Raw genomic sequence first — 112,357 nt, forward strand, 5'->3', positions numbered from 1 at the left:
CCCTTGCCGTGCGCATGATTTTCGGTGCCGACGGGCGCAAGATTTCGCACACATTCCACCGCATCATGATGCGCTCGCATGCGCGCCTGTCCTATCCGCAGGCACAGGCGGCCATTGACGGTGCGACCGACGAGAAGACTGCGCCCATTCTCGGCAGCATCCTGAAGCCGCTCTGGGCAGCCTACGCCGTGCTCAAGCGCGGGCGCGATTCCCGCGAACCGCTGGAACTCGACCTGCCGGAAAAGAAAATCCTGCTGACGCCGGAAGGCAAGGTCGACAAGGTGGTGATTCCGCCGCGGCTCGATGCGCACAAGCTCATCGAAGAATTCATGATCCAGGCCAATGTCGCCGCCGCCGAAACGCTGGAGCGCAAGCGCCAGCCGCTGATCTTCCGCATCCATGACGCGCCGTCGCTGGCCAAGCAGGAAATTCTGCGCGAGTTTTTGCGCACGCTGGATATTTCACTGGCGCGCGGCGCCGAACTGCGCCCGAACCAGTTCAACCATATTCTCAAGCGCGTCGAAGGCAGCGAACAGCAGGAACTGGTCAACCAGGTCGTCCTGCGCTCGCAGTCGCAGGCGGAATACAACCCCGAGAATATTGGCCATTTCGGTCTCAACCTGCAGAAATATGCACACTTCACCTCGCCGATCCGCCGTTACGCCGATTTGATCGTGCACCGCGCGCTGATCGCGGCGCTGGCGCTCGGCCCCGACGGCATCACCCGCAAGGAAGAGGAAGACCTGCCGGAGATCGCCGCGCTGATTTCCACCTCGGAGCGGCGCGCCATGGCGGCCGAACGCGACACGGTCGACCGGCTGATCGCCCATCACCTCGCCGGACAGGTCGGCAGCAGTTTCCAGGGGCGGATTTCCGGCGTGACCAAAGCCGGACTGTTCGTTGCCCTTGCGACATATGGTGCCGATGGCTTTATTCCCATTTCAACCCTCGGCGATGATTACTATCTTTACGACGAAACCAACCATGCCCTTTCGGGCGAAAGAAGCGGCAAGGGCTTCCGGCTGGGCGATATCGTCGATGTGCGCCTGATCGAGGCCTTGCCGGTGGCGGGTGCATTGCGGTTCGAAATGCTGACCGAACCGCATGCCGTTCCAAGCGGCGTGCGCTCGCACCACAAGGCCAAGCGTTTTGCGCGCGGAAGCCAGAAACGTCCGGGCGGGTTTTCCCGCGGCGGACGAAGAGGTAAGGGATGACGGAACATATTTTTGGTGCGGATACTGCCCCGGCAAGACCCGTCCGCCCGGTGGGGCAGGCCATGTGGCGCGGCTTTCGCGGCCGCTGCCCGCATTGCGGCGAAGGAAAACTGTTCCGCGCCTTCGTCAAATCGGTCGACCGCTGCGCCGTCTGCGGCGAGGACTATACCCACCAGCAAGCCGATGATTTTCCTGCTTATATAACCATCACAATTGTAGGCCATATTGTGCTGGGCGGATTCCTCGCGGTGGAAACGCTCGTCCTGCTTTCAAGCTGGGTGCATCTGGCAATCTGGGCACCCCTCACGGTTGCCATGTCCATCGCCCTGCTCCAACCGATAAAGGGCGCGATCATTGGATTGCAATGGGCCAATTACATGCATGGTTTCGGCGGCGAAACCGATGAGCTGGAACCGCCGGAACGGTGACACGATGCCATTGAGCGACCTCGACAAATCCGCGCCTGCCAAAGCCGCACATGCCCGCCTGCGGCCGCGCGATGCCGCATCGCTGCTGCTCGTTGACCGCACGGGCAAGGAACTGCGCATCCTCATGGGCCGGCGCCACATGCGCCATGTCTTCATGCCGGGGAAATTCGTGTTTCCGGGCGGGCGCACCGAACGGGCCGATGGCCGGATTGCCGCCTTCGGCGAGCTGACGCCGGCCGACGAGGGCAATCTTTTGAAGGGCATGGGCACGCGCCCCAGCACCCAGCGCTGCCGCGCCCTCGCCCTTTCCGCCATCCGCGAGACGTTTGAGGAAGCCGGGCTGTTCCTCGGCCGGCATGCACCCGCCGCCATCGGCCACCCCGACTGGGCGGCCTTTGACCAGCGCGGCATCCTGCCCGACCTTTCGGCCATGCGCTATTTCGCCCGCGCCACCACGCCGCCCGGCGGCTCGCGCCGCTTCGACACGCGCTTTTTCATGGCCTTCCGCGAAGCGGTGGCCGACAGCCTGCCCGAAGGCACCGGACCGTCGCTGGAGCTCGAGGAGCTGTGCTGGCTGCCCTTCAACGACGCCCTGAAGCTCGATATTCCGACGATCACCCGCGCCATCATCCAGGAGGCGCAGGCGGTGCTGGAGACCAATCCGGCCCTGCAACCCGGCCACACCGTCGTTGAATACCGCATGAAATACGGGCGCTTCGTCCGAGAGGTCTTCTAGTTCATGGATGCAATGCAGAAGACGTCCGACCAGATCGTGGTCCGGTCATCCTGGCGCGCCCTTGTTGCGGCCATCGCGACGATCAGTGCCGTCGGTGTCGCCATCGGCCTCGGCATTCCGCTGCTCAGCGTCATCCTGGAGAATCGCGGCCATTCCGCCACGATGATCGGCCTCAATGCGGCGGTTGCCGGCATCGCCTCCATCGTTGCCGCGCCCTTCGCCGCCTCCATCGCCGCCCGGCTCGGCGTGGTGCCGACCCTGCTGCTGATGCTTCTGATCGGCGCCTGCTCCTTCTTCGGCTTCTATGTCTTCAGCGATTTCTGGGTGTGGGTGGTGCTGCGCGTCTTCCTGCATTTCGCCCTGACCATGCTGTTCATCCTGTCGGAATACTGGATCAACACCGCCGCGCCGCCGGAAAAACGCGGGCTGGTGCTCGGCGTCTATGCCACGGTGCTGTCCATGGGCTTTGCGCTCGGGCCCTGGCTGTTTTCGCGCATCGGCAGCACCGGCATCACGCCGTTTGCCGTCGGCTTCGGCATCATCATTTTCGCCATGCTCCCCGTTCTCCTTGCCTGGAAGGAAAGCCCCGATTTTCACGAGGAAGAACACGTGCCCTTCGCCCCCTTCATCTGGGCGGTGCCGACGGCAACGGCGGCCGTCTTCGTGTTCGGCGCGGTGGAAACCGGCGGCTTCGCGCTGTTTCCGGTCTATGGCTCGCGCATCGGCTACAGCGAGGCGGACGCCGCCCTGCTCCTGACCACGATCGGCCTCGGCAATGTGCTGATGCAGATCCCGATCGGCCTGCTCAGCGACCATGTGCAGGACCGCCGCAAGATCCTGCTTGTCTGCGCGCTGGTCGGGCTTGCCGGCATGTGCATCCTGCCCTTCATCACCGCCAACTGGTATCTGGTGGCGGGCCTGTTCTTCATCTGGGGCGGCGTGGTGGCCGGGCTCTACACGGTCGGCCTCGCGCATCTCGGCTCGCAGCTCACGGGCCGTGAACTCGCCTCGGCCAATGCGGCGTTCGTGTTCTGCTACGCCGTCGGCATGCTGGTGGGTCCGCAGGCACTGGGGCTTGGCATGGATGCGATGGGCCCCGGCGGATTTGCGGTGTCGCTGGCAATATTCTTCGCCGGTTACGCGCTTCTGGTCGGTTCCCGGCTGATAAGACGCAGGAACTAGGGCTACCACCCTTTCCAAGTACAGAATCAACTGAAGCTCATCGCTCATCAACAAAAGCTCTACCTCGCCGCAACCTGGAAGAGAAAACGCCAATGAACCATTGTTCTTTGGTCGTATTTGCTTGAAAACTTGCGGGTGAAAGCATTGCCGCAGCAATTTTCCCCTTGACTAACCGCCATCATAGCAACTCTATTTATTCCTATATTGCCTGTTTTCATTCCTGCATTTCAAACGACATTTTTATCGGGAACCATATTTCATGTCTTTTCACGCCACAGGTGCGGGTTTTTCCGCGCGTTCTGATCGTTTGTCCAAATTCCGCAACTATCTTTTAAGCAGTGTCTGCGCCGCGCTGATCGTTGCCGCTGCCGGATCCGGTGCTTCTGCACAGCAGCTGCCGAAATATGTCAACGCTGACGGCACAAGAACGAATGATCTGGAAGCGGCAAGGAAGAGCTGGCGGGACGATGCGGAATTTATCGGCAAAGCGAGGGATGCCTCACCGTCTTTACCGCAGAACTTTCCGCTGCAGGCCATCAATGCAGATGCGGCCTATGCAAAAGGATATACCGGTAAAGGCGTCAAGATCGGTGTCATTGATCAACCTGCCTGGCATGCCCACCCGGAATTTGCCGGCATCGACAAACTCACCGTCGTCCCAATCAGCGGCATCCGTACCTATAGCGATGTTCTTATCAATGTGAAAGCCGGCGATCCATACGTCTATGATGGCAGAGTTTATGTCGACGGACGGCATAAGATTGCTGATCACGGTACACACGTGGCGGGCATTGCTGCAGGCAATCGCAATGGCATCCATGGCGGTGAAGGGATGCAGGGTGTCGCTTTCGACGCGCGCATCTTTGCCGTGGATAATGGCGATCCGGGGCCGGAAGACGGCATCGTCAAAGGCAATGATGGCGGCGTCTATAGCAAGTCCTGGGATGCAATGATCGACAGCGGTGTTGATATCATCACCAATAGCTGGGGGATCGGCGTTAATGAAAAATTGCCCCAATGGACTTACCGGGAAGCCCAGGCGCAGTTTGAGGAGATAAAGGCAATTCTCGGTACGCCGGAAGGCGGCGCTTATGATGGTGCTCTCAAGGCAGCGCGTCATGGTATCGTCGTTGAATTTTCGGCTGGCAATGATAAGGGCAAGGAGCCGGATGCCATGGCGGGGCTTGCAACCTTCGTGCCTGATGTCGAGAAAAACTGGCTGACTACAATGAGCGTCAATGCGGATAGGAATAATCCGCAAGGTTATTCGAGGAGTAATTTTTCCAGCATTTGCGGTTATGCGAAATATTACTGCGTTGGCACGCCGGGAACACAAATCAACAGCAGTGTGCCCGATGGCGATATAAGCCTCAAAAAGAATGGCGATGTTCTGGAAGATGCCGACCTGCATCCCGTATACAAACTTAAAAGCGGTACATCCATGGCAGGTCCCGTGGCCACCGGAGCCTTCGGTGTTGTGAAACAGCGCTTTTCCTATCTCGCCAATGGCGAAGTCAATGAAATCCTCAAGACCACGTCCACGGACCTTGGCGATGCGGGCGTTGATAAGGTCTTCGGTTGGGGGCTTGTCGACCTGCAGAAGGCCATGAACGGCCCCGGTCAGTTCCTCGGCCGGTTCGATGCCAATCTGGGTGCCGGTGCGCGGGACATATGGAGCAACGACATTTCGCAGGTAGCGCTGGACCAGCGCAAACGGGAAGAGACGGAAGAAGTGGCGGCGTGGGCCACGCGGAAGAAGTCACAGGGCTGGGAGAGCGGTATTGGCAATGAACAGAAGTTGAAGATCGAGAAAGGGGTGGAACAGCAATTTGCACCATCCGCCTTCAATAAGACGCAGGCTCTGTTGGCAGCCGTTTTCAAGGCCAACGATACAACGCCTTATGTCTCTGCAGATTACAATTCCGCGCTGAAAGCGGCAAACGCTGATCCTCTGGCCGCTGCCATTCTAAAGGTTTACACAGCAAAATATCCCGAATGGACTTCTGGATATGATGCGCAAGAATACTATGGCGAGTTTTCAAAACCAGGTTTTGACAGCATAAAATTGACGTTAACAAACGATATGTTTGGCTTGGTAAAAGCTGAATACGAAGCCTTAGAACCCCGCACGGCCTATCTCTCCGGCAAGCTTGCTAATCCGAAATCCTATGATGCGGGGCTGACGAAGTCGGGCCTGGGTTCATTGTGGCTGACGGGCAAGAATACCTATCGCGGCGATACGGTGATCAATGGCGGCGAGCTTGGCATCGGGCTTGGCGGTTCAATCGTCTCGGCGTCTCTCATCAATGATAAGGGGCTGCTGACCGTCGATGGCACGGCGGCGACGGTAACGGTGAATGCGGGCGGGCAGGTGAAGGTCAATGCCACGGGTGTCACCGGCGATCTCGCCTTGAACGGCGGCTTTGCTTCCGTCGATGGCCGCAGCGGCGCAGCGGCGGTCAATGCCAACGGCGCGCTGGGTGGCATCGGCACGGTGGAGCGTCTGGCGGTGCATGAGGGCGGCGTGGTCGCGCCAGGAAACTCGATCGGCACGCTGCATGTGGCAACCGATGCCAGCTTCGACAAAGATGCCGCCCTGGTCATTCAGGTGGCTGCCGACGGGCGCAGCGATCGGCTGGAGGTGGCGGGCAAGGCAACGCTGCTCGGCGGCGTGGTCACGGTGACGACAGAAGATGGCAAGGCACCGTTGTCTCCAGCCGAAACGCTGGCGCTGCTGGATAAGACATACACGATGCTGACGGCTGCTGGTGGCGTGAGCGGAACCTTCGATACGGCCCTGCCGCACTATTACTTCATCGGCGCCGCACTCGCCTATGCAGCCAATGACGTCTCGGTCAGCCTTGCGCGCAACAATGTTGCCTTTGCCGATGTCGGCAAGACAAGGAACCAGAAGGCAGCGGCTTCCGGGATTGAAAGCCTTGGCCGCGGCAATCTGCTCTATGACACGGTGGCTGTTTCAACCGTGACGCAGGACCTGCCCGCCGGTTTCTCCGCCCTGTCGGGCGAAGCGCATGCCAGCTTACGCGGCACGCTGTTGCAGGATGCCGGGCTGGTCAGCGGGGCCGCGAGCGACCGGATACGCGCCGCCTTTGACGGCGTCGCCGCCAAAGCCGCGCCGGTTGCAACGCCGCTCGCCTATGGCCCGGAGGCGAAGGACAAGCGGAGTGCCGGTGAGGCGTTTGATGCGGCAACGCCCGCACCAGTCGCCGCAACCACCGCTTTGTGGGGACAGGCCTATGGCGGCTGGAGCCATGGTGCCAGCGATGGCAATGCGGCCGCCTACAGCAGAAACACCGGCGGCATCGTCACCGGCATGGATGGGGTGATTGCGGAGACATGGCGGCTGGGCGTGCTGGCCGGTTACGGCTCGACATCGCTGCATGGGGCGGGGTCGTCCGTCTCCGCCGACAGCTATCAGCTCGGCATCTATGGCGGCACGACAATCGATGCGCTGACCTTGAGTCTTGGCACGGTGCTCGCGCATCACGTGATCGATACGCGCCGCACGGTGTCGTTCGGCTCGCTGGAGGAGACGGACACCGCCGGTTACAGCGCCAACACGGTGCAGCTCTTCGGTGAAGCCGCCTACCGCATCGAGACGCCCTATGCGGCGCTCGAACCCTTTGCCGCGGCAGCCTATACCCACCTGAAGACGGCAGGCTTTACCGAAACCGGCGGCATCGCCGCCCTGTCGGCGCCATCATCCAGCACGGACCTGACGACGACGACACTCGGGCTCAGGGCATCGCGCGCCTTCACCCTCGGCAATGCCACGACGCTGACGGCGCGCGGCATGGCCGGCTGGCGGCATGCCTATGGCGATGTGACACCGCAGGCGCAGCTGGCCTTTGCCAGCGGCGGCGAAAGCTTCGATGTCAGCGGCCTGCCCATTGCCGCCGATGCGGCGCTTGTCGAAGCCGGTCTCGCCTTCGATATCGGCAAGGCCACCACACTCGGCCTCACCTATACCGGACAGTTCTCGGCCGGCGTCAACGACAACTCCGTCAAAGCCGATCTGACGGTAAGGTTCTAAGGGTAAATCCAATGACATCACAATCGCGAAAGGGGGATACTCAACCATGGCAAGGAATTACCGTGGTTGAAAACCTCTTGAATGCTCAGGAGCAGCGAGCCATCTACAGGTTTCTTTCAACCGGAGGATGGGGGTACGGATGGCGATCCCATAGCGGTGAAGGCGCGCAATCCTTCTGGCACAAGCATTTTGCCGGAGCACTCGGCGATACAATTGAACAAGGCGCTCTGCACAAAGGATCGAGCAACGCTTGCGAAGTTGAACTTGCCGCCAAAGCTCCCCTCCTTCATGTGTTATGGGAACAACTTGCTCGAACCGCACTGAAAGGACATGTTCTCCAGCGTTGTTATGCCAATGGCCTCCCCTACGGCAGCGACGGTGCAACCCACACGGATTCACTGGAACCCGGAGCCTGTACAGCGGTCTACTATCCGCACGAAGTCTGGGATTCGGACTGGGGTGGTGAAACGATCCTATTCAATCAGGACAAGGACGATATTCTTGCGGCCATCTATCCGAAACCCAACAGGCTTTTGCTTTTTCCGGGCTTTGTTCATCACGTTGCCCGCGGCGTCACCCGCGTTTGCCCGACCATGCGCATCACGCTGATGTTCAAGACACGGGTTAAGCTTGAATGACGATGCAGAGGCCGATTGGTGTGAGCACCGCCTAGAGCACTGTACCAATCCTAGATTATAGTGCCTCCACCCTTGACTTTTCGGCGGGTGTTGGTACATGTCCGCCTGAATTTCCGCTTATAGCCACGTTGTTGGACTGAACGGCGGTCCTCTTCTAATAAAGACAGGTAAACTGAAAATGGCTAAGGCTGCAAATATCAAGATCAAGCTTCTGTCGACCGCTGACACCGGTTTCTTCTACGTTACGAGCAAGAACAGCCGTACGAAGACAGAAAAGTTCTCTTTCCGCAAGTACGACCCGGTCGTACGCAAGCACGTTGAATTCAAGGAAACCAAGATCAAGTAATCCCGGATTTTCCCGCATGTTCAAAATGCCGCCTTCGGGCGGCATTTTTGTTTCCGGGGATTGGCAATCCGATTCGGACGGCCTCACGCCGCCTCGGACACAACCTTGTTGCGGCCCGACGCCTTGGCGCCATACAGCGCCTCGTCCGCACGCTTGAGCATGTTCTGCACGCTGTCATCCTTCGACTGCACGCTGGCAATGCCGATGCTGATGGTCACCGGCACGCTGGTGGCGCCGTCATCGACGAAAAACGGCGTCGAGGCCACTTCACGCCGGATGCGCTCGGCGACAATGGCCGCCATCGTCAGGTCCGTATCGGGCATGACGATGAAGAACTCTTCCCCGCCATAGCGGCTGGCGAGGTCGCTGCCGCGCACGTTGCGGCGCAGGCGCTGGGCGAATTCGCGCAGCACCTCATCCCCGCCATCATGGCCATAGGTGTCATTGATCAGCTTGAAGCGGTCGATGTCCGTCATCAGGATCGACAGCGGACGGCGGCGGTCCACCGCGCGCTTGAACAGGGTTGCCAGGTGCGTTTCCAGATATAGCCGGTTGTGCAGGCCCGTCAGGCTGTCGGTGACGGCCATCTCGTAGGTCTTGACGACACTGGCGCGCAGGCCGTCATGATAGGCCTTGCGGCGCAGCTGCGTGCGCAGGCGCGCCAGCAATTCGTTGGAATTGAGCGGCCGCACCACATAATCGTTGACGCCAAGCTCCAGCGCGCGGCGGACCTTCGGTTCCTCGCCCTGATCCGCGACGAATATGATCGGCATCGACCGCGTGTTGTCGAGCGAGCGCAACTGCGCGCAAATGCGCAGCGGATCGTAATCGGCAAAGCTCGATGCGATGATCAGGCAGTCGTGATTGCCCTGAATGGCGTCGAAAAAACCCGTCTGCGGATCGGTCTGCACGTCGACGGTGCATTCTTCCGCCAGAATGGTTCTGATTCGTTCGACGCTGCCGGGCCGCTCGTCGATGAGCAGCACCTTGGCATCCCGGGCTATGGCTTCGACACCGCTGGGAAAGCGCAGGATGGATTCGAGGCCGACATCGCGGGTCGTTGCCACCCGCAGCCGCAATTCGTCGGTGAGATTCTTCAGCCGCACCAGGCTTTTCACCCGGGCAAGCAGTTGCAGGTCGTTGACCGGCTTGGTGAGAAAATCATCGGCGCCGAAATTCAAGCCGGTGATCCGGTCCATATCCTGATCGAGCGCTGTCACCAGAATGACCGGGATATGCGCGGTGGCGGGCTGCGATTTCAGCCGGCGGCAGACCTCGAACCCGTCCATGCCCGGCATCATGACATCGAGAAGGATGACATCGACGCTGTTGTTTTCGCAGAATTCCAGCGCTTCATAGCCGTTCGACGCCGTCACGACTTCATAATATTCGGCGCTCAACCGCGCTTCCAGAAGCTTCACGTTGGCAGGAACATCATCTACGACAAGTATGCGGGCCGTCATAGTTCACTTCTCCGGGAAAACTGACGGGTCAAGCGTCGCCAAGGTAGGATTTGATGGTTTCGATGAATTTCGGCACGGAAATCGGCTTGGATATATAGGCCTCGCAGCCGCCCTGCCGGATACGTTCCTCGTCGCCCTTCATCGCGAAGGCCGTGACGGCGATGATGGGGATCACATGCAGATCATCATCCGCCTTCAGCCATTTGGTCACTTCGAGCCCGGAAACCTCCGGCAGCTGGATATCCATGAGGATCAGGTCGGGCCGATGCTCGCGCGCCAGATCGAGGGCTTCGAGACCGTTGCGTGTGCGGATCGTTTCATAGCCGCTGGCTTCGATAAGGTCGCGGAAGAGCTTCATGTTGAGCTCATTGTCCTCGACAATCATGACTTTCTTCACCATTGGCAACGTCCCGTTGATCATGCGTGGCGTGGGATTGCCGCCTTGACAAGGCTCCCACCGCAGCATCATTGAATGGATGCAAGTAATAGCGCGTTTTGATTGATGAAAAGGTAACTCTTCACGGCGGTCAAAAAATGCTGCAGATCATGTTTAACCAAGGCTTTATTGAACATCTTCTTTTGTAGAGATTCAATTGGTCATTGGCCCTTCCGCCTGCAATGGGGTCGCGGCAGGCGGTCAAACGGGAATATTGTTTTCAAGGGTGTTCGGATGAACACACATTTCGGGACAGACAGGCAGAATGAAACAGCAGATGAACCTCGAGAATGCACAGGATCTGGCGATCAATGCCCTGGTTTTCCTGGCGCAGGACAGTGAATTGCTGCCGCGCTTTCTTGCCCTTACGGGCATCACGGCGGATCAAATCCGCCAGGCGGCGCAGGAGCCGGGATTTCTGGCCGGCGTGCTGCAGTTTTACCTGGCGCATGAGCCGACCCTGATGCGCTATTGCGAGGCGACAGAGACGGACCCTGCCCTGTTCCAGCAGGCGTTGCGGCTGCTGCCGGGCGGACGGCAGGAGGATGTGTACTAACGCGCAAACGGCTTGCAAGCGGCCTGTCTCTTCAGTAAGTTCGGCATGTTCTATTTATGTTCCGAGCATCATGGCCCCCCTCAACGATCCTGAATTTGGATTCTGCCGCGACTGTCTGACAGCGCAGACCTCGGCCGGGCGCCGCTGCCAGCAATGCGGCAGCCCGCGCCTGCTGCGCCATCCGGAACTCTACAGGCTCTCCATTGCCCATGTGGATTGCGATGCATTCTACGCCTCGGTGGAAAAACGCGACAATCCGGAGCTGCGCAACAAGCCCGTCATCATCGGCGGCGGCAAGCGCGGTGTGGTCTCCACCGCCTGTTATGTCGCGCGCATTCATGGCGTGAAATCCGCCATGCCGATGTTCAAGGCGCTGGAGGCCTGCCCGCATGCGGTGGTCATCAGCCCGAACATGGAAAAATATGTGCGGGTGGGGCGCGAAATCCGCCAGATGATGCGCGATCTGACGCCGCAGGTGGAACCGCTGTCGATCGACGAGGCGTTTCTCGACCTGTCGGGCACGCAGCGCCTGCACCACGATCCGCCGGTGCGGGTCATGGCGCAGTTTTCCAACCGGGTGGAGAAGGAAATGGGCCTGTCGGTTTCCGTCGGCCTGTCCTATTGCAAGTTCCTGGCAAAAATCGCCTCGGATTTTGACAAGCCGCGCGGCTTTTCCGTCATCGGCGAAGCGGAAACCCCGCATTTCCTGCATGACAAGCCGGTGACCATGATCTGGGGTGTCGGCAAGGTGTTTGCCGCCACGCTGGAGAGGGACGGCATCCGCACCATCGGCCAATTGCAGACCATGGAACTCGGCGCGCTGATGGCCGCCTATGGCAGCATGGGCCAGCGCCTTTACCAGCTGTCGCGCGGCGTCGACACGCGCCGGGTGGAACCGGACGGCGAATCCAAGAGCGTTTCGGCGGAAACGACGTTCAACGAGGATATCGGCACGCTGGAAGAGCTGGTTCCGATTCTGCGCTCGCTGTCCGAAAAAGTGTCGCGCCGCCTGAAGGCCGCCGACATTGCCGGCCGGACGGTGGTTCTCAAGCTCAAGTCGAGCGATTTCAAGCTGAAAACCCGCAATCGCCAATTGGCCGACCCGACCCAGCTTGCCGACCGGATTTTCCGCACGGGACTGGCGCTGCTGGAAAAGGAGATCGACGGGACGCGGTTCCGGCTCATCGGCATTGGCGTGAGTGACCTCAGCGATGATGGCCGCGCCGATCCGCTCGACCTCGTCGATGTGCAGGCAACCAAGCGGGCCGTGGCGGAGACGGCCATCGACAAGCTGCGCGGAAAATTCGGCAACAATGCCGTCGAGACCGGCTATACCTTCGGCAAGATCAGGCAAAGGACACGGCCGGTGCCGGACGAGATTGATTGATTTGATTCAGGGATTTACGGGAAATTTCGGAGAAAATGAATCCGGATTGTTTTGAATTGCAATGACGATGGTGCGTGGTTCGACAAGCTCACCATGAGGGGCTGGGTGGGCTGCAAGACTATTCGGAAACATCGAGGTATGACCAATCCTGCAGGATATAACTCCCTGCAATCCTCGCACTCCCTCATGGTGAGCTTCCTGAGCTTGTCGAAGGGCGAACCACGCACCACACAAGATGCCTTTTGCAGCAAAGCGAAGGAGAGATGGCCAGGCCACCATTGACCGGCGCTATTTCAGCGGCAGAAACAGATCAGCAACCGCCTCATGCTCCGGCACCTCCGGGAAGAAGCTCAGACGCTGGCAATAGATCGGGAAGTCACGCGCTTCCTCGCCGCTGGCCGGAAGCCAGTCGCGATACAGATAGAGCGCGGCGGGCTCCAGATTGTCGGTGTTGCCGACGACGCGCAGCACCGCACAGCGACCACCGGGAATCTCGCCGGCCTTGATCTGCTCGCCGTTCGCCTCGATCGGCTGGTCGGTGCCGACACAAAGGTCCATGCTGTAATCGGCGGGCGATGCGGGACGCCGCTCGGAACGCCAGACCGTGAAGGTCGGACTTGTCCTGGGGTGCAGGCCAGCGGCCTTGCGCCATGCGATGAACCGCTGGATGGTGGCACCGATCATCGCGGGGTCACCCCGATGTTCCATGATCGCCACCCGCGTCAGGGCCACATCGCGAATCGTCACGTCAATCGTGGTAAAAGTCTTCTGCATGAGCTTGCTCCTTGCGTTGTCAAAAGGCCCGAAGGCCGCAAGCCACGGCTCCCAATCGGGAGATTTTCTGAACGACGAAGGCGATTGCCCGAACCGTTGCCGAAAGGCGCGGGCGAAGGCATCGGGTGCGTCGTAACCGGCATCCATCGCTATATCCGTGACGCTCTGGGCGTCTATGTAGGCCAGCCGATACGAAGCGCGCTTCATACGGGCAAGCTGGACATAGCGATGCACTGATAACCCGAAGGTGGACATGAACTGCCGGTGGAAATGGTATTTCGAGAACGCCGCGATGCCGCTCAGCGCTTCCAGGCCCAGATCATCGTCAAGATGCTGTTCGATGTGATCCAGCACCCGTTGCATCCGGGCATGGTAGTTTTCAAGTGCCGCCTTCATCGCCTGTTCCTCCGTGGCGCCACCAGCTAGCCCCTTGCGGATATACAACGCTCGACCGATCTTGCGGTTTGGGAGGGATCGATCGATACAGTCCAATGCGCCTCAGTGCGGTGTTACCTAAACCATCTCCACATCGACCACGCCGGGAATGGCCTTCATGGCGCTGGCAACCTGCGGGCCAACGCGGTAGCGGTTGGGCAGTTCGATCTCCACTTCGCTGGCGCCATTCTCCTTGATCAGGATGAGCGAGACGATCTGGCCGTCATTCTGCGGGGCGAGATAGGGCGTGATGGCGCTCAGCGGCTCGCTGGAGCGCATATAGAGGCGCAAGGCCTTCTGCATGCGCGTGGCTTCATCCTCTAGCGACTGCGCCGTCTGGATGCGCAGGCTGATGCCCTCCGGCCGGTCTTCGGCGCCGACCGTCACCACGACGGAGCGTCCCGGCTCCAGGAGATCGCGGTATTGCGCCAGCGCCTCGGAGAAAAGCACCGCCTCGAACTGGCCCGATGCATCGGAAAACTGGATGATGCCCATCTTGTTGCCGGTCTTGGTCTTGCGTTCCTGCTTGGCGGTGATGGTTCCGGCAAGCCGTCCGGCATTGGCGCCGCGTTTCACCGCAGCGGAAAATTCGGCCCAGCTCTGCACCCGCATCTTTTCCAGGATCGGCCGGTATTCGTCGAGTGGATGGGCGGAGAGGTAAAAACCCGCCGCTTCGAACTCACGCCGCAGTTTTTCCGCCGACAGCCATGGCGCCGCATTGGGCAGCTGCAGCCCCTGCGATCCGCCTGCGGCCATGCCGCCAAAAATGTCCGCCTGTCCGCTGACGCTGTCTTCCTGCGTGCGCTGCGCATGGCCGATGATACGGTCGAGACCGGCAATGAGCGCCGGGCGTTCCCGCCCGAAGCAGTCGAACGCCCCGGCATTGATCAGGCTTTCAAACACGCGCCGGTTGACGACGCGCGGATCGATGCGTTCGCAGAAATCCTCAAGGCTGGCATAGGGCGCGTCGCCGCGCTTTTCGACGATATGATCGACCGCCGCCTCGCCCACGCCCTTGATGGCGGCGAGCGAATAGAAAATACGGTTGTCGCCCACTTCAAACAGGCAGAACGACGTGTTGACCGAAGGGGTGACCACCTCGATGCCCAGCCGCAGCGCCTCGCGGCGGAAATCGTTGAGCTTGTCGGTGTTCGCCATGTCGTAGGTCATCGACGAAGCGAGGAACTCGACGGGATAATGCGCCTTCATATAGGCGGTCTGGAACGACACGATGGCATAGGCGGCGGCGTGCGACTTGTTGAAACCGTAGTCGGCGAACTTTGCCAAGAGGTCGAAAATGAAGTTGGCCTGCGGCTTGGTCACACCGCGTTCCACCGCGCCATCAACGAAACGGACGCGCTGCATGTCCATCTCGGAGCGGATCTTCTTACCCATGGCACGGCGCAGCAGATCGGCTTCGCCCAGCGTATAGCCGGACATTTCCTGCGCGATCTGCATCACCTGTTCCTGGTAGATGATGACGCCCTGGGTTTCCTTGACGAGATGGTCGATCTTGGGATGGATCGACGCCATCTCCTCATCACCATTCTTGCGCGCGTTGTAGGTCGGGATGTTTTCCATCGGACCCGGACGGTACAGCGCCACAAGCGCGATGATGTCCTCGATCCGGTCGGGCTTCATACCGATCAGCGCCTTGCGCATGCCGGTACTTTCCACCTGGAACACGCCGACCGTTTCGCCGCGCGACAGCATTTCGTAGCTGAGCTTGTCATCGAGCGGCAGGTTGGACAAATCCACGGTGATGCCGCGCCGCTTGACCAGATTGACCGCAGTCTGCAGCACCGTCAGGGTTTTCAGGCCGAGAAAGTCGAATTTGACCAGCCCCGCCTCTTCCACCATCTTCATGTTGAACTGCGTAACCGGCATGTCGGAGCGCGGATCGCGGTACATCGGCACGAGTTCCGACAGCGGACGGTCGCCGATGACGATACCGGCGGCGTGGGTCGAGGCGTGGCGGTACAGCCCTTCCAGCTTCAGCGCAATGTCCAGAAGGCGCTCGACAACAGGCTCCTTGTCGCGCTCTTCGCGCAGGCGCGGCTCATCCTCGATGGCCTTTGCCAGCGTCACCGGATTGGCCGGGTTGGCCGGCACCATCTTGGTCAGGCGGTCCACCTGCCCATAGGGCATTTCGAGCACGCGGCCGACGTCGCGCAGCACGGCGCGCGCCTGCAGCGTTCCGAAGGTGATGATCTGCGCCACCTGATCGCGGCCATACTTGGCCTGAACATAGCGGATGACCTCGTCGCGCCGCTCCTGACAGAAGTCGATGTCAAAGTCGGGCATCGAGACGCGGTCGGGATTGAGGAAGCGTTCGAACAGCAGGGAGAAGCGCAGCGGATCGACGTCGGTGATCGTCAGCGCATAGGCAACGAGCGAACCCGCACCGGAGCCGCGGCCGGGACCGACAGGAATATCATGGGCTTTCGCCCACTTGATGAAGTCGGAAACGATGAGGAAGTAACCCGGATATTTCATTCGGGTGATGATGGAAATCTCATATTCCAGCCGGTCGGCATATTCCTGCGGCGTGTGGCCATCGGCCATGCCGAGCGTCTCGATGCGACTTGCCAGGCCTTCCCGCGCCTGCCGGGCCAGTTCGTCGGCTTCCTCCTGCAGGGCCGCTTCAGGATCGTCGCTTTCACCGGTAAAGCGCGGCAGGATCGGCGCGCGGTTCTTCGGATAATAGGAACAGCGCAGCGCGATCTCGACGGTATTTTCCAGCGCCTCGGGCAGATCGGCGAACAGCGCCACCATCTCGTCTTCGGTCTTGAGATAATGGTCGGGCGTCAGGCGGCGGCGATCGTCGATGGAAAGCAGCGAACCCGCCGCAATGGCCAGCAGCGCATCATGCGCCTCATAGTCGGCGCTCTTGGAGAAGAACACGTCATTGGTGGCGACCAGAGGCAGTTCCAGCTCATAGGCAAGCGCGATATGGGTCGCTTCCAAAGCGCGGTCATAGCCGCGATGACGCTGCAGCTCGACATAGAGCCGGTCGCCATAGAGCGAGCGCAGGTGGATGAGCCGCTGGCGGGCGCGGTCGATGCGGTCGTCCTTGATCGCCTTGGCGATCGGCCCCTCGGGACCGCCGGAAAGAACGATGATACCGTTGGAAAGACCCGGCAGCCAGGAGGCGGCAACATGGACGGGATCGCCGGCGGGCGTTTCCAGATAGGCGCGGCTGACAAGCCGGACGAGATTGGCATAGCCGGTTTCCGTTGCCGCTAGCAGCACGAGCGGCGCAAGCCCGAGCGCTTCGCGCCGGTTGGCGCTGCGGCTTTCCTCCGCCTGATCGTGAAAGGCGATGTCGAGCTGGCAGCCGATGATCGGCTGCAAGCCGGACTTCGAACCCTTCTGGGCGAATTCGAGCGCCCCGAACAGATTGTTGGTGTCGGTGATGGCGATGGCCGGGCTTTTGTTGGACGTGGCGAGATCGATGACCTTGGCGACCTGCAGCGCGCCTTCCAGCAGGGAATAGGCGGAATGCACCCGCAGATGGACGAAACGAAGCGCCTGCTTTTCCACACTGCCTTCGCCGGGTCTGCCCTGTCCGTCTGCCACTGTATCCATCTCCAGAAAATTCCGGCGAACGCGCTGATTCACCACCCGCGCATTCTCGAACAATGGTCAGGGGGTGTCCACCTATACTTTGACCGCCGGATCGTGCGACTGTGAACAACCTGTGATGTGCCAGCGAAAGGCCCGTGAATGAGCAATGCATATCCCGAAATCTATCTGGTGCGGCACGGTCAGACGGAATGGAGCCTGTCCGGCCAGCACACCGGGCGAACCGACATGCCGCTGACGGCAGCTGGCGAAGCGGCAGCCCGCACCCTGGCAGGCCGCCTGCAGGGCCTTGCCTTTTCCGCCATATGGTCGAGCCCTTCCCAGCGCGCATCGAAAACCTGCGCCCTCGCCGGATTTGGCGATGCCCGCGTGATCAAGGACGATCTGGCGGAATGGGATTACGGCACCTATGAGGGCATCACCACCAAGGCGATCCTGGCGGAGCGCCCCGGCTGGCAGCTTTTCCGCGACGGCTGCCCCGGCGGCGAATCCGCAGCCGATGTCGGTGCGCGTGCCGACCGGATCATCCATGCCATCCGCGCGGCGAATGACAGGATTCTCATCTTCTCGAGTTCGCATTTCCTGCGGGTGCTGACGGCCCGCTGGCTTGGCTTGCCGCCCGAAGGCGGCGCGCTTTTCGTTCTGGATACCACCAGCATCAGCGTGCTCGGCTATGAGCACGACCTGACGGAACCGGTTGTCCGCATGTGGAACCAGACATGATGATGGGCGACGCCCGCGGGCCGGGAACCAGGGAAAACCTAGTCATCCCGGCCCCGCCGGTTCTTTCAGATAACGCTGACCCACATGGCGAATGTTGCAATAAACAGACTGACTGTAACGAATGACATGACGTCCTGGAAAAGTTCGCTCATCGGTAAAACCCTTCTTCGTTTGCTCTATGTATATGTTTTGTTCTATTTTTGTTCCAAAGTCAAGCGTGCCAAAGCTGCCGTTGGCGCTATGGTTGTCGATTTCTTAACAGAGGGTAAAACGCGGACCGGCGAGCGGGTGCCGCCAAACGCAAACGGGCGCGGAAAAATCCGCGCCCGTTTGCTATCCATGGTGTGAACGGATCAGGAGACCGTGGTGATCTTGCCGTCCTTGAGCGTGACGCGGCGATCCATGCGGCGGGCCAGTTCGTGATTGTGCGTGGCGATCATCGCCGACAGGCCGGACTGGCGCACCAGGGCTTCCAGCGCCTCGAACACATAGGAGGACGTCACCGGATCGAGATTGCCGGTGGGTTCGTCAGCAAGCAGCACAAGCGGCGCATTGGCCACCGCGCGGGCGATGGCAACGCGCTGCTGCTCGCCGCCGGACAGTTCCGACGGCCGGTGCGAGGCGCGTGCCCCCACCTTCATGTAATCAAGCAGCTGCTGCGCGCGTTCGGAGGCAACGCGCGGTTTCATGCCGCGGATCATCTGCGGCATCATCACGTTCTCCAGCGCGGAAAATTCCGGCAGGAGATGGTGGAACTGATAGACGAAACCGATGTCGTTGCGGCGGATGGCGGTGCGCTCTTCATCGGACAGGGAACCGCAGGCGCGGCCGTCCAGAATCACATCGCCATTGTCAGGCCGCTCCAGGAGACCCGCCGTGTGCAAAAGCGTCGACTTGCCGGCGCCAGAGGGCGCGACAAGCGCGACCATCTCGCCCCTGCCGAGGGAGAAATTGGCATCGTCCAGAATAACCAGCTCCCGGTCGATCTCATTGTACCGGCGGCCGACGCTGGTCAGCTGAAGAATGGGCCCGGCTGACATTATTCGTACCTCAAGGCTTCAACGGGATCGAGCTTGGCCGCGCGCCATGCGGGGAAAAGCGTTGCCAGAAACGACAGGACAAGCGCCATCAGGATGACCGTGAAGGTTTCATTGAAATCCATCTTGGCGGGCAAGGTGCTCAGGAAATAAAGCTCCGGATTGAACAGGGTCGTGCCTGACAACCAGGAGAAGAATTGCCGGATGCGCTCGACGTTGAGGCAGACGAGGACACCCAGGGCCACGCCGGCAATCGTGCCGGTCACGCCAATTGCCGCGCCCGTCATCAGGAAGATGCGCATGACCGAGTTGCGCGTCGCGCCCATCGTTCGCAGGATGGCGATATCGCGTCCCTTGTCCTTCACCAGCATGATCAGGCCGGAAATGATGTTCAGGGCCGCCACGAGAACGATCAGCGTCAGGATCATGAACATGACGTTGCGCTCCACCTGCAGGGCGGAGAAGAAGGTGACGTTGCGCTGGCGCCAGTCGGTGAGCATCAGCGGACGCTGCGCCGCATCCTCGATGGGCTTTTTCAGCGCGTCGACATTGTCGGGATTGTTGGCAAAGATCTCGATGGACTGGACCTTGCCCTCCTGATTGAAATAGAGCTGCGCTTCATCCAGCGGCATGAGCGCGATCGAGGCGTCGTATTCGGACATGCCGATCTGGAAAATGGCGACGACCGGATAGGATTTTACCCGCGGCGAAACCCCGAGCGGCGTCACATCGCCGTCCAGCGACATCAATGTCAGCTTGTCGCCGATGCCGAGCCCCAGATTTTCCGCCATGCGCGTGCCGATGGCCACGCCGCCCGCCTTGTCGAAATTGGCGAAGGTGCCCTGCTTGACGTTCTTGGCGACGAGCTGGAGCTTGTTGATATCCTCTTCGCGCAGGCCCCGTACGAGCGTGCCGGTGCCCTGCCCGACATTGCCCTGGCCGAGCACCTGGCCTTCCACGACGGGAATGGCGAAGGAAACACCGGGAACCGCATCGATCCGCTTGATCACATTGTCGTAGTCATCGAGCGGCCGGTCCATCGGCTGCATGATGACATGGCCGTTGATGCCGAGAATGCGCGTCAGCAATTCGCTGCGAAAACCGTTCATGACGGCCATGACGATAATGAGCGTCGCCACGCCGAGCATGATGCCGGTGAAGGAGAAACCGGCGATCACCGAAATAAACGTTTCCTTGCGCCGGGCGCGCAGATAGCGCCATGCGATCATCCGTTCATAGGCAGAGAACGGCTTGGGACCCTGTTGTACAGCAGTGACGGCCGATTCTGTCATAGAGTTCCAGCCTGAAAGTCAGCGGGGCCTGCAAGCTTGTTGATTGCAGCTTCAATGCTCAGGGTTTCTCGTTCACCCGTCGCGCGATCCTTGATCTCGACTTCGCCCGCGGCAACACCGCGCGGCCCGATGATCACCTGCGTCGGCAGGCCGATCAGGTCCATCTTGGCGAATTTCGCACCGGGACGATCATCCGTATCGTCCAGCAGCGGCTCGAGACCGGCATTGGTCAAGGCCTCGTAGACCTTGGCGGATGCCGCGTCGCACGCCTCGTCGCCCGGCTTCATGTTGACGATGCCCGCGCCGAATGGCGCAACGGCCTTCGGCCAGATGATGCCGTTCTCGTCATGGGATGCCTCGATGATCGCGGCGATGACACGCGAGGGTCCGATGCCGTAGGAACCCATGGAAACCATGTGTTCCTTGCCATCGGGACCGGTGACCTTGGCGCCCATCGGTTCGGAATATTTGGTGCCGAAATGGAAGATGTGGCCGACCTCGATGCCGCGTGCGGCAAGCTGTTCGGACGCACCGACCTTGTCCCAGGCGGCTTCGTCGTGCATTTCATCCGTCGCCGCATAGGGCGTCGTCCATTTGGTCACGATATCGGCGACCTGCGCATTGTCATCGAAATTGGTATCGGCACCGGGAACCGGCAGGTCGAGATAGGCGCGGTCGCAATAGACCTGGCTCTCGCCGGTTTCGGCCAGAATGATGAATTCGTGGCTGAGGTCGCCGCCGATGGGGCCGGTATCGGCACGCATGGGGATGACCTTGATGCCGAGGCGCGAGAAGGTGCGGAGATACGCCACGAACATGCGGTTATAGGCGGCCTTGGCGCCTTCGAAATCGATATCGAAGCTGTAGGCATCCTTCATCAGGAATTCACGCGAGCGCATGACGCCGAAACGCGGGCGGCGCTCGTCGCGGAACTTCCACTGGATGTGATAAAGATTGAGCGGCAAGTCCTTGTAGGACTTCACATAAGCCCGGAAAATCTCGGTGATCATTTCCTCGTTGGTCGGGCCAAACAGCATCTCGCGGTCACCACGATCCTTGATGCGCAGCATCTCGTCGCCATAGGCGTCATAACGGCCGCTTTCGCGCCACAGATCGGCGGACTGGATCGTCGGCATCAGCAGCTCGATGGCGCCGGACCGATTCTGTTCCTCGCGGATGATGTTGGACACCTTGTTGAGGATGCGCAGGCCTGCCGGCAGCCAGGCATAGATGCCGGCCGACTCCTGACGGATCAGGCCGGCACGCAGCATCAGCCGGTGCGAGACGATTTCCGCCTCTTTGGGATTTTCTTTCAGGATAGGCAGGAAATAACGGGAAAGCCGCATTGAGATCACCAAATTGAAACACAGCCTGAATGCTTGAAGAATCAGGCAAAACCAAGTGCAAAGTTAGCGTATTACCCAAAAATCGTTGCCGATTTCCGGAAAGACTCATACGCCGCCAAATGTGTTGCCGCGTCCCGCCCAAAACCCGGATTAATCCGCGACGCAGCAATGTTTCTTAGCGGCTTAACAGCGGGTTGGGAACCCGCCAACGCCAAATGAGACATCTCAGATTTGTGACAGTTTTGTTACGCTGCCAGATTTGTAAGCAAAAAATGACTGTACCGAATATTTTTCGTGACATTTCGAAGGCAGTCCGCTATTTTTTTAATCATAATGAGAAAGTAAGAATAATTCTGCTTTCCAGCGCGGTCAAAGTCTTGGGAGGATGTGACCTTTGGCGCGGTAATACGCAGCCACCATGCAAATGGAATAGGGTCAGACGCGATCTAACAATGCAAGGCGAAAGCCTTGCATTTTTTTTGTCTTGTTGCGGCAATACAAGCACTTATCAAATAAACTTAAAGGTGGTTGCACAGACTGCCGCGTCTCGATCACGTTGCTTCAGTTCTATTTTGCAACTACTTGGGCGGCAGGCAGATGCGGCTTCACCCCGACCAGCCTGCACAGCTGACGGGATATTTCCCTTCAACCCCACCATCCGGAAGATCCGCAACGGCACGATGATGCCGGCGTCGATTCGCGCGATGTCGTCTCATCCCCGCAGCGCGATCTTAGACCAATGTCGCAATGTTCAGCTCATCTTCGCCTGTTAAATTGGCGTCGCAGGATCAGTGTGCCAGGCGCGGGGATTGGCACATCAGCGACGTTACAATGTTCGGGGACGAACCATGGGAATTCACACACGCGGCGCGGCTCAGCCCGGCAAGCGCAGCATATGCATAAGCACGATTACACGTAATCGTCCGTTCATGCTGCAGAACCTGTTGCAGTCCTATGCCGCCATGGGCGTACCCCAGGGTGTCGAGTTGCATTTCCTCATCGTCGAGAACAATGAGAAGGCAACGCTGCACGATGTCATCGCGCATTTCCGGGCGCTCGTGCCGCAATGGACGGTTCAGTACGAGGTGGAACCGCGCCTCGGGATTGCCCGTGCCCGCAACCATGCGCTGGCATGCGCCCTGGCCGGCAATCACGATCTCATGACATTTGCCGATGATGATGAACGGGTGGAACCCGACTGGCTGATTGAACTGCTGGCGGAACTGGATGCCTCAAGGCTCGATATCGTCGGCTCCCCCGTGCGCGCCGCGCCGATTTCCGCCGACGCGCCGTTTTCCGCGCAACTGGTCTGGGCCGGTCTCAACCGCAGGGGCATGGACAGCGAACGCAAGGCCCGGCGGCGGTGCCAGCGCAACGAAGCGCACAGGATTCTGCTGGCAACCGGCAGCTGGATGGGTAGGCTGAGTTTCTTTGACCGGACGGGGCTACGTTTCGACGATACGCTTGATCTGGCCGGCGGGGAAGACTGGCGCCTGTACAGGGAAGCCAAAAAACTCGGCGCCAGGACCGGCTGGACGCCGCATGCCATTGCCTATGAAACCGTGCCGATGGACCGGCTGACCCTCGGCTACCATTTCCGCCGTGACCGGGACAGCAGTTCGGTTGAAACCTGCCGGAAGCTCGACCAGCAACGTGCGCTGACCTTGCTGCGCATCCCCGGCTCGCTGGCGATTCGGGTGTTCAAACTGTGCAGCTACGCCGTTGCGGCGCCGTTCACGCGCGGCGAAGCGCTGGTGCGGCTGGCGGCATGCATGGGCAGCATTTTCGGCATCTGTCAGGGCTGCCTTGGCAAGAGATCGTCGCACTATCGGCGGACAAGCGGTTTTTGACGGCTGCACGCTTGTCATGCGTGGTTCGACAAGCTCACCATGAGGAAGGTGGTTTGGCTGCAATGCCAAGCACGGAGATTGCAGAATTATGCTCCCTGCAATCCTCACTCTCCCTCATGGTGAGCTTGTCGAACCACGCACAATGCACCACGGTGCGGATGCCGGACGAGACCGCAGTCCTAATGCAGTTGCGGGAAGAAAACCGGAATGCTCTCGACGCCGAAACCAAGCTTCTGGTTGACGATGTAGAAGAGGATAAAAACCACGGCTGAAATCGCTGTGGTGATCAGGAACACCCGTCCCATCCGGTGCTTGTGCGGCGCACTGGCGGTCGTGCCCAGCGTGACATCATCCTCATCGGCCTGGGTGCGCAGGCCAAACGGCAGCACGGTGAACAGCGTCAGCCACCAGAAGATGAAATAGATCGCCATTCCAGTTGCGATGGGCATGTCAGACTTGCTCCAGTTCGATCAGCGTCCCGTTGAAATCCTTCGGGTGGAGGAACAGCACCGGTTTGCCGTGGGCGCCGATTTTCGGTTCGCCATCACCCAGGATACGGGCGCCCTGCTGTTTTAGCTGATTTCGTGCCGCCAGAATATCGGCCACTTCGTAGCAGACGTGATGCATGCCGCCGGACGGGTTCTTTGCCAGGAACGCCGCGATGGGCGAATCCGCATTCAAGGGTTCGAGAAGCTCGATCTTGGTGTTGCCGACATCGATGAAAACGACGGTCACGCCATGCTCCGGCAGAACCTGCGGCTCGGTGAGTGTCGCACCGAGCGTATCGCGATAGACCGCAGACGCTGCCGCAAGATCCGGTACAGCGATGGCGACATGATTCAGACGACCAAGCATCCTTGACCTCACGTGCGGGTTACGAACACGGTGACGATCGGCTTCTTGCCCCAGGCCTCGTTGGCAGCGGCACGGACGGCGCGGCGCACCGCCTCGCGGACCATGGCCAAATCCTTGCGCTTTTCACGCGGGATACTCTGCACCGCACCAACGGCCGCATCGTACAGCAGGTCTTCAAGCAGTTCGCCTTCCCGATCGTTCTCCGGCAGGCCGACCGGCACGATTTCCGGGTCCTCGATGATGTTGTACTTCGCATCGAGCAGCATCGATACCGCGACATGGCCGACATAGGACAGCTTGCGCCGGTCGACAATGCCGACCTCTTCCTCGTCGCCGATGAGCTTGCCGTCCTTCATGACGCGGCCAAACGGCGCCTGATCGATGATCTCCGCCCTGCCCGGCGCCAGACGCAGAATGTCGCCATTGCGCACCTGCGGCACCTCGGGAATGCCGGCCATGGCCGCAAGCGAGCCCTGCGCCACAAGATGCGCGGCTTCGCCATGCACAGGCACGAGAATGCGCGGACGCACCCATTCATACATGCGCTTCAGCTCATTGCGGCGCGGATGGCCCGAGACGTGCACCAGCTGATCATCGTCGGAGATGATGTGGATGCCCTGCTCGATCAAAAGGTTTTTTGTCTCGATGATCGGCTTTTCATTGCCGGGAATGGTGCGCGAGGAATAGATGACCGTATCGCCGGCTGACAGCGCCACATTGCGCATTTCATCGCGGGCAAGCTTGGCCAGCGCCGCGCGGGATTCGCCCTGGCTGCCGGTGAGAATGATGACGATATTCTCGCGCGGGATGAAACCGTAATCCTCTTCGGAGAGAAATTCCGGAATGCCGTCGAGATAACCCAGTTCACTGGCCACATCGATCATCCGCTTCATCGAGCGGCCGAGCACCAGCACCTGGCGTCCGGCATCGCGGGCGGCGATGGCGATGGAACGGATACGTCCGACATTGGACGAAAAGGTGGTGATAGCAACGCGACCGCGGGCGTTTTCGATGATGTCGCGCAGACTGTCGCCGACCTCCCGCTCGGAGGGCGATTCCCCGTCACGCAAGGCATTGGTGGAGTCGCACATCATCGCCAGCACGCCTTCGTCGCCAAGGGCACGGAATCCGGCCTCATCGATCAGCGGTCCCAGCGACGGCTCCGGGTCCATCTTCCAGTCGCCGGTGTGAACGACGATGCCCAGCGGTGTCCTGATCGCCAGCGAGACCGGTTCCGGGATCGAGTGGGTCACGGCAAGCGCTTCGAACTCGAAGGGGCCGACATTGAACTTTTCGCCGGCGCGGTAAATGGTGACGGGAATATCCGGCGCGCCCGGCTCCGACTGGCGCTTGGCTTCCAGCAACCCGGCGGTGAACGGCGTCGCATAGACCGGCACATTCAACAGCGGCCACAGGTCGAGCAAGGCGCCGTAATGGTCCTCGTGGGCATGGGTGATCACAATCCCCTTGAGATTGTGCCGCTCGGCCTGCAGAAAACGGATATCGGGAAGAACGAGATCAGCACCTGGAAGATCCGGTCCGGCGAAGGTGACGCCCATGTCGACGACCACCCATTCGCGCTTGTGTGCGGGGCCATAGCCATACATGGCCAGATTCATCCCGATTTCACCAACGCCGCCCAAAGGCAGGAACACGAGCTCTGCCTGATCGGAATTTGCCATTTATACTCCTTACAACCGGCTATCCGGCACTTGCCGATGCAACTGCTCCGAAATGAACATCGCCGGCAGCAATCTTCACCCGTTCCCCATCATTATCGCGTATGACGAAACGGCAGTCTTCGTCAATTGTTTCGAATATACCACGCAGCACCGAGCCGTCGACCCGCACGGCAACTTCACTGCCAATTCCTGCCGCGCGCTTGAGCCAGCGCTTGCGAATGTCTGCAAGCCCGCGCCCCTCGTTCCAGATGCGGCTGTTTTCCTGCCAGGCATCGGATAGCGCCAGAAACAGTGTTTCCGCATCGCAGGCCGCACCAAGCTGCTTCAGCGATGTCGCTGGATAAGGCACGTCCTCGGGGTAAGCAACGACATTGACGCCGATGCCGACGACGACGGCAAACCGCCCATCCGGCAGATGCGTCGATTCCAGAAGAATGCCGGCAAGCTTGGCCTTGTTGGCCAGAAGATCGTTCGGCCACTTCAGCTCGACACGCAAATCCGACCTGCTGGCACCGATGCCATCGACGCCGACCGAAACCGCGCCTTGCGGGCAGACGGCGTCAAGCGCGTCCGCCAGGGAAAGCCCGGCAACAAAGCCGAGGGTTGCCGCCGTCTTCAACTCGAAATTGCCGGTGAGCAGCAGGGAGGCCGCCAGATTGCCGTGGGATGTGGCCCAGGCGCGACCGCGACGCCCGCGCCCGCTTTCCTGTTTCTTGGAGACGATCCACAGCCGTCCGGGATCGCCAGCCTGCGCGCGCTCCAGCGCGACCGCATTGGTCGAGCCGACCGTATCGAAGGCCTCCATCCGGAAGCCGTTTTGCTGCGCCAGCGGCGAGAGCGAGAATCCCATTGATCAGGGTTCCCGGCCTCAGAAGAACGTTTTCGCGGCAGCTTCCGCATAGGTGCTGACCGGTCCGCCGATCAGTACATAAAGCAGCGTCAGCAGGCCCGAGACACCGAGGACCAGGCGCAGTTCACCGGCAACCGGCACGAACCCGCCAGCCGGTTCGTCGAACCACATGATCTTGATGATGCGCAGATAGTAGAACGCACCCACGACCGAAGCCACGATACCGATGATGGCCAGCGCATAGAGATTGGCCTGCATCGCGGCAAGGAAGGTGTACCACTTGCCCCAGAACCCGGCGAGCGGCGGAATACCGGCCAGCGAGAACATGAGGATGGTGAAGATCGTCGCCATGATCGGATTGGTGCGGGACAGGCCGGCCAGGTCCTCGATCAGTTCGACATTGCCGTGCTTGCGGCGCATGGCCAGGATGAAGGCAAACACGCCGAGCGTCGTGATCAGGTAGATCAGCATGTAGATCGCCACGCCGCGCACACCGACCTGCGTACCGGCGGCAAGGCCGACAAGCGCATAGCCCATGTGGCTGATCGACGAATAGGCCATCAGGCGCTTGATGTTGCGCTGGCCGATGGCTGCGAATGCACCCAGAACCATCGACGCAATGGCGATGAAGACGATGATCTGCTGCCAGTCATGGGTGATCGGCTGGAACGTCTCGACGGCAACGCGTGTCAGAAGCGCCATGGCGGCCATCTTCGGCGCACTGGCGAAGAAGGCGGTCACCGGCGTCGGTGCACCTTCGTAGACATCGGGCGTCCACATGTGGAACGGCACGGCGGAAATCTTGAAGGCAAGACCGGCGAAGATGAACACCAGGCCGAACACGACGCCAAGCTGACGCTCGCCGCCTGCCAGCGCCTGGGCAATGCCCGCAAAGCCGGTATGGCCGGTAAAGCCGTAGACGAGCGAAATGCCGTAAAGCAGCATGCCCGACGACAATGCGCCGAGAACGAAATACTTCAGGCCGGCTTCGGTCGAGCGGGCACTGTCGCGGTTGATTGCAGCAATGACATAGAGCGCCAGGGACTGCAGTTCGAGGCCGAGATAGAGCGACAGGGTGTCATTGGCCGAAATCATCAAGAGCATGCCGAGGGTCGACAGCAGGATGAGGATCGGGAACTCGAACTTGTCGAACTTCTCCGCCTTGGCGAAGCCAACCGACATGACGAGCGCAACGATCGAGCCGACCAGCGTCAGCACTTTCATGAAGCGCGCGAACGGATCCGAAACGAAGGCACGGCCGAAGACGTGACCATCGTGCGGGAAGAGAACGAGGATTGCCAATGCTGCAAGCAGCACGGCAACCGCCAGTCCGTTGACCAGGGAATTCGCCCGTTCACCGGAGAAGGCCCCGATCATCAGTAGAGCCAATGCGCCCACTGCGATGAGCAGTTCGGGAGCCATAAGCGTCAGGTTGGCAATCATGTCGGTCTGCATCGGCCTTGGCCTCTTCCTGCTATTTCAGCGCCAGTGTGGCGGCTGCGGACAGCGCGTTATTGTATTGATTGATAAGGGCGTGCACCGAGCTTGCCGTCGCATCGAAGACAGGCATCGGATAAACACCGTAGAAGATGGTGAGGATCACCAGCGGATAGACCACCAGCTTTTCGCGTGGCGACATATCCAGAAGCGACTTCAGGCTTTCCTTGTCCAGCGAGCCGAACACGACGCGGCGATAGAGCCACAGCGCATAGGCCGCCGAGAAAATCACGCCTGATGTTGCAAACAGCGCAACCCAAGTGTTGACGCGGAAGACGCCAAGCAGCGTGAGGAACTCACCGATGAAGCCCGAGGTGCCCGGCAGGCCGACATTGGCCATGGTCAGGACCAGGAACACCACCGCATATTTCGGCATGTTGTTGACGAGGCCGCCATAGGCGGAGATGTCGCGGGTGTGGGTACGGTCATAGACAACACCGACGCAGAGGAACAGTGCGGCCGAAACCAGACCGTGCGACAGCATCTGGAACAACGCGCCCTGGATGCCCTGCTCGTTGGCGGCGAAGATACCCATGGTCACATAGCCCATGTGCGCAACCGAGGAGTAGGCGATCAGCTTCTTGATGTCTTCCTGCATCAGCGCCACCAGCGAAGTGTAGACGATGGCGACAACCGAAAGCGTGTAGATCAAGGGAGCAAAATCAGCTGATGCAACCGGGAACATCGGCAGGGAGAAGCGCAGGAAGCCGTAGCCGCCGAGCTTCAACAGAATGCCGGCCAGAATGGCGGACGCCGCCGTCGGTGCTTCCACGTGCGCATCCGGCAACCAGGTGTGCACCGGCCACATCGGCATCTTCACGGCGAAGGACGCGAAGAAGGCCAGCCACAGCCATGTCTGCATGGAGGCCGGGAACGGATAGGCCAGCAGCGTCGGGATATCGGTCGTGCCAGCCTGCCAGTACATGGCCATGATGGCCAGCAGCATCAGCACGGAGCCGAGCAGCGTGTAGAGGAAGAACTTGAAGCTGGCATAGACGCGGCGCTTGCCGCCCCACACGCCGATGATGATGAACATCGGCACCAGCACGGCTTCGAAGAACACGTAGAACAGTACGATATCCAGCGCGCAGAACACACCGATCATCAGTGTTTCCAGCACGAGGAAGGCAATCATGTATTCCTTGACCCGGCTCTGGATGGCTTCCCAGCTGGCCAGGATGCACAGCGGCATCAGGAATGTCGTCAGGATGACGAACAGCATCGAAATGCCGTCCACGCCCATGTGATAGGAAATCCCGGAGTCGAGCCAGGCTGCCTTTTCCACGAACTGGAAGCCGGCATGGCCCTTGTCGAAATAATACCAGATCGGCAGGGAAAGCAGGAATGTGACGACCGTCGTCCACAGCGCCACGTTGCGGATATTGCGCCGCGCGGATTCACTGTCATCCCGGATCAGAAGGATCAGGAACGCACCGACCAATGGCAGGAAGGTAACAGTCGATAGAATTGGCCAGTCGGTCATCAGAAGTTGCTCCCGAGCATCATCCACGTGACGAGTGCGGCGACCCCAATGAGCATCGCGAACGCATAATGATAGAGGTAACCGGTCTGCAGGCGCACCACGCGGTTGGTGACATCCACGACGCGGGCCGAGATACCATCCGGACCATGGCCGTCGATCAGCCAGCCATCGCCCTTCTTCCACAGGAACCGTCCAAGGGCCTTGGCCGGACGCACGAACAGGAAGTCGTAGAGTTCGTCAAAATACCACTTGTTGAGCAGGAACTGGTACAGGCCGCGGTGCTGCTCGGCCAGCCGGACGGGTGTCTGCGGCGAGCGGATGTAGAAGTACCAGGACAGGATGAAGCCTGCGAGCATCGCAAGGAACGGCGAGGCAGCAACCAGAGCAGGCACATGGTGGTGCAGCTCCAGAATCTCGTTTTCCTTGCCGGTGAACAGTGCACCCTTCCAGAACTCGGCATATTCGTGGCCGAAGAAGTATTCGCGGAAGATGACGCCGGCAAACAGCGCGCCGATGGCAAGGATGAACAGCGGCACCAGCATGACATAGGGCGATTCATGCACGTGATGCATGACGTCGTGCGACGCGCGCGGCTTGCCATGGAACGTCATGAAAATCAGGCGCCATGAATAGAAGCTGGTGAACAGCGCTGCGATGACCAGGAGGATGAAGGCATAGCCTGCCGCCGGGCTGGTCGACGCATAGGCCGACTCGATGATCGCATCCTTGGAGAAGAAGCCGGCGGTGCCGATCGACGTGCCGGGGATACCCAGGCCGGTCAGCGCGACGGTGCCGATGACCATCATCCAGTAGGTTTGCGGGATCAGCTTGCGCAGGCCGCCCATGTGACGCATGTCCTGCTCGTCGGAAACCGCGTGAATGACGGAACCGGCGCCAAGGAACAGCAGGGCCTTGAAGAAGGCGTGCGTGAACAGGTGGAAAATCGCCGCGCCATAGGCACCCAGACCAAGCGCCACGAACATGTAGCCGAGCTGCGAGCAGGTGGAATAGGCGATGACGCGCTTGATGTCGTTCTGCACCAGGCCGACCGTGGCGGCAAAGAAGGCAGTCGTCGCACCGACAAGCGTCACGACGATCAGCGCCGTATGCGACAGTTCGAAGATCGGCGACAGGCGGGCAACCATGAACACGCCTGCGGTCACCATCGTTGCGGCATGGATCAGCGCGGACACCGGTGTCGGGCCTTCCATGGCGTCAGGCAGCCAGGTGTGCAGCAGGAACTGCGCGGACTTGCCCATCGCGCCCATGAACAGCAGCAGGCAGGCAACCGTGATCGCTTCCTGCTTGCCCAGGGCATAGCCGAGGAAATTCAGGACAACCTTGCCGTCCCCTGCGCCCTCTGCCGGAAGATACTGGGCGGCGGACTGGAACAGCGTGTCGAACTGAACCGTGTCGAACAGCACGAACAGTGCGAAAATACCGAGAAGGAAGCCGAAATCGCCGACGCGGTTGACGATGAAAGCTTTCATCGCCGCGGCATTGGCCGAAGGCTTCTTGAACCAGAAACCGATCAGCAGGTACGAGGCAAGACCCACGCCTTCCCAGCCGAAGAACATCTGAACCAGATTGTCGCCGGTCACCAGCATCAGCATGGCGAAGGTGAAGAGCGAGAGATAGGCGAAGAAGCGCGGCCGATGCGGATCGTGATGCATGTAGCCGATCGAATAGGTATGGACGAGCGCCGACACCGTGTTGACGACGATCAGCATGACAGCGGTCAGCGTATCGATGCGCAGGGCCCAGTCGAAGCTCAGCGAGCCGGACTCGACCCAGTGCATGACCGGAACCTTGAACGCCTCGCCATGGCCGAGCGCCACGGTCGTGAATGCGATCCATGAGAGAACCGCAACCACGATCATCAGACCGGTGGTGACATACTCGCTCGCCTTCGCGCCGATGGACGAGCCGAACAGACCCGCGATCAGAAAGCCGAGCAGCGGAAGGAAGACAATCGCCAGATACAGCATGCCCCCGTCAACCTTTCATCATGTTGACGTCTTCTACGGCAATCGATCCACGATTGCGGTAGAACACGACGAGAATAGCCAGACCGATGGCAGCCTCAGCGGCCGCTACGGTCAGGACAAACAATGCAAAAACCTGTCCGACCAGATCACCCAGTGCGGCGGAGAACGCCACGAAATTCAGGTTGACGGCGAGCAGGATCAATTCGACCGACATCAGGATGACGATCACGTTCTTACGATTGAGGAAGATACCGAAGATCCCCATCGTGAACAGGAGCGCCGAAACTGTCAGATAATGTGCAATACCGATGACCATCATGCGCTCCTGTCAAATACCCTTGCCCGTTTCGACCTGCTTGACCTCGATGGCCGTTTCAGGCGTGCGTCCGACCTGCTGCGAGATGTTCTGGCGCTTGATGCCTTCCTTGTGGCGAAGCGTCAGCACAATCGCGCCGATCATGGCGACCAGAAGCACGAGACCGGCAATCTGGAAGTAGTAGATGTAATCCGTGTAGAGGATGTCGCCGAGCGCCGCCGTATTGCTGCGCGTGGCGATATCGGGTGTCGGCTGAACGACTACGCGGCCAATACTTGGCGTGAAGACCGAACCGCCGAGAACGACGATCAGTTCCACCGCAAGGATCATGCCGACAAGCGCGCCGATGGGCGCATATTGCAGCGCGCCGCGCTTCATTTCGGCAAAATCGACATCCAGCATCATCACCACGAAGAGGAAGAGGACGGCCACCGCGCCGACATAGACCACAAGAAGGATCATCGCCAGGAATTCAGCACCCGTCAGCAGGAAGAGCCCCGCCGCGTTGAAGAAGGCGAGGATCAGAAACAGCACGGAGTGCACGGGATTACGCGCCGCAATCACCATGAACGCACTGGCGACGGTGATGAAGGCGAAGAGATAAAAAAACGCCGCCGCAATACCTGTCAGCATGGGTTCCCCCGATTTCCATTCCGGCAGACTGTTCTGCCATTTTAAAAGCGATTCACGGAGATTCCGCGTATTCGCAGCCTCATAACGCATGTTCCGGGCGGGTAGAAGCACCCTGCCCTAAGACACATGCGCGCACTCGGACGGGACGACGCCCCATCCACTCAATTGTTACCGGTACGGCGCATCCATTGCGATGTTCCGTGCCAGCTCGCGTTCCCAGCGGTCGCCATTGGCGAGCAGCCGGTCCTTGTCATAATAAAGCTCTTCACGGGTTTCCGTGGCGAACTCGAAATTCGGGCCTTCGACGATGGCATCCACCGGGCAGGCTTCCTGGCAGAAGCCGCAATAGATGCACTTCACCATGTCAATGTCATAACGCACCGTGCGGCGCGTTCCGTCATTGCGGCGCGGACCGGCTTCGATGGTGATGGCCTGCGCCGGGCAGATCGCTTCGCAGAGCTTGCAGGCAATGCAGCGTTCTTCGCCGTTGGGATAGCGCCGCAGGGCATGTTCACCGCGGAAGCGCGGGCTGAGCGGTCCCTTTTCGTAGGGGTAGTTCAGCGTCGCCTTCGGCGCGAAGAACTGGCGCATCGACAGGAAGAAGGCGCCGACGAACTCCGCCAGCAGGAGCGATTTAGCAGCTTGTGCGAGTTGTGCCATGCTGATTCTCCTTACGGTGTCAGGCCGGTGATTTTAAGAAACGCCGCGGTGGCGATGACCATGAAGAGCGAGATCGGCAGGAACACCTTCCAGCCCAGACGCATCAACTGGTCGTAGCGGTAGCGCGGAACGAATGCCTTCACCATGGCGAACATGAAGAAGACGAAGAAAAGCTTGAGCATGAACCAGATGATGCCGGGTACCCAGTTCAGGAACCAGACGTCAACCGGTGGCAGCCAGCCGCCGAGGAACAGGATCGTGGTCAATGCGCACATCAGGGTGATGGCGACATATTCACCGAGGAAGAACAGCAGGAACGCGGTTGACGAATACTCGATCATGTGACCGGCAACGAGTTCCGATTCCGCTTCGACCAGATCGAAAGGCGGGCGGTTGGTCTCGGCCAGCGCCGAGATGAAGAAAATGACGAACATCGGGAACAGGCCGAGCCAATGCCAGTCAAGGAAGGTATTGGGCAGGCCGACCATGGTGCCGAGACCGGTCTTCTGCGACAAGACGATATCCGTGAGGTTCAGCGAACCGACGGTGAGCAGAACGGTGACGATGACGAAACCGATGGAGACTTCGTAGGACACCATCTGCGCGGCGGAGCGGAGCGCACCGAGGAACGGGTACTTCGAGTTCGACGCCCAACCGGCCATGATGACGCCGTAGACTTCGAGCGAGGAAATGGCGAGCACATAGAGAATGCCGACATTGACGTTGGCAATCGCCCAGCCCTCATTGACCGGAATCACCGCCCAGGCCGCCATGGCCAGCACCGAAGACACCAGCGGGGCCAGAAGGAAAATGCCCTTGTTGGCGCCGGACGGAATGATCGGTTCCTTGACCACGAACTTCAGAAGGTCGGCAAAGGACTGCAGCAGGCCGAACGGTCCAACGACGTTCGGGCCACGGCGCAACTGAACTGCCGCCCAGATCTTGCGATCCGCGTAAAGCAGGTAGGCGATGATCAGCAGCATCACCACGAGCATCAGCACTGATTTTCCGAGGATAATCAGCAGCGGCAGGATGTAGGTTGCGAAAATATCTTCCATATCAGTCTCTTCCCCGCCTACTCGGCCGCCTGCTTGAAGCCGCCCTTGGCCAGCGCGGAACATTCAGCCATGACGGCTGAGGCGCGGGCGATCGGGTTGGTCAAGTAGAAGTCTTGGACCGGCGATACGAAGGCCGTCTTTTCAACGGTGCCCGACGCATTGGCCAGTTTCTTGATGTCGGCAGCATCACCGGCCTGGATGGCGTCGACGACGGCCAGGTGCGGGTATTCTGCATAAAGTTTTGCGCGCAGGGCGGCAAGCGAGTCGAATGGCAGCTTCTTGCCGAGCACATCGGACAGTGCGCGCAGGATCGCCCAGTCTTCCTTGGCATTGCCCGGCGCAAAGGCGGCGCGGTTGGTCATCTGCACACGGCCTTCGGTATTGACGAAGGTGCCGGACTTTTCCGTATAGGTCGCGCCCGGCAGGATCACGTCGGCATTGTGTGCGCCTTGATCGCCATGGGTGCCGATATAGACGGTGAAGGCACCGCCCTTGCCGGCCCAGTTCAGCTCGTCTGCGCCGAGCAGGAACAGCACGTCGAGTGCCCCCTGCATCTGCGCAACCGACTTGCCGCCTTCGCCCGGCACGAAACCGATATCGAGGGCGCCAACCCGGCTGGCAGCGGTATGAATGACGCCGAAACCGTTCCAGTCATCGGCAAGCGCGCCGGTATCCGCAGCAATCTTGGCAGCGAGACCGAGAACCGCATTGCCATCCGCACGGCTGAGCGCGCCCTGCCCGATGATGATGATCGGCTTCTTGGCCTTCTTCAACACCGCATGGAATTTCAGCGACCCGTTGGCAAGTTCCGCCAGGGTATCTGCGCCGGCACCGAGATATTCGTAGTTGAAGCGCAGGTCGGCCTGTTCGCCGATCAGCGCAATCGGAATTCCGGCAGCGCGCCAGCGTTTGCGCAGGCGGGCATTGAGCAGCGACGCTTCAAAGCGCGGATTGGAACCGATGATCAGTACCGCGTCAGCGTCTTCGATACCGTCAATGCTCGGATTGAAGATATAGGAGGCGCGGCCATTGGCCGTGTTCAGAACCGTTCCGTCCTGACGTCCGTCGATATTGGCGGAGCCGAGCGATGTGATGAGCTGCTTGAGCGCATACATTTCCTCGACGCTGGCGAGATCGCCGGCAATCGCACCGATCCGGTCGCCGGTCGTCTTGGCAACGGCAGCCTTGATCGCCTCGAACGCTTCCGGCCAGCTTGCCGGAACCAGGCGGCCATCGCGACGCACATAGGGGCGGTCGAGGCGCTGGGTGCGCAGGCCATCCCAGATGAAGCGGGTCTTGTCGGAAATCCATTCCTCGTTCACCGCCTCGTTGACGCGTGGAAGCACGCGCATCACTTCGCGGCCGCGGGTATCGACGCGGATCGACGAGCCGACGGCATCCATCACGTCGATGGATTCGGTCTTGGTCAATTCCCACGGACGGGCCTGGAAGGCGTAGGGCTTGGATGTCAGCGCACCGACCGGGCAAAGATCAATCACGTTGCCCTGCAGCTCGGATGTCATCGCCTGCTCGAGATAGGTGGTGATTTCGGCATCTTCGCCGCGGCCGATCAGGCCGAGCTCTGAAATACCGGCCACTTCCGTGGTGAAGCGGACGCAGCGCGTGCAGTGAATGCAGCGCGTCATGACCGTCTTGACGAGCGGTCCGATATATTTGTCTTCAACCGCGCGCTTGTTTTCCTTGTAGCGCGACGCACCGATACCGAAGACCATGGCCTGGTCCTGCAGGTCGCACTCGCCGCCCTGATCGCAGATCGGGCAATCCAGGGGATGGTTGATCAGCAGGAATTCCATCACGCCTTCGCGGGCCTTCTTGACCATCGGCGTGTTGGTGAAAATCTCCGGCGTCTCGCCGTTCGGGCCCGGACGCAGGTCGCGTACGCCCATGGCGCAGGACGCGGCAGGCTTGGGCGGTCCGCCCTTCACTTCAATCAAGCACATGCGGCAATTGCCGGCGATCGACAAACGCTCATGGAAACAGAATCGCGGCACCTCGGCACCCGCCGTTTCCGCAGCCTGCAGAAGCGTGTAGTGATCCGGTACTTCGATTTCCCTACCGTCGACTTTGATCTTTGCCATCGTCTGTCCAACCTCGCGGAACATTCCGCATTTTCATTTGGCATTCCCGCGAAACCGCTGAAATACCTTCAATTGCTCCATGCCGGCCAAGCCAGCATGGCTTTATTCGGGCTTCCCCCCCGCCAAGGCAGCGGATTGTTTGACCCACTCATCCCGCACGATACGCCCGCCGAATTTCAGATGATCATCGACCCAGGCAATCTCCTGGGGTGACCATGCCGCAATCTGCGCATGGGTGTAGATGCCAAGACCGTTCAAGACCTGCTCCAGCTTCGGGCCAACGCCCGAAATCCGCTTCAGGTCATCCGGCAAGGCCGGCTTTGCGATTGCCGCCGGTTTCGACGGCCCCGTTGAAACCGCCGCAAGCTTGGCTTTTTTGCCAGCAACCGCCTTTGGTGCGGTTTCTGTCGCCTTGTTGCGTATGATCGTCTTCAACTCAGCAACATCAGGTGCCTGCTTTGCCGCGGCCGCCGGCGATGCGTCCAGCGGCTTCAGCTTCGCGTTGGCATCAAGCATACCGGCAAGAGCACCGGCCCACAGACCCCACATCTGACTGGCGATGCCGAGACCCACAACAGACGCCGCCGCCATCGCGCCCATCGGCGGTGTCAGCAGATTGGCAGCCGGAACGATCTGCTTCGGCATCACTGCCGACCAGTCCGCACCCGATCGCTTGTCTGTTCCGGTATCCGGCATATCCCCTCAACCCTATTCCGCCGCAACAAGCACGGGGCTTGCCGCAGAAGCGTTGCGTGTAAACTCATCGATACGGCGTTCGATTTCCGGACGGAAATGCCGGATCAGACCCTGTACCGGCCATGCCGCCGCGTCGCCGAGCGCGCAGATGGTGTGGCCTTCGATCTGCTTGGTCACGTCGAGCAGCATGTCGATCTCGCGCTTCTGCGCATTGCCAACCGCCATGCGTTCCATGACGCGCCACATCCAGCCGGTGCCTTCGCGGCATGGCGTGCACTGGCCGCAGCTCTCGTGCTTGAAGAAGTAGGACAGGCGCGCAATGGCGCGAACGATGTCGGTGGACTTGTCCATGACGATCGCAGCCGCCGTGCCGAAGGACGACTTGACGTTGCGCAACCCATCGAAATCCATCGGGCAATCGATGATATCGGCAGCCGGAACGACCGGGCAGGATGCACCGCCGGGAATAACCGCCAGCAGATTGTCCCAGCCGCCGCGAACGCCGCCCGCATGCTTGTCGACCAGCTCGCGGAAGGTGATGCCCATGGCTTCTTCAACCGTGCATGGACGGTTGACGTGACCGGAGATCATGAACAGCTTGGTGCCGACATTGTTCGGACGGCCGATGCCGGAGAACCACGCCGCGCCGCGGCGCAGGATGGTCGGGGCAACGGCGACCGATTCAACGTTGTTGACGGTTGTCGGGCAGCCATAGAGGCCCATATTGGCCGGGAATGGCGGCTTCAGGCGCGGCTGGCCCTTCTTGCCTTCCAGGCTTTCCAGCAAGGCTGTTTCCTCGCCGCAGATATAGGCGCCGGCGCCGTGATGGACATAGATATCGTAGTCCCAGCCGTTCTTGTTGTTCTTGCCGAGCAGCTTGGCGTCATAGCATTCGTCAATGGCGGCCTGCAGCGCTTCACGCTCGCGGATATATTCGCCGCGCACATAGATGTAGCAGGTGTTGGCGCCCATAGCGAAACCGGCAATCAGGCAGCCTTCGATCAGCGTATGCGGATCGTGGCGCATGATATCGCGGTCCTTGCAGGTGCCCGGCTCGGATTCGTCGGCATTGATGACGAGATAATGCGGGCGGCCGTCGCTTTCCTTGGGCATGAAGGACCACTTCAGACCCGTCGGGAAGCCGGCGCCGCCACGGCCACGCAGGCCGGATGCCTTCATCTCGTTGATGATCCAGTCACGGCCCTTGGAGATGATCCCTGCAGTGCCATCCCAGCAGCCGCGTGACATCGCACCCTTCAACGACTTGTCGAAAAGGCCGTAAATATTGGTGAAGATGCGGTCTTTGTCAGCGAGCATATCGCACCCGTCCTACTCTCTTCGTCCATTCTCCAGCGAAAACGCACATCGTTTCCGCCAATGATCTTATCTCGGCTTCTTGCCGAAAACCTTGATGTACTCGGCTTCGCCGCCCTTGGCCAAGGCCTTGGCTTGCTTGACCCAGTCGTCGCGTTCGATACGGCCCTTGAAGTTGAGGTAACCGTCAACCCATTCGCGCTCAGCCTTTTTCCAGCTGGCGACCTGGGCAAATGTATAAATGCCCAGTTCATGCAGGATGCCTGCAATCTTCGGGCCGACGCCGGAAATCAGTTCGAGATCATCCACGGCGGCAGGCTTGTCGATCGCGGCCGGACGGTTCTTGTCCTCGAGCGATACGGCCTTTGCCGGTGCCTCGTCCTGCTTTGCCGCACTGGCGGCCGGAACTGCAGCGGCATCGGCAGCCTTTGCCGCACGCTTCGGCTTGGCCGCGCCATTGCCTTCGATCAGCGTCGTTGCGCCGCCCTCGGGGGCGGAGAAATAACGGTCGATCTGCGGGCCGGGCGTGATCGTATCGCCCTTGCCGGCTTCGAAAGCATCGATGATTTCCTCGAGGCGTTCGGGCGTCAGATCCTCATAGGTATCCTTGAACACCATGATCATCGGCGCGTTGACGCAGGCACCGAGGCATTCGACCTCTTCCCACGACAAAGTGCCGGATTCGTTGGTGTGGAAGGGCTCATGATGGATGCGGTGCTGGCAGACCTTCTTCAGGTCTTCCGCGCCGCGCAGCATGCACGGCGTGGTGCCGCAAACCTGGATATGGGCACGGGTTCCGACCGGCTTCAGCTGGAACTGCGTATAGAATGTCGCCACTTCCAGAACGCGGATCAGCGGCATGTCGAGCATGACGGCAACATGCTCGATGGCAGCCTTGGTGACCCAGCCATCCTGTTCCTGCGCGCGCATCAGCAGCGGAATGACTGCGGACTGTTCGCGGCCCTTGGGATATTTCTTGATGGTCTGCTTGGCCCAGGCAGTGTTTTCGCGATTGAACGCGAAGGCTGCTGGTTGGACGCTATCTTCTGCAAGACGACGGACGGACATTAGCGATCAACCTCACCAAATACGATATCGAGCGAGCCGAGGACAGCGGAGACGTCGGCCAGCATGTGACCACGGCACAGGAAGTCCATGGCCTGGAGATGGGCAAAGCCCGGGGCGCGCAGCTTGACGCGGTATGGCTTGTTGGAGCCATCGGACACCAGGAACACGCCGAATTCGCCCTTGGGCGCTTCAACGGCAGCGTAAACTTCACCGGCGGGCACGTGATACCCTTCAGTGTAAAGCTTGAAGTGATGGATCAGCGCTTCCATCGACCGCTTCATCTCGCCGCGCTTCGGCGGAACGATCTTGGCGGACATGTTGGAAACAGGCCCTACCCGCTCCTTGCCCAGCAGAAGATCGACGCACTGGCGCATGATGCGCACCGACTGGCGCATTTCTTCCATGCGGATGAGATAACGGTCGTAGCAGTCGCCGTTCTTGCCGATCGGAACATCGAATTCCATCTCGGAATAGCATTCATAGGGCTGCGACTTGCGCAGATCCCAGGCGGCACCCGAGCCGCGTACCATGACGCCGGAGAAACCCCATGCCCATGCGTCTTCCAGCTTCACGACGCCGATATCGACGTTACGCTGCTTGAAAATGCGGTTCGGGGTGATCAGGTCGTCGAGATTCTTGACGGTCTGCAGGAACGGATCGCACCACTTGCCGATATCCTCGATGAGTCTGTCGGGAAGATCCTGATGCACGCCGCCGGGACGAAAATAGGCCGCATGCATACGGGCACCGCAAGCGCGCTCGTAGAACACCATCAGCTTTTCGCGCTCTTCGAAGCCCCAGAGCGGCGGCGTCAGAGCACCGACGTCCATGGCCTGCGTGGTCACGTTCAAGAGATGCGAAAGAATACGGCCGATTTCCGAGAACAGAACACGGATCAGCTGGCCGCGCTTGGGCACGTCGATGCCGAGCAGGCGCTCGACGGCCAGTGCGTAGGCGTGCTCCTGGTTCATCGGCGCCACGTAGTCGAGACGGTCGAGATAGGGCACGGCCTGCAGATAGGTCTTGGCTTCCATCAACTTCTCGGTGCCGCGATGCAGCAGCCCGATATGCGGGTCAACGCGCGCGACCACCTCACCGTCCAGTTCAAGCACAAGGCGCAAAACGCCGTGCGCCGCAGGATGTTGCGGGCCGAAGTTAATGTTAAAGTTGCGGACGCTGTGTTCAGTCATATTTCGCTTCCTGGCGTCTTACACGTCTGTATTCGCACGCACTCAATTCGCTTTGGCCTTCTCATCACCCGGCAGCACATAATCCGTGCCTTCCCAGGGTGACTGGAAATCGAAATTGCGGAATTCCTGCCGCAGTTCGACAGGTTCATATACGACGCGCTTGACCTCGTCGTCATAACGGACTTCGACGAAGCCTGTCAGCGGGAAATCCTTGCGCAGCGGATGGCCGTCAAAACCGTAATCGGTCAGGATGCGGCGCAGATCCGGATGACCGGAGAACAGCACACCATAGAGATCGTAGGTTTCGCGCTCATACCAGTCGGCTCCGGGATAGACCGGCGTGGCGGAAGGCACGGGTGTATCTTCGTCCGTCGCCACCTTGACGCGGATACGCAGATTCTGGCGCGGCGACAGAAGATGATAGACCACGTCAAAGCGATGCGAGCGGTAGGGATAGTCCACGCCGCTGATATCGATCAGCGAAATGAACTGGCACTGCACGTCGTCACGCAGGAAGGTCAGAACATCGAGCAGTCTTGCCGCGTCGACTTCAACGCTCAGATCGCCATAGGCCAGAGCCACCGAATTCAGCGACGCGCCCAGCTTTTCCTGGAGGTAGCTGGAGAGTTCATTCAATGCTTCTTCAAACATCGCCCCCTCCTATCGCTCGATCGTGCCGGTGCGGCGGATTTTCTTCTGCAGCATCAGAACACCATAGAGCAGCGCTTCGGCCGTGGGCGGGCAGCCCGGCACATAGATATCCACCGGCACGACGCGGTCGCAACCACGCACGACCGAATAGGAATAGTGATAATAGCCGCCGCCATTGGCGCAGGAGCCCATCGAGATGACGTAGCGCGGCTCAGGCATCTGGTCATAGACCTTGCGCAGCGCCGGAGCCATCTTGTTGGTCAGCGTGCCGGCAACAATCATCACGTCGGACTGACGCGGTGACGCGCGCGGGGCGAAGCCGAACCGCTCGCCGTCATAGCGCGGCATGGAGGTGTGCATCATTTCGACCGCGCAGCAGGCAAGGCCGAAGGTCATCCACATCAGCGAACCGGTGCGCGCCCAGGTGACCAGCGCATCGGCGGAGGTTACGAGAAATCCCTTGTCGGCGAGCTCATTGTTGATCTCACCGAAAAACGCATCATCGGAACCGATCGGCTTGCCCGTACCGGGATCAAGAATGCCTTTGGGTTTCGGTGCCACGAGGGTGGTTTGGCTAGCGGTCAATCCCATTCCAGCGCTCCCTTTTTCCACTCATAGATAAAGCCGATTGTCAGAACGCCGAGGAAGATCATCATCGACCAGAAACCGAACCAGCCGATCTTGCTGAAGGCCACGGCCCACGGAAAGAGGAAGGCAACTTCCAGATCGAAGATGATGAACAGAATCGAGACAAGATAGAAGCGGACATCAAATTTCATGCGGGCATCATCGAATGCGTTGAAGCCGCACTCATAGGCCGACAATTTTTCCGGGTCTGGCGACTTGTATGCGACCAGAAAAGGCGCAACCAACAGTGCCAAACCGATTACCAGCGCTACCCCGATGAAGATAACGATGGGCAGGTAGGAACTTAAAAGCTCGTTCATGATCCGACTTTTTCCGCCTTGTGAACTCAGGCTGACAAGAATGCCATGTTATGCACATGACTGCCACCAATACGCGACAGACCGCACCAGCTTTGACACCGGTACGATGCGGCGAGGGTTAGCGCGTTAGCGCCATGCGCGCAAGTGCAACAATCGCCCCAATACCACCGGTTTTTTGTCACCATTTCGTGACGCATATCCATAAAAAGCCGCGAATTTCGCAGTTTTAAGCCAGTTTGGCCCGCAAAACACAGCTGAATCACTCTTTAGAATGATATTAATGTGCCTTGCCGGCCTGTTTGTCCGCGACGTGGTTTTCAGAACTGCGACATTCGGTCCTATAAACGATTTAGGACAAAATGCAGATATGCCGCGCGCGTGGAAACAGCACGCGCGCCAGGGCGCGAACGCTGTTGTGCAGAGTTTGGGAAAGAGGGGCGCTTAGAGACCCGCGAGAGGCTCCAGACTGAGCCTTTCCCCCTCTTCGGACAGATATTGCTTCTTCTGCGCCCTGCGGTCGAGCAGCAGCGACCAGACGGCCACGCCAAGACCGAGCAAGGCCAGCGCCGACCCCACAAAGGGCAGGTTCTGATAGGACACGCCCCAGGTGAGCGCCGCACCGCCAACCCAGGCACCGGCGGCATTGCCCGCATTGAAGGCGCCCTGGTTGAGCGTGGCCGCCAGATTGGGCGCTTCGCTCGCGGTTTCGACCACCCGCATCTGCAACGGCGGAACGATGACGAAGGTCAGCATGCCCCACAGGAACACCACGGCGATTGCCGCCGCTGCCGTGCCGCTGACTTCCGCCAGCAGGGCATGTCAGTCAGCAAAAATCTGATTCTGTATTGCCCTCACCAATGAGACCGATTTTCTGCGCAAACTTATCCACCTGATACAGAACTGCGCAATAATCCCTCCGGCAATTAGTGGAGGATCGCATGATTACGTTTCAGACCGTCTTTGTCACCACTCTTTCTCTTACCGCAACGAGCGGAATAACGGCAGCATGCATCGCGTTCTTTGGCGACACGCGTCGGAACGAAGGCCAGCGGATCGTTGTAGAAAAGTTTGCCCAAATTGCGTTGTTCGGTGCCATGACAGTAGCGTCCTTGCTCATCGTAACCGTTTGATGAACGCCTGCATTTTTCACCCACGTCTTGGAGTGCAACATGGGACATGAAAACGCCTTTGGATTTGACCTCTCTGACGATACGGCGCGAGCAACATTACCGCCGCGCGGAGCACCTTACTGGCAGGTCACTGAGTATTGTCGGGCCATAGGGTTTCAACGCTATCCATCGGGCCGGTGCTTTTGGCTGGGTCGTGTGCGTCGTAAGGATGGAAGCTATAGACAGTATCGACTGGGCTCAGTCAAAACGGATGGCAATGAGATCGGTATGGCTTTCCCTGAAGCCCTACAAAAGGCTCAAGAATGGTTCTCAGAAGTACGTATCCGCCTGGCCACCAGCGACTCTTTCCCGATCGGCAGTAAGGAAGAGCTCAACATTTGCCCTATTGGCCCAATATTCACGCTAGGCCACGCCCTGCATGATTACATCGAGTGGAAACGGCTGGCGGCGGCTCGGTCGCATTTCCTTACGCTCATTTCACTTGTGAACCACCACCTTGTTCCCACGTTGGCGAGCATTCCAGCACACCAGTTCAACGGCGATTTGGTAAGGAACTTTGTCCGGAATGTCCTTGAGACCCCTCCCCGATATTCGAGGAGCAAATCGGCACCAAAACGCCCGATCACCAAGATGACCGACGAAGAACTGCGCAAGCGGAAGAAGACCGTAAATACGTTGCTTAGCATTCTCAGGGTCGCGGTGTTGATGGCCTGGGAAAACGGCAAGATCGAGTCTGAGCGAGCCTGGCGCTGTATCCGTCGTCTGCCACTGATCGAACGCCCTCGAATTCTGCATCTCAACCGGGCTGAGTGTCGCCAACTGATTGATCATTGTGACCCGCACATACGTCAGTTGGTCCTAGGGGGACTCTACACGGGTTGCCGAATCACCGAACTGATACGCATGAGAGTATGCGACGTTGGGCGTGATGGTCCAGGTGTGTTCGTGACCCCTGTGAAGTGCTACAGGGAGCGGTTTGTATTCTTGCCTAACGAGGGACTGACGTTCTTCCAAAATCTGACTGTCGGGAAATTATCAGACGATCTCATATTCTTGAAGGCAAATGGGCGCCCCTGGTACCGGTGTGACTACAAGTACGTTTTCAAGAAGGCGGTCATTGCAGCGGGGCTGTCGCACGTGTTTTGCTTCCACGGATTGCGGCACACCTACGCAAGCCAACTGGTAGCGGCCGGTACGCCACTCCTCGTCATTTCTGAACAGCTTGGACATCGGAATGCGGCCACCGTGATACGGACATACGGACATATGGCACCGCAGGCACGATTGTCAGAGGTGCGCAGCCGGTTCGAAGCCCTTACCTAGAAGCTAGTCCAAGTCATGGATTGCTTATCCCCACATCCCGCGCATGCGCGCAGCAATGGCGACACGCACATTGCGTGCCTCTGCCTGCTTTGCACTCTCCCGGCGCACCTTCGGCCAGGTCGTGCATTCAAAATACTGCAGAAGCGTTGCCGGAATGAATCGCGTCCGCGAGGCGTAAACATGCCTGTGGCCGCGGAGCTGATGACCATGTGGCCGGTGTCCTCTAGGGTCGGCAATCCAAGGAACAATACGCCGGATGTTGTGGACGAAATCCCACTACCTCCAGAGTTTGATGCTTGAATCATCGCGCAACGATGAGGCCCGGTAAACGCTTACCTTCGATAAACAGTCGCTGCCGGGCTCGCTCTATAAATTTGGTATTTTCGCTACACCACTATTCAAGACCTTGCGCAGGAAGAAACGGTTTGATCCTCTCGGATGATCTTCTAGTTGGCCAAAAACCTCGAAACCCCGTTTGATATAGAAGTCTGGTGCCTGGAAACTGTGAGTATCGAGCCAAATACCAACGCAGTTTTTTTCAATGGCGATCACTTCCGCCTTTGCCAAAAGAAGCGAGCCCAGGTCTTGACCCCGTAATTTTTCAGGAACGAATATCAGTTCGACTATGAGCCAATCGTAATTGATCTTGGCCCAGAGCCCGCCCACCTGCTCTGACGTTTGATCGTCCCTTATGATAATGGCAAAGGTCTCGAACCCTGAGGGAGGTGCCGCCTGATCCTTGTATTCGAGCAGTGGCTCCAGGATACGGTCGCGGTCCGAATTTGTCGGATTTGAAAGCACTTCTATTGAGTATTCCATTGAGCCTGCCCTTTATGAGTTCAGGGCCATCTAGCATGCTCCACCCATCTCAAACAGCGCCGCTTGCAAAGGATGGTTTGCTCCGTTGGCTCTGAAAAACGCTTTGGAATGGAACGAAATTGCAGGGAACACAAGGCCGAGTTCAGCAAGGGCACCGTGAACGGCTGGGCTGGGTTTAAATCTTAAATCAGGAGATTGGACACAAAAAGCGCGGCTTGCTTAAGGAAACCAGAGTAACGAATGGCCACCATCTACATGTGTCAATTGTTGACGGCGAAAATCTTCACTTCAAGTTTATCGCCTATTCCTTGGAACCAGACATCGCCATCACCGATCATCACGCCCTGCCAATTGACGAAGAGCGATGCATAGGTTCCCCTGCACGCACCATATGAAGTCCGCCGGTCAAAGGTCTTGGCCGCCATCTATGATCGTACTCATCTTCAATTGAAGCTTGAGGTCGCGCAGAACGAAGCCGTATTCGCGCAGATGGAGACTGAACTTGGTCAGATCGTTGAACGTGCCGTCAAGCGCGCGCGGAGGGCGAACTGATGGTGGGGTCGGTGCTCTACAACGGCGAACAGTTTTTCTTCAGCACCTGTCCTCGGTGCAAAGTTCAGCACGCCTTCCCGCGCTACGTTTATGAGGCAGCACAAGCACGCAAGGGTACCAAGAATACCTCTGGATACCTTGTGTTCTGCCCAAATGGCCATGAGTGGCACTACAGAGAAGGCGAAAGCCGCGAAGACGAACTTCGCCGGGAACGTGACCTTCTCAAGCAACGGTTATCCCAGAAAGATGACCAGATCGACTGTGAGAGGGAACTCCGGACAGCAGCCGAACGCTCCGCAGCGGCTCGCAAAGGCCAAATCACGCGCCTGAAGAACCGTGCAGCAGCTGGCGTCTGCCCTTGCTGCAATCGTTCCTTTGAGAACCTGCGGCGGCACATGTCAAACCGACATCCGGCTTTTGTTGCCGAAGAGGTGGCGTAGTGGCTCGCCGCGAATTCTCCCGCACCATATACGCCGAGATCGTCAAGCGCGCGATGCATCCGAAGCACGGCATTTTCTGCGAAGGATGCGGCCTGATTCTCGGCAAGAAGCCCTACGCAGTTGACCATATCAAACCGGATGGCCTTGAAGTCGACAAGACCCGAAAGCTGACGGCCGCCGACGGTCAACTCCTCGGCGTGGAGTGCTGCCACAAGCCAAAGACAAAAATCGATGTGGCTGTCATTTCAGAAGCTAAACGCCGCGAGGAGAAGCATCACGGCATGAAGCGTCCGAAAGGCGCGATCAAATCGCAGGGCTTTCCTAAGCATGCGAAACCCTCCCCAACTCTCTCCAAGCCCTTGCCACCGCGCAAGCTCTATCAGGAGCGGCTGCCATGAGTGATATTCGCTTCAGCATTGATCCCCGCCTGGTACCGCCCGTGAAAGCCGCGCGGCGATTACATCTGACGTTAGCGGAGTTTGAGGACAAACGGCGCGCGCTTGAGCAAATTGGATTTCCGGAAGCCTTCCCGATAACCGGATTTTACGATCTTGCAGCGATCGACGCGTGGCTGGATCGGCGATCGGGGCTTGGCAAAGCGGGGCAAAAATCCTTAGCATTGGATGCGAAGGATGTTGTCGCGCAAAGGATTGCCGCACTTGGCTAACATCAAGCTCAAGCATTACGTGATCCGCAAGGGCAAACACGCATACTGGATGCCCACCCCCAAGATGCGCGCCCTTGGCTTTCAGACTGTTCCCTGCGGCCATGATGGACCTGATGCCTGGGCAATCGCCCGTGAATGGGAAGAACGCTATCAGCGCACACGCAAAGGTTTGGAACCGCCAATCCTGCAGGTGTACCCCGTAAACAGTGTTGGAGACGCCTTCTATCGGTTCCGTCGCACAAACGAATGGGCACGCAAGCCGCCCCGGACCCGTGAAGATTGGGAACGAGGGTGGAAATATATTGAACCAATCTTTGGAGATGTGGCCCCAGAAACCATATCCATGGAGAATATGGACAAATGGTATGCCAGCCTTATCAAGAAAAAGGGCGTAGGCGAGGCTGGACGCGCGATGAAGACATGGCGGGCGCTCTATACCGTCATGACCGCGATGAAGCTCTGTACGCCCAAACAGGACCCTTCCCGCGCGATTCAGAAACAGAGTGTGCCGGGCAGAACTCAAATCTGGTCGGAAGGCGAGGCAACACGACTGGTCAAAAGTGCATGGCGAGCGGGCTATAAAGGCTTGGCCTGCATCATCGCCATTGCATGGGACACCAGCTTTTCGCCAGTCGATTGCCGCACGCTCACCCCTGCGCACGCTGTATCCGCAGGGGACGATTGGGGATTTTTGACCGCCCGCGGCAAAACTACGATGACCGCCTTCGGGATCATGTCCCGAAGGACGCGCCGCCTCGTGCAAGTTTACATTGCAGGTCTCGATTATGATCTGCATGATGACGCGCCAATTTTCCGCACGCGCGGTGCAGCACCCGGCCCGAAAGGTGGACGGCGACACAACCCAGTCCCCTTCACCAAAGGCAGCCTGATCGATGATTTTGCCGATGTGCGCCTGTTGGTGTTTGGCAAAGATGAAAAGCGTCGACTCTCAGATATGCGCCGGACCGGAGCGGTCGAAGCTGTATCCGGCGGGGGCACCGTAGAATCAATCGCAGCAAAAATGGGTAACAGCATCGACCAGAATAAAACGCTGCAAAAAACGTATATCCCGGTGAATTTGGCAGCAGTGCGCGCAGCCGATGAATCGCGCAAGATCGGGCGCAAAAACATAGCCGAAGAACGAAATGAGATCAAAAAGTTGAAACTAGGGGAGAAAAGGTAGTTGAAACTGCGGGGTCCGCCACTTTTCCTCTAAGCAACTATCTATCTGATAAACTTAGGGGAAAAGTGGCGCGAGTGACGGGGCTCGAACCCGCGACCTCCGGCGTGACAGGCCGGCACTCTAACCAACTGAGCTACACCCGCGCACTTTGCAAACCAGAAATTCATCTGGTGTGAGCGGTCGTTTAAGGGGTTCGCGGGGGAGTGTCAAGCGCTAGTCGACAGGAAAAATGCGATTGTGAAAAACTCTTCAAACAAATCATAAAAGTGTCTCATACCCTCTTGCCAATATCGCACGAAACGCCTAAACGCTCCCCACACACCCTTGTGAGGGGGCGATTAGCTCAGTTGGTAGAGCGCTTCGTTTACACCGAAGATGTCGGGAGTTCGAGTCTCTCATCGCCCACCATTCCCCAGCGGAATATTTTCTTCCCCTTTCTTCAAGCCGAGATAACTTGTCTGTTCACATCGCAGCCGACACGCGTGCGTGGTCGGGATTCGCAGTTGCGGATTTTTTCCGCCGGCAGTGAGCAACTGCAATATTTTATCCTTTGCGCCAGCAATTTTCTGCGGCAACAATGTTCTCCTCCTTCCAAGAGCAAACCAGAAAACGGGAACATCACATGCCAAACAACCGTGCAGCACGAATCGCAATCCTTTCATTCGCCACGCTTTACCCTGCCCTTGCCCACGCGCATGTCGGCGTGGGTGACACCAGCGGCTTTACCCATGGCTTCGCCCACCCCATGTCCGGCCTCGATCACGTCCTGGCGATGATTCTCGTCGGCATCCTTGCCTTCCAGCTGGGCGGACGCGCCCTCTGGCTCGTTCCGGCAGCGTTCGTCGGGATGATGGCCGCTGGCGGCGCGCTCGGCGCTGCCGGAGTAAGCCTGCCCTTCGTCGAACTTGCAATCGCACTCTCGGTGATTGTGCTCGGAGCGGCGGTGGCCTTGGAGATTCAGGCGCCCGTGGCCATTGCAACCGCCCTCGTCGGCCTCTTCGCCATTTTCCATGGCTATGCCCATGGCGCGGAAATGCCGGACAGCGCCGGCGGCCTCGCCTATGCGGGCGGCTTCATGGCCGCCACCGCCCTGCTCCACGTCGCCGGTATCGGCATCGGCTTTGCCATCGGCGGAATCAGCCAGCGCGCCGGCCCCAGTGCGGTGCGAATCATTGGCGGCCTGGCGGCGCTCGCGGGCGTCGGCATCCTGACAGGCGCGCTCTGAACAATTCGAATGCCGAATCAAAAAAGCCGGGCAATTGCTTGCCCGGCTTTTGTTTGTTTATTTCCGATGGCTTCAGTGCGCGATCTGCGCCGAAGCATCATCTTCGACCACGGCGGCGGCAGGCACATTGACCGGCTCCGTCCACTCGATCGGCTCCGGCTGACGCACGAGCGCATGCTTGATCACTTCCCCGGCACGCGATACCGGGATGATCTCAAGGCCGTTCTTCACATTGTCCGGAATTTCCGCCAGATCCTTGGCGTTTTCTTCCGGGATCAGAACCGTCTTGATGCCACCGCGCAGGGCGGCAAGCAGCTTCTCTTTCAGGCCGCCAATCGGCAGGACCCGTCCGCGCAGCGTGATCTCGCCGGTCATGGCGATATCCTTGCGCACCGGAATACCGGTCAGGATCGAGACAATGGCTGTCACCATCGCGATACCGGCCGATGGACCGTCCTTCGGTGTCGCGCCTTCCGGCACGTGCACGTGGATGTCCCTGCGGTCGAACAGCGGCGGCTCGACGCCGAAATCGATGGCTCTGGAGCGGACATAGGATGCCGCTGCGGAAATCGATTCCTTCATCACGTCGCGCAGGTTGCCCGTGACGGTCATGCGGCCCTTGCCGGGCATCATGACGCCTTCGATGGTCAGCAGTTCGCCGCCCACCTCAGTCCAGGCAAGACCTGTGACAACGCCTACCTGATCTTCACCGTCGATCTGGCCGAAGCGGAATTTCTGCACGCCGAGATAGTCGTTGATGTTGGTCTCGGTGACCTTCACCGTCTTCTTGGTCTTCGACTTCAGAATTTCCGTCACTGCCTTGCGGGCAAGCTTCATCAGCTCCCGTTCGAGACTGCGCACGCCGGCTTCCCGCGTGTAATCGCGGACGATGGCACGGATCGCGCCTTCCGATACGGAAAACTCCTTCGGCTGCAACGCATGGTCGCGGATGGCCTTGGGCAGGAGGTGCCGCTTGGCGATCTCGACCTTCTCGTCTTCCGTGTAACCGGCAATACGGATGATCTCCATGCGGTCCATCAGCGGACCCGGGATGTTCAGCGTATTGGCCGTCGTCACGAACATCACGTTCGAGAGGTCATATTCGACCTCAAGATAGTGATCCATGAAGGTTGAGTTCTGTTCCGGATCGAGCACCTCCAGCAGAGCCGAAGACGGATCACCGCGGAAATCCTGGCCCATCTTGTCGATTTCATCGAGCAGGAAGAGCGGATTGGACTTCTTTGCCTTCTTCATCGACTGGATGACCTTGCCGGGCATCGAACCGATATAGGTGCGGCGGTGACCGCGGATTTCAGCCTCGTCACGCACGCCGCCAAGCGACATGCGGACATATTCACGGCCGGTTGCCTTGGCGATCGAGCGGGCCAGCGAAGTCTTGCCGACGCCGGGAGGACCAACGAGGCACAGGATCGGACCTTTGATCTTGGTCGACCGCGACTGCACGGCGAGATATTCCACGATCCGGTCTTTCACCTTGTCGAGGCCGTAATGCTCGGCATCCAGGATCTCGTCGGCGAGGTTCAGGTCGTTCTTCACCTTCGACTTCTTGCCCCACGGAATGGTGAGCAGCCAGTCGAGATAGTTGCGCACAACCGTCGCTTCGGCGGACATCGGGCTCATCTGGCGAAGCTTCTTCAGCTCCTGATTGGCCTTTTCGCGCGCTTCCTTGGAGAACTTCGTCTTCTTGATGCGCTCTTCCAGCTCGGCTGCCTCGTCGCGGCCGTCTTCGCCGTCGCCGAGTTCCTTCTGGATCGCCTTCATCTGTTCATTGAGGTAGTACTCGCGCTGGGTCTTCTCCATCTGGCGCTTGACGCGCGAACGGATACGCTTTTCCACCTGAAGAACGGAAATTTCCGACTCCATGAACGACATGGCCTTTTCCAGCCGTGCACGCACGGACAGGATCGACAGCATGTCCTGCTTCTCGGGAATCTTGATCGCAAGATGCGAGGCGACCGTATCGGCCAGCTTCGAGTAGTCCTCGATCTGTCCGGCAGCGCCAACGACCTCTGGCGAAATCTTCTTGTTCAGCTTCACGTAGTTTTCGAAGTCCGACACGACCGAGCGGGCCAGGGCTTCGATTTCAACCGCGTCTTCGGCGGGTTCCGACAGCGTCGTGGCATTGGCTTCGTGGTAATCCTCGCGGTCGCTGAAACTGGTGATTTCAGCGCGGGCAATACCTTCGACCAGAACCTTGACCGTACCATCCGGCAGTTTCAGCAACTGCAGGACATTGGCAATGGTGCCGATGTTGTAGATGGCATCCGCCTGCGGATCATCATCCGCAGCGTTCTTCTGTGTGGCAAGCAGGATTTGCTTGTCGACGCCCATCACTTCCTCGAGTGCGCGAATGGATTTTTCGCGACCGACAAAGAGCGGAACGATCATGTGTGGGAAGACAACGATATCGCGCAATGGCAAAACGGCATAAAGCCCGCTTTCTCCACCCGCCAGTGTCTTCTTGCTTGCAACCGTCATTTCATGTCCTTTCTCAGGCCAATCGGCCTAGATCGCCACATCCGGGTACCCTTTGGTTGCATGATCTTTTTCCAAAATCGGGATCCATTTTGGGGATCATGCGAAGAGCGGCATACGACCGGCTGTGCAGCTTAACCTTTACTTGGAGTGGCGGGGCTCCGGTTTCAAGCGCCCCGGTTTCAAGCTCGGTCACAGAATCGTAATCTATCCTGCTCCTACCAAACTCCAAGCGCAATCTTTTGCGATGCAGCACACCTCTGAAGAGGATGATTTTCGTGGAAATCATCTGTCGACGGGGGCGATACTGCCCGGCCTACACTGTCTTACCGACGCTGCTCTGCAAAAATTGTGCGCCCCGCATGGTTAATCAACCGTAAATATTGTTTCGTGGCGCAATTAAGACCCGCAACAAGTGCCAGGGTTAAAATGCAAAAGGCCCCGCTGACGCGGAGCCCTGCTTTCCAGACACTGGTTCGGCGCCTTAAGCCGAAACATTGCCCTTTTCTTCCTTACGCTCGGCATAGATGTAGAGCGGGCGCGAATTGCCCTCGACCACATCGCCGGAGATCACGACTTCCTGAACGCCGTCGAGCGTTGGCAGTTCGTACATCGTGTCGAGCAGGATCTTTTCCATGATCGAACGCAGCCCGCGTGCACCGGTCTTGCGGGCAATGGCCTTGAGGGCGATTGCCTTCAGCGCGTCTTCATGGAACGTCAGCTCGACGTTCTCCATGTCGAACAGGCGCTGGTACTGCTTGACCAGGGCGTTCTTCGGTTCCGACAGAATCTGCACCAGGGCAGCTTCGTCGAGATCCTCGAGCGTGGCGATGACAGGCAGACGGCCGACGAATTCGGGGATAAGACCGAATTTCAGGAGGTCTTCCGGTTCAAGCTCGCGGAAGATCGCGCCGACGCGGCGATCATCCGGCGCCTTCACCGCAGCGCTGAAGCCGATGGACGTCTTCTCGCCACGTGCCGAGATGATCTTGTCGAGACCGGCAAAGGCACCGCCGCAGATGAACAGGATGTTGGTCGTGTCCACCTGCAGGAATTCCTGCTGCGGATGCTTGCGCCCGCCCTGCGGCGGAACGGAAGCGACCGTGCCTTCCATGATCTTCAGCAGCGCCTGCTGCACGCCCTCACCCGACACGTCGCGGGTGATCGACGGGTTGTCGGACTTGCGGCTGATCTTGTCGACTTCGTCGATATAGACGATGCCGCGTTGGGCCCGCTCGACATTGTAGTCGGCCGACTGGAGCAGCTTGAGAATGATGTTCTCGACATCCTCACCGACATAACCGGCTTCCGTCAGCGTCGTCGCGTCTGCCATTGTGAACGGCACGTCGATGATGCGGGCGAGCGATTGCGCCAGATAGGTTTTGCCGCAACCGGTTGGACCAACGAGAAGGATGTTGGACTTCGCCAGTTCGACTTCATTGTTTTTCGATGCGTGGGCCAACCGCTTGTAGTGGTTGTGCACCGCGACAGAGAGAACACGCTTGGCATGGTTCTGGCCGATGACGTAATCATCGAGCACCGCCATGATTTCCTGCGGCGTCGGAACGCCTTCGCGGGATTTCACCATCGAGGATTTGTTTTCCTCGCGGATGATGTCCATGCACAGCTCGACGCATTCATCGCAGATGAAAACAGTCGGGCCCGCAATCAACTTGCGAACTTCGTGCTGGCTCTTCCCGCAAAACGAGCAATAAAGCGTATTCTTTGAATCACCGCCGCCGTTGCTGACTTTGCTCATTGCAGTTTCCTTTCAGTATCGGCGCCCTGTTTGGCCGGGAACCGTTCACACCCTTCGGGACTCTGCCCTGCGGGGAATGATTCGAATAGTAATTCGAAGAATAGGCTTCCTCTACTCACCAATCACTTAACGTAGCGTCTGTTGGCCTGCATGCAAGCCGGATGTGTGGCAAAAAGTCCGCATCCGGGTCAAAAAAAGTTCATTCTCGACCCGGTGCGGCCATTTAGCCGGTTACTTTGCATCCCCTTCGATGATCGCACGGGATTCGAGCACCTTGTCGATAAGACCGAACTCGAGTGATTCCTGTGCCGTCATGAAGTGGTCGCGGTCGAGAGTCTTCTCGATTGTCTCGTAGTCGCGGCCCGTGTGCTTGACGTAGATCTCGTTGAGGCGGCGCTTCATTTTGATGATGTCCTGGGCATGGCGCTCGATGTCGGATGCCTGGCCCTGGAACCCGCCGGATGGCTGGTGCAGCATGATGCGGGCGTTGGGCAGTACGAAGCGCATGTCCTTTTCACCGGCTGTCAGCAGCAGCGAGCCCATCGAGGCGGCCTGACCGAAGCACAGGGTCGAGACGGCCGGACGGATGAACTGCATGGTGTCGTAGATCGCCATGCCCGACGTGACGACGCCGCCAGGTGAATTGATGTAGAGGTTGATCTCTTTCTTCGGATTTTCCGATTCAAGGAACAGAAGCTGGGCGCAGATCAGCGTCGCCATGCCGTCCTCGATGGGTCCGGTAATGAAAATGATGCGTTCTTTCAGCAGGCGCGAGAAAATATCATAGGCCCGCTCGCCCCGGTTGGTCTGCTCGACGACCATGGGTACGAGGTTCATTGCTGTTTCGATTGGATCTCTCATCGGTGGGCCTCAGCGTTTTGGAGAACAAGGGGTTTGAACGCCCCCAAGATTCGTGGATTACACTTTCGATACATAGGGTGTTGCCACCCTGTTCCGCAAGATGTTCTGCCGCCATCCGGGAAGGAGCGCAAGCGTAGAACCGCTTTTTAGGCGGCTTCCGCCCGCAACCAGCGCTGCAGCAGGGGTACATCGCCGGTTCCGAGCGTTTGCGCGACCCGCCGCCCGACCGCCGCGCCGAATTTGTACCCATGTCCGGAACAGGCCGAGACGACGAGGCATTTGTCCCGTTCCACGGCGAAAAACCGTTCATCCGCGGTGAAGGTATAGGCGCAGGTGACAACACTGCTTACCCTGTACTCGCCGATCCGCTGCAGCGGCGGAGCGAAGAGATCGCGGATCGCTTCGCCCTCGCCCGGTTCCGCAACGCGGGCTGCGTCGGCATCCGCCGATTTGCGCTTGTGCAGGCCCGAGCCGAATTTCAGGCCGCCGCCGCCGCTGGCCGGAATGATATAACCGTCGGTACGCCCGCCCACATCGAGCACGACGGGAGAACGCTCCCAGGCCGCCTGCAAATCCGCCGGCGGTTCGAGATAGACCACGGCCGTCCGGTAGGTGGTGAGCGAAGAGACGAGATCGGGGAACAGTTTTGTCACCCAGGCACCCGCCGTGACGACCACCCGGTCAGCAGCGATGACCGCACCATCGGCCAAGGTCACCATCCCTGCGGCACTGTCGACGGCGGTCACCCCGGTATTTTCCAGCAGCGTGGCGCCGTGCGCGCGCAGCCAGCGGGCCATATCCCCAGCGATCCTGCGGCAATGCAGCGCGCCGCCCTCCGGCGAGAAGAACGCGTAGCGGAACGTGCCCGCTTCCAGATAGCCATAGCGCTTTATGGCCTCGACAGGCTCATAAAGTTCGAGGGGATAGCCGCCCTGCTCGAGCCCCTTGCGGTATTCCTCGGCTTCATCGCCCGCGTCGCGCGATATGCAGATGAAGCCGCGCGGATCGAGATGGCTCGTGCCGATGTCCTGCCACAGCTCATCCCAGGCCGCATAGGCCTCCGAAATCGCATCCGCGTAACCGCCCGCGGCACCATAGGCGCGGCGGATGATGCGGTGATGATCGCCCGAGGCGGCGAGCGGATTGGGAATCGGCCCCTGCTCGATCAACGTCACCGCATGACCGGCCTTGGTCAGCGACCAGGCGCTGGACAGTCCGGCAATTCCTGCTCCGACGATGGTGATTTTCATGATGGGGTCCTGCTATGACTGCTGAAGGAGGGAGATTCGCATGCAATATGAAACCATTCGCATCGATTGCTCAAACATTTTCGACGTGGAAAGCTTTCATCCTGTGTTTGCCGCGACCTGCGGCTTTCCCTCCTGCAAAGCGGCGACCCGCCTGTTGCCTGTCCTTCCTTCGTCTGACCCACGGTATATCTGATCATGACCCCTGCCACGCCCGCCTCATTCCAGTTCGCTCCTGCCACCCGCCATCTGCGGCTCGATCCGCACGACCAGGTCTTCGTGCAGAATCCCTACGGCACCTATACCGCGCTGCACGCGCAGACATCGGCGTTCTTCTGGGAGGAATACGGCTTCTGGTGTTTCATCGGCTATGACGGCGTCAACAAACTATTGCGCGATCGCCGCTTCGGCCGGGAAAACCGCCATGGTATCGCCGATTCCCAGGGCAATACCGGTGATCGCGCGCATCTGAAGGATTTCGACCACGTCGAAAAATTCTCGATGCTGGAGCTGGAACCGCCCACCCATACCCGGCTGCGCACGCTGGTGAACCGGGCCTTCGTCTCGCGGCAGGTGGAAAGGCTGCGCCCGCGCATCGAGACGCTGGCGCACGCGCTGATCGACCGCTTCGAAGCAAAGGGCAAAGCCGATCTCATCGCCGATTTCGCCACGCCCATTCCTGTCACCGTGATTGCCGAAATGCTCGGGGTGCCGACGGAAGCGGCGCCGCGGCTTCTCGACTGGTCACACCGCATGGTCGCGATGTACATGCACGGCCGCAACCGCCGGTCGGAAGACAGCGCCAATGCCGCCGCCGCCGAGTTCTCCGGCTTTCTCAGGGACTATGCCGGACGGCGGCGCAGCGAACCTGCCGACGATCTTCTCAGCCTGCTGCTGGCGGCCGAGGCGGATGGTGCAAAACTGTCCGAGGACGAGCTGATCACCACGGCGATCCTGCTGCTCAATGCCGGGCACGAAGCGACGGTGCACCAGACCGGCAATGCGGTCAAAACCATTGTGGAAAGCGGCCGCAGCGCCGCCGACCTGTTTTGCGATGCGGATTCGACGGCGCAGACCGTCGAGGAATGTCTGCGTTTCGACGCGCCGCTGCACATGTTCACGCGCTATGCCTATGAAGAAATCGACCTTGGCGACGGCATCGCGGTGAAGCCCGGCGACCAGATCGGCCTGATGCTCGGCGCGGGCAACCGCGATCCTAACGCCTTTGCCGATGCCGGCGCTTTCCTGCCGGGACGGTCAGACCAGAAAAACCTTTCCTTCGGCGCCGGCATCCATTTCTGCATCGGTGCACCGCTGGCGCGGCTGGAACTGCAGGTCTCGCTCAAAGTGCTGTTCGACCGGCTTCCCGGACTGCATTTCAAGAAAGCCCCGCGCTTCAAGGATACCTATCATTTCCATGGATTGGAGCGGCTGGAGGTGGAGTGGTGAGGTGTTTTGCAAAAGCACTGTGCGTGGTTCGACAAGCTCACCATGAGGGAGTTGGTCTGATTGTAAAGCCAACCAGCAACTTTGCAGAATAAACGCCCTGCAACCCACTCATTTCCCTCATGGTGAGCTTGTCGAACCACGCATGACGCGAATGCAATCGCAGCACTCACAGCCTGATCACATATTCCTTGCGGGTGGTTTCAATGACTTCCCAGGTACCGCGAAAGCCGGGGCGCAGCACAAAACTGTCTCCGGCCTGCAAATGCTGCTCCTTGCCGCCCTCTTCCGTGACGATCGAGCGGCCCGAGAGAATGTGGCAGAACTCCCACTCATCATAGACGATGCGCCATTTGCCCGGCGTTGCTTCCCAGATCCCGGCGTAGAGGCCGCCATCGGCCTCGTCACAGTTCCAGGTGCGGAACTGCGGATCGCCCGCGATCACCCGATCTGCCGCCGGGGCGCCGTGTTCGGGGTCGATGCTGCCGAAATCGATGGTGACAAAATGCGATGATGCCATGGCCTATCCCGCCTTCGTCAGTGCCTGGTCGAGATCGGAAATCAGATCCTCGACGGTCTCGATACCAATGGACAGCCGCACCACATCCGGCCCCGCACCTGCGGCGATCTTCTGCGCATCGCTCAATTGCCGATGCGTGGTCGATGCGGGATGGATGATCAGGGATTTGGTATCGCCGATATTGGCCAGATGCGAAAACAGCTGCAGGTGCTCGACCAGCTTGACCCCGGCTTCATAGCCGCCCTTCAGCCCGAAGGTGAAAACCGCACCGGCGCCGCGCGGCGCATATTTCTGCTGCAGGGCATGATAGGGATCATCAGGCAGTCCGGCATAGCTGACCCAGGCCACCTTTGCGTGGCTGGAAAGCCACTGCGCCACCTTCAACGCATTGTCCGCGTGGCGCTGCATGCGCAGCGGCAGGGTCTCGATCCCCGTCAGGATCTGGAACGCATTGAACGGCGACAGCGCCGGCCCGAGATCGCGCAGGCCGAGGACGCGGCAGGCAATGGCAAAGGCAAAATTGCCGAAGGTTTCGTGCAGCACGATGCCGTTATATTCGCTGCGCGGCTCGGACAGCAGCGGATAATTGCCCGACTTCGACCAGTCGAACGTGCCGCAATCGACAATCACTCCGCCCATGGAATTGCCATGGCCGCCGAGGAATTTGGTCATGGAATGCACGATGATATCAGCACCGTGTTCGATGGGACGGATGAGATAGGGCGACGCCAGCGTGTTGTCGACGATCAGCGGCAGGCCATGCTTGTGGGCGATGGCGGCGATGGCCTCGATATCGGTGACGATGCCGCCGGGATTGGCAAAACTTTCGATGAAGATCGCGCGGGTCCGGTCGTCGATCTGCGATTCGAACGAGGCGAGATCGTCAGGTTCCGCCCAGCGCACATGCCAATCGAAGGACTTGAACGACTGGCCGAACTGATTGATCGAACCGCCATAGAGCTTTCTGGAGGCAATGAAATTGTCGCCAGGCTGCATGAGAGTGTGAAACACCAGGAACTGTGCCGCATGGCCCGATGCAACCGCCAGCGCCGCGGTGCCGCCTTCCAGTGCCGCCACGCGCTCTTCAAGCACCGCATTGGTCGGGTTGGTGATGCGGGTATAGATGTTGCCGAAGGCCTTCAGGCCGAACAGCGATGCGGCGTGGTCGGCATCGTCGAAAACAAAGGCCGTCGTCTGGTAGATCGGCGTGGCGCGCGCGCCGGTTGCCGGATCGGGCTGGGCGCCCGCATGTACGGCAAGAGTTTCAATTCCGGGTGCGCGGTGCGCCATGGTTCATCTCCCTGTCATTCCTGATTTTGCTACACGCTATGGGATCGCGGCTTTGCCGCCAACCTATTTTGGCGATCTGAGGCCAAAACTCTGGAAGCCCTGCCGCATCTGCGGTTTTTTCGCCGACAGGATGCGCGAATTGACGCCGCTCCAGCCGATCTCGCCGCACAGCCGCGCATATTCGATCTTCGGGCAGCGATTCATCACCACCTGAATACCTGCAGCTTCCGCCTTGCGTGCCGCTTCGTCGTGGCGAACCGTCAACTGCGTCCAGATGACCTTCGGCAGCGGCGTCAGCGTCAAGACTTCATCGACAATCGCCGGCACGGCCTCGGAAGCGCGGAACACGTCGACCATGTCGATGGCTTCAGGGATATCAGCGAGGCGCGCAAAAACCTTCTGGCCGAGAATGTCCTTGCCCGCCTGTCCCGGATTGACCGGTATGACCCGGTAGCCCTTGTCGATCAGGTACTTCATGACAAAGAAGCTTGGCCGCACCTCATTGGCTGATGCACCCACCATGGCAATGGTTTTGACGGATGAAAGAATGCCGCTGATATAGTCGTCCGGGTAATGATCGTGATCCATGCGCTTATTCGCCCGTCCATTCCGGCTTGCGCTTTTCGATGAAGGCGTTGATGCCTTCCTCCGCATCGCGCGCCAGCATGTTTTCCACCATCACCTGCGCCGTATAGGCATAGGCCTCGGAAAGTCCCATTTCGGCCTGCCGGTAAAAGGCTTCCTTGCCGGTTTTGACGGTTAAAGTCGATTTCTCCGCAATGGCTTGCGCGTATTTCCTGACAATCGGATTCAGGTACTCCTCCGGCACGACCCGGTTGACCAGACCGAACTCCCGTGCCGTCGAGGCATCGATGGTCTCGCCGGTGAGGAGCATTTCCATGGCCTGCTTGCGCGAGACATTGCGCGACAGGGCCACCATGGGCGTCGAGCAGAACAGGCCGATATTGACGCCCGGCGTGCAGAATGTCGCCTTGTCCGAGCAGATCGCCAGGTCGCAGGACGCGACAAGCTGACAACCGGCAGCCGTTGCAAGACCGCCGACGGCGGCAATCACCGGCCTCGGATGGTGCACGATGGCCTGCATCAGTTCAGCGCAGAGCTGCATCGTCTTCTCGAAAAAGGCCCGGCCCCGGTCGGCGTCCTGCCGGTGCGCGGTCAGTTCCTTCAGGTCGTGGCCCGCCGAAAACAGCTTCTGCGCCGAATCGATGATGATCACGCGCACCGCCTTGTCATCCCGCGCCGCATGCAGATGATCGAGCAGCAGGCGCATCATGGCGAGCGAGAGCGCATTGGCGGGCGGATTCTGCAATGTCAGGCGCAGAACGCCCGATGCAAGCTCATATCCGACGATTGGTTCATCCTTGCGGATAATGTGAACTTCTCCCATATCGCTCCTCATTCCCCAGCGCTTGCAACCCGGTCAAAGGCTGGTCCATTGTTTATAGAGTGGTTTGATCGAACTCACGTGCTTTTTGACAATAGCGAGATTCTCCGCCGACGGGCGTGCTTTCTCGACCGTTGCCAATCCGCTCTTCAGGCCGTCGATCATTTCCGCCTTCTGCTTATCGGTCAGGTTGGGCATGGACGGAATGGAGGCGATGGCCTTTTCCACCTCCTCGCGCGGTTCCGGATTGGTCACCCAGTGATAGGTCACCATGATCGTTCTTGTGGTTTCGCCCCAGTCGTTGAAATCCTTGAAGCCATATTCCGCGGCCTTCTTGTCCAGCCGCGCCGTTGCTTCCGGTGAAAGGACGGCGCTGCCTGCCGCTTCTTCCTTCATCTGCGCGCCGACGGGAGCAAAGCTGTAGAGAAAGCGCTTGATGATGTCCTGGGTCAGCGCCACCGGCCGGACCGGCAGGCTGAAGGGTTCGATCTGCGGCGCGGTCTGTGCAAAGGATGGCACTGGAGCCGCAACAGCGAGCCCGGCCATGATAATCAGCGAGCCGGATAGGGATCGAAGCAAAGTCATAACTGGCTTCCTTGCAAAGAAGACACGGATGGCTAGTGGTCCGATTCTGACATTTGCATTCCTTCGATACAAGCCATTCAGGCAAATGTCAGAATCAAAGGACCACTAGAAAGTCTATGATTCTAGTGGAACTTTGAATTTGACATTCGCATGTTCCGCGTGATGTCAAATGGGATGCGAATGTCAAATTCGTTCCACTAGGAATACCAGCGATCACCGCCAGAGAACAGATGGAGTGCCCTTTGGAAACGGCAATGGATGTAACAGCGTTAACGGCCTTTCTCGAACGGGAGTTTCCACAGGTGAACGCTGACGGGGTTGCCTACACCGTTACCGGTGCCGGCCCGGGTTATGCCACGATGCGGCTTGATCCGGCGGACCGGCACCTGCGCCCCGGCGGCACGGTATCGGGACCCACCCTGTTTGCCCTTGCCGATATCGCCGCCTATGTGGCGATCCTCGCACAGATCGGCCCGGTCGCCCTGGCGGTGACGACCAATCTCAACATCAACTTCCTGCGCAAGCCGCAACTCGGGCCCATCGATGCCACGGCAAAGGTGCTCAAGCTGGGCAAACGGCTCGCGGTGATGGATATCGCGCTCACCAATGGCGAAGACAAGGAACTGGTAGCCCATGCCACCGCAACCTATTCGATTCCGCCGCGCAGCTAGGGCTGCAAGCGGGCTTAAAATCCCGCAAAACGTGGCAAATCCGGGCAAGAAGCATGTGGTAATATAATACCTTTTTCATAAGCCATTGTTTTATAAAGAGTATTTGTCAAAACCGCCAAAAACATCTGCTTGACGTGATCCTGTTGGGCCGGTATTGAACCCCTCGACTGCGGTAGGTTCTTCCTGCCGCATTTAACTGTTGTGCGGATGTTCGCCATTCACACAACGCAAGCAACAAGAAAAGCCTTCCTATGTGAAGGATGATCTCAAGGACGAACACAAATGGCTACCTTCACCCAGAAGCCGGCAGATGTGACGAAAAAGTGGATCCTGATTGACGCCGAAGGTCTCGTCGTCGGCCGTCTCGCCACCATCGTTGCCAACATCCTGCGCGGCAAGCACAAAGCAACCTTCACCCCTCATGTTGACGATGGCGACAATGTCATCATCATCAATGCTGAAAAGGTTGCCTTCACCGGTAAGAAGTTTACCGACAAGGTTTACTACTGGCACACCGGCCACCCAGGTGGCATCAAGGAACGCACTGCCCGTCAGCTGCTCGAAGGCCGTTTCCCGGAACGCGTCGTCGAAAAGGCTGTTGAGCGCATGGTTCCCCGTGGTCCGCTCGGCCGTCGCCAGATGAAGAATCTGCGCGTTTACGCAGGTTCCAATCACCCCCATGAAGCGCAGGCACCCGTCGTTCTCGACGTTGGCGCGCTGAATTCCAAGAACAAAAGGAGCGCATAAGAATGGCTGAGCTCAATTCGCTCGCAGATCTCGGTACTGCCGCCGCATCGACGCAGGCAGCTGCACCGGTTCATGTCCAGAAGCTCGATGCCAATGGCCGTGCCTATGCAACAGGCAAGCGCAAGGATGCGGTCGCCCGCGTCTGGATCAAGCCAGGTTCCGGCAAGATCGTCATCAACGACAAGGAATACGGCAAGTATTTTGCCCGTCCGGTTCTGCAGATGATCCTGCAGCAGCCAATCGTTGCCGCCAACCGCGCCGGCCAGTACGACATCATCGCGACCGTAGCCGGTGGTGGTCTGTCCGGTCAGGCCGGTGCCGTTCGTCACGGCATCTCCAAGGCCCTCACCTACTTCGAACCTGCCCTGCGCGGTGTTCTGAAGAAGGGTGGTTTCCTCACACGCGACAGCCGCGTTGTTGAACGCAAGAAGTACGGCAAGGCGAAGGCCCGTCGTTCCTTCCAGTTCTCGAAGCGCTAATCCAGCGTTTCCATTGGACAGAACAGAAAGCGGGCCCTCGGGTCCGCTTTTTTGTTGCCAATAAATGCGTTTGCGGTAGCTTCGCCGCCAAGCTGAAGATGCATTATCCCGGAGTTAGAAATCCAATGCCATCGAAGACCATCGATCACGCCTTCACCGCACGGACCCTGACGAGCGCTGCGACCGATCCCACACATGCGGGGGCGCTGTCCTTCATGCGCCGGCGCTATACGAAGAATCTGAACGGTGCGGAAGTGGTCGTGTGGGGCATTCCCTTCGACGCGGCGGTTTCCAACCGGCCGGGTGCGCGATTCGGCCCGCAGGCCATCCGGCGGGCATCGGCTATTTTCGACAATGACCCGCAATATCCCTTCCAGCGCGATCTGTTCGAAGACCTCGCCGTGATCGACTACGGCGATTGCCTGCTCGATTACGGCAATCACCAGAAGACTCCCGCGACAATCGAGCGCGAAGCGGCCAAGATCGTCAAATCGGGCGCGTTCCTGCTCTCCATGGGCGGTGATCACTTCGTCACCTGGCCCATCCTGAAGGCGCATGCGGCCAAGCATGGCCCGGTGGCGCTGGTGCAGTTCGATGCGCATCAGGACACCTGGTACGATGACGGCAAGCGCATCGATCATGGCTCGTTTGTCGGCCGGGCGGCGCGCGACGGCGTCATCGACCCCGCGCATTCGATTCAGGTCGGCATCCGCACCCACGCACCGGATGATTGCGGCCTGCAGATCGTTTATGGCTACGAAGTCGAGGAAATGTCGGCTGCCGAGATTGCCAAGGCGATCATCAAGCGCACAGCGGGCAAACCCGTCTATCTTACCTTTGACATCGATTGCCTCGACCCGGCTTTTGCCCCCGGAACCGGTACGCCCGTTGCCGGTGGTCCGTCCTCGGCGAAAATCCTTTCGGTGCTGCGCCATCTGACCGAACTCAACATCGTCGGCGCCGACGTGGTGGAGGTCGCACCCGCCTATGACCATGCGGATGTGACGGCCATCGCCGGTGCCACAATAGCGATGTACTACCTTGGTATTCTGGCGGAGAAAAAAGCCAAGCGACGAAGCTGACATTCTGATTCAGGGTTCTTACATAATGAATCCGGTTTTCTCGCTAACTCTCTGAATATCAAGCGCCAAAGGCATCTCACATGAAACCGAAAATCTTTATCGACGGCGAACACGGCACGACAGGACTGCAAATCCGGACACGACTGGCCGGCCGCCACGATCTCGACGTCCTCTCCATTCCGGAAGCGGAGCGGCGCAACAAGGACATGCGCGCCGACTTCCTGAAGAGCGCCGACGTGGCAATCCTCTGCCTTCCGGACGACGCGTCGAAAGAAGCTGTCGCCATCCTTGAAGGCCATAATTCCACGCGGATCATCGATACATCGACGGCGCACCGGATTCATCCTGATTGGGCCTATGGCTTTGCCGAGCTCGACCGGGCGCAGCGGCAGAAGATCGCCGATGCCCGGCTGGTGGCCAATCCCGGCTGCTATCCGACCGGCGCGATTTCGCTGGTGCGGCCACTGCGCGATGCGGGCATTCTTCCCGGCGATTACCCGATCACCGTCAATGCGGTTTCCGGCTATACCGGCGGCGGCAAGCAGATGATCTCGCAGATGGAAGATCCAGCCAATCCGGACCATATCAGCGCCAACAATTTCCTCTACGGCTTGCCGCTCAAGCACAAGCACGTGCCGGAACTGCAGACGCACGGCCATCTCGACCGGCGTCCGATCTTCAGTCCCAGCGTCGGCCGCTTTGCCCAGGGCATGATCGTGCAGGTTCCCGTGTTCACCGGCGACCTCAACGGCAATGCCTCGCTGGAAACCATCCATGCTGCCCTGACAGCCCATTATGAGGGCCAGGACATCGTGCAGGTGGTGCCACTGGCGGAGAGCGCATCGCTGGCAAGAATCGATGCGGAGGAACTGCGCGATACCGACATCATGAAGCTGTTCGTGCTCGGCACCGAAGGTCAGGGACAGGTGAACCTCGTGGCGCTGCTCGACAATCTCGGCAAGGGCGCTTCCGGCGCGGCCGTGCAGAATCTCGACCTCATGCTGAACCATGGCTGACAGCATCCACGAGACGTTCCCGGCCGAATGGCAGATATCTTCTCCGGAACTGTTCGTTGAAACCCATACCAGCCGCATCATCATGGTGCGGCTGGCTGACGGCACACCCGCTGTCATCAAGGCACTCAACGAAACCGGCATGCGGGAAGAGTTGCGCGGCGTGCACTATCTCGACTGGCATGACGGCAATGGCTCCATTCGTGTGCTGGCCGAAAAAGGCAATCTGCTGCTGCTCGAACATGCCGGCAGCCGCACGCTGCTGGACCACCTGAACGCGCATGGCGACGATGCGGCCACTGCGATTGCTGTCGATGTCCTGCTGAAACTGCTGGGCAATAATGGCAAGGGCAAATCCGTCGCACCGGACCTGCGGCCATTGCGCGAACAATATGCCAGCCTGTTCAAGAAGGCGGAAATCGACCGGAACAACGGCGATGCCAGCATTTTTGTTGCAGCGGCGGGAATTGCCGACACGCTGTTCAGCAACCCGGTCGACGTTCAGCCGCTGCATGGCGATGTCCACCACGAGAACATTCTTCTGGGCGAGCGCGGCTGGCTTGTCATCGATCCGCAGGGGCTTCTCGGCGATCCGATGTACGATGCCGCCAACATGTTCTACAACCCGCTGGAACGGCAGGATTTGCGCGCCAGCGACCAGCGTGTTGCCACCATGGCCCTCACCTTCTCCCGTGCCTTCAACCGCGATATCCGCACCATCCTCGGCTATGCCATGTCGCACGCGGCGCTGTCGGCCTCATGGCACACGGAAGACAAAAATTTCGAGGAAGCGGAGCGGAGCCTCGGCGTCGCACGGGCAGCGCAACGGGTGATGGCCTCACTGGGTTGAGCGCCTGATCAGGCGGGCGACCGTAAGGAATGTCAGGACGCCGAGAATGCCCACCGTGGCGGCAACAGACAAAGCCAGCGTCGGCCCGAGTTTTTCCATGATGAAGGCGAAAATAAACGGTGCGGATGACGACACGATCAGCCTCGCCGAGGTGATCTTGCCCAGAATTTCGCCATAGCCCTGATGCCCGAACAGCGCCAGCGGCAAAGTCCCCTGAACGATGCTGTTGAGCCCCGAGCCCATGCCGAAGAGCATGGCGAAGACCACGGCGCCCGCCACCAGCGGCACCGGCAGCGGCGCGATCAGCATCAGGAACGACATGGGGATGAGGGCCGTCGACAGCACGGCGATCGACATCGCCGACAGCTTGGTGCCGAAAACCATGTTTACCAGACGTGCGGCGAACTGCGACGGCCCGAAGATGGCGCCGACCAGAACGGCCGACGTACCGACACCCACAGCGGCCAGAACAGGCACCAGATGCACGAGCATGGCCGACAGCGAAAAGCTTGCCAGCGAGAACCCCGCCATGATCAGCAGCAGCGCCGGACGCCTGTTCTCGACGGGCAACTGCCCGCCGACGCCCCTGGCGGGTTCATCCGCGCGTTCCTCATGCAGCTTTGGCGAGCGCCGCGTCATCTGCGACAACCAGAAATGGATGGGAAAACAGATGAAGACCTGCAATCCCGCATAGAACAGGTAAATCTCTCGCCATGTAAACACTGTCAGCAGACGTGTTGCCAGCGGCCAGAACAAGGTCGAGGAAAACCCGGCTATCAGCGTCAGATAGGTGATCCGGCGCGGCGCCGTCTGCGGATCGATCTGCACCAGAACCGCAAAGGCTGTGTTGTAGAGGATGAACGGTGTGGCCATCCCCGTTGTCACGAGTGCCGGAGCGAACCAGATCCAGCTTGGCGCCAGGACGCAGAGGATAAGCGACAGCGCTGCCGCCAGCGAGCCGAATGTCATCACCCGCCCTGCTCCGAAGCGGTCGGCCCAGCGGCCGGACCATGGCGAGATGATGCCGCCGATCAGAAGCGTGCCGGAGAAGGCCGCAAACAGCCATTGCCGCGACTGGCCGAACTCCTGCGCCATGGCAGGCTCGAGAATGCTGAAACTGTAATAGAGCGTGCCGTAGCTGACGATCTGCGTGACACCCAGACCTGTAACGGCGGCCAGTGAGCGTCTTGCGCTGAGAATCATGATGGTTGCTTTCGATACGGCGGGAATGCCCCGCTGTCCGTAGCCAGCGAAGCTCTCGAATCACTACACCGAGTCTTTGCGCAAAGACAGCCGCTACGAGCGTGCGGTGGTGATTTCCGTTGGCAAGGGATAGGCGCCCTTGGTGGCACGCCAATGGGCAACGGCAAAGCCCAGGATGACGATGGCAAATCCCTGATGCAAAAGGCCCAGGCTCATCGGCACCTGCATCAGCAGCGTGGTGATGCCGATGGCTGCCTGCACGAGGACAAGGATCACCAGGAATATCGCGCGCCGTGCGTGGGTTGTGCCCGGCAGGCGCCGCACCGTCGAGACCGCCTGCCACAGCGCAGCCAGCAGCACGAAATAGGCGAAGCAGCGGTGAACGAACTGCACGGTCTTCGGATTCTCGAAGAAATTGTGCCAGATCGGCTGGATCGGGAACATGTCGCCGGGAATGACGGCCCCATCCATCAGCGGCCAGGTATTGTAGGAAAGACCGGCATCCAGCCCGGCAACCAGCGCGCCGAGGTAAATCTGGATGAAGACAAATACCACGAACCAACCCGCCAGACGTTGGATGCCGCTGCCGGCCGGCCGTTCCGAATAGACGGCAAGCCCGCGTGCCACATACATCACGGCGGCAAAAATGATGCAGGCCAGTGTCAGGTGCGTCGCCAGCCGGTACTGGCTGACGTCGACGCGGCCGCTGAGGCCCGACGCAACCATCCACCAGCCCACGGCGCCCTGCAGGCCGCCAAGCGCCAGGATGCCGATCATGCGCGGCTTCAGCAGCCGTTCAAGCCGGCCGGTCAGCCAGAAGAAGGCAAGCGGAATGGCGACGAGGAAGCCGACGCCCCGCGCCAGGAACCGGTGCGACCACTCCCACCAGAAAATGCGCTGGAATTCGCCAAGGCTCATGCCCTTGTTGAGCTGTTCGTACTGGGGAATGAGCTTGTATTTCTCGAACTCTTCCAGCCATTGCGCGTGGTTCAAGGGCGGAATGATGCCGTGGATCGGCTTCCATTCGGTGATTGAAAGGCCCGAACCGGTCATGCGCGTCGCACCGCCCACAAGAACGATCGTGGCGAGCACAAGCAGCACGAGATAGAGCCACACGCGGATCAGTCTGCGGTTGCGCGCTTCGCGATCTCCGGCGGAGGACACAGCGCCTTCGGATAGGGTGTGGGCGGCCATTCAAAACACTCCTGTAACTGGCCGGATAGGTGCAGCATATGCGCCGGGATGACAAGCCGGGCTTACGCGACAAGCCGTCGCGTTTTTGCCGCAAGGGGGGCTTTTTTGCTTTTCGCCCGCGGCTTAACCGGTTAGATGAAACCCTTGCGCACGTGTTGCAGATGAAAAAGACCAGAACTGGAATGGATTCATGCCCGTAAGGCTCAAGAAACTCATCGGTACCATCCTGCTGGTTACCCTGGTTTGCGTCTACGCCATCGTGGCCACGATCTTCGCCGTGGCACTGCTTGCCAATGCCAGCCCGTGGATCCACCTGATCTATTTTCTTGGCACCGGCCTGCTTTGGGTCATTCCCGCCATGTTCATCATCAGCTGGATGGAAAAGGCACCGAAGAAGAAGGCCTAACTCAGGCCTGGATGACACGCCGTCCGGCATTGGCGATCGGCGTTGTCACACCGCTCATCATCGTCTTCGCATAGACAAGCTTCTGAAAACGGCCATTGATCGAAATACGCGGCAAGGCATGCAGATTGTTGCTGTGCTCGGTATGGATGGTGCCGTGGCGCGTGGTGACCGCCGACAGAAAACCTTCCGATGCCGCAATGTCGGCTTCCCGCCGCCCGGCAGCCTTGGCCGAGCCGTAGGGATAGGCAAAGTGCTGCGGCCGCCGTCCGAGCTGGTCCTCGATCATGCCCGCTGACAAATGCATTTCTTGCGCGACCATGCCCGCCGTCAGCTTTTTCAGATTGTAGTGGTGCACCGTATGGCCGCCGATGGTGCACAGCGGATCGCGGTTCATCTGGCGGATCTCGTTCCAGCTCATGACATCGCGGTCCGGCGCGACGCTGCACACCATATCCTGCGCCGCGCACATCGCGCGCAGGACGGGCATCTGTTCCAGTTCGGTCAGCGTGTATGAGAAATACCGCATGATGGCGTGAAAAGCCGACCTTTTCTGGGAAAGCGTCCCGCATCGCCATTCCGGCCCGTCGGGAATTCGGATGAAATCCGCCTTGGCGACAAGGCTTTCGACGACTTCCCACCACAGCACCGCCGCCCCTTCGATGAAACCCGGCGCGACATACACGACGAACGGCACCGAATGTTTCTGGAAGACGGGATAGGCGTGGTAGAAATTATCGTCATAACCATCGTCAAGCGTCACCGCAACGAAACGCCGGTCGGAACGTTTGCCGCTCTTCACCCGTTCGACCACCTCGTCCATGGAGATGAACTCGGTTCCCTCGGATTTGAGCGAAACGATGATCTGTTCAAGGAACGCTGGCGTGATGGACAGGGAGCGCGTCACGCCAAGCGGGCTGACGCAGTCCGGACGGACGCGATGCAGCATGATGATCGAGCCCAGCCCGCCAAAATGCTCGCGCGCCGTCGACGCAAAACCGGTGTGCCACGCCAGTCGCATCACGGCCTTTCGTATCAAGTCGGCCGCGTGGACCATTCCTTCACCAATTCGCGCTAATAGGCATGTTGAAACGGGATCGTGACCGTCATTTCATGCAGATTAAGTGTTTATATATCGTTGATCAACGGCATGGTATTTGACGCAACACCGCTTTCACTGGAACCCGCCATGCCTTTACCCCATCTCGATCCAAGAATCATTGCGGCACCCGGTGAAATCGCAACAATCTGGCGATCCCTGCCGCAGAACCATGTCTGCGGCCCGGCACAGTCCGAAGATTGGGTTTCCCTGTGGCAGTCGAATGTCAATGCGGATTGCCTGATCGCCTGCCTCTGCGCCGGAGAAACACCGGTCTTCGTTCTGCCGCTGGCGATCAGCCGGTCCGGACCGTTCAGGGTCGCCGCCTACCCCGGCGGGCCGCATGCCAACTGCAATTTCCCCGTTGTATCCCCCGCGCATGCCGTCAGCCCCGGCGACCTGAACCGGCTCTTCGAGGCCCTGCACCAGTCGCGGCCGGACATCGACCTCGTCACGCTGGAACGGCAGCTTCCGCTGCTTGACGGTTGCGCCAATCCGCTGCTGCAATTGCCGAACCGGGTCAATGCCAATATCAGTCTGGCGATCACGCTGGACCGCAATTTTCAGACGGTTCTCGAGCGCCACAACGCCAAGCGCAAGAAGAAGAAACACCGCAACAGCATCGGCAAGTTTGCAGAGGCCGGCGGGTATCGCATTGTCACGGCAACAGTGCCAAGCGAGGCCGATGCCATGCTTGAGAACTACCTTGCAAACAAGGCGGAAAAGTTCGCCCAATCCGGGATCAGGAATACCTTTGAACCCGAGGAAATTCAGCGTTTCTTCCGGCAGTTGTTTGCCCGGCACGCGGCGAAGGAACAGCCCTTGTTCCAGCTCAAGGCCGTCGAGGTCGCCGGGCGTTATCGGGCGGTCCTCGGCAAATCCCGGGCGAGAACGCAGACCTTCATCGACTTTATCGGCATTGCCGACGATGACATGAGCAATGCCAGTCCGGGGGAATTCCTGTTTTTCGAAGACATTCAGGACAGTTGCAACACCGACCTTGCATCCTACAGTTTCGGGGTTGGCGACGAGCCGTACAAGCGGAACTGGTGCGATATCGAAACGCTGCTCCATGACACCCAGCACAGCCTGACGGGCAAGGGCCGCGCCTGTGCAGCCTACCGCGCCGCCCGCGGCAATCTCGTGCGTGCGGTCAAGAGAAATGACCACCTGTGGACCGCGGTGAAAAAACTGCGGTCCCGGCTCTTTGGCCGCGCCTGAACAGTCTCAGTGGCGATGGCTCGCGGCAGCGGCGCGGACGATCAGCCCGTCGTCCAGCTCCAGCGCACCATCCTTGAACGGGGTGAGAAGCTCGGGCTTGATGAACTCGCCGTCAAACAGCGCCATGGATATCGCCTTGACGTTATGGTCTTCGGGATCGACCAGGCTCAGCACAAGTTCGGAACCATCGTCGACAATGTGCTTCAGCTCGGCCGCCGTGGCCGGTCCGCTGTCGATGACCACCAGATCATAGGCGGACTGCAAGGCATTGAGAATCATCGGCAGGCGCCCGATGGACTGCATGGCCTTGACGGGGTCATGGATGCCGAGGGGAATGAGTTCCGCCTGTGAATAATGATCGGCGTGGATGACTTCGCTGAATGACCGCTCATTGGCCAAAAGGTCGGTCATCCCCGCGAGATTCTGGCCATCCAGCATGGAACGGCCAATTTCACCCGATCCGGTCATATCGATCAGAACGACCCGCACGCCGCGATCAGCAAGCTCCCGCACCAGCAATATGGTCAGCGCGGAGGCCTCGTCCCCTTCCGGCGACACGATGACCGCGCGGGCGGCACCGCTTGCCATCAGGCGGTCGGCAACGCCGGCAACACCCGAATGATCCGCATGGTGATCGGGACCTTCTGCGGATGGCGCGGCAGCCAGAACCGGGGCCGCAACGGATGGCGCCGTGAATACCGGTGCGGCAACCGGCGACGGCTCCGCATGCAGGGGCTTGCTGCTTTCAACCGGAGGCACAGCCGCTGCCACGATTTTCGGGGAAGCGACCGCCTTGGGTTCCACCACATCAACATCTGCAACGGCCGTGGGCGCAGGACGCAGGGCCAGGCCACTGAACAAGGCGCTGAGCAGCGTGCCGATGCTGAGGATCAGCAGCGAGGCGACGAAGGCCGCAGCGGTCATCGGGAGAATCTTGGGGAAATAGGGCTCGACCGGCTTGTCCGCGCGGGAGAAAATCCGGACATCGGCGGGCAGATAGCCGCGATCCGTGCGTGAGGAAGCCTCGCGGTAACGCGTCAGGTATGATTCGAGCAGTTGGCGTTGCGCCGTCGCCTCGCGCTCCAGTGCGCGCAATTCCACTTCTTCTTCGCCGGCCTTGGATGATTGCGCCTTCAAACCGTTGAGGGTGCGCGTCAGTTCGGCCTCACGCAGACGAGACGTTTCCGCCTCGTTTTCAAGGCTAGCAAGCACCTTGCGGGCCTCCAGCCTGATCTGCTGATCGAGATCGGCCAGCTGCGACCGCAATGCCTTGATGCGCGGGTGGCCGCTCAGCAGAGACGCGGACAGATCGGCAATGTCGTTGTTGAGCTGAACCTGGCGTTCGCGCAGCCGCTGGATCAGCGGCGACGCCATCACATCAGGCAGGGTTTCCACCGGGGCACCCTTGGCGAGCGCGGTGCGAATGCCCGTCGCTTTGGCTTCACTGGCCGCCTTGCTGGCGCGCACGCGCGACAGTTCCGATGACAGTTCGGACAGCTGCTGCGTGGCCAAAACCGCATTGTTCTGGCCGATCAGCAGGTCAGACGAGCTGCGATAGGCGGCAACCTTGGCTTCGGCATCCTTCACCCGCTTGCTCAGATCGGCAATTTCAGGTTCGAGCCAGCCGGTGGCATCGGCATTCGACTGGGATTTCGACGCCTGTTGTGTTGCCACATATTCGTCCGCGATGGCATTTGGCACCGCGGCGGACAGCGTCGGGTCCTTCGAGGAAAACTGGATGACGATGACGCGCGAATTCTGCACGCTGTAGACCACGAGGCGATCTCGCACGGCCTGCAGGATATAATCATCGCGTGCCGTGGCATCGGGATCGGCGGCCAGGCCAAGCTTGGCCAGGATACGCGTCAGCGCGGAAGGATCGGCACCAGCAGCGAGTTCGGCATTGTTGCCCAGGTCGAGTTTTGCGATCACCCGCTTCAACAGGTCGGACGAGCCGATGAGTTCCACCTGGCTCTTGATTCCCTCCTGATCGAGAATCGGCCGGTCGTCACCCTGCTCGCCGCTCGGGCGGGTAAACACGGATTCGCGCGTCTCGATGAGAATGCGTGTTTCCGCGCGGTATTTGGGCGAAATAAGCGAAAGAACCAGGAACGCCGCCAGCGTCAGCAGAATGGCGCCCAGCAAAACACGCACCCTGTTGCGCCATAAACTGGCAAACAGCGCACCAACGTCAATATCCACGTCACTATCGACAGAGCCAGCCCGAGGCATTCCCCACTCCACTTTGAATGCCGCAATGGTAAAGACCCATGGTAACCAGCGGGTTAAAATATCCGGCACTATAAAGCAGACAGCGCAACAAAAGTGCACGCGCAGTTTACCAGCCATTAACCCTAATGAACTGATAATCCCGCTCAGAGTCGAGCGAATTCGTCGCCATTGTTGCAAGGGTATTTACGGTGTTCAGCAAGCAAATCTTTCTGGTCGCGATCAGCGTTGTGTCGATGACACTCGGCGGCTGCGCCAGTTATCGCCCTGCCCCTGCGGCATTCCATGATGCCATCAACAAACCCTACCTGCTCGATGCGGGTGACCGGGTGCGCCTGACCGTGTTCGAACAGGAAGGCTTGACCAATACCTACAGCGTTGATCAGGCCGGTTATATCTCGGTGCCGCTCATCGGCAGCGTGCCTGCCCGCGGCAAGACAATCCAGCAGATCGAAGCCGCCGTGGCCGCCAAGCTGCGCAAGGGCTATTTGCGTGACCCCGATGTCGCCGTGGAAGTCGACCGCTACCGGCCGATCTTCGTTATGGGCGAAGTCGGCGCCGCCGGTCAGTATTCCTACGTGCCGGGAATGACCGCCCAGAAGGCGATTGCCGCGGCCGGCGGTTTCAGCGCCCGGGCCAATCAGGGGGATGTCGACATCACACGCCAGCTCAACGGTGAAATCCTCACCGGCCGCGTGACGATTTCCGATCCCGTCCTGCCCGGCGATACCGTCTATGTGCGCGAGCGCTTCTTCTGATCGCGGGAGATGAGCGACAGCCGATCCCTTCGTATTGTTCACTGCTTTCGCGCACCTGTCGGGGGAATATTCCGGCACGTGCGCGATCTCATTGATGCGCAGATAAAGGCAGGACATCAGGTCGGCGTTGTCTGCGACGCCTCGACCGGCGGGGATTTCGAAGAGGCCCTTCTGGCACAGATGCGGGACAAGCTGGCATTGGGGATGAAACGCATTGCCATGCAGCGGCAGATCGGCCCCGGCGATGTGATGGCGGCGGTGCGCACCCGCAAGACGCTCAAGGCAATGCAGCCGGATATCCTGCATGGGCACGGCGCCAAGGGCGGCACCTATGCCAGACTGTTCGGCTCGCTGCTGCGGCTTTCGGGAAAGCGCGTTGCGCGGTTTTACTCCCCGCATGGCGGCAGCCTGCACTACAGCCCGGCCACCACGGCCGGCCGCGTGATTTTTCGCATCGAGCGGTTCATGGAAGGGATGACCGACCGGATCATCTTTGTCTCCGCTTTCGAGCGTGACACATACATCACCAAGGTCGGCGCGCCGCGCTGCAAATCCGCGCTGATCTATAACGGTCTGGCGGATGCTGATTTTGAACCCGTCCGGCCGGACAAGGATGCCGCGGATTTCCTGTTCATCGGCGAACTGCGCAGCCTGAAAGGGCCTGATATTTTTATCGATGCCCTGGCAGGCGCGGGCACCATGGGCGGACAAGCGCCGACTGCCGTCATGGTCGGCGATGGCGGCGAGCGCGATCCGCTTGTCCGGCAGGCTGAAGCGACGGGCATGCGCGCGCAGATCAGGTTCCTGCCGCCGATGCAGGCGCGCACGGCGTTTCGTCTTGCCCGGATTGTGGTCATTCCCTCCCGCGCCGAAGCCCTGCCCTACATTGTCCTGGAAGCGCTGGCCGCCGGCCGGCCCGTCATCGTCAGCCGTGTCGGCGGCATTCCGGAGATAGTGGGTGAGAATTCCGTCGCCCTGGTGCAACCGGATGCGCAGGAGCTTGCCCGCAAGATGGCGGCCGTTCTCGGCGATCCCGCCGCCTATCTGGCTGCCCTTCCCGGTCCCGATCAGATCAGGCAACGCTTCAGCGCCGGCAGCATGGCGGCGCAGCTCGAGACGGAATATTTCGCCGCGCTGAATGAATAGGCCGAACCCCGTCCGCATGCATTTTTCAGGCAAGCATTCCTTAGCTCATCCGTGATATGACGGATCAATCGAACTCTTCAAGGTGCAATATGAAAGACAGAAAAGGGGAAAACAGGTTCTCGCGGGATGCCGTGCGCGATCTTGCGGCCGATGCCGGGTCGTCCAAACCGGCGGAAAAGGCCAAACTCAGCCCTGTCGCCTACCAGATTGCCTCGCAATATGCGCGCAACAGCAATTCGCCCGTCATGATCAGCGGCATCATGCGCATCGTGGAATTCCTGATTATCCTGTTGACCGGCATGACGGTCTTTCTGATGTATGTCGGCCTGCAGCGGGGTGCAATCTTCAGTTATTTCTCCGCCGTTCTTGTGACCGCCATTGTCGGCGTGCTCATCCTGGAACTCACGGACAGTTACCAGCTTGCGGTGATGCGCAATCCGTTCACCCGTTTCGGCCGCCTGCTGATGGCGTGGTCCGGCACCTTTGCGCTGATGGCGCTGGCCGCCTTTTTCCTCAAGATTTCCGAAGCCTATTCACGAGTCTGGCTGGGCACCTGGTATGTCTCCGGGCTGATCCTGTTCATTGCCTTTCGCGTGATCATGTCGCGGCTTATCCGCCGCTGGGCCCGCAACGGCAAGATGGAACGCCGCGCCGTGATTGTCGGTGGCGGCAAGCCGGCCGAGGACCTGATCCGCTCGATCGAGCAGCAGCCCTACAACGATATCCGCATCTGCGGCGTCTTCGATGACCGGGATGCCAAGCGCTCCCCGCCCGTCGTCGCGGGTTATCCCAAGCTGGGCAATATTTCCGAGCTGATCGAGTTTGCGCGCATCGCGCATATCGACATGCTCATCGTCTCCCTGCCGATCACGGCGGAAGAGCGCGTTCTGGCGCTTCTCAAGAAGCTCTGGGTCCTGCCGGTGGATATCCGGTTGTCGGCCCACAACAATCACCTGCAGTTCCGCCCGCGCGCCTATTCCTATATCGGCTCGATCGCCATGATCGATCTGTTCGACAAGCCCATCAATGATTGGGATTCCGTGGCGAAACGGGCATTCGATATCGTCTTCAGCCTGTTCGGCATCATTGTCTTCAGCCCGATCATGCTGGCGACCGCCCTCGCCATCCGGCTCGAGAGCAAGGGCTCGGTCATTTTCAAGCAGCAGCGGCACGGCTTCAACAATGAAATCATCGAGGTCTGGAAGTTCCGTTCCATGTATACGGAAATGTGCGATCCGACGGCGCGCAATGCGGTGGTGAAGAACGATCCGCGCGTCACGAAGGTCGGACGCATCATCCGCAAGACATCCGTCGACGAATTGCCGCAGTTTTTCAATTCCCTGATGGGAACGCTTTCGCTGGTCGGCCCCCGGCCGCACGCCATATCGGCCCATACCCACAATCTGCTCTACAATGAGGTCGTGGACGGCTATTTCGCCCGCCACCGGGTCAAGCCGGGCGTGACGGGGTGGGCTCAGATCAATGGCTGGCGCGGTGAAATCGATACGGAAGACAAGATCAAGATGCGGACGGAGTTCGATCTCTACTACATTGAAAACTGGTCATTGTGGTTCGATCTGAAAATCCTGTTCCTGACACCGGTCCGCCTGCTCAACACGGACAACGCCTATTGAGCGCCGCCGCCGATCCCACTGATTCCGCCCGCGTCGGCAGGGCCGCCGGCAACCGTGCGCTGATCCGGATGTTTTCGATGACGGCCGTCGGGTTCGGCGTGTTCCTCAGCGGGTTCGTCATCAACGAACCCGCGCCCTACGAATTATACATGGCTACCCTGATCGTGGGCTGGGCACTCTTCGGCCTGCGCTTCTCGCGCAGCGTGGTGGTTCTTCTCGCAACGCTTGTGCTGTTCAATCTCGGCGGCTGGCTGTCGGTGGCGCAGATGGCCGATCTGAAGACCGCGCCGATGTATATGGCCGTCTCGCTGTTTCTGGCGCTCACGTCGGTGTTCTTCGCTGCGATCATCGAAGGCAACCACCGCATTCTGCAGGCGATCTTCAACGGCTATGTGATCGCGGCGGTCTGTACGACGATGCTGGGGATTCTCGGCTATTTCGACGCCTTCCCGGGGGCGGAGGTTTTTACGCGCTATGGCCGCGCCATGGGCGCCTTCAAGGATCCCAACGTCTTCGGTCCCTTTCTGATCCTGCCGATTGCCTGGCTGGTGCATGGCATACTGGTGGGCGATCTGCGCACCCTGCCGCTGCGCCTCATCCCCACGCTCATCCTCACCCTCGGCGTTTTCCTGTCGTTTTCCCGTGCCGCATGGGGCATGGCCGTGCTGGTGATTGCCGGCCTTGCCCTGGCGCTGTTCATCCGCAGCCCGAGCCGCCTCTTCCGCATCAGAATCATCCTGCTTGCCGGCCTGGCGGTCGCGATTCTTCTCGTCGCCATCGTCATCGCGCTGCAGATTCCCAGTGTGTCGGAGCTGTTCTTTGCACGCGCCCAACTGGTGCAGGATTACGACAATGCCCAGTTCGGGCGCTTCGCCCGCCATTGGTACGGCCTGCTGATGTCAGTTGATCATCCCCTCGGCATCGGACCGCTGGAGTTCGGGCCCATTTATGGCGAGGATACCCACAATATCTGGCTGAAGGCGGCGCTTGATTATGGCTGGATCGGCTTCGTCAGCTACCTGATCCTGACCATGCTGACGCTGGGTCTCGGCCTGCGCATCCTGTTTCGCGACAGGCCCTGGCAGCCCTTCCTGCTATGCGCCTATCTCACCTATCTCTCGCATGTGGCGATCGGCAATGTCATCGATACCGATCACTGGCGCCATTTCTACATTCTTGTGGGTATCATCTGGGGCTGCGTCGCGCTGGAAGCCCGATATTCGCCGGCGCCCGCCGCTTCTGAAGCAAGCGCGTGAAGCCGTCGCGACAGGCTCTACCCGAGCGCTTTTTTCCTATGAATTCCAGTTATATATTTAGCGTCAATAGGCACTTCGGAACCACAGCCGGATAATCACTTATAATAGATTTCCAATGTCGCCTCCGTGCGTTACCTTGAGAAAGACGCAATTTCAACGCAGCATCAGGCGATTAAATCAAGCTTCTTATACAAGTAGAATTTATAAACTACCGGTTGCATCCAACACATAAAATAATGGGTGGAAATGGTCATTGACGTTTTTAGATACCGATAATCCGAATTATTCAACGGCCGACGGCGAACTCATGCAGCAGGCGCTGGACGAGGCGGCAAGCACGTTGAAAATCGCGGATGACAACGATCCGGAACGGAAAACTCTGGAGCGTTTTGTCCGTGCCGCATTCATCATCGGCAACCGGGATGCCGAAGCGATAGCCCGATTTGCCGTGAATGCCGTACTCATCCGGCGGAAGGCCGCCAAAGGCAGAATCCGCCCTACCCCCGGAAATTACCGATAAACTGCCGGAATGCGGGCGAGGTTGCGCCGCTGAACATCTCCGCCGGCGAACCGTCGCAATCGATCAGCCCTTCGCGCATGAACACGACGCGGTTGGAAACATCCCGCGCAAAATTCATTTCATGGGTCACGACGAGCATCGTCATCCCCTCCTCCGCCAGCGAGCGCATCACCCGCAGCACTTCACCGACCAGTTCGGGATCGAGCGCCGAGGTGGGCTCGTCAAACAGCATGACCTTCGGTTTCATCGCCAGGGAGCGGGCAATGGCTGCCCGCTGCTGCTGACCGCCGGACAGATGGGCCGGATAGGCATGGCGCTTTTCCGCGATCCCCACCTTTTCCAGAAGCGCTTCCGCCTCTGCGATGCACTCCGCCCGGGGGCGTTTGAGCACGTGAACGGGGCCTTCGATCAGGTTTTGCAGGATGGTCATATGCGACCACAGATTGAACGACTGGAACACCATCCCGAGCTCCGCGCGGATATGGTCCACCTGCTTCGAACTCGCGGGGACATTCCTGCCGTGCTTCCTGACCATGTTGATGTGTTCGCCATCCACCCAGATTTCGCCTTCATCGGCAATTTCGAGAAGATTGATGCAGCGCAGGAACGTCGATTTGCCCGAACCGCTCGACCCGAGAATGGAGATGACGTCGCCGTCATGGGCTTCGAGCGAAATCCCGCGCAGGACTTCCAGTGAACCGAATTTCTTGCGGATATTGCGCACGGAAAGCCGGTTGACGGTTGTTGCGGCGGGATCGGCGGAATGTTCATGCACCATAATACGAGGTTCCTTAAGGCAAACGCGGAACAGCGCGCCGATGGTGGGAAAGCCGGTGTTCCAGCAGCGCCATGGCCTGCAGGATCAGGAAATTGAGGATGAGGTAGATCGCCGCCGCGCACAAAAACACTTCCATGGTGCGGTAGGTCTGCGAAATGAGACGCTGCGCCACGCCCGTGACCTCCCACACCGTCACGAGGCTGGCGAGCGCGGTCGATTTGACCATCATGACGATTTCAGTGGAATAGGCGGGAAGCGCATGGCGGAAAGCGATCGGTCCGATGATCCGGCGGACGAGCAGAAAACCCGACATGCCGATGGAGCGCGCGGCCTCGATTTCCTTGACGGAAACGGCCCGCAGACCGCCGCGAAATATCTCGGCGGTATAACCGGCCGTGCACAGCGCGAGAGAAAGCACGGCGCAGACAAAGGGTTCGCGCAGGAACGGCCAGAGAAAACTGTAGCGGATGAAGCCGAACTGACCGAGGCCGTAAAACACCAGGAACATCTGGATCAGCAGCGGCGAGCCGCGGAACACGAAAATGTAACCCTTGGCAAAATTGCTGAGGATCGGGTTTTTGGCGACACGCATCCACACGATCAGCAAGGCCAGCAGACCGCCGAAGAAGATCGAGAGGAAAAACAGCGCCAGCGTCATCGGCACCGCTGCCAGCAGGGTTTTCATGGTCTGGAAAATGAAGACAAAATCCATGACCGCTCCTCAGGCCTGACCGAGGGACGACGGCATGGAGCGGTTGGCGCGCCGCTCCGCCCGGTTGAACAGCCGGTCCGACAGGCTGGTCAGAACGAGATAGAGACAGCCGCCGGCAATGAAGAACAGGAAATATTGCCGGGTCGATCCGGCGGCGACCTGGCTCGTACGCATCAGATCCGCCAGCCCGGTCACCGAAACCAGCGCCGAGTCCTTCAGGCTCAGCTGCCAGACATTGCCGATACCGGGAATGGCGAAACGCAGCACCTGCGGCGCGATGATGCGGCGAAAGCGTAGGCCGCGATGCATGCCGATGGCTTCCGCAGCCTCCAGTTCTCCCTTGGGAATGGCCAGAAAAGCGCCGCGATAGACCTCCGCCTGATAGGCGCCGGAGATGATGCCGACCGCCAGCGCGCCCGCGGCAAAGGACGGCAGTCCGAGAAAGCCTTCATAGCCGAGATAGCGACCGATGGCGGTGACGGCGCCCGATCCGCCGAAATAGATGAGATAGATGATCAGAAGTTCAGGAACACCGCGAAACACCGTCGTATAGGTGTTTCCGAGCGCGCTCAGAACCCTGTTTCCCGACAGTTTCGCCCAGGCAACCATGGTGCCAAGAACAGCGCCGAGAAGCAGTGCGACGATGGTCACGCACAGGGTCATCAGCGCACCGGCGATAAGCAGCCCGCCCCAGCCCTGCTGTCCAAATCCGAGCACCTCGATTATCCACATGCGCCGTGTTCCCGCTCCGCCCGGTTGATCCGGTTTTTCAGAGTATAGGCGGGCATTGTCAGATGCTGCAAATGCCGCGCCTTTCTGACAATGCCCCATTCATCCAGAGGACGTTACCGCCTCGCGGCGATAGTCACGGGCTGACGTCGGTCTTGAACCACTTCATCGACAGGGTCTTGACCGTACCATCCGCCAGGGCGGCGGTGATGGCCTTGTCGAACATGGCCTTCAGATCCGTGTCGGCCTTGCGGATGCCCAGCCCCTCGCCGATGCCGAAGATCGTACCGCCGAATTCAGGGCCGGTGAAAACCAGCGCGCCGTTGGCCTTTTCGAATGTCGTGCCGAAATACACCGCATCGTCGAAGGCAAGATCGATACGGCCGGACTCCAGATCGAGATCGCGTTCGGCTCCGGTCTTGTATTCGCGCACGGTGGCGATGCTGCCGAAATTGTCATAGATGAACTTGGCATAGACGGTCGCCGCCTGGATGCCGATGGTCTTGCCCTTGAAAGCCGTCTTCATGGCTTCAATTTCGGCAACGCCGGTCTGCCCCGGCGTGAGCTTGAGAACCGAACCGGTTCCGGCCGCGTTGGCCAGCGGGCTGTCCTTCTGGGTGGCAAAACCCGCATGGGTATTGGCATAGGGGATCGTGAAATCGATGACCTGCTTGCGCTCGTCGGTGATCGACAGCGCATCCATGATGACATCGAACTTGCCGGCGTTGAGCGCCGGAATCATGCCATCCCAATCGGAGGCCACCAGTTTGCACTCGACCTTCATCTCGGCGCACATATGTGCGGCCAGTTCCGGCTCGAAGCCGCCCAGCGTCCCGTCCGGATTGGTGACATTCCAGGGCGCATAGGCGCCCTCCAGCGTGATCGTGACCGTCTTCCAGTCCTTCGCATGGGCCGCAGACATGGACAGCGCGGAAAGCGCCATCGCACCCGACAGCAGGAGCTTGTGTAGTTTCATCAGCCTTCTCCTCTTGAGGTTGGCAAGTGTTGAACCCGTGTTCCCGTGCCACACTGCGGTGGCTTTTGAGCTTTTGTCTTTTGGCAAGTTGTATATGGTACCTTATGACATCCCCTGTGCCGCGCAAGAGGGAAAGTCGCACAGCGAGGCAAATTCTGATCCTGCACAAGGAATGAGCAATGAAGGGCCTGCGATGACCGATGCCATGCTCAAGAAGCAACCCGCCACACGTTATGGTGCGCCGCTTTATGCCCATGTGAAACGGATGATTCTTGGCCGCATTCACAGCGGCGAATGGCCGCCCGAGCATCGCGTCCCCTCGGAGAACGAGCTGGTGGCCGGACTGGGCGTTAGCAAGATGACCGCCAACCGCGCCCTGCGCGAGCTTGCCAATGAGGGTGAGCTGGTGCGCATCCGCGGCGTCGGCTCGTTTGTCGCGGCGCGCAAGGGCCATTCAACGCTGTTCGAAGTGCGCAACATCGCCGATGAAATCATCGAGCGTGGCCATGTCCATGGCGCGTCAGTGGTTCGTCTGGCACGGGAAAGCGCCGCCTGTGCCGTCGCCGATGCGCTTGAGCTGCCATCCGGCGCACCCGTCTTTCACTCGGTGATCGTGCACCGGGAAAACGGCGTCGCCGTGCAGATCGAGGATCGTTTCGTCAATCCGCGCGCGGCTCCCGATTATCTGGCGCAGGATTTTACGGCGCGCACGCCCAACGCCTATCTCAGCGCGATTGCCCCGCTCAGCGGGTCGGAACATATCGTCGAGGCTGCCATGCCGTCGGCGCGCGACCGCAAGCTGCTCGGCATTGCGCGCAGCGAGCCATGCCTTGCCATCCGCCGCCGTACCTGGTCGGGCGACACCGTGGTCTCGCTGGTCCATCTGGTCTATCCCGGCAATCGCTACCGGCTGGAATCGCGGACGGGTGCCACGCCGGACAAGCTTTGACGGCAGGCCATCGCCGCAATGCAGAGACTGATGACAATATGTCAGGAATATGTAACAACATTCTGGCTGGCTCCAGCACGTGTAATATTGTTTTTAAAATGAATATCAGACCGTTTTGGTCTCAGTATTTTTCGTCAAATCGAAGCATTTCAAACGCAACCGATTAATTTCAAAGGTGATTATTATGCGCGTATTGACAAGCGAAGAATTGGAATTGGTCTTTGGCTGGAGAACGATGGTTTCTCCGCCGAAAGATAGCCATTGATATTTACCGCTGCTGAAAAGCACAGGTATTCGCCGCGAAGCGAATACCTGGTCCGGTCAAGACCTATTTTACAAGAGCTATTTCCTTGATGTTTTCCACCTCTCAGGCCATCGCAGTTTCTACGATTCTGAGTCAGACTTTGTTTCTGATTTTGATGGTGCGCGGTTCACAGACGCGTGATCTAAAGTATTTAATTTATGGATTAGCCTGCTCGATAGCGTCAGCTCCAATTGATATCGCGCAAATATTCGCGATGAGCCTCCATATTTATAGCAAGGAATCTCATTTTTACCTGATGTTGAATGTCACCATCGAGGAAATGTCAAAATATATTTTTATATTATATGTAATAAAAACAAGAAAATTGAGTAATTACATTCTGTTTGGCGTTGGGTATGCTTTTACGGAGATGCTCTTTAAGGCCACATCCCTAACACTGACATTGCTTAACAACGGTCTATACCAGGTACCCCTCACATCATTCCTGGTCTATTTTTCGCTCAGTTTCACCGCCTTCGGTTTCCATGTCTTTTCGTGTGTGTTGTATGGCCTGGCCAAGAGCAGCAGACAGTTTTTCGTCCTGCTGCTTGCAAATATCATCATTCATTTGGCCAACAATACATTTCCATATTACAAACTCTTCATGCCGCTCGTTCAATACGTGTATCCACGCTTTGGCGAATTTCAGCATGATATTGTCCTTGCCAATGTCGTTACGATTCTCTTTGGCACACTGTGGATGGCGCTTACAACGACAGTCATATATGGCTGCCGCAGGGAACGCGCGCCTGCAATCGGTTGACTGGAGGTTTCCAGCATTGGCGTAAGTCACAACGGGATTTTGGCGGCTTTGACGCCTTGCGGTAGCCCAAACCGGAGAAAGCTCCGGCAAACGGATCATACAACCCTGATCGCGACGTACACCGCCAAGCAAAAAAGCCAGACCCGAGGTCTGGCTTTTTGATAACCGATCTATCCAGCCAATGATTGATCTGGCGGGATAAATGGTCGGAGCGGCCGGATTCGAACCGACGACCCCTTGACCCCCAGTCAAGTGCGCTACCGGGCTGCGCTACGCTCCGCCGGTGCCGAACCCCTAGAATATTGGGGTTTTTTTGGCAATAGCCGATTTGGAAGAAAAAGAACAAACTGCACACAAATGCACGGCGTGGGCGTTTTCGGCACCGAACGTCCCACGGATTTCTTTACCTTCCCCACCCTTACCTCATACTCGCCGGGCTAAACGGGATGATTCGAATGCGGAATTCGGATTTCATTTTGGAGGACCGTCATGTTGATCGATTTCCAGGGCCGCTATATCGAGAGGGCGGCCCTCGTCATTATGCACTATCAAGCCGACGTGTTTGCAATCCTGTTCGGGGAGCAGCCGTCGCCCTTGCTGGATCGGTGCAACACTCTGATCAGGCGCTGGCGCGCCACCGGCCGGCCGGTGCTGTTCCCCAACTTTTCGCTGGGTGAAGCCTATGAACACGCACCACCGGCGAGCAACCGCCAGATTTCGCCCTATATATCGTCCGGACATTTTCGCACCGGCCGCCCCGTTGCGGGGCTTGCGATCGAACCGGGTGATCTTTTCTATGCATGTCCGCGGGCCAGCGTCTTTCACGGCACGTCGCTCGACGCCGATCTTCGGACGCGCGGTGTAAGCACCCTTGTCATGGCAGGGATAAGCACCACCGGCGTCGTTCTTTCCAGCGTCACCTGGGCCAGCGATGCGGACTACGATGTGCGCCTGGTCGAGGACTGCTGCTATGATCCCGACCAGGAGGCGCATGACGCTCTGTTCCGCTCCGGGTTCGGCGGACGCGTCCAGGCCCACACACTTCAGGAGAAGCCATGTTTGACCATGTGAAATTCGGCGTAAGCGACTATGCAGCCAGCAAGGCGTTCTACCTCAAGGCACTCGAACCGCTCGGTATCGCTGTCATCGCAGAGGGGACGACGCCGGCGCAGGGTGCCGAGCTTAGCCCAAAGGGCAAGGCCTCCCTGTGCCTGTACCAGACCGAGGAGAAGCCGGCGCACCTTCATCTGGCGTTCACGGCCGAGAATCGCCAGCAGGTCGACGCTTTCCATCGGGCGGCTCTGGCGGCGGGCGGCAAAGACAATGGCGCGCCGGGTCTGCGCCCGCGCTACCACGCGAACTACTATGCGGCCTTCGTCATTGATCCGGACGGGCACAACATCGAAATGGTTTGCCACGAACCCGAGGCCTGAGGGACGGCCACGGAAAGACAGGGCGAGCCAAGGTCCTCGCCCGTCTCAAATGGACAGGGGATATTCCGTATTCGGCTGGATCTAAAGTGCGATCGCGTGCCTGTTCTTTCCCGCAGCCTTTGCCTGGTACAAAGCTTTGTCGGCCTTATCCAATAAAACGCCGGCTGCACTACCGTGCCGCGGAGCAAGGGCAATTCCCATGCTGGACCCCACTTCCACGCTGCTGCCGACGTTCAAGCGGATGCGCTCGCCTATGTTTTCAGAGATTGACGCCGCAAACGCCGTAAGGTCCTGATCGTCCTCGCTGGCTTTCACAACCACAAACTCATCGCCGCCAATACGGGCCGCTGCGTCTTCAGGCCCGAGATTGGCTAAAATCCGCCTCGACACTTCATACAGCACCTCATCGCCGCTTGCGTGGCCGTATTGATCGTTGACGAGTTTGAAGCCATCCAGATCGAGATAAAGCACGGCAAAGCCTGTCTGATCCTGCTGCAGCGCCGATAAACGATCATTGATGTGTGCCAGCAGGCCCGTGCGGTTCAGCAGGCCCGTCAGCGCATCTTCATTTGCCCGGCGCTCATTTTCGCGTTCAGCGAGCTTTGTCGCAATCAGCATCGCGTTGAGCTTGTGCGAGGCCATGGCCATGCTGATGAGATAAAGCGGAATTTGCAGAAGCGTGACGTATAAGATCGGTTCGCCCGACAGCGCACCGCCGAGGCAAGCAGGCCCAAGGCTCAAGATGATCATGACCGAGGCAAGACGTGGCGCGCCAAAATTGCGAAAGCAGATGCCCCCCACCATGGCGCCGGCTGATAGGCAGGCGAGCGTTGCCACCACCCAATCCCCGCTCATCATGCTGATGAAACAGCCGTAACCGACGGCGCCTGACCAGGCCAGAGCCAGCAGAATGTAAATGTCGGTAGGCGTGGCTTTGCCCGCTTTGGCATTCCTGTGGCTGATGAGCAGCACCACCAGCCTCGCGCTGCAGATCAGCAATTCACATCCCAGCCAGAAGATGAATTCCGGTCGCGGTATCCGGTATGCGATGAATGCCGATACCAGAATTGTATTGATAACGCCGCCGGCAAAAATCGGTAATGTTCCGAACAGGCTCGCAATCAATTCCGATCGAATATAGCCCGGCACATTGGATCCAGCATCGGCCAACCAGCGTGTCAGCCGCCATCTCGGTACACTGAATCCTGAAATATCCTCGCGCATAGGCACCTGCTCCGTTGTCGGCGAGATGCCTAGCGAAGAGTCGTCAAGAATTAGAGAATCCCGTGACGGTTCCGAACCGGATAGTTAGAAATGCCTTAAGATGTGAACAGCGGTGTTGATGACCGGGCATCATCGCATCGGCAACGGATTGTCCGACCACGAGGGATCGCCTGCCGGATTTGCGGACCAAAACCGGATGCCCGTGAAATCGATCGATTGCACATTGTCCGGCAGGGCATCACGATAAATGCCAAAGCGCGGCTGGACGTCGATAAACGGGCGGCCGGATTCATCATGGACACCATGATCGGTATAGCCGAGAAGCCCTGTATACGGATCGCAACCGCGCCCGTTGAGCCAGACCTGCACCTGGCTTGCCCCCTCCTTCAGACTGGGCTTGATCATGACCTTCACATCATTCCAGTGGTCCAGGTCCAGGTGCCATGGACCGCATATTATTCTGGATTCCCCGAGATTGCAGTCGCTGGTTCCGCGCACCTTGACCAGGAAATCCGCCCCCGTGGCCGACGGGCGGGCCTCGACCTTGAACAGGGGATTGGCGGCGGGACACGCCCCTTGCGGCTTCTCGTCACGCGCCTGGATGTTCTGCTTTACCTGATGAATGACTGTCCGGTTGCCAATGCCCTGCCAGGGACGTTCAAGACGGAACCGGAAGCGGTACCAGGTCGGCGCATCGAACTTGACGACCTCCTTCCGCATCTGGATTTCCACACGTTCCGTCGATTTTTCGTCGGACTCTTTTTCAACGGCGTCGCCCGGATGCACGGAGAGGCGCAACACCGGCCCGGACGAAGGGGCAGCGCCGGAATCACAGGACAGGCGCGACCGCCATGCCCCCTGATCCAATTTCTTGCTGATCTTCCATAGGCTTGGGGGATGCTGCGGATCGGGTGCGCACAGCTCGGCAAGGTCACCTGACAGAGCCGGAGCCGCCTCCTGCGCTGCGGCTGACCCCACAACCATCAAGCTTAGGCTGAAGAAAACACAAGCTATCCACGAAAGACGTGCGTTCACGAAACGACCCCCCCTGTCCCATATCCTCTCATTCCCTTTGGTCATAAGCCGCAATCCCAATGGCAACATGACATAAAAGTATAAACCTGCATAAAACTGTACATTGCCTATGACGCTTGTCCTCGCTCAGGCAAATGTACGGATCGCCGGATGTTGAAACCGGCGCAGATTGGCGCCGAGCTGTTCAAAATCCTCTGTCCGGGGATCGCTGCGCCGCCAGGCCAGGACAATGGTGCGCGCATATCCGCTGCCCTGCAGCGGCAGGTAGTGCAGCCCATGAACGTCACTCACCGCAAGGACGGGCAGCAGGGTACACCCCTCGCCTGCAGCCACCATATATTTCAGGGTCTCCAGGCTGGTCGCATGCCGGTTCGTGGTGTCGATCTCCGCACAGGCGGCAATGGCCTGATCCCGCAGGCAATGCCCCTCCTCCAGCAGCAATCGCTCATGGGCGGACAGATCTTTCCATCCGGCACCGCCAGCCAACGTTGCCGCATGTCCCTCGGGACAGGCCATCACGAACGGTTCGTGAAACAGCGGGATTTCGCTCAAGGCCGGTTCTCCGGACGGTGTCGACATGAGCACGGCATCGAGGTCACCGCGCAGCAGAGCCGTGACGAGGTCGTCGGTGCGCCCTTCACCCAGCACGAAGGCAAGCGCCGGGTAGTGCGCGCGCAAGCTCTGGAGAATGCGCGGGAAATAATAGGGGCCAAGTGTGGCGATTGCCGACAGGCGCAACGTGCCGCCGAAGGCCTCCGCGGACCGGACGGACAGATCCAGCAGCCGGCGCGCCTCCAGCACCACACGGCGCATCTGGTCAAGGAGTTCCTGCCCCTGCGGCGTGACGATGACCCGCCGCGTCGTGCGTTCGAAAATCACCGTCTTCAGCCGCGTTTCAAGCTTGCTCACCTGTACGGAAAGCGAGGGCTGCGCAACCCGGCACTGTTCGGCGGCTTTGCCGAAGCTGCCCAGATCCGCAACCGCAATGGCATATTCCAGATCGCGAAGCGACAGGCCGGACAACGTCATGACGATCATGCTCCTTTCAATACAGGCCGATGGTCGAGCCACTTTCATGCGGCTGGTGGCCCATCGCACGGCAGGTATGACCTACTCATAGTCTATGCCTATTAGAATATGACAATTCTTATATTATGCCAATGTATATCAGCGCGGTATATCGGACATGCCTGACAGGGCGCGCATGAGCGGCGCCCGGGGCAAACGAACCAGGCCCGGTAGGGCCAAGGCATTTCCCGTTGTGTAAAGGAACGAATGATGACGACGAACGAACAGATACCGGTCAAGGAGATGGAAGTCGCGGCCACGATCAAGGCGCTGAATGCCGCACTGTCCGAAGCGGGAGTAGAGGCCGACAAGATCATCTCGATCCATTTCGTCCTGGGGGTCAAGGCAACGGTCGGACAGCCGGTCGAAGACAGGTACCGGGTCCATTACCGCGGCTGAATGAACGACACAGGACGACGCGGGAAACATGACGGCTTGATTGTGACAAACGCCTTTGGCAAGTGAGCTTCGCTTGAGCAACCCAAGCGTGGGGTCCAGTGCGTGCCTGCCTTCGCTCGGCGCTGCACTGGGCCTCGCCACAGGCGCATCAGCGCGCCGGCAGACATGCTGTCCCCGAGGCCGGACTGCATCTCAGTTTCGCCTCAGGTTCGGATAATCTCCTGCTCAGGTTCTCGTGTTATCACCCGCACGTTGTCACCTTCGGGCAACGGAGGCTCGGCATCCCATCACCCCCCGATGCCCCTTGCCGGGCCTCACCCGAAGGATACGGGTACCGCGCAGCGTGAAGTTTGCGCCCCCCGTACGCCGACATCCGGCTTTACCCTAAATTGCAGATTGTGACGGATTGGAACCAGGCGTTGAATGCGCTATGGGGTATGCATGAAGCTCATTCAAATCGCCGCCTGGCTGCTGTTCGCAGCCATACTTTTCATCACTGTCGACCCCATCAGCCTGCGGCCGGAGAGTGGCTTGCCGGTCAATGTCGAGCGCTTTGCCGCTTTTGCCGTGCTTGGCTTCGTCTTTGCAGCGGCCTATCCGCGGCGGTGGCTGCTCATCCTGGTTTTGGTGGTTGGCGCGGCTTTCGGTTTCGAGCTGGCGCAGATGCTTGCCCCCACCCGGCATGCCCGGCTGCTCGATGCCGTGGTGAAGGCGGCGGGCGGAGCCCTCGGGGTTGCCGCAAGCACGCTCTTCCTGCGCCTTTTGCGCTAAGGAGATTCGCCCCGCCATTGGCCAACGGCAAGCCCCGGAAGCATTTTACCTGCGGCGGGCCGTCTGGAAGCGGATATCGCCCGCGGCGCCCAAAAGGATGATGTCGTCACCCAGCGACCATTCCGCCGCCCGCGCCGCCAACCGTGCGGGAACAGCCTCTGAATTGCCCGGACCAGCCGGCACATCGTAGGTTGCGTGGCCATCATGGGAAAGGATCACCGCAAATCCCTTTTCCAGCGCGGCTCGCGCCGTCGCCGCCAGGCACATTTCCGACAGCATGCCGCAGATCGCCATCGACCGGACGCCATGCGCACGGAGCATATTCTCGAGCCCGGTGCCATCGAAGCCATCATCTTTGGACTTGCGGATCACCGCTTCGCGCGACTCAGGCGGAAAGAACAATTGCCAGCCATCGGTATTCGGCGCGTCAACCGCGCCGGCAGGACCGTCATTCTGCAGGAAGACAACCGGCACCTTGGCCGCGCGCGCATTCTCGAGAAGCCTTTTCACCGCACCCTGAAGCTGGACGCTATCCGGGACGGCTTCGGCTCCCGTGATGAAGGCATTTTGCACATCGACGATCACCAGAGCGTGGGCAGTTATCTCATCTTTTGTAAACACCAAGTCTCCACCCTCCTCCGTCCGCAGCGCCAACCGATAGGACAGTCGCGCGCCGAGGTTTATTCACTGTTTCGTGTATGGCCAGCCCGGCATTTGAACACCGGATATATTCCAAACCACCCGGAATCATTGCATATAAGAGGTCTCTCAAAAAAAGTCATAAGACATGAGGGGTGTGGAACATGCGAACAAGAATTAAGTTTCTGGGACGACAGAGCTGCAAGGAAAAAATCATCGTTCAGGCGGAGGAGCAGAGTCGCGCTGCTCAGATGAATTTTCAGGATTGCACAGCCGATGTGCAGGCGCTCGTCAGGCGTATACGACGAAAGGCGAGAATTAAACTTCTGACATCGCACAGATAATCCGCATTTCGGACGTGGCATGTCACCCATGCGTGTCTTGCAGCTGGCTGCAGCCATTGTTGAATGGCGTATCAATTGCGCTCAGAATCAGCCACAACCAAGCTGCCCGCAAGGGCAAGGCGCGACTGCTATCAACTTAAGGATAGGGTCGGGCGGGCTGATTGACGTCTCACCCGCTGCCACGAACGGACGTGGCCGCCTCCAGACTCAAACCGGGCGGTCAGGCACGGGAAACAGCAGATCCACCAGACCGCCGGCGCCACGCAGCTGGCGGAAATACCAAGCGAAAACCTGATAATATTTACAAACCCTATCACAATTTTGTTACAATAGCATGATATGCTTGTACGTTAAAGTATTCATGGTGATTATACTTGATATTAACCCTGTGTTAACTTATAGTTGCAAATCCGCAACAATAAAAATCCCATCGCTCCCGGCATTAAAGATTTGTAATTTGACATTTGACTCTACGACCAAAGTCGCAGAATACCGAATTGTCACTACCAATCTCATGGAGAGCAACAATGAACATTAAGAGCCTGCTACTCGGCTCCGCTGCAGCTCTGGTTGCAGTAACTGGCGCGCGCGCTGCTGACGCAGTTGTCGTCGCCGAACCTGAAGCTGTCGAATACGTTCGCGTTTGCGATGCATACGGCAAGGGCTTCTTCTACATTCCTGGCACCGAGACCTGCCTGAAGATCGGCGGCTATGTCCGTTACGACGCCAAGGGCGGCGACAGCGTATACACCGGCGGCCATGTCAGCGGCATCAAGGGCTCCGACGGCCTGAACGAAGACACCTATTACAAGCGCACACGCGCCACAGTTCGTTTCGACGCCCGTTCGGAAACAGAACTCGGCACACTGCGTTCGTACATTGAAACACGTTTCAACTACACGAACGGTTCCAACAGCGGTGGCCTCATTCCTAACGCGTTCATCGAACTCGGCGGTTTCCGCATCGGTGTTGCTGACGAACTGTTCGGTTCGTGGACCGGTTATGCCGGCAGCGTCATCAACGACGACGTGATCAACTATCAGTCCGGCACTTCCAACCAGGTTAGCTACACGTTCGCAGCTGGCAATGGCTTCTCGGCCATGATCGGTGCTGAACAGGGCGAATCCGAATCCGACAACGACGGCGTTTCGCACGACTACCGCATCAACGATTACATGCCGCATGTAGTCGGCGGTGTGAAGTACGAGCAGGGTTGGGGCGGTATCTCGGCTGTTGCTGGTTATGACTCGGTTATCGAAGAATGGGCCGGTAAGGTTCGTTTGGACGTCAAGTTCACCGACACAGTCAAGGCATTCGTCATGGGTGGCTATCAGTCGAACTTCGACGATAACTACGCGCATGCACGCAGCCTGAACTGGTTCGGCCGCTGGGAAGGCGACTGGGCTGTTTGGGGTGGTCTGTCTGCCAAGGTTACGGATAAGGCAACTGTCAATGCACAGGTTGCATACGAATCCGAAGGCACCGTTGCTGGTACTTTGAACCTGGCATACGAGCTCGTTCCTGGCTTCACAGTTACGCCAGAAGTCAGCTACACCAAGTTCGACGGTCATCGTAAGGATGTATCGATTGCCAACGGCGGCAACGACGATGCATTCGGCGGCATGATCCGCTTCCAGCGCAACTTCTAATCCTTAACAGGATTTGAAGATGTATCCGGGGCCCGTCCCCGGATACTCAGGCCTTGGCCCAACAAACATATGAATTGTGTTTGGCAATGGAGAAGGACTGCATTGCTGAACTGCGATGATGAGATCTCCAGTCACGTCATTTTTTGAAACGGTGGGCTTCGCGGCTCACCGTTTTTTACATGTGCAGCGCTCCGCGCGCTGCACGCCGGCCGGATCGACATGTTGTGATTTGGAAACCGGCACGTTTCCCGCTATATTCCGCCCTGGAATGCAGGAGGTTACGGATATGCGTGATCTTGATTTCTTGCTTGCAGTCATTGTGATTATCTTGCTGGCGTACCAGGCGAAACCGTCGCACCGGGTGTAAACGGCAAGAGTTGACTGACCTCTCCATTGAATGATCCAGGCAAGGATCGACTGTCCGTCGTATGATCCGGGAATATCCGTATACGAACCACAGCATTGGGCTTTCGGCATGGGCCGGGAGCGGAACGTCGTCAGGGAGCGAATGAACTATGGGAGAAGCGATTCTTCACACGCCGCACCATGCACAGCCTGCATCGCCCAAAACGATGCAAAAGGTGAGCAAACAAATTCCTAAAACTGCCTGTGACCCGACAAAACTCTCTTCGATCCTGCGGTTGGCCAAAGGTGGATTCAGCCACCGGCGCTTCAAGCATGACACCAAGTAGGTTTTGACCGGAGAAACAAAAAGCCCGTTATCGGAACGCCGATAACGGGCATGCTGGGGTGTCGGCCGGAGCAGCGTTTGCCGCTGTCTTATTTTGGCAGGAGAACCTTGTCGATCACGTGAATGACGCCGTTCGACTGCTTGACATCAGCGATCGAGACATGAGCGACATTGCCCTTCTCATCCTTGATCGAGATTTTGCCGCCCTTTTCGCTGACAGTCAGAATGCAGCCACCGACCGTCTTCACCTTGTGCGAGCCGCCGTCGTCCTTGATCATCTTCTTGATCGTCATGGACATGGCGTCAGCTGCCACCACATGGCAGGTGAGAACCTTGGTGAGCGTCGCCTTGTTTTCCGGTTTCAAAAGCGTCTCGACAGTGCCTTTTGGCAGCTTGGCGAAAGCTTCGTTGGTTGGCGCGAATACCGTGAACGGTCCCTTGCCCTGAAGCGTTTCGACAAGACCGGCCGCCTTGACCGCGGCGACAAGTGTTGTGTGGTCCTTGGAGTTGACCGCATTCTCGATGATATTCTTGTTGGCATACATCGGTGCGCCGCCAACCATCGGGTTGTCCTTTGCCAATGCTGCTCCGCTCAGTGCTGTAACCGCCAAAAATCCGGCGAAAATACCTGCAGTCAATTTACCCATTGTATTGCTCCGCGTTTGCCTCCCCTTCCTGGGGAATGCAAACAAGAACGAGGGCTTGACCGGGAAAGTTTCCGGCAGGTGCATTTATTATTTTTCCGGGCGCTGACATTCGAACAAAACCCGGGGGGAACCGAAACGGCCCCTGCCCGTTATAGGCTTGTCATGCACAGGAGCAGATAAAGAATGGCAATATTTTCCAAAACTACCGATGATATCCAGGACGACGTCGACGCTCAGATCGCAGCCTTGCGCAAGGAAGTGTCGAAACTCACGGCCAATCTCGCCGACATGGGCGGCGAAAAGCTGGACGATGTGAAACGCGTTGCCACCAATCAGGTGCGCTACGCCGCCGATGCGGCCAAGGAAAACCCGCTAGCAACCCTTGCCATCGTGGCAGGCGCAGCCCTGCTCATCGGGCTTGTTTCAAGACGCTAACGAAGGGTGATGGCCATGGACAGTGCTGAACCAAGCCGCAACGACGAGGATCGCGCCCGTTTGCAGCGCGAAATCGAAGATCTGAAGCGCGATCTGGCGGCGCTGACGCAGTCGCTCGCCGACAAGGGTGTGCAACTGCTCGATGATCTCGAAGGCGATGATTCCTCGGCCTTTGAAGCCATCAAGGACGGCGGACGGCGGGCAGCACATGCTGTCGGCCATCAGGCCCGCAAAATCGGCGGTATCCAGACGCAGAATTCCGTGTCGACGCTGATGGTCATTGCGGGCCTCGGCATCGTCATCGGTATGCTGGCCCGTTGAATCAGTTGCAAAATTTTTTTCAAAATATTTTGGAACTTTTGGCCGATGGCGGCGTTTCCACAATACTGGTCCCCCAACCAGCTAGGCTGAACCCCACAGCCAACCCCAAATCCCAGCTTTCACTCCCCGTGGAAGCTGGGTTTTTTGTTGGCGGGAGCGCGGTGCGTGGTTCGACAAGCTCACCATGAGGGAATTCATTTGATTGCAAGGCCAATCGGATACGTTGCAGCCTATGGCTCCCTGCAATCCTCAACCTCCCTCATGGTGAGCTTGTCGAACCACGAACAACCTTATTGCCAGCCTGCAACTCTGCAGCGAATTGCGCGGTGAACCTAGCGGACCTGATCCAGCAGGCGCTTGCATTCCAGGAGGTCGAAAAGCGTTTCCTGCAGCAGGGTCCGGTTGTCCTTTGACAGCCGCTTGCCGTCGGCCGCCACCGGACCGTCGTCGTCGCCCTTGATCAGGCCGAAGAGACGCCGGCCATGGGACGATGATTTCGGCGATCCCATGATGGCGGCTTCTTCCGCCGCGTCGGCGCGTTCCTGCTCGGCGGAATGCGCTTCCTCCTCGCGAACGGCCGCCTGCTTCTGCTGGCTGATGGCTTCGGCGGCAGCGGTGTCGCCGCTGCCGAGCGCAATGATGAACTGCGCGCCATTTTCCCGCAAAAGCCGCTGCACGCCCTTGATCGTATAGCCCTGATCATACAGCAGATGGCGGATGCCCTTGAGCAGGTCGACATCGAGCGGGCGATAGTATCGTCGTCCGCCGCCGCGCTTCATCGGTTTGATATGGGTAAAACGCGTTTCCCAAAAACGCAGAACATGCTGGGGAAGATCGAGATCTTCAGCAACTTCACTGATGGTTCTAAAAGCGTCGGGACTCTTGTCCATGTTTTCACCCTTTCAGGAGAAAATCTGATTCGACGCCCATTTCAGCGGTTTATCAAGTGGTTTTCAAGTACAACGCGAGATTGCCCCACAGCAATCTCGCCCAGGGAGCCGAAGCACCCTGCATAAATCCGCTATGCAGATTTCTTCTTGCGTGCCTGATGCGAGCGCAAAATGCGCTGTTTGAGCACATTGGACGCCTTGAACGTCATGACCCGGCGAGGCAAAATGGGCACCTCTTCACCCGTTTTCGGGTTGCGGCCGATGCGTTCGTTCTTGTCCCGGACCTGAAACGTGGCGAACGATGACAATTTGACCGTTTCGCCACGAACAATGGCATCACATACTTCATCGAGAATGGTTTCGACGAGTGAAGCTGACTCCGTGCGTGAAAGCCCTACCTTGCGATAGACTGCTTCGGCCAGATCAGCGCGCGTAATGGTCTTACCCCCCATACGATCTCTAAGCTCTCGTTTGTTGCAAAACTATCAAGGTGGAAGCGGAAGTTATAGGATCAAATCCGATAGGGCAAGCAGGTAAAACAGTTGATAAAACAAACTGCTGACCCAACCGGACCATCACCACCGTAGCAGAACTGCACCCCACGTAAAGCCCCCGCCCATGGCTTCAAGAAGGACAAGATCGCCCTGCTTGATCCGCCCGTCGGCAACCGCTGTCGCCAGGGCCAGGGGGACGGACGCCGCGGAGGTATTGCCATGCTGGTCGACCGTAATGACCACTTTTTCCTCGGCGAGGTTCAATTTCTTGGCTGATGCGTCGATGATGCGCTTATTGGCCTGATGCGGAACGAACCAGTCGACATCCTCGGCAGTGATCCCGGCTTCCGAGAACGAGGCCTCGATGACGTCGGTGATCATGCCGACCGCATGCTTGAAAACCTCGCGGCCCTCCATGCGCAGGTGACCAACGGTCTGGGTGCTGGATGGTCCGCCATCCACATACAACTTCTGCTTGTGCGAACCGTCGGACCGCAGGTTGGCGGTGAGGATGCCGCGATCGGATGTCAGGCCGCGTCCCTCATTGCCCTCAAGCACAACGGCACCGGCGCCATCGCCGAACAGGACGCAGGTCGTGCGGTCATTCCAGTCGAGAAGCCGCGAGAATGTCTCCGAACCGATGACCAGAACGCGCTTGGCCATGCCACCGCGAATATAGAGGTCGGCAGTGCTGATGGCATAGACAAAGCCGGAGCAGACCGCCTGCATGTCGAAGGCAAAGCCATGGGTCATGCCGAGGCGTGCCTGGATATCGACGGCGGAGGCCGGGAACGTATTGTCGGGCGTCGAAGTCGCCAGAATGATCAGGTCGATGTCGTCCGGTGTCATCCCGGCATTGTCGAGCGCTGCGCGTGCTGCTGCCTCGCCCAGCGAAGCGGTTGTTTCGCCCTCGCCTGCGATATAGCGCTGACGGATGCCCGTCCGCTGCACGATCCACTCGTCGCTGGTTTCGACAATGCCTTCCAGATCGGCGTTCTTGACCAGACGCGCCGGTTTGGCCGCCCCTACACCTCTAACAACGGACCGGATCATTTATTTTTCCTACGCCTGTGGTTCTATCTCAGCTTCTGAATCATTTTCGGTCTCGCCCTGAAAAGCGACCCCGACCGGGCTTTTGTGAAAATGGCTCAGATCCGAGGCAATTTTGCTCAGGAGCTTGTTGCGCGCCATATCATAGCCGACATCGACGGCGGACGCGAAGCCCAGCGCATCGGTTCCGCCATGGCTCTTGATGACAACGCCATTGAGCCCGAGAAACACGCCGCCATTGATCTTGCGCGGGTCCATTTTCTCCCGCAGATGATTGAATGCGCCCTTGGCGAAGAGATAGCCGATCTTGGCCATCAATGTGCGGCCCATGGCATCGCGCAGATACTGCGCGAACTGCTTGGCCGTCCCCTCCGCCGTCTTTAGGGCGATGTTTCCGGTAAATCCTTCGGTGACCACCACATCGACGGTGCCCTTGCCGATGTCGTCGCCTTCGACGAAGCCGTAATATTCAAGGCTTGGCAAGGGAATCTCGCGCAAAATGCGCGCAGCATCCTTGACGTCGTCCTGTCCCTTGATTTCCTCCACCCCGACATTGAGCAGGCCGATCGTCGGGCGTTCGATCTCGAACAGCGAACGGGCCATGGCGGCGCCCATGACGGCGTAGTCGACCAGCTGCTGCGCGTCGGCACCGATGGTCGCGCCGATATCGAGCACGATGCTCTCACCGCGCAATGTCGGCCAGATGCCGGCAATGGCCGGGCGTTCGACATTGGCCATGGTGCGCAGGCAGAATTTCGACATGGCCATCAGCGCGCCGGTATTGCCCGCCGATACGCAGACATCCGCTTCGCCGGTTTTCACTGCCTCGATGGAGCGCCACATGGATGACTTCCAGCGGCCGTTGCGCAAGGCCTGGCTGGGTTTTTCGTCCATACGCACCGACACGTCGCAATGGTGGAATGTCGAGCTCGCAAGCGTGGGATGACGGTCGAGAACCGGCCTTACCTCTTCCTCACGACCGAAGATCACAAACCGGATATCAGGATGGCGCTCCAGCGCCGTTGCCAGACCGGGAATGACGATCTCAGGACCGAAATCACCGCCCATGGCATCAATGGAAATTCTGATCACTCTCGATTGTCCTGTTCAGTGAGTATGCTTGCTGGGTTTATCAATTGCTCAAAGACTCGGCGAAAATAGTCAATTTCCGTCGCTGTACAACCGGAATCTGCCGGACCTCCGGCACATAGACTGGAATCATTGTGAAAAACACTGCCCCTTTTTGGGTATTTTCCGTTGTTATAGCCCATCAGGGCAGTATTTCGATAGTCAGCCTCAGGAAATCGTCACAATCAAGGCTTCTGTTTCCAGTCCTTGAGGCCGGCAAACGGACTGACTGGCTTCTCCGCTGTTTCATCATCACCGAAGACAACCTCGATGGGTGCATCCGATACGCCCTCCTTGCGGGGGTATGGGTCAATGGCCAGCTCGAAAAACTCCTCGGCTATGGCACCGGCATCCAGCGTATCGCCGGAAAATGTCTCCGGTATATCGGGACCGTCGGCGCTGATGATCAGCTCGCCGTTCTCATCGAGCGGCAAACGCGCCAGCTTGGAGTTCTCCGGCACGAACAGCGTATCCACTTCCGCATTGACGACCGCATCGACAGGATCCGACGTGACAACACAGGACTGGACGATCCGGGCCTTCACCACGCCGCGCACGCGTATGCCGTCCTTCTTCCAGGGAACAATCTGCAGATCGGCCTTGAACGACGTCACATCCTGCAATTCGTGAAAGTCCCGCAGCGCTATGCGCTCGCGCTCGTCCGCTTCGATCTTGACGGTCAGTCCCTTCTGCGGAAGCCGTTTGACCGAGATCGGGAAACTGAGTGCGCCATCGATATTTCTTGTCATTTTGCTCCCCTTCCTAATTCTGCAGGGTTTCTGCACCGGCGCTGGCGTCCGGAAAGGCCAGCTGCCCGCGGGCTATATCTTCATCCGACTGGTTTTCCAGGAACAACGCCGCTTGGATGGTGTATCCGGCCAGCGCGGAGGCGCCTGTCCATTCGCTGGTGTCAGGGCGGACATTGCGGGCCAGTGCGGCCGCCAGTGCCGGATGGTCGTTGGTCTGGAGCGCCTTGTCATAGGACTCCACCCGGCCATAGAACATGCGCGCCAGCTTTTTCATCCGCTTCGGGATACCGGAGTCGCCGATCCCAAGCTCCCGCAGCGAGTGATCCACGTCCCGGAAGAATTCATCCGTCACTTCCTGTCCGATCATCTTGAGGGCTGGCGTCCTGCCCTTTATCCGGCGCATGAAAAGAAAAACGTGCAAAGATACCATTTCATAGCGTCCGAGCGGCGAATCCGGCACATCAATGTCAGAATAGAGGTATGGCTGCCGCGCCGCCGCCACGATCACATCGTAGAGGGCTGTGGTAATCGCCTCATTTGCTTTGGCCTTACGGCTGAATAAATTGAGAATCATATATGTGCTTTCACTTGGGTCGGGCCGCAACACGAGTCGCCGGTTGCATCGGACTTCAAGGTGGTTTACCGAAGTTCTGCGGGCAGCGAAAGACGTGGCCCCACTATTGAAATGGAGATGTCGTTGTTGCAGCGGATTTTCAAGGCCGATCGTTCCCGGGAATATCTTCTCGCCGGAACTCTGTTTTTTGTCGTAGGGCTTGCCGGCTGTAATACCGCCAACCTCAATCCATCCGAAACATTGTCGGAAGGCTATATTCTCGACGAGAAGGCGCTGGCATTCGTTCCGGTCGGGTCCAGCCGCGAGCAGGTCATCCTGTCGCTTGGCAGCCCGTCTTCAACGGCAACCTTCGACAACGAAGTCTTCTACTACATTTCCCAGAAGCGCAAACGCAGCGTCGCCTTCATGCAGCCGAAGGTGACCGACCGTCGCATTCTTGCGGTTTATTTCGACCAGAAAAGCAAGGTCGCCAGCATTTCCAATTACGGATTGCAGGACGGCAAGGTTTTCGACTTCATCTCCCGCACCACGCCGACCGGCGGCAAGGACCTGTCGTTCCTCGGCCAGCTGCTTGCGGGCGTTGGCAAGGCGCCCGGTTCCATTGGCGCGGGCGGACCTCCCGGTCAGTAATCCCTGCGCTGAAAACAAAAAACCCGCGAAACCTGATTTCGCGGGTTTTTCTTTGACGTGATGGATGCTTATCCGTGCGCAAGCACTGCCAGCAGCAGCAAGGCCACGATGTTGGTGATCTTGATCGCCGGATTGACCGCAGGGCCAGCCGTGTCCTTGTAGGGATCGCCAACCGTATCGCCGGTCACGGAAGCCTTGTGGGCTTCGGAGCCCTTCAGGTGCCGCGTTCCATCCTTGTCGACAAAGCCGTCTTCGAAGGACTTCTTGGCATTGTCCCAGGCGCCGCCGCCGGATGTCATCGAAATGGCAACGAAAATGCCATTGATGATCACGCCGAGAAGCGAAGCACCGAGCGCGGCGAAGGCCGAGGCTTTTGAACCGGAAATCAGCAGCACGCCGAAATAGACGACGAGCGGCGCCAATACCGGCAGCAGCGACGGCACGACCATTTCCTTGATGGCGGCGCGGGTGAGAATATCCACCGCCCGCGCATAATCCGGACGCTCCGTACCGGCCATAATGCCCGGCTTTTCACGGAACTGCCTGCGCACCTCTTCCACCACGGAACCTGCTGCCCGGCCAACGGCCGTCATCGCGATACCGCCGAAGAGGTAGGGGATGAGACCGCCGAAGATCAGACCGGCGACAACGTAGGGATTGGACAATTCGAACGATACGGCGCCTATTCCCTTGAAATAGGAGAAGGCCGTCGAACCATCCTTGTTCGCTTCGCTGATGAAGAACTGCAGGTCGTTGGAATAGGCGGCAAACAGCACCAGCGCGCCCAAACCGGCCGAACCGATGGCATAGCCCTTGGTCACGGCTTTCGTCGTGTTGCCAACGGCATCCAGTGCGTCGGTGGACTTGCGCACGTCCGGATCAAGCCCGGCCATTTCCGCGATACCGCCGGCATTGTCCGTCACCGGACCGAAGGCATCGAGCGCAACGATCATGCCGGCAATGCCGAGCATGGCGGTAACGGCGATGCCGGTGCCGAACAGCCCGGCAAGCTGGTAGGTCGAGATGATGCCGCCGACGATGACCAGGGCGGGCAGCGCCGTCGATTCAAGCGACACGGCCAGACCCTGGATGACGTTGGTGCCGTGGCCGGTCACCGACGCCTGGGCAATCGAATTGACCGGACGCTTGTTGGTGCCGGTATAATATTCGGTGATCACCACGATCAATCCCGTCACCACGAGCCCGACAAGGCCGCAATAGAAGAGGTTGATGCCGGTGATCGACTTGCCTGCGACCGTTCCCACCTCACCCCAGCCGACAGTCATCGACGTGGCAAGGGCAAGACCGGCAATCGACAGAAGACCCGTCACGATGAGGCCCTTGTAGAGCGCGCCCATGATCGAGTTGTTCGCACCGAGCTTGACGAAGAACGTCCCGGCAATCGAGGTGATGATGCAGGCGCCGCAGATGGCGAGCGGATAGAGCATGACCGTGCTCAGGACGGGCGTTGCGGCAAAGAAGATGGCACCCAGAACCATGGTGGCAACAATCGTCACCGCATAGGTTTCGAAAAGGTCGGCCGCCATGCCGGCGCAGTCGCCGACATTGTCGCCCACATTGTCGGCAATGGTTGCCGGGTTGCGCGGGTCATCTTCGGGAATTCCGGCTTCGACCTTGCCGACGAGATCGCCGCCGACATCGGCACCCTTGGTGAAGATGCCACCGCCAAGACGGGCGAAGATGGAAATAAGCGACGCACCGAACCCGAGGGAGACAAGCGCGTCAATGACAACACGGTCCGCAGGCAGATGGCCCATCGGGCCGGTCAGGATATAATAATAGACCGAGACGCCCAAAAGCGCGAGACCGGCGACCAGCATGCCGGTGATCGCGCCGGATTTGAACGCGATCTCGAGACCGGCGGCGAGACTGCGGGACGATGCCTGCGCCGTGCGCACATTGGCACGGACGGAAACATGCATGCCGATGAAACCGGCAAGCCCCGACAAGACAGCACCGATCATGAAGCCGACTGCCGCGGTGGAAGACAAGAGGTACCAGACTGCTAGAAAGACAACGACGCCAACCATGGCGATCGTGGTATACTGACGTGTGAGATAGGCCTGTGCACCTTCGCGAATTGCACCGGCGATTTCTTGCATGCGCGCATTGCCCTGGTCCGCTGCGAGCACCGATTGGGTAGCCCAGAAAGCGTAAACGACAGACAGCAGACCGCAGGCGATGACGAGAAACAGTATAGTCATGCCACTCCCTCAGATTTTGACCCGAAAAATACCCCTCCCCAGGTCAGGTTCGGTACGGCACGCAAAATCTGCCAGGCCGGCAGAAACGCGACCGTATGTACTAGGAGTAACGAAGCGGATGCGAAAAGGTCAAGGCCTTTCGCTGAGGCGGCTCAGGGTTGGGATAAGCTTGCCGGATTCAGCCCCATACGGGGCGTGATGCACACCGCACGGCTCGTGGTGCGTGGTTCGACAAGCTCACCATGAGGGAGAGTGAGGATTGCAGGGAGCAATGTTCTGCAATGTCTCGATTCTGCAATATTTCCGGTTAGCCTGACAGCACCGCTCTGCCTCATGGTGAGCTTGTCGAACCACGCACCCGAACACAGGCAACCATCAGTTGGATTGGCTGAATACGTTATCGAACGTATCAGCCGCGCGGGTTCTTCGCGCCGCGGCTTTCACCGCGCAATTCGAAGGCCAGACGGTCGAGCACGGCATTCACCAGTTTGGGTTCGTCTTCCGTGTAGAAGGCCTTGGCGATGTCGATATATTCCGAAACGATAACCGCCGTCGGCACATCGGGACGGTTCTTCAGTTCCCAGATACCGGCGCGCAGGATCGCCCGCAGCGTGGAATCGAGCCGCGACAGCGGCCAGTCTTCGGTCAGGGCCTGACGGATCATCGGGTCGAGGGATGTCTGCTCGGCAACCACACCGGCGACAATGGCGCGGAACCATTGCGGATCGGCATCCAGATACTGCGTACCGTCGACTTCCTTGCCGAGACGGTGCGCTTCATATTCCGCCACCACCTCGATCACGCCGGTTCCGGCAACATCCATCTGGTACAGTGCCTGCACCGCCGCCAGGCGGGCAACGCCGCGCTTGTTGGCGGGCTTTACAGCGGGACTTTCCCCATCTTTGGAAGCAGGCATCCGGTCAGGCTCCGAGTTTTTCCTTGAGGGCAATCATGGTCAAGGCAGCGCGCGCTGCAAAGCCACCCTTGTCCTTGTCCTCGCGGCGGGCACGGGCCCAGGCCTGCTCTTCGTTCTCGACGGTGAGAATGCCATTGCCGATGGCAATGCTTTCATCCACCGCAAGCTCCATCAGAGCACGGCAGGATTCATTGGCAACGATATCGAAATGATAGGTTTCGCCGCGAATGACCGTACCAAGCGCCACGAAGCCATCATACTCCGTTCCGCCGTCTTCCGCTGCATCGAGGGCAAAGGAAATGGCGGCAGGCACTTCAAGCGCGCCGGGAACGGTCACGACATCATAGGTTGCCTTGCCTTCATCGAGCGCCAGCTTGGCACCGTTCAGCAGGGCATCCGACAGGTCGTCGTAGAATCGCGCTTCCACGATCAACAGATGGGGCGCATGCGCCTTTTTTTTGGACATGGAAAACTCCAGAACTCAATGGGGGTGGCGAAGATGCTCCGCCTCTGCGTGTGGTCCTAGGCTGATTTCGGATATTCTGCAAGCCGTGCAGCGTATCTCGCCATCTGATCGATCTCGATATTCACCTTGTCACCGGCCTTGCGGTCGCCCCAGGTGGTGACTTCAAGCGAATGGCGGATCAGCAGGACATCGAATTCATTGCCATTGACGGCATTGACGGTCAGCGACGTGCCGTCGAGCGCCACGGAGCCTTTCGGCGCGATGAACCGCGCCAGTTCTTCCGGCACCCGCAGCGTGAAGCGGACGGCATCGCCCTCATCCTCGCGCTTGACGATCTCGGCCATGGCATCGATATGGCCGGAGACAAGGTGTCCGCCCATCTCGTCGCCCAGCTTCAGCGAGCGTTCCAGGTTGATGCGCGTGCCGTTCTTCCAGTTGGCGATGCTGGTCAGGCGCAGAGCCTCTTCCCAGGCTTCCACCTCGAACCAGCGGGCATTCGAACCCTTTTCCGGCAGCGTCACGACGGTCAGGCACACGCCTGAACAGGAGATGGAGGCGCCGATCTCGATCGTCTGCGGATCGTAATTGGTCTCCACGCGCAGAAGCACGCCTTCATTGAGCGGCTTGACCTGACCTATCTTGCCGATATCCGTTACAATTCCCGTAAACATGCATGGTTCCTCAGATGGGTCTTACGTATTCGCGATAGTGATCGTCACCGAAGCGGTCATCCCGCGACAGTGTGAAGTCACGAGCGATATGGGAAGAAAGTTCCGGTACTGCAAGACCGCCGTCCGATCCGATTGCCAGCGGGCCTTCAAAAAGCGCAATGCGGTCAACGAGATCGTCCTGCAGAAGCGCGGACGCGACAGCAGCACCGCCCTCCACCATCAGCGTGGCGATGCCCTGCGCGGCCAGATCGTCGAGCAGTTCCGGCAGCGCGGTTGCGCCGCAATCGGTTTCGGTCGCGAGCATGCGGCAGCCCGCCGCGACCAGCGCCTGGCGCTTGACCGGATCGGCCTGGGCGCTGGCGGCAATCCAAAGGGGAACGCTACCCGCCGATTGCACCAGCTTGCTGTCCAGCGGCAGACCCAGCCGGCTGTCGAGCACGACGCGCACCGGCGAACGGTTTTCCAGCCCCGGCAGACGGCAGGTCAAGACGGGGTCATCGGCCAGCGCCGTGCCGATTCCCACGAGAATGGCATCGGATTCAGCCCGCATCAGGTGCACTTGCGCCCGCGCAATCGGGCCGGTGATGGCAATCTGGCCCGTCCCGTGCCTGCCGATATAGCCATCGGCGGAAAGTGCAAGTTTCAGAGTCACTTCCGGGCGTTTTTTCGATGATCGAATCAGGTAGCCGGCGAGATAATCGGCGGCTTCCGCCGCCAGAACGCCGGTCACCACCTCGATGCCGCCATTGCGCAGGATGGCATAGCCCCTGCCCGCCACCCGGTCATCCGGGTCATTGGCGGCGGCAACGACGCGGCTGACGCCCGCCGTGACCAGTGCATCGGCACAGGGCGGCGTCTTGCCGTGATGGGCGCAGGGTTCGAGCGTGACATAGGCCGTGGCGCCCCTCGCCCGCTCGCCAGCCTCGGCCAAGGCTTGTGTTTCCGCATGCGGCCGCCCGCCGATGGCGGTCACACCACGCCCGGCAATGACACCATCCTTGTCGACAATCAGCGTGGCGACGGACGGGTTTGTTCCCGTCAGCCCCTGATGGCTGCGCGACAGACGAATGGCCGCAGCCATGTAGCGCCGGTCAAGCGCACTCTGCTCCGATGGGTTCATGCGGTTCACTCATCCTCGACCGGATCGGACGCAACATCGCCAGCGGTGATTTCGTCGATCACATTGTGGAAATCCTTGGCCTCGCGGAAATTGCGGTAGACCGAGGCGAAGCGGATGTAGGCGATGTCATCGATGCCTTTCAGCGCATCCATGACCAGCAGGCCGATTTCGTCGGAGCTGACCTCCGGTTCGCCGGAGCTTTCGAGCTGGCGGACGATGCCCGATACCGCACGCTCCACCCGTTCCGGATCGACCTGCCGCTTGCGCAGCGCCACTTCCACCGAACGCATCAGCTTGTCGCGGTCGAAAGCCACCTTGCGGCCACTCTTCTTGATCACGCTGAGATCGCGCAGCTGCACGCGCTCGAAGGTGGTGAAGCGCCCGCCGCACACGGTACAGATGCGCCGTCTGCGGATCACCGCCCCATCTTCGGCGGGGCGGGAATCTTTCACCTGAGTATCCTCAGACTGGCAGTAGGGACAACGCATCGTTTGGCTTTCCGGAGATGATTCTGAAATCGGTAGTGGTCCGATTCTGACATTTGCGTCCCTTTGATACAGGCCATTCAGGCAAATGTCAGAATCAAAGGACCACTAGCAAGTCTATGATACTAGTGGAACTTTGAATTTGACATCCGCATCTTGCGGGTGATGTCAAACGGGGTGCGGATGTCAAATTCGTTCCACTAGGGGAAGATAGTGGCTTTCGGTACGATATAAAAGCACCCTGGCCGCAACGATGTGTCAAAGAAATGGTTGGTGCGGCTAATCTTGACCGGCGGGTGGCAAAGCTGCTGTGTGTGGTTCGACAAGCTCACCATGAGGGAGATGGGGATTTGCAGGGAGCCATACCCCGCAGCCTTTGCGATTAGCGTGACGCCAACTCGCCTCCCTCATGGTGAGCTTGTCGAACCACGCACTTCCTCCCGCACCCGCAAACAAAAATGGCGGCGCTCAAGCACCGCCATTTCCAGTATTTCTCCCGGATTTACTGTCCGAGATAGGGGTAAAGCGGGAAGCGGCCGGTCAGCTCGACCACCTTGGTCTGCACGGCCTTTTCAACCGCTGCATTGCCCTCGTCGGAATTGGCAACCTTCAGGCCATCGAGCACTTCCGAAATCAGATTGCCGATCTCGGTGAATTCGGCCGCGCCGAAACCGCGCGTCGTGCCGGCCGGCGTGCCCAGGCGCACGCCCGAGGTGACGAACGGCTTTTCCGGGTCGAACGGGATACCGTTCTTGTTGCAGGTGATGTTGGCGCGGCCAAGCGCGGCTTCCGCGCGCTTGCCGGTGGCGTTCTTGGGACGCAGATCCACCAGCATCAAATGGTTGTCGGTGCCGCCCGAAACGATGTTGAGGCCGTTCTTCTTCAGCGATTCTGCCAGGGTACGGGCATTGTTCACGACATTCTGGCCGTAGGTCTTGAATTCCGGCTTCAGCGCTTCACCGAAAGCCACGGCCTTGGCGGCGATGACATGCATCAGCGGTCCGCCCTGCAGGCCGGGGAAGACAGCCGAATTGATCTTCTTGGCAATATCAGCGTCGTTGGTCAGGATCATGCCGCCGCGCGGGCCGCGCAGGGATTTGTGCGTCGTGGTGGTGGTGACATGCGCATGCGGCAGCGGCGACGGGTGCACACCGGCAGCCACGAGACCGGCGATGTGCGCCATGTCGACCATGAGATAGGCGCCGATCGCGTCGGCGATCTGGCGGAAACGCTCGAAATCCCAGACGCGCGAATAGGCCGTGCCGCCGGCAATGATCAGCTTTGGCTTGTGCTGATGCGCCAGGCGTTCGATTTCAGCCATGTCGAGCAGGTTGTCGTCCTGGCGCACGCCATAGGAAACGACATTGAACCACTTGCCGGACATGTTGACGGGCGAACCGTGAGTCAGGTGCCCGCCGGAATTGAGGTCGAGGCCCATGAAGGTGTCGCCCGGCTGCAGCAGTGCCAGGAATACGGCCTGGTTCATCTGGCTGCCGGAATTCGGCTGCACATTAGCATATTCGCAGTTGAACAGTTTTTTGGCGCGCTCGATGGCCAGTTCTTCCGCGATATCGACAAACTGGCAGCCGCCATAATAGCGCTTGCCCGGATAGCCCTCGGCATATTTGTTGGTCATGATCGAGCCCTGTGCCTCAAGCACGGCACGCGAAACGATGTTTTCCGAGGCGATCAGCTCGATCTCGTGGCGCTGGCGGCCCAGTTCCTTGCGGATGGAGCCAAAAATTTCCGGATCGATGTCTTCGAGTGATGCGTTGAAAAATGTATCTGCAACGGAAGCGCTTGCATTCGACATGGTGCCTGGACCCTCATTTGCCGGTAAGTGAGTAGGTATTTCCGGCGCATTATCATACTTAAACGATCAAGGCCAATGGCCGGTGGGCGAAAAGCACTAGCCCGAAACCGCCATCCACCATTCAAATGCAAAAAAGACCGCCCGGAGGCGGTCTTTGCAATATCAGCAAATTCAAGCAGATGCGGCGATCAGGTGTTGGTGCCGATCGACAGGGCCTGCTGGCCATCGCGCTCGTAAATATCGTCGCGCAGCTGGACAACGCCGTCGCCGGTCGACCAGGCGCTGACATAGACGAAATGCAGGGGAACCGGGTCGGCAACGGCAATCGGCGTGTTGACGCCGGATTTGATCGTCGCATCCATGGTCTGGCGGTCCCAGCCCGGCGTGTTGCGCAGCAGCCAGACATTCAGGTCGCGCACGTTCTGCACGCGCACGCAGCCGGAGGAATCGAAGCGCATCAGCTTGTTGAAATTGCCCTGCTGCGGCGTGTCATGCATGTAAACCGCATAGGGATTGGGGAAGTTGATCTTGGTCGAGGACATGGCGTTGATCTTGCCCGGGTCCTGACGGAACATCAGCTTGACCGCATCATCGGTGTTCCAGTCGACGCTTTCCGGCGGCACTTCCTGGCGCTGTTCGTTGAACAGGCGAATCTTGTTGCGCGTGAGGTATGTCGGGTCCTTGCGCATCAGCGGGATAATATCCTTCTGGATGATCGACTTCGGTGCCGTCCAGTAAGGGTTGAGAATGACTTCGGAGATCTTGGAGTCGAGAATCGGCGTCTGGCGGTCGATCTTGCCGACAATGGCCGTATGGCGCTGCACGACGCGGCCGCCCTCGACGGCCTCGATCTGCGCGGCCGGAATATTGACCATGACATAGCGGGCGCCCTGGTTGGCAGCGGCGAGCGTGCGCACGCGCTCCAGATTGGTCTGCAGCTGGCCAAGCCGGATATTGGCCGGAATGTTCATGGCGGCAATGGTGAACTGGCCCATGACGCCATCGGCGGGAAGGCCGTGGCGGGTCTGGAAACGCTTCACCGCCGCATCGACATAGGTGTCGAACGAATTGGAAATGCCGGCGCTCGCGGACAGATCGCCCGATACCATCAGGCGCTTGCGCAGGATGGAAACGGAAGGATCGACAACGCCGAGTTGCAGTTTGGTGGTAACCGGTACGTTCGGCCAGCCGCCACCGGCAACGATCTGGTTGTAGCTGTTGATGGCCGCCTGAATGAAGGACACCGTCTCGGGGCTGGCAATCGGCTGGAAGCTGGCCACCTTGGCGTGGGCGCTGGAGCGTGCGTCGAACTGGTCATCCCAGTTGCCGCGGCGCGGAGAAGCAAGGATGTCGTTGATTGCGGCATCTTCCGCCCAGGCGGACGATGCAATGGCAGCCAAACCAGCTGTTGCCACGCCCGTGAGGAATGTGCGGCGATCAAGCGCTGATGATCCTAGTTTCTTCATAGTATTGCCCAACCCAATTGGAAGTTCTGTAACCAACCCGTCGCCTCATAACGCAGAACACGGATTATGGTTTCCAAAATTATCAGGAACACCCTTAATAAACAGCAACTTTTGCACTGATCGCGTTATCGTGATGGTTCGAGCGCCGATCAGCCCGTGCGGAGGCCGCTATTTAAGCTTCACTGAATTATGGAATAACTCAAATCGCCTTTCCACGCCATTATGGCGGATTGATGACTTTTGCCCCGCAGGCACAGTCCTGCACAGCAAAGCCCGCCTTCGCTGTCACGCGAAGCCGGGCTTTTGTTTGACAGTGGTCTCGAGGATTACATGCGGTAGGCGATGGTATCGTTCCAGAAGCGGTCGAGACGCTGCAACGCCTTGTTCATCGACTGGAATTCTTCCGCCTTGATGCCGCCGACATGCTCGATCGACGCCACGTGACGCTCGTAAAGGCCTGCAACCAGTTCGGCCACTTCATTGCCCTTCTCCGTCAGGCTGACGCGAACCGAACGGCGGTCGGTGCGGGAACGCTCGTGGGAGATGAAGCCGAGTTCGACCAGTTTCTTCAGATTGTAGGACACGTTTGAGCCGAGATAGTAACCGCGGCTGCGCAGTTCACCGGCGGTCAGTTCAGCATTGCCGATGTTGAAAAGCAGCAATGCCTGGATGGCATTGATGTCGCTGCGGCCGTTGCGGTCGAATTCATCTTTGACAACGTCAAGTAAACGACGATGCAGACGTTCGACCAACTGAAGTGCTTCAAGATAAAGAGTCCGCAATGCTGTATCATTGACGGTCGCATGCGGGCTCGTGCCAGACTTTCTCTGTATGTTGTTCATAATACCTGCCTCACTGTTGTTTCGGTGTATTTTTCTCACCGTTGAGGCAACACTATCGAATACGCATAAAATTCGAATTAAAACTCAGACTTAACAGTACCTTACCACGAGGCATGCAATTTCAGGCTTAATGAAGACTTACCGCTGCGGCATGGCCTGCTGGCGCTTCTGCAGCAAAAGCACGATACGGAAGGCGATATAGAGCAAGGCGACGCAGCCATGGATAACGGCGATTGCCGGCCGGTAATAGAAGTACTCCCAGAACACCGTGAACATCAGCGTCTCACCCGCGGCAGCCACGAACCAGATGACGGGACCCCACGAAACCATCATCCAGAGCCCGGTCGCCGCCACGGGAAACAGCATGGCCAGCGACACCGACGCCACCTTCCATTGCCAGGGCATCAGGTCGAAGCGCCAGAGCAGCCCGTCGTAATAGCCCATGATCTGCACCCAGTAACCGACACCGGCCGCGAGGCAATACAGCGACACCAAACGCAGCAGCCAGATAAATCCAGTCTGGGCCAGCGTCGAATCGAAGGGCAGATGGGTGGGCTTCTCGATCATGTAAGCTGCAGTTCCCGCTCGCCCAGCGGCGCGAAATAAGCGTCCACCATCTCCGGCGTCACGTCTTCGACCGTTGCGGGCTGCCAGACCGGCGCATTGTCCTTATCGACCAGCAGCGCCCGGACACCTTCATAGAAATCGTGGTTTTCCAGCATTCGGGACAGGATCCGGTATTCCATCTGCATGCATTGATCCATGTCGAGATCGCGTCCTTCTTCGATCTGCCTGAACGTCACGTGCAGGCTGGTGGGAGAACGTGTCCTGACGATATCCAGAACGCGCTGCGCATCCTCGTTTCCGTTCACGCCCGCGGCGGCCAGGCGGATGAGACAACCGCCAAGCGTTTGCGAATCGAAGAGCACGCCGATCATATCGCGTATTTTTTCACTGGTTTCATAGTCCGGATTGATCGTTTTGCCGTGCAAGGCTTCCGCCGGGTCGCCTGTTTTGATCAGGCTATGGCGGATCGCCTCCTTGTCCTGCACCCGGATGGCATGGGTGGCAATGCCGCTCTGCAGGCAGTCGCCCTGGCGGATACGGTTGCCGGTCAGGGCAAGATAGGTGCCGAAATGTTCGGGCAAATGCGGCAGGAAGGCGCTGCCGCCCACATCGGGAAAGAAGCCGATACCGACTTCAGGCATGGCGAACATGACATTTTCCGTGACGATCCGGTGCGAGCCATGCACGGAAATGCCGACGCCGCCGCCCATGACGATGCCGTCGATCAGGGAAACATAAGGTTTTGGAAAATGGCGGATGAAGGCGTTGAGCCGGTACTCGTCGTAAAAGAAGTCATAGAGCGGCTTGCCCGCCTGCCCCGCATGGTAGACGGCAAGAATATCGCCGCCCGCACAAAAGGCGCGGCCTTCGCCTTCCACGATGACACAGGCGATATCGGGATCGGCGGCCCAGGCCTGCAGGGCGCGATGCATCGCCCGGACCATGATCGGGGTCAGGGCATTGAGGGCTTTCGGGCGTGTCAAACGAACCAGTCCGGCCTTGCCCCTGGTTTCGAATACTACTTCGCCTTCGCCGCCGAAATCGATTTCCATGCACCCCTCCTCATTGATTATTATGAGGTTAGGAAACTCCGGCGCACCGCGTCAATGGATCACATCTGTTGCCAAGCATCTTGGTCCGAGGGGGGAAGCCTGTTAAAACACTTCTAAACAACAGCAGAAAGTCCGCTGCACGCGGATAAGGCAGCCATCATGAACAAAGTTTCCCCTTTTCATGCCAGCACCGGCAGGACCGTCGATGAAATCACGCAGAGCCGCCGCCTGCGCCGCATGCGCAAGGCCGACTGGTCGCGCCGCCTGGTTCAGGAGAACCAGCTGACGGTGAATGACCTGATCTGGCCGATCTTTCTGTGCGAGGGGACGAATCGCCGTGAAGACATTGCCGCCATGCCCGGCGTGCAGCGCTTTTCTGTGGATATGGCCGCGCGCGAGGCGGAACGCGCCGCAAAGCTCGGCATTCCGG

At 59.1% G+C, this 112,357-nt stretch carries 113 protein-coding genes, 3 tRNA genes and 1 pseudogene (2 of these 117 only partly in view); 46 read left to right on the forward strand and 71 right to left on the reverse strand.

The genetic code is table 11. The annotated features are described in order from the left end of the window. The 7 genes from rnr to rpmG all read left to right on the forward strand — a co-directional run. Positions 1-1,214, forward strand: the 3' portion of a protein-coding gene (gene rnr / locus ACZ25R_RS13935) for a ribonuclease R (RefSeq protein WP_472461291.1). The gene continues 1,111 nt to the left of window position 1, outside the view; 1,214 of the gene's 2,325 nt are visible here — the last part of the coding sequence; the start codon falls outside the window, past its left edge; the stop codon is at positions 1,212-1,214. Beyond that, positions 1,211-1,642, forward strand: a complete 432-nt coding sequence (locus ACZ25R_RS13940; RefSeq protein ID WP_472461292.1) for a DUF983 domain-containing protein — start codon at positions 1,211-1,213, stop codon at positions 1,640-1,642. Before rnr ends, ACZ25R_RS13940 begins: the two co-directional genes overlap by 4 nt. Further along, on the forward strand, positions 1,617-2,378 hold the full coding sequence (locus ACZ25R_RS13945) for an NUDIX hydrolase (protein ID WP_472461293.1): 762 nt from the start codon (positions 1,617-1,619) through the stop codon (positions 2,376-2,378). The genes ACZ25R_RS13940 and ACZ25R_RS13945 overlap by 26 nt, the downstream gene beginning before the upstream one ends. Before the next feature lie 3 nt (positions 2,379-2,381). Then, positions 2,382-3,560, forward strand: a complete 1,179-nt coding sequence (locus ACZ25R_RS13950; RefSeq protein ID WP_346307232.1) for an MFS transporter — start codon at positions 2,382-2,384, stop codon at positions 3,558-3,560. Between the two features lie 259 nt (positions 3,561-3,819). Further along, positions 3,820-7,614, forward strand: a complete 3,795-nt coding sequence (locus tag ACZ25R_RS13955; protein WP_472461294.1) for an autotransporter domain-containing protein — start codon at positions 3,820-3,822, stop codon at positions 7,612-7,614. 11 nt (positions 7,615-7,625) lie between these two features. Then, positions 7,626-8,252, forward strand: coding sequence for a 2OG-Fe(II) oxygenase (locus ACZ25R_RS13960; protein WP_472461295.1), 627 nt, complete (start codon positions 7,626-7,628; stop codon positions 8,250-8,252). A gap of 178 nt (positions 8,253-8,430) precedes the next feature. Further along, entirely contained in the window at positions 8,431-8,598 is a 168-nt protein-coding gene (rpmG, locus tag ACZ25R_RS13965) for a 50S ribosomal protein L33 (RefSeq protein ID WP_105735448.1), read from the forward strand. An 83-nt stretch (positions 8,599-8,681) separates the two neighbouring features. Here the strand turns inward: rpmG and ACZ25R_RS13970 are convergent, their stop codons facing one another. Beyond that, positions 8,682-10,061 (reverse strand): PleD family two-component system response regulator, encoded by a 1,380-nt coding sequence (locus ACZ25R_RS13970; RefSeq protein ID WP_464660032.1) that lies wholly within the window; start codon positions 10,059-10,061, stop codon positions 8,682-8,684. A gap of 28 nt (positions 10,062-10,089) precedes the next feature. Further along, positions 10,090-10,461, reverse strand: a complete 372-nt coding sequence (locus tag ACZ25R_RS13975) for a response regulator (protein ID WP_008122893.1) — start codon at positions 10,459-10,461, stop codon at positions 10,090-10,092. Between the two features lie 301 nt (positions 10,462-10,762). Between ACZ25R_RS13975 and ACZ25R_RS13980 the strand changes: the two genes are divergently transcribed. Both ACZ25R_RS13980 and ACZ25R_RS13985 read left to right on the forward strand, forming a co-directional pair. Continuing rightward, entirely contained in the window at positions 10,763-11,053 is a 291-nt protein-coding gene (locus tag ACZ25R_RS13980) for a DUF3572 domain-containing protein (protein ID WP_223615170.1), read from the forward strand. Positions 11,054-11,123: 70 nt separating this feature from the next. After that, positions 11,124-12,440, forward strand: a complete 1,317-nt coding sequence (locus tag ACZ25R_RS13985) for a DNA polymerase IV (protein ID WP_472461296.1) — start codon at positions 11,124-11,126, stop codon at positions 12,438-12,440. A 288-nt stretch (positions 12,441-12,728) separates the two neighbouring features. Here ACZ25R_RS13985 and ACZ25R_RS13990 read toward each other — a convergent pair whose 3' ends face one another. Together ACZ25R_RS13990 and dnaE are read right to left on the reverse strand one after the other, a co-directional pair. After that, entirely contained in the window at positions 12,729-13,610 is an 882-nt protein-coding gene (locus tag ACZ25R_RS13990; RefSeq protein ID WP_472461297.1) for an AraC family transcriptional regulator, read from the reverse strand. Positions 13,611-13,727: 117 nt separating this feature from the next. Then, on the reverse strand, positions 13,728-17,237 hold the full coding sequence (gene dnaE / locus ACZ25R_RS13995) for a DNA polymerase III subunit alpha (RefSeq protein WP_472461298.1): 3,510 nt from the start codon (positions 17,235-17,237) through the stop codon (positions 13,728-13,730). Positions 17,238-17,375: 138 nt separating this feature from the next. Between dnaE and ACZ25R_RS14000 the strand changes: the two genes are divergently transcribed. Together ACZ25R_RS14000 and ACZ25R_RS14005 are read left to right on the forward strand one after the other, a co-directional pair. Further along, the gene (locus ACZ25R_RS14000) at positions 17,376-17,957 is read left to right on the forward strand and encodes a histidine phosphatase family protein (RefSeq protein WP_472461299.1); all 582 of its coding nucleotides are present in this window, start codon (positions 17,376-17,378) and stop codon (positions 17,955-17,957) included. Positions 17,958-18,041: 84 nt separating this feature from the next. Then, positions 18,042-18,305: a hypothetical protein gene (locus ACZ25R_RS14005; RefSeq protein ID WP_472461300.1), complete on the forward strand. Its 264-nt coding sequence runs from the start codon at positions 18,042-18,044 to the stop codon at positions 18,303-18,305. Between the two features lie 5 nt (positions 18,306-18,310). On the opposite strand, the gene ACZ25R_RS14010 is transcribed toward ACZ25R_RS14005, so the two are convergent. From ACZ25R_RS14010 to proS, 3 genes are read right to left on the reverse strand one after another with little or no spacing between them, the layout of a single operon-like run. Then, positions 18,311-18,997 carry an ABC transporter ATP-binding protein gene (locus tag ACZ25R_RS14010; RefSeq protein WP_105735461.1) on the reverse strand — a complete coding sequence of 229 codons (687 nt, stop codon included), beginning with the start codon at positions 18,995-18,997 and terminating at the stop codon, positions 18,311-18,313. Continuing rightward, positions 18,997-20,286 carry a lipoprotein-releasing ABC transporter permease subunit gene (locus ACZ25R_RS14015; protein WP_223615177.1) on the reverse strand — a complete coding sequence of 430 codons (1,290 nt, stop codon included), beginning with the start codon at positions 20,284-20,286 and terminating at the stop codon, positions 18,997-18,999. Before ACZ25R_RS14015 ends, ACZ25R_RS14010 begins: the two co-directional genes overlap by 1 nt. After that, positions 20,283-21,632 carry a proline--tRNA ligase gene (gene proS, locus ACZ25R_RS14020; protein WP_403173263.1) on the reverse strand — a complete coding sequence of 450 codons (1,350 nt, stop codon included), beginning with the start codon at positions 21,630-21,632 and terminating at the stop codon, positions 20,283-20,285. The genes ACZ25R_RS14015 and proS overlap by 4 nt, the downstream gene beginning before the upstream one ends. An 848-nt stretch (positions 21,633-22,480) precedes the next feature. Here proS and ACZ25R_RS14025 point away from each other — a divergent pair. Continuing rightward, positions 22,481-23,482 carry a glycosyltransferase family 2 protein gene (locus ACZ25R_RS14025; protein ID WP_472461301.1) on the forward strand — a complete coding sequence of 334 codons (1,002 nt, stop codon included), beginning with the start codon at positions 22,481-22,483 and terminating at the stop codon, positions 23,480-23,482. A 179-nt stretch (positions 23,483-23,661) separates the two neighbouring features. On the opposite strand, the gene ACZ25R_RS14030 is transcribed toward ACZ25R_RS14025, so the two are convergent. From ACZ25R_RS14030 to ACZ25R_RS14125, 20 genes and pseudogenes are all read right to left on the reverse strand, one after another. After that, on the reverse strand, positions 23,662-23,931 hold the full coding sequence (locus ACZ25R_RS14030) for a DUF1467 family protein (protein ID WP_223615180.1): 270 nt from the start codon (positions 23,929-23,931) through the stop codon (positions 23,662-23,664). A gap of 1 nt (position 23,932) precedes the next feature. Beyond that, positions 23,933-24,337, reverse strand: a complete 405-nt coding sequence (gene mce / locus ACZ25R_RS14035; protein ID WP_223615181.1) for a methylmalonyl-CoA epimerase — start codon at positions 24,335-24,337, stop codon at positions 23,933-23,935. Between the two features lie 8 nt (positions 24,338-24,345). Then, positions 24,346-26,019 carry a ribonuclease J gene (locus tag ACZ25R_RS14040; RefSeq protein ID WP_223615182.1) on the reverse strand — a complete coding sequence of 558 codons (1,674 nt, stop codon included), beginning with the start codon at positions 26,017-26,019 and terminating at the stop codon, positions 24,346-24,348. A 19-nt stretch (positions 26,020-26,038) separates the two neighbouring features. Then, a complete protein-coding gene (locus ACZ25R_RS14045) occupies positions 26,039-26,869 on the reverse strand; it encodes a biotin--[acetyl-CoA-carboxylase] ligase (RefSeq protein WP_346306064.1) in 831 nt (276 codons plus the stop codon). An 18-nt stretch (positions 26,870-26,887) separates the two neighbouring features. Beyond that, a complete protein-coding gene (nuoN, locus tag ACZ25R_RS14050; protein ID WP_463011330.1) occupies positions 26,888-28,324 on the reverse strand; it encodes an NADH-quinone oxidoreductase subunit NuoN in 1,437 nt (478 codons plus the stop codon). 19 nt (positions 28,325-28,343) lie between these two features. Further along, positions 28,344-29,849, reverse strand: a complete 1,506-nt coding sequence (locus ACZ25R_RS14055) for an NADH-quinone oxidoreductase subunit M (protein ID WP_472461302.1) — start codon at positions 29,847-29,849, stop codon at positions 28,344-28,346. Further along, positions 29,849-31,837, reverse strand: coding sequence for an NADH-quinone oxidoreductase subunit L (gene nuoL / locus ACZ25R_RS14060; protein ID WP_223615186.1), 1,989 nt, complete (start codon positions 31,835-31,837; stop codon positions 29,849-29,851). The genes ACZ25R_RS14055 and nuoL overlap by 1 nt, the downstream gene beginning before the upstream one ends. A gap of 7 nt (positions 31,838-31,844) precedes the next feature. Beyond that, on the reverse strand, positions 31,845-32,153 hold the full coding sequence (gene nuoK, locus ACZ25R_RS14065; protein WP_091883761.1) for an NADH-quinone oxidoreductase subunit NuoK: 309 nt from the start codon (positions 32,151-32,153) through the stop codon (positions 31,845-31,847). Between the two features lie 12 nt (positions 32,154-32,165). Continuing rightward, positions 32,166-32,786, reverse strand: a complete 621-nt coding sequence (locus ACZ25R_RS14070; RefSeq protein WP_426137162.1) for an NADH-quinone oxidoreductase subunit J — start codon at positions 32,784-32,786, stop codon at positions 32,166-32,168. 168 nt (positions 32,787-32,954) lie between these two features. Beyond that, positions 32,955-33,446: an NADH-quinone oxidoreductase subunit NuoI gene (gene nuoI / locus ACZ25R_RS14075; protein ID WP_091883764.1), complete on the reverse strand. Its 492-nt coding sequence runs from the start codon at positions 33,444-33,446 to the stop codon at positions 32,955-32,957. 11 nt (positions 33,447-33,457) lie between these two features. Further along, a complete protein-coding gene (gene nuoH / locus ACZ25R_RS14080; protein ID WP_223615188.1) occupies positions 33,458-34,504 on the reverse strand; it encodes an NADH-quinone oxidoreductase subunit NuoH in 1,047 nt (348 codons plus the stop codon). 17 nt (positions 34,505-34,521) lie between these two features. Further along, complete coding sequence (gene nuoG, locus ACZ25R_RS14085) at positions 34,522-36,603, reverse strand: NADH-quinone oxidoreductase subunit NuoG (RefSeq protein ID WP_472461303.1); 2,082 nt, start codon at positions 36,601-36,603, stop codon at positions 34,522-34,524. A gap of 102 nt (positions 36,604-36,705) precedes the next feature. After that, positions 36,706-37,299: a helix-hairpin-helix domain-containing protein gene (locus ACZ25R_RS14090; protein WP_472461304.1), complete on the reverse strand. Its 594-nt coding sequence runs from the start codon at positions 37,297-37,299 to the stop codon at positions 36,706-36,708. Positions 37,300-37,311: 12 nt separating this feature from the next. Next, the gene (gene nuoF, locus ACZ25R_RS14095) at positions 37,312-38,616 is read right to left on the reverse strand and encodes an NADH-quinone oxidoreductase subunit NuoF (protein ID WP_472461305.1); all 1,305 of its coding nucleotides are present in this window, start codon (positions 38,614-38,616) and stop codon (positions 37,312-37,314) included. 66 nt (positions 38,617-38,682) lie between these two features. Next, positions 38,683-39,681, reverse strand: a complete 999-nt coding sequence (gene nuoE, locus ACZ25R_RS14100) for an NADH-quinone oxidoreductase subunit NuoE (RefSeq protein ID WP_472461306.1) — start codon at positions 39,679-39,681, stop codon at positions 38,683-38,685. Further along, entirely contained in the window at positions 39,681-40,871 is a 1,191-nt protein-coding gene (locus ACZ25R_RS14105) for an NADH-quinone oxidoreductase subunit D (protein ID WP_472461307.1), read from the reverse strand. The genes nuoE and ACZ25R_RS14105 overlap by 1 nt, the downstream gene beginning before the upstream one ends. A 42-nt stretch (positions 40,872-40,913) precedes the next feature. Continuing rightward, positions 40,914-41,522, reverse strand: a complete 609-nt coding sequence (locus ACZ25R_RS14110) for an NADH-quinone oxidoreductase subunit C (protein WP_464660008.1) — start codon at positions 41,520-41,522, stop codon at positions 40,914-40,916. A gap of 9 nt (positions 41,523-41,531) precedes the next feature. Then, positions 41,532-42,113 carry a NuoB/complex I 20 kDa subunit family protein gene (locus tag ACZ25R_RS14115; protein ID WP_223615194.1) on the reverse strand — a complete coding sequence of 194 codons (582 nt, stop codon included), beginning with the start codon at positions 42,111-42,113 and terminating at the stop codon, positions 41,532-41,534. Further along, positions 42,104-42,469, reverse strand: a complete 366-nt coding sequence (locus tag ACZ25R_RS14120; protein WP_091883778.1) for an NADH-quinone oxidoreductase subunit A — start codon at positions 42,467-42,469, stop codon at positions 42,104-42,106. Before ACZ25R_RS14120 ends, ACZ25R_RS14115 begins: the two co-directional genes overlap by 10 nt. Positions 42,470-42,910: 441 nt before the next feature. Then, positions 42,911-43,258 (reverse strand): annotated as a pseudogene (locus tag ACZ25R_RS14125) (MFS transporter); the annotation flags it as partial. Between the two features lie 149 nt (positions 43,259-43,407). On the opposite strand from ACZ25R_RS14125, the gene ACZ25R_RS14130 reads away from it, so the two are divergent. Together ACZ25R_RS14130 and ACZ25R_RS14135 are read left to right on the forward strand one after the other, a co-directional pair. Next, positions 43,408-43,599, forward strand: a complete 192-nt coding sequence (locus ACZ25R_RS14130; protein ID WP_472461308.1) for a hypothetical protein — start codon at positions 43,408-43,410, stop codon at positions 43,597-43,599. Between the two features lie 39 nt (positions 43,600-43,638). Further along, positions 43,639-44,922 carry a tyrosine-type recombinase/integrase gene (locus ACZ25R_RS14135; RefSeq protein ID WP_472461309.1) on the forward strand — a complete coding sequence of 428 codons (1,284 nt, stop codon included), beginning with the start codon at positions 43,639-43,641 and terminating at the stop codon, positions 44,920-44,922. Positions 44,923-45,288: 366 nt separating this feature from the next. Here ACZ25R_RS14135 and ACZ25R_RS14140 read toward each other — a convergent pair whose 3' ends face one another. Together ACZ25R_RS14140 and ACZ25R_RS14145 are read right to left on the reverse strand one after the other, a co-directional pair. Further along, positions 45,289-45,741, reverse strand: coding sequence for a GNAT family N-acetyltransferase (locus ACZ25R_RS14140; protein WP_472461310.1), 453 nt, complete (start codon positions 45,739-45,741; stop codon positions 45,289-45,291). A 260-nt stretch (positions 45,742-46,001) separates the two neighbouring features. Then, entirely contained in the window at positions 46,002-46,166 is a 165-nt protein-coding gene (locus ACZ25R_RS14145) for a hypothetical protein (RefSeq protein ID WP_472461311.1), read from the reverse strand. 126 nt (positions 46,167-46,292) lie between these two features. Between ACZ25R_RS14145 and ACZ25R_RS14150 the strand changes: the two genes are divergently transcribed. From ACZ25R_RS14150 to ACZ25R_RS14165, 4 genes are read left to right on the forward strand one after another with little or no spacing between them, the layout of a single operon-like run. Further along, a complete protein-coding gene (locus ACZ25R_RS14150; RefSeq protein WP_472461312.1) occupies positions 46,293-46,733 on the forward strand; it encodes a hypothetical protein in 441 nt (146 codons plus the stop codon). Next, positions 46,733-47,131: a hypothetical protein gene (locus tag ACZ25R_RS14155; protein WP_472461313.1), complete on the forward strand. Its 399-nt coding sequence runs from the start codon at positions 46,733-46,735 to the stop codon at positions 47,129-47,131. Before ACZ25R_RS14150 ends, ACZ25R_RS14155 begins: the two co-directional genes overlap by 1 nt. Then, positions 47,128-47,400: a hypothetical protein gene (locus ACZ25R_RS14160; RefSeq protein ID WP_223615766.1), complete on the forward strand. Its 273-nt coding sequence runs from the start codon at positions 47,128-47,130 to the stop codon at positions 47,398-47,400. The genes ACZ25R_RS14155 and ACZ25R_RS14160 overlap by 4 nt, the downstream gene beginning before the upstream one ends. Beyond that, positions 47,393-48,583 (forward strand): hypothetical protein, encoded by a 1,191-nt coding sequence (locus ACZ25R_RS14165; protein ID WP_472461314.1) that lies wholly within the window; start codon positions 47,393-47,395, stop codon positions 48,581-48,583. The genes ACZ25R_RS14160 and ACZ25R_RS14165 overlap by 8 nt, the downstream gene beginning before the upstream one ends. Positions 48,584-48,649: 66 nt before the next feature. Here the strand turns inward: ACZ25R_RS14165 and ACZ25R_RS14170 are convergent. Beyond that, positions 48,650-48,726 (reverse strand) — tRNA-Asp (locus tag ACZ25R_RS14170). A gap of 189 nt (positions 48,727-48,915) precedes the next feature. Between ACZ25R_RS14170 and ACZ25R_RS14175 the strand changes: the two genes are divergently transcribed. After that, positions 48,916-48,991: transfer RNA gene (locus ACZ25R_RS14175), tRNA-Val, on the forward strand. Here ACZ25R_RS14175 and ACZ25R_RS14180 read toward each other — a convergent pair. Then, complete coding sequence (locus ACZ25R_RS14180; protein ID WP_472461315.1) at positions 48,979-49,158, reverse strand: hypothetical protein; 180 nt, start codon at positions 49,156-49,158, stop codon at positions 48,979-48,981. The two genes, ACZ25R_RS14175 and ACZ25R_RS14180, sit on opposite strands and share 13 nt — an antisense overlap. A 47-nt stretch (positions 49,159-49,205) precedes the next feature. On the opposite strand from ACZ25R_RS14180, the gene ACZ25R_RS14185 reads away from it, so the two are divergent. Next, on the forward strand, positions 49,206-49,808 hold the full coding sequence (locus ACZ25R_RS14185) for a HupE/UreJ family protein (protein ID WP_472461316.1): 603 nt from the start codon (positions 49,206-49,208) through the stop codon (positions 49,806-49,808). 72 nt (positions 49,809-49,880) lie between these two features. Here the strand turns inward: ACZ25R_RS14185 and lon are convergent, their stop codons facing one another. From lon to ACZ25R_RS14205, 4 genes are all read right to left on the reverse strand, one after another. Beyond that, on the reverse strand, positions 49,881-52,307 hold the full coding sequence (gene lon / locus ACZ25R_RS14190) for an endopeptidase La (RefSeq protein ID WP_346307361.1): 2,427 nt from the start codon (positions 52,305-52,307) through the stop codon (positions 49,881-49,883). 481 nt (positions 52,308-52,788) lie between these two features. Continuing rightward, positions 52,789-54,063: an ATP-dependent Clp protease ATP-binding subunit ClpX gene (clpX, locus tag ACZ25R_RS14195; protein ID WP_105735507.1), complete on the reverse strand. Its 1,275-nt coding sequence runs from the start codon at positions 54,061-54,063 to the stop codon at positions 52,789-52,791. 231 nt (positions 54,064-54,294) lie between these two features. Then, positions 54,295-54,924 (reverse strand): ATP-dependent Clp protease proteolytic subunit, encoded by a 630-nt coding sequence (locus ACZ25R_RS14200; RefSeq protein WP_091883799.1) that lies wholly within the window; start codon positions 54,922-54,924, stop codon positions 54,295-54,297. 146 nt (positions 54,925-55,070) lie between these two features. Beyond that, positions 55,071-56,174: an NAD(P)/FAD-dependent oxidoreductase gene (locus tag ACZ25R_RS14205; RefSeq protein ID WP_472461317.1), complete on the reverse strand. Its 1,104-nt coding sequence runs from the start codon at positions 56,172-56,174 to the stop codon at positions 55,071-55,073. A 40-nt stretch (positions 56,175-56,214) separates the two neighbouring features. Between ACZ25R_RS14205 and ACZ25R_RS14210 the strand changes: the two genes are divergently transcribed. Together ACZ25R_RS14210 and ACZ25R_RS14215 are read left to right on the forward strand one after the other, a co-directional pair. Beyond that, positions 56,215-56,367: a hypothetical protein gene (locus ACZ25R_RS14210; protein ID WP_472461318.1), complete on the forward strand. Its 153-nt coding sequence runs from the start codon at positions 56,215-56,217 to the stop codon at positions 56,365-56,367. Between the two features lie 2 nt (positions 56,368-56,369). Then, complete coding sequence (locus ACZ25R_RS14215) at positions 56,370-57,620, forward strand: cytochrome P450 (protein WP_472461319.1); 1,251 nt, start codon at positions 56,370-56,372, stop codon at positions 57,618-57,620. Between the two features lie 166 nt (positions 57,621-57,786). On the opposite strand, the gene ACZ25R_RS14220 is transcribed toward ACZ25R_RS14215, so the two are convergent. The 5 genes from ACZ25R_RS14220 to ACZ25R_RS14240 all read right to left on the reverse strand — a co-directional run bounded on the left by ACZ25R_RS14220 (position 57,787) and on the right by ACZ25R_RS14240 (position 61,417). Next, on the reverse strand, positions 57,787-58,137 hold the full coding sequence (locus ACZ25R_RS14220) for a cupin domain-containing protein (protein ID WP_472461320.1): 351 nt from the start codon (positions 58,135-58,137) through the stop codon (positions 57,787-57,789). Between the two features lie 3 nt (positions 58,138-58,140). After that, positions 58,141-59,427 (reverse strand): O-acetylhomoserine aminocarboxypropyltransferase, encoded by a 1,287-nt coding sequence (locus ACZ25R_RS14225; RefSeq protein WP_223615757.1) that lies wholly within the window; start codon positions 59,425-59,427, stop codon positions 58,141-58,143. 63 nt (positions 59,428-59,490) lie between these two features. Continuing rightward, on the reverse strand, positions 59,491-60,015 hold the full coding sequence (locus ACZ25R_RS14230; protein WP_223615756.1) for a CoA-binding protein: 525 nt from the start codon (positions 60,013-60,015) through the stop codon (positions 59,491-59,493). A 4-nt stretch (positions 60,016-60,019) separates the two neighbouring features. After that, the gene (locus ACZ25R_RS14235) at positions 60,020-60,835 is read right to left on the reverse strand and encodes an enoyl-CoA hydratase (RefSeq protein ID WP_472461321.1); all 816 of its coding nucleotides are present in this window, start codon (positions 60,833-60,835) and stop codon (positions 60,020-60,022) included. 33 nt (positions 60,836-60,868) lie between these two features. After that, complete coding sequence (locus ACZ25R_RS14240; protein ID WP_472461322.1) at positions 60,869-61,417, reverse strand: hypothetical protein; 549 nt, start codon at positions 61,415-61,417, stop codon at positions 60,869-60,871. A 254-nt stretch (positions 61,418-61,671) separates the two neighbouring features. On the opposite strand from ACZ25R_RS14240, the gene ACZ25R_RS14245 reads away from it, so the two are divergent. From ACZ25R_RS14245 to ACZ25R_RS14270, 6 genes are all read left to right on the forward strand, one after another. After that, the gene (locus tag ACZ25R_RS14245; RefSeq protein ID WP_472461323.1) at positions 61,672-62,088 is read left to right on the forward strand and encodes a PaaI family thioesterase; all 417 of its coding nucleotides are present in this window, start codon (positions 61,672-61,674) and stop codon (positions 62,086-62,088) included. A gap of 282 nt (positions 62,089-62,370) precedes the next feature. Further along, positions 62,371-62,835, forward strand: coding sequence for a 50S ribosomal protein L13 (gene rplM / locus ACZ25R_RS14250; protein ID WP_105735528.1), 465 nt, complete (start codon positions 62,371-62,373; stop codon positions 62,833-62,835). A gap of 2 nt (positions 62,836-62,837) precedes the next feature. After that, entirely contained in the window at positions 62,838-63,314 is a 477-nt protein-coding gene (gene rpsI / locus ACZ25R_RS14255) for a 30S ribosomal protein S9 (protein WP_105735530.1), read from the forward strand. 125 nt (positions 63,315-63,439) lie between these two features. Beyond that, positions 63,440-64,396: an agmatinase gene (speB, locus tag ACZ25R_RS14260; RefSeq protein ID WP_346304980.1), complete on the forward strand. Its 957-nt coding sequence runs from the start codon at positions 63,440-63,442 to the stop codon at positions 64,394-64,396. Between the two features lie 80 nt (positions 64,397-64,476). Next, positions 64,477-65,412, forward strand: a complete 936-nt coding sequence (argC, locus tag ACZ25R_RS14265; protein ID WP_472461324.1) for an N-acetyl-gamma-glutamyl-phosphate reductase — start codon at positions 64,477-64,479, stop codon at positions 65,410-65,412. Beyond that, positions 65,405-66,259 carry an aminoglycoside phosphotransferase family protein gene (locus tag ACZ25R_RS14270; RefSeq protein WP_472461325.1) on the forward strand — a complete coding sequence of 285 codons (855 nt, stop codon included), beginning with the start codon at positions 65,405-65,407 and terminating at the stop codon, positions 66,257-66,259. Before argC ends, ACZ25R_RS14270 begins: the two co-directional genes overlap by 8 nt. On the opposite strand, the gene arsK is transcribed toward ACZ25R_RS14270, so the two are convergent. Together arsK and ACZ25R_RS14280 are read right to left on the reverse strand one after the other, a co-directional pair. Further along, a complete protein-coding gene (arsK, locus tag ACZ25R_RS14275) occupies positions 66,248-67,462 on the reverse strand; it encodes an arsenite efflux MFS transporter ArsK (RefSeq protein WP_472461326.1) in 1,215 nt (404 codons plus the stop codon). The genes ACZ25R_RS14270 and arsK overlap by 12 nt on opposite strands. A 93-nt stretch (positions 67,463-67,555) precedes the next feature. Further along, complete coding sequence (locus tag ACZ25R_RS14280; protein WP_472461327.1) at positions 67,556-68,656, reverse strand: COX15/CtaA family protein; 1,101 nt, start codon at positions 68,654-68,656, stop codon at positions 67,556-67,558. A 190-nt stretch (positions 68,657-68,846) separates the two neighbouring features. Between ACZ25R_RS14280 and ACZ25R_RS14285 the strand changes: the two genes are divergently transcribed. Beyond that, complete coding sequence (locus ACZ25R_RS14285) at positions 68,847-69,062, forward strand: DUF2842 domain-containing protein (protein WP_105735541.1); 216 nt, start codon at positions 68,847-68,849, stop codon at positions 69,060-69,062. Position 69,063: 1 nt separating this feature from the next. On the opposite strand, the gene ACZ25R_RS14290 is transcribed toward ACZ25R_RS14285, so the two are convergent. Next, a complete protein-coding gene (locus tag ACZ25R_RS14290) occupies positions 69,064-70,080 on the reverse strand; it encodes a polysaccharide deacetylase family protein (RefSeq protein WP_472462493.1) in 1,017 nt (338 codons plus the stop codon). Positions 70,081-70,248: 168 nt separating this feature from the next. Here ACZ25R_RS14290 and ACZ25R_RS14295 point away from each other — a divergent pair, with 168 nt between their 5' ends. Further along, positions 70,249-71,379: a GNAT family N-acetyltransferase gene (locus ACZ25R_RS14295; RefSeq protein WP_472461328.1), complete on the forward strand. Its 1,131-nt coding sequence runs from the start codon at positions 70,249-70,251 to the stop codon at positions 71,377-71,379. Between the two features lie 6 nt (positions 71,380-71,385). Here the strand turns inward: ACZ25R_RS14295 and ACZ25R_RS14300 are convergent, their stop codons facing one another. Beyond that, positions 71,386-73,611 carry a GumC family protein gene (locus ACZ25R_RS14300; protein ID WP_472461329.1) on the reverse strand — a complete coding sequence of 742 codons (2,226 nt, stop codon included), beginning with the start codon at positions 73,609-73,611 and terminating at the stop codon, positions 71,386-71,388. A gap of 233 nt (positions 73,612-73,844) precedes the next feature. Here ACZ25R_RS14300 and ACZ25R_RS14305 point away from each other — a divergent pair, with 233 nt between their 5' ends. From ACZ25R_RS14305 to ACZ25R_RS14325, 5 genes are all read left to right on the forward strand, one after another. Beyond that, positions 73,845-74,366, forward strand: a complete 522-nt coding sequence (locus ACZ25R_RS14305; RefSeq protein WP_223615777.1) for a polysaccharide biosynthesis/export family protein — start codon at positions 73,845-73,847, stop codon at positions 74,364-74,366. Between the two features lie 9 nt (positions 74,367-74,375). Then, a complete protein-coding gene (locus tag ACZ25R_RS14310) occupies positions 74,376-75,512 on the forward strand; it encodes a glycosyltransferase family 4 protein (RefSeq protein WP_472461330.1) in 1,137 nt (378 codons plus the stop codon). Positions 75,513-75,601: 89 nt separating this feature from the next. After that, on the forward strand, positions 75,602-77,146 hold the full coding sequence (locus ACZ25R_RS14315; protein WP_472461331.1) for an undecaprenyl-phosphate glucose phosphotransferase: 1,545 nt from the start codon (positions 75,602-75,604) through the stop codon (positions 77,144-77,146). Continuing rightward, positions 77,143-78,402 carry an O-antigen ligase family protein gene (locus tag ACZ25R_RS14320; RefSeq protein ID WP_472461332.1) on the forward strand — a complete coding sequence of 420 codons (1,260 nt, stop codon included), beginning with the start codon at positions 77,143-77,145 and terminating at the stop codon, positions 78,400-78,402. The genes ACZ25R_RS14315 and ACZ25R_RS14320 overlap by 4 nt, the downstream gene beginning before the upstream one ends. 307 nt (positions 78,403-78,709) lie before the next feature. Continuing rightward, positions 78,710-78,922, forward strand: a complete 213-nt coding sequence (locus tag ACZ25R_RS14325) for a hypothetical protein (RefSeq protein ID WP_472461333.1) — start codon at positions 78,710-78,712, stop codon at positions 78,920-78,922. Here ACZ25R_RS14325 and ACZ25R_RS14330 read toward each other — a convergent pair. The 4 genes from ACZ25R_RS14330 to ACZ25R_RS14345 all read right to left on the reverse strand — a co-directional run bounded on the left by ACZ25R_RS14330 (position 78,900) and on the right by ACZ25R_RS14345 (position 82,117). Continuing rightward, positions 78,900-79,700: an ABC transporter ATP-binding protein gene (locus ACZ25R_RS14330; RefSeq protein WP_472461334.1), complete on the reverse strand. Its 801-nt coding sequence runs from the start codon at positions 79,698-79,700 to the stop codon at positions 78,900-78,902. The genes ACZ25R_RS14325 and ACZ25R_RS14330 overlap by 23 nt on opposite strands. Positions 79,701-79,713: 13 nt before the next feature. Further along, positions 79,714-80,412: an ABC transporter permease gene (locus ACZ25R_RS14335; protein WP_346306002.1), complete on the reverse strand. Its 699-nt coding sequence runs from the start codon at positions 80,410-80,412 to the stop codon at positions 79,714-79,716. A gap of 9 nt (positions 80,413-80,421) precedes the next feature. Continuing rightward, entirely contained in the window at positions 80,422-81,144 is a 723-nt protein-coding gene (locus ACZ25R_RS14340; RefSeq protein ID WP_288193333.1) for an ABC transporter permease, read from the reverse strand. Between the two features lie 133 nt (positions 81,145-81,277). Continuing rightward, a complete protein-coding gene (locus ACZ25R_RS14345; protein WP_288193331.1) occupies positions 81,278-82,117 on the reverse strand; it encodes a transporter substrate-binding domain-containing protein in 840 nt (279 codons plus the stop codon). A gap of 193 nt (positions 82,118-82,310) precedes the next feature. On the opposite strand from ACZ25R_RS14345, the gene hutC reads away from it, so the two are divergent. Then, on the forward strand, positions 82,311-83,066 hold the full coding sequence (gene hutC, locus ACZ25R_RS14350; RefSeq protein WP_472461335.1) for a histidine utilization repressor: 756 nt from the start codon (positions 82,311-82,313) through the stop codon (positions 83,064-83,066). A gap of 350 nt (positions 83,067-83,416) precedes the next feature. Continuing rightward, on the forward strand, positions 83,417-84,133 hold the full coding sequence (locus tag ACZ25R_RS14355; protein ID WP_472461336.1) for a hypothetical protein: 717 nt from the start codon (positions 83,417-83,419) through the stop codon (positions 84,131-84,133). 203 nt (positions 84,134-84,336) lie between these two features. On the opposite strand, the gene ACZ25R_RS14360 is transcribed toward ACZ25R_RS14355, so the two are convergent. Beyond that, positions 84,337-84,413: transfer RNA gene (locus ACZ25R_RS14360), tRNA-Pro, on the reverse strand. 209 nt (positions 84,414-84,622) lie between these two features. On the opposite strand from ACZ25R_RS14360, the gene ACZ25R_RS14365 reads away from it, so the two are divergent. Then, a complete protein-coding gene (locus ACZ25R_RS14365) occupies positions 84,623-85,204 on the forward strand; it encodes a cysteine hydrolase family protein (RefSeq protein ID WP_472461337.1) in 582 nt (193 codons plus the stop codon). Next, positions 85,189-85,566: a VOC family protein gene (locus tag ACZ25R_RS14370; RefSeq protein ID WP_472461338.1), complete on the forward strand. Its 378-nt coding sequence runs from the start codon at positions 85,189-85,191 to the stop codon at positions 85,564-85,566. Before ACZ25R_RS14365 ends, ACZ25R_RS14370 begins: the two co-directional genes overlap by 16 nt. 81 nt (positions 85,567-85,647) lie before the next feature. Here the strand turns inward: ACZ25R_RS14370 and ACZ25R_RS14375 are convergent, their stop codons facing one another. From ACZ25R_RS14375 to ACZ25R_RS14385, 3 genes are all read right to left on the reverse strand, one after another. Next, on the reverse strand, positions 85,648-86,790 hold the full coding sequence (locus ACZ25R_RS14375) for a diguanylate cyclase (protein WP_472461339.1): 1,143 nt from the start codon (positions 86,788-86,790) through the stop codon (positions 85,648-85,650). Positions 86,791-86,919: 129 nt separating this feature from the next. Beyond that, positions 86,920-87,774 (reverse strand): heparin lyase I family protein, encoded by an 855-nt coding sequence (locus ACZ25R_RS14380; protein WP_472461340.1) that lies wholly within the window; start codon positions 87,772-87,774, stop codon positions 86,920-86,922. A 177-nt stretch (positions 87,775-87,951) separates the two neighbouring features. After that, positions 87,952-88,854: a LysR substrate-binding domain-containing protein gene (locus tag ACZ25R_RS14385; RefSeq protein ID WP_472461341.1), complete on the reverse strand. Its 903-nt coding sequence runs from the start codon at positions 88,852-88,854 to the stop codon at positions 87,952-87,954. A gap of 249 nt (positions 88,855-89,103) precedes the next feature. Between ACZ25R_RS14385 and ACZ25R_RS14390 the strand changes: the two genes are divergently transcribed. Then, entirely contained in the window at positions 89,104-89,292 is a 189-nt protein-coding gene (locus tag ACZ25R_RS14390) for a hypothetical protein (protein WP_472461342.1), read from the forward strand. Positions 89,293-89,733: 441 nt separating this feature from the next. Then, positions 89,734-90,063 (forward strand): VanZ family protein, encoded by a 330-nt coding sequence (locus ACZ25R_RS14395; RefSeq protein WP_472461343.1) that lies wholly within the window; start codon positions 89,734-89,736, stop codon positions 90,061-90,063. Positions 90,064-90,108: 45 nt separating this feature from the next. On the opposite strand, the gene ACZ25R_RS14400 is transcribed toward ACZ25R_RS14395, so the two are convergent. Continuing rightward, a complete protein-coding gene (locus ACZ25R_RS14400; protein ID WP_472461344.1) occupies positions 90,109-90,684 on the reverse strand; it encodes an isochorismatase family protein in 576 nt (191 codons plus the stop codon). 889 nt (positions 90,685-91,573) lie between these two features. Between ACZ25R_RS14400 and ACZ25R_RS14405 the strand changes: the two genes are divergently transcribed. Next, positions 91,574-92,695 (forward strand): porin, encoded by a 1,122-nt coding sequence (locus tag ACZ25R_RS14405; RefSeq protein WP_403172940.1) that lies wholly within the window; start codon positions 91,574-91,576, stop codon positions 92,693-92,695. 780 nt (positions 92,696-93,475) lie between these two features. On the opposite strand, the gene ACZ25R_RS14410 is transcribed toward ACZ25R_RS14405, so the two are convergent. Beyond that, positions 93,476-94,033 (reverse strand): fasciclin domain-containing protein, encoded by a 558-nt coding sequence (locus ACZ25R_RS14410; RefSeq protein WP_223615728.1) that lies wholly within the window; start codon positions 94,031-94,033, stop codon positions 93,476-93,478. 183 nt (positions 94,034-94,216) lie between these two features. Between ACZ25R_RS14410 and ACZ25R_RS14415 the strand changes: the two genes are divergently transcribed. Both ACZ25R_RS14415 and ACZ25R_RS14420 read left to right on the forward strand, forming a co-directional pair. After that, positions 94,217-94,468 carry a hypothetical protein gene (locus ACZ25R_RS14415; protein ID WP_472461345.1) on the forward strand — a complete coding sequence of 84 codons (252 nt, stop codon included), beginning with the start codon at positions 94,217-94,219 and terminating at the stop codon, positions 94,466-94,468. Between the two features lie 15 nt (positions 94,469-94,483). Continuing rightward, positions 94,484-94,789 carry a hypothetical protein gene (locus ACZ25R_RS14420; protein WP_464659946.1) on the forward strand — a complete coding sequence of 102 codons (306 nt, stop codon included), beginning with the start codon at positions 94,484-94,486 and terminating at the stop codon, positions 94,787-94,789. Between the two features lie 332 nt (positions 94,790-95,121). On the opposite strand, the gene ACZ25R_RS14425 is transcribed toward ACZ25R_RS14420, so the two are convergent. The 6 genes from ACZ25R_RS14425 to ACZ25R_RS14450 all read right to left on the reverse strand — a co-directional run bounded on the left by ACZ25R_RS14425 (position 95,122) and on the right by ACZ25R_RS14450 (position 99,674). Next, positions 95,122-95,679 carry a MerR family transcriptional regulator gene (locus tag ACZ25R_RS14425; RefSeq protein WP_403172928.1) on the reverse strand — a complete coding sequence of 186 codons (558 nt, stop codon included), beginning with the start codon at positions 95,677-95,679 and terminating at the stop codon, positions 95,122-95,124. Between the two features lie 131 nt (positions 95,680-95,810). Then, a complete protein-coding gene (locus tag ACZ25R_RS14430; RefSeq protein WP_091883889.1) occupies positions 95,811-96,131 on the reverse strand; it encodes an integration host factor subunit alpha in 321 nt (106 codons plus the stop codon). Positions 96,132-96,254: 123 nt separating this feature from the next. Further along, positions 96,255-97,226: a beta-ketoacyl-ACP synthase III gene (locus tag ACZ25R_RS14435; protein ID WP_105735591.1), complete on the reverse strand. Its 972-nt coding sequence runs from the start codon at positions 97,224-97,226 to the stop codon at positions 96,255-96,257. A 9-nt stretch (positions 97,227-97,235) separates the two neighbouring features. Then, on the reverse strand, positions 97,236-98,315 hold the full coding sequence (gene plsX / locus ACZ25R_RS14440; protein ID WP_464659943.1) for a phosphate acyltransferase PlsX: 1,080 nt from the start codon (positions 98,313-98,315) through the stop codon (positions 97,236-97,238). Positions 98,316-98,536: 221 nt separating this feature from the next. Beyond that, positions 98,537-99,100, reverse strand: coding sequence for a YceD family protein (locus tag ACZ25R_RS14445; protein WP_346306620.1), 564 nt, complete (start codon positions 99,098-99,100; stop codon positions 98,537-98,539). A gap of 13 nt (positions 99,101-99,113) precedes the next feature. Beyond that, positions 99,114-99,674, reverse strand: coding sequence for a ubiquinol-cytochrome C chaperone family protein (locus ACZ25R_RS14450; RefSeq protein WP_288193387.1), 561 nt, complete (start codon positions 99,672-99,674; stop codon positions 99,114-99,116). A gap of 123 nt (positions 99,675-99,797) precedes the next feature. On the opposite strand from ACZ25R_RS14450, the gene ACZ25R_RS14455 reads away from it, so the two are divergent. Next, complete coding sequence (locus ACZ25R_RS14455; RefSeq protein ID WP_346306623.1) at positions 99,798-100,304, forward strand: outer membrane protein assembly factor BamE; 507 nt, start codon at positions 99,798-99,800, stop codon at positions 100,302-100,304. Positions 100,305-100,372: 68 nt separating this feature from the next. Here ACZ25R_RS14455 and ACZ25R_RS14460 read toward each other — a convergent pair whose 3' ends face one another. The 11 genes from ACZ25R_RS14460 to ACZ25R_RS14510 form a co-directional block, all read right to left on the reverse strand. Further along, entirely contained in the window at positions 100,373-102,529 is a 2,157-nt protein-coding gene (locus ACZ25R_RS14460; protein WP_403172903.1) for a sodium-translocating pyrophosphatase, read from the reverse strand. A 409-nt stretch (positions 102,530-102,938) separates the two neighbouring features. Beyond that, complete coding sequence (gene nusB, locus ACZ25R_RS14465) at positions 102,939-103,445, reverse strand: transcription antitermination factor NusB (protein WP_223615721.1); 507 nt, start codon at positions 103,443-103,445, stop codon at positions 102,939-102,941. Positions 103,446-103,449: 4 nt separating this feature from the next. Continuing rightward, complete coding sequence (gene ribH, locus ACZ25R_RS14470; protein ID WP_091883905.1) at positions 103,450-103,911, reverse strand: 6,7-dimethyl-8-ribityllumazine synthase; 462 nt, start codon at positions 103,909-103,911, stop codon at positions 103,450-103,452. A 56-nt stretch (positions 103,912-103,967) separates the two neighbouring features. After that, positions 103,968-104,582, reverse strand: coding sequence for a riboflavin synthase (locus ACZ25R_RS14475; RefSeq protein ID WP_223615720.1), 615 nt, complete (start codon positions 104,580-104,582; stop codon positions 103,968-103,970). Between the two features lie 10 nt (positions 104,583-104,592). Further along, on the reverse strand, positions 104,593-105,702 hold the full coding sequence (ribD, locus tag ACZ25R_RS14480) for a bifunctional diaminohydroxyphosphoribosylaminopyrimidine deaminase/5-amino-6-(5-phosphoribosylamino)uracil reductase RibD (protein WP_472461346.1): 1,110 nt from the start codon (positions 105,700-105,702) through the stop codon (positions 104,593-104,595). A 5-nt stretch (positions 105,703-105,707) separates the two neighbouring features. Next, positions 105,708-106,190 carry a transcriptional regulator NrdR gene (gene nrdR, locus ACZ25R_RS14485; protein WP_472461347.1) on the reverse strand — a complete coding sequence of 161 codons (483 nt, stop codon included), beginning with the start codon at positions 106,188-106,190 and terminating at the stop codon, positions 105,708-105,710. A gap of 499 nt (positions 106,191-106,689) precedes the next feature. Next, complete coding sequence (gene glyA, locus ACZ25R_RS14490) at positions 106,690-108,000, reverse strand: serine hydroxymethyltransferase (RefSeq protein WP_403172868.1); 1,311 nt, start codon at positions 107,998-108,000, stop codon at positions 106,690-106,692. Between the two features lie 188 nt (positions 108,001-108,188). After that, the gene (locus tag ACZ25R_RS14495; RefSeq protein WP_374042779.1) at positions 108,189-109,478 is read right to left on the reverse strand and encodes a L,D-transpeptidase family protein; all 1,290 of its coding nucleotides are present in this window, start codon (positions 109,476-109,478) and stop codon (positions 108,189-108,191) included. Positions 109,479-109,792: 314 nt separating this feature from the next. Next, complete coding sequence (gene ldtR, locus ACZ25R_RS14500) at positions 109,793-110,308, reverse strand: transcriptional regulator LdtR (RefSeq protein ID WP_105735615.1); 516 nt, start codon at positions 110,306-110,308, stop codon at positions 109,793-109,795. A gap of 138 nt (positions 110,309-110,446) precedes the next feature. After that, positions 110,447-110,875 (reverse strand): DUF6163 family protein, encoded by a 429-nt coding sequence (locus tag ACZ25R_RS14505; RefSeq protein ID WP_223615716.1) that lies wholly within the window; start codon positions 110,873-110,875, stop codon positions 110,447-110,449. Continuing rightward, positions 110,872-111,927, reverse strand: a complete 1,056-nt coding sequence (locus ACZ25R_RS14510; protein WP_472461348.1) for an enoyl-CoA hydratase/isomerase family protein — start codon at positions 111,925-111,927, stop codon at positions 110,872-110,874. The genes ACZ25R_RS14505 and ACZ25R_RS14510 overlap by 4 nt, the downstream gene beginning before the upstream one ends. A 159-nt stretch (positions 111,928-112,086) precedes the next feature. On the opposite strand from ACZ25R_RS14510, the gene hemB reads away from it, so the two are divergent. Next, a protein-coding gene (hemB, locus tag ACZ25R_RS14515) for a porphobilinogen synthase (protein ID WP_464659933.1) crosses the window boundary here: on the forward strand, positions 112,087-112,357 show its start. Its footprint extends 767 nt past the window's final position; the window shows 271 of its 1,038 coding nt (coding positions 1-271); the start codon lies at positions 112,087-112,089; its stop codon lies off the right edge, out of view.

It is taken from the genome of Phyllobacterium sp. RCAM01083, from assembly GCF_055685835.1.

What these genes read in the sequence shown, in the direction of transcription:
- ACZ25R_RS14450 (WP_288193387.1), bottom strand. Translation starts at nt 99,674, where the DNA reads ATGATTCTCAATTTATTCAGCCGTAAGGCCAAAGCAAATGAGGCGATT.
- nuoG (WP_472461303.1), bottom strand. Translation starts at nt 36,603, where the DNA reads ATGGCAAAGATCAAAGTCGACGGTAGGGAAATCGAAGTACCGGATCAC.
- ACZ25R_RS14415 (WP_472461345.1), top strand. Translation starts at nt 94,217, where the DNA reads ATGGCAATATTTTCCAAAACTACCGATGATATCCAGGACGACGTCGAC.
- ACZ25R_RS14145 (WP_472461311.1), bottom strand. Translation starts at nt 46,166, where the DNA reads ATGGCGGCCAAGACCTTTGACCGGCGGACTTCATATGGTGCGTGCAGG.
- ACZ25R_RS14345 (WP_288193331.1), bottom strand. Translation starts at nt 82,117, where the DNA reads ATGAAACTACACAAGCTCCTGCTGTCGGGTGCGATGGCGCTTTCCGCG.
- ACZ25R_RS14300 (WP_472461329.1), bottom strand. Translation starts at nt 73,611, where the DNA reads ATGCCTCGGGCTGGCTCTGTCGATAGTGACGTGGATATTGACGTTGGT.
- ACZ25R_RS13980 (WP_223615170.1), top strand. Translation starts at nt 10,763, where the DNA reads ATGAAACAGCAGATGAACCTCGAGAATGCACAGGATCTGGCGATCAAT.
- ACZ25R_RS14310 (WP_472461330.1), top strand. Translation starts at nt 74,376, where the DNA reads ATGAGCGACAGCCGATCCCTTCGTATTGTTCACTGCTTTCGCGCACCT.
- rpsI (WP_105735530.1), top strand. Translation starts at nt 62,838, where the DNA reads ATGGCTGAGCTCAATTCGCTCGCAGATCTCGGTACTGCCGCCGCATCG.
- ACZ25R_RS14015 (WP_223615177.1), bottom strand. Translation starts at nt 20,286, where the DNA reads ATGACAGAATCGGCCGTCACTGCTGTACAACAGGGTCCCAAGCCGTTC.
- ACZ25R_RS14110 (WP_464660008.1), bottom strand. Translation starts at nt 41,522, where the DNA reads ATGTTTGAAGAAGCATTGAATGAACTCTCCAGCTACCTCCAGGAAAAG.
- ACZ25R_RS14150 (WP_472461312.1), top strand. Translation starts at nt 46,293, where the DNA reads ATGGTGGGGTCGGTGCTCTACAACGGCGAACAGTTTTTCTTCAGCACC.
- ACZ25R_RS14115 (WP_223615194.1), bottom strand. Translation starts at nt 42,113, where the DNA reads ATGGGATTGACCGCTAGCCAAACCACCCTCGTGGCACCGAAACCCAAA.
- ACZ25R_RS14010 (WP_105735461.1), bottom strand. Translation starts at nt 18,997, where the DNA reads ATGTCAGCCGGGCCCATTCTTCAGCTGACCAGCGTCGGCCGCCGGTAC.
- hutC (WP_472461335.1), top strand. Translation starts at nt 82,311, where the DNA reads ATGACCGATGCCATGCTCAAGAAGCAACCCGCCACACGTTATGGTGCG.
- ACZ25R_RS14325 (WP_472461333.1), top strand. Translation starts at nt 78,710, where the DNA reads ATGCAGCAGGCGCTGGACGAGGCGGCAAGCACGTTGAAAATCGCGGAT.
- ACZ25R_RS14305 (WP_223615777.1), top strand. Translation starts at nt 73,845, where the DNA reads ATGACACTCGGCGGCTGCGCCAGTTATCGCCCTGCCCCTGCGGCATTC.
- ACZ25R_RS13990 (WP_472461297.1), bottom strand. Translation starts at nt 13,610, where the DNA reads ATGAAGGCGGCACTTGAAAACTACCATGCCCGGATGCAACGGGTGCTG.
- argC (WP_472461324.1), top strand. Translation starts at nt 64,477, where the DNA reads ATGAAACCGAAAATCTTTATCGACGGCGAACACGGCACGACAGGACTG.
- ACZ25R_RS14005 (WP_472461300.1), top strand. Translation starts at nt 18,042, where the DNA reads ATGGCGAATGTTGCAATAAACAGACTGACTGTAACGAATGACATGACG.
- ACZ25R_RS13960 (WP_472461295.1), top strand. Translation starts at nt 7,626, where the DNA reads ATGACATCACAATCGCGAAAGGGGGATACTCAACCATGGCAAGGAATT.
- ACZ25R_RS14315 (WP_472461331.1), top strand. Translation starts at nt 75,602, where the DNA reads ATGAAAGACAGAAAAGGGGAAAACAGGTTCTCGCGGGATGCCGTGCGC.
- ACZ25R_RS14475 (WP_223615720.1), bottom strand. Translation starts at nt 104,582, where the DNA reads ATGTTTACGGGAATTGTAACGGATATCGGCAAGATAGGTCAGGTCAAG.
- ACZ25R_RS13955 (WP_472461294.1), top strand. Translation starts at nt 3,820, where the DNA reads ATGTCTTTTCACGCCACAGGTGCGGGTTTTTCCGCGCGTTCTGATCGT.
- ACZ25R_RS14395 (WP_472461343.1), top strand. Translation starts at nt 89,734, where the DNA reads ATGAAGCTCATTCAAATCGCCGCCTGGCTGCTGTTCGCAGCCATACTT.
- ACZ25R_RS14445 (WP_346306620.1), bottom strand. Translation starts at nt 99,100, where the DNA reads ATGACAAGAAATATCGATGGCGCACTCAGTTTCCCGATCTCGGTCAAA.
- nusB (WP_223615721.1), bottom strand. Translation starts at nt 103,445, where the DNA reads ATGCCTGCTTCCAAAGATGGGGAAAGTCCCGCTGTAAAGCCCGCCAAC.
- ACZ25R_RS14420 (WP_464659946.1), top strand. Translation starts at nt 94,484, where the DNA reads ATGGACAGTGCTGAACCAAGCCGCAACGACGAGGATCGCGCCCGTTTG.
- ACZ25R_RS13950 (WP_346307232.1), top strand. Translation starts at nt 2,382, where the DNA reads ATGGATGCAATGCAGAAGACGTCCGACCAGATCGTGGTCCGGTCATCC.
- arsK (WP_472461326.1), bottom strand. Translation starts at nt 67,462, where the DNA reads ATGATTCTCAGCGCAAGACGCTCACTGGCCGCCGTTACAGGTCTGGGT.
- ACZ25R_RS14230 (WP_223615756.1), bottom strand. Translation starts at nt 60,015, where the DNA reads ATGGATCACGATCATTACCCGGACGACTATATCAGCGGCATTCTTTCA.
- ACZ25R_RS14410 (WP_223615728.1), bottom strand. Translation starts at nt 94,033, where the DNA reads ATGGGTAAATTGACTGCAGGTATTTTCGCCGGATTTTTGGCGGTTACA.
- ACZ25R_RS14045 (WP_346306064.1), bottom strand. Translation starts at nt 26,869, where the DNA reads ATGGGATTCTCGCTCTCGCCGCTGGCGCAGCAAAACGGCTTCCGGATG.
- speB (WP_346304980.1), top strand. Translation starts at nt 63,440, where the DNA reads ATGCCATCGAAGACCATCGATCACGCCTTCACCGCACGGACCCTGACG.
- ACZ25R_RS14460 (WP_403172903.1), bottom strand. Translation starts at nt 102,529, where the DNA reads ATGACTATACTGTTTCTCGTCATCGCCTGCGGTCTGCTGTCTGTCGTT.
- ACZ25R_RS14090 (WP_472461304.1), bottom strand. Translation starts at nt 37,299, where the DNA reads ATGCCGGATACCGGAACAGACAAGCGATCGGGTGCGGACTGGTCGGCA.
- rplM (WP_105735528.1), top strand. Translation starts at nt 62,371, where the DNA reads ATGGCTACCTTCACCCAGAAGCCGGCAGATGTGACGAAAAAGTGGATC.
- ACZ25R_RS14160 (WP_223615766.1), top strand. Translation starts at nt 47,128, where the DNA reads ATGAGTGATATTCGCTTCAGCATTGATCCCCGCCTGGTACCGCCCGTG.
- ACZ25R_RS14070 (WP_426137162.1), bottom strand. Translation starts at nt 32,786, where the DNA reads ATGCTGACAGGTATTGCGGCGGCGTTTTTTTATCTCTTCGCCTTCATC.
- ACZ25R_RS14040 (WP_223615182.1), bottom strand. Translation starts at nt 26,019, where the DNA reads ATGGCAAATTCCGATCAGGCAGAGCTCGTGTTCCTGCCTTTGGGCGGC.
- ACZ25R_RS14240 (WP_472461322.1), bottom strand. Translation starts at nt 61,417, where the DNA reads ATGACTTTGCTTCGATCCCTATCCGGCTCGCTGATTATCATGGCCGGG.
- ACZ25R_RS14365 (WP_472461337.1), top strand. Translation starts at nt 84,623, where the DNA reads ATGTTGATCGATTTCCAGGGCCGCTATATCGAGAGGGCGGCCCTCGTC.
- nuoN (WP_463011330.1), bottom strand. Translation starts at nt 28,324, where the DNA reads ATGCAGACCGACATGATTGCCAACCTGACGCTTATGGCTCCCGAACTG.
- ACZ25R_RS14215 (WP_472461319.1), top strand. Translation starts at nt 56,370, where the DNA reads ATGACCCCTGCCACGCCCGCCTCATTCCAGTTCGCTCCTGCCACCCGC.
- mce (WP_223615181.1), bottom strand. Translation starts at nt 24,337, where the DNA reads ATGCTTGGTCGTCTGAATCATGTCGCCATCGCTGTACCGGATCTTGCG.
- ACZ25R_RS14430 (WP_091883889.1), bottom strand. Translation starts at nt 96,131, where the DNA reads ATGGGGGGTAAGACCATTACGCGCGCTGATCTGGCCGAAGCAGTCTAT.
- rpmG (WP_105735448.1), top strand. Translation starts at nt 8,431, where the DNA reads ATGGCTAAGGCTGCAAATATCAAGATCAAGCTTCTGTCGACCGCTGAC.
- nuoL (WP_223615186.1), bottom strand. Translation starts at nt 31,837, where the DNA reads ATGCTGTATCTGGCGATTGTCTTCCTTCCGCTGCTCGGCTTTCTGATC.
- ACZ25R_RS14200 (WP_091883799.1), bottom strand. Translation starts at nt 54,924, where the DNA reads ATGAGAGATCCAATCGAAACAGCAATGAACCTCGTACCCATGGTCGTC.
- nrdR (WP_472461347.1), bottom strand. Translation starts at nt 106,190, where the DNA reads ATGCGTTGTCCCTACTGCCAGTCTGAGGATACTCAGGTGAAAGATTCC.
- ribD (WP_472461346.1), bottom strand. Translation starts at nt 105,702, where the DNA reads ATGAACCCATCGGAGCAGAGTGCGCTTGACCGGCGCTACATGGCTGCG.
- ACZ25R_RS14025 (WP_472461301.1), top strand. Translation starts at nt 22,481, where the DNA reads ATGGGAATTCACACACGCGGCGCGGCTCAGCCCGGCAAGCGCAGCATA.
- ACZ25R_RS14220 (WP_472461320.1), bottom strand. Translation starts at nt 58,137, where the DNA reads ATGGCATCATCGCATTTTGTCACCATCGATTTCGGCAGCATCGACCCC.
- ACZ25R_RS14405 (WP_403172940.1), top strand. Translation starts at nt 91,574, where the DNA reads ATGAACATTAAGAGCCTGCTACTCGGCTCCGCTGCAGCTCTGGTTGCA.
- ACZ25R_RS14340 (WP_288193333.1), bottom strand. Translation starts at nt 81,144, where the DNA reads ATGTGGATAATCGAGGTGCTCGGATTTGGACAGCAGGGCTGGGGCGGG.
- ldtR (WP_105735615.1), bottom strand. Translation starts at nt 110,308, where the DNA reads ATGAACAACATACAGAGAAAGTCTGGCACGAGCCCGCATGCGACCGTC.
- ACZ25R_RS14375 (WP_472461339.1), bottom strand. Translation starts at nt 86,790, where the DNA reads ATGCGCGAGGATATTTCAGGATTCAGTGTACCGAGATGGCGGCTGACA.
- ribH (WP_091883905.1), bottom strand. Translation starts at nt 103,911, where the DNA reads ATGTCCAAAAAAAAGGCGCATGCGCCCCATCTGTTGATCGTGGAAGCG.
- ACZ25R_RS14105 (WP_472461307.1), bottom strand. Translation starts at nt 40,871, where the DNA reads ATGACTGAACACAGCGTCCGCAACTTTAACATTAACTTCGGCCCGCAA.
- nuoK (WP_091883761.1), bottom strand. Translation starts at nt 32,153, where the DNA reads ATGGTCATCGGTATTGCACATTATCTGACAGTTTCGGCGCTCCTGTTC.
- ACZ25R_RS14000 (WP_472461299.1), top strand. Translation starts at nt 17,376, where the DNA reads ATGAGCAATGCATATCCCGAAATCTATCTGGTGCGGCACGGTCAGACG.
- ACZ25R_RS13985 (WP_472461296.1), top strand. Translation starts at nt 11,124, where the DNA reads ATGGCCCCCCTCAACGATCCTGAATTTGGATTCTGCCGCGACTGTCTG.
- nuoI (WP_091883764.1), bottom strand. Translation starts at nt 33,446, where the DNA reads ATGGCACAACTCGCACAAGCTGCTAAATCGCTCCTGCTGGCGGAGTTC.
- ACZ25R_RS14135 (WP_472461309.1), top strand. Translation starts at nt 43,639, where the DNA reads ATGGGACATGAAAACGCCTTTGGATTTGACCTCTCTGACGATACGGCG.
- nuoH (WP_223615188.1), bottom strand. Translation starts at nt 34,504, where the DNA reads ATGGAAGATATTTTCGCAACCTACATCCTGCCGCTGCTGATTATCCTC.
- ACZ25R_RS14225 (WP_223615757.1), bottom strand. Translation starts at nt 59,427, where the DNA reads ATGGCGCACCGCGCACCCGGAATTGAAACTCTTGCCGTACATGCGGGC.
- ACZ25R_RS13945 (WP_472461293.1), top strand. Translation starts at nt 1,617, where the DNA reads ATGAGCTGGAACCGCCGGAACGGTGACACGATGCCATTGAGCGACCTC.
- ACZ25R_RS14030 (WP_223615180.1), bottom strand. Translation starts at nt 23,931, where the DNA reads ATGCCCATCGCAACTGGAATGGCGATCTATTTCATCTTCTGGTGGCTG.
- ACZ25R_RS14205 (WP_472461317.1), bottom strand. Translation starts at nt 56,174, where the DNA reads ATGAAAATCACCATCGTCGGAGCAGGAATTGCCGGACTGTCCAGCGCC.
- ACZ25R_RS14290 (WP_472462493.1), bottom strand. Translation starts at nt 70,080, where the DNA reads ATGCGACTGGCGTGGCACACCGGTTTTGCGTCGACGGCGCGCGAGCAT.
- ACZ25R_RS14295 (WP_472461328.1), top strand. Translation starts at nt 70,249, where the DNA reads ATGCCTTTACCCCATCTCGATCCAAGAATCATTGCGGCACCCGGTGAA.
- ACZ25R_RS14510 (WP_472461348.1), bottom strand. Translation starts at nt 111,927, where the DNA reads ATGGAAATCGATTTCGGCGGCGAAGGCGAAGTAGTATTCGAAACCAGG.
- ACZ25R_RS13970 (WP_464660032.1), bottom strand. Translation starts at nt 10,061, where the DNA reads ATGACGGCCCGCATACTTGTCGTAGATGATGTTCCTGCCAACGTGAAG.
- lon (WP_346307361.1), bottom strand. Translation starts at nt 52,307, where the DNA reads ATGACGGTTGCAAGCAAGAAGACACTGGCGGGTGGAGAAAGCGGGCTT.
- ACZ25R_RS14285 (WP_105735541.1), top strand. Translation starts at nt 68,847, where the DNA reads ATGCCCGTAAGGCTCAAGAAACTCATCGGTACCATCCTGCTGGTTACC.
- ACZ25R_RS13940 (WP_472461292.1), top strand. Translation starts at nt 1,211, where the DNA reads ATGACGGAACATATTTTTGGTGCGGATACTGCCCCGGCAAGACCCGTC.
- ACZ25R_RS14425 (WP_403172928.1), bottom strand. Translation starts at nt 95,679, where the DNA reads ATGGACAAGAGTCCCGACGCTTTTAGAACCATCAGTGAAGTTGCTGAA.
- clpX (WP_105735507.1), bottom strand. Translation starts at nt 54,063, where the DNA reads ATGAGCAAAGTCAGCAACGGCGGCGGTGATTCAAAGAATACGCTTTAT.
- ACZ25R_RS14140 (WP_472461310.1), bottom strand. Translation starts at nt 45,741, where the DNA reads ATGGAATACTCAATAGAAGTGCTTTCAAATCCGACAAATTCGGACCGC.
- ACZ25R_RS14335 (WP_346306002.1), bottom strand. Translation starts at nt 80,412, where the DNA reads ATGGATTTTGTCTTCATTTTCCAGACCATGAAAACCCTGCTGGCAGCG.
- ACZ25R_RS14235 (WP_472461321.1), bottom strand. Translation starts at nt 60,835, where the DNA reads ATGGGAGAAGTTCACATTATCCGCAAGGATGAACCAATCGTCGGATAT.
- ACZ25R_RS14370 (WP_472461338.1), top strand. Translation starts at nt 85,189, where the DNA reads ATGTTTGACCATGTGAAATTCGGCGTAAGCGACTATGCAGCCAGCAAG.
- ACZ25R_RS14120 (WP_091883778.1), bottom strand. Translation starts at nt 42,469, where the DNA reads ATGAACGAGCTTTTAAGTTCCTACCTGCCCATCGTTATCTTCATCGGG.
- ACZ25R_RS14330 (WP_472461334.1), bottom strand. Translation starts at nt 79,700, where the DNA reads ATGGTGCATGAACATTCCGCCGATCCCGCCGCAACAACCGTCAACCGG.
- ACZ25R_RS13975 (WP_008122893.1), bottom strand. Translation starts at nt 10,461, where the DNA reads ATGGTGAAGAAAGTCATGATTGTCGAGGACAATGAGCTCAACATGAAG.
- glyA (WP_403172868.1), bottom strand. Translation starts at nt 108,000, where the DNA reads ATGTCGAATGCAAGCGCTTCCGTTGCAGATACATTTTTCAACGCATCA.
- ACZ25R_RS14130 (WP_472461308.1), top strand. Translation starts at nt 43,408, where the DNA reads ATGATTACGTTTCAGACCGTCTTTGTCACCACTCTTTCTCTTACCGCA.
- ACZ25R_RS14435 (WP_105735591.1), bottom strand. Translation starts at nt 97,226, where the DNA reads ATGATCCGGTCCGTTGTTAGAGGTGTAGGGGCGGCCAAACCGGCGCGT.
- nuoF (WP_472461305.1), bottom strand. Translation starts at nt 38,616, where the DNA reads ATGCTCGCTGACAAAGACCGCATCTTCACCAATATTTACGGCCTTTTC.
- ACZ25R_RS14280 (WP_472461327.1), bottom strand. Translation starts at nt 68,656, where the DNA reads ATGGCCGCCCACACCCTATCCGAAGGCGCTGTGTCCTCCGCCGGAGAT.
- ACZ25R_RS14210 (WP_472461318.1), top strand. Translation starts at nt 56,215, where the DNA reads ATGCAATATGAAACCATTCGCATCGATTGCTCAAACATTTTCGACGTG.
- ACZ25R_RS14505 (WP_223615716.1), bottom strand. Translation starts at nt 110,875, where the DNA reads ATGATCGAGAAGCCCACCCATCTGCCCTTCGATTCGACGCTGGCCCAG.
- ACZ25R_RS14390 (WP_472461342.1), top strand. Translation starts at nt 89,104, where the DNA reads ATGACGACGAACGAACAGATACCGGTCAAGGAGATGGAAGTCGCGGCC.
- ACZ25R_RS14245 (WP_472461323.1), top strand. Translation starts at nt 61,672, where the DNA reads ATGGATGTAACAGCGTTAACGGCCTTTCTCGAACGGGAGTTTCCACAG.
- ACZ25R_RS14055 (WP_472461302.1), bottom strand. Translation starts at nt 29,849, where the DNA reads ATGACCGACTGGCCAATTCTATCGACTGTTACCTTCCTGCCATTGGTC.
- ACZ25R_RS14185 (WP_472461316.1), top strand. Translation starts at nt 49,206, where the DNA reads ATGCCAAACAACCGTGCAGCACGAATCGCAATCCTTTCATTCGCCACG.
- ACZ25R_RS14380 (WP_472461340.1), bottom strand. Translation starts at nt 87,774, where the DNA reads ATGGTTGTGGGGTCAGCCGCAGCGCAGGAGGCGGCTCCGGCTCTGTCA.
- nuoE (WP_472461306.1), bottom strand. Translation starts at nt 39,681, where the DNA reads ATGTCCGTCCGTCGTCTTGCAGAAGATAGCGTCCAACCAGCAGCCTTC.
- dnaE (WP_472461298.1), bottom strand. Translation starts at nt 17,237, where the DNA reads ATGGATACAGTGGCAGACGGACAGGGCAGACCCGGCGAAGGCAGTGTG.
- proS (WP_403173263.1), bottom strand. Translation starts at nt 21,632, where the DNA reads ATGCGGCTTTCCCGTTATTTCCTGCCTATCCTGAAAGAAAATCCCAAA.
- ACZ25R_RS14385 (WP_472461341.1), bottom strand. Translation starts at nt 88,854, where the DNA reads ATGACGTTGTCCGGCCTGTCGCTTCGCGATCTGGAATATGCCATTGCG.
- ACZ25R_RS14270 (WP_472461325.1), top strand. Translation starts at nt 65,405, where the DNA reads ATGGCTGACAGCATCCACGAGACGTTCCCGGCCGAATGGCAGATATCT.